95 protein-coding genes and 6 pseudogenes (1 of these 101 only partly in view) are annotated in these 92111 nt (G+C 71.6%); 58 read left to right on the top strand and 43 right to left on the bottom strand.

Features of this window, described 5'->3' with window-relative positions; all coding sequences use genetic code 11:
- Nucleotides 1-201 precede the first annotated feature (201 nt).
- Nucleotides 202-1134 carry a TIGR04222 domain-containing membrane protein gene (locus ACWCSU_RS33790; protein ID WP_357702038.1) on the bottom strand — a complete coding sequence of 311 codons (933 nt, stop codon included), beginning with the start codon at nucleotides 1132-1134 and terminating at the stop codon, nucleotides 202-204.
- 224 nt (nucleotides 1135-1358) lie between these two features.
- On the opposite strand from ACWCSU_RS33790, the gene ACWCSU_RS33785 reads away from it, so the two are divergent.
- The 5 genes and pseudogenes from ACWCSU_RS33785 (at nucleotide 1359) to ACWCSU_RS33765 (ending at nucleotide 3766) form a co-directional block, all read left to right on the top strand.
- Nucleotides 1359-1604 (top strand): PadR family transcriptional regulator, encoded by a 246-nt coding sequence (locus tag ACWCSU_RS33785; RefSeq protein ID WP_449940431.1) that lies wholly within the window; start codon nucleotides 1359-1361, stop codon nucleotides 1602-1604.
- A gap of 80 nt (nucleotides 1605-1684) precedes the next feature.
- Nucleotides 1685-2281: a hypothetical protein gene (locus tag ACWCSU_RS33780; RefSeq protein WP_449940429.1), complete on the top strand. Its 597-nt coding sequence runs from the start codon at nucleotides 1685-1687 to the stop codon at nucleotides 2279-2281.
- On the top strand, nucleotides 2278-2817 hold the full coding sequence (locus ACWCSU_RS33775) for an AAA family ATPase (RefSeq protein ID WP_449940426.1): 540 nt from the start codon (nucleotides 2278-2280) through the stop codon (nucleotides 2815-2817). Before ACWCSU_RS33780 ends, ACWCSU_RS33775 begins: the two co-directional genes overlap by 4 nt.
- 309 nt (nucleotides 2818-3126) lie before the next feature.
- A pseudogene (locus ACWCSU_RS33770) lies at nucleotides 3127-3324 on the top strand (winged helix-turn-helix domain-containing protein); the annotation flags it as partial.
- A gap of 214 nt (nucleotides 3325-3538) precedes the next feature.
- Nucleotides 3539-3766 carry a hypothetical protein gene (locus tag ACWCSU_RS33765; protein WP_449940425.1) on the top strand — a complete coding sequence of 76 codons (228 nt, stop codon included), beginning with the start codon at nucleotides 3539-3541 and terminating at the stop codon, nucleotides 3764-3766.
- Nucleotides 3767-3942: 176 nt separating this feature from the next.
- Here ACWCSU_RS33765 and ACWCSU_RS33760 read toward each other — a convergent pair whose 3' ends face one another.
- The 3 genes and pseudogenes from ACWCSU_RS33760 to ACWCSU_RS33750 form a co-directional block, all read right to left on the bottom strand.
- Complete coding sequence (locus ACWCSU_RS33760; RefSeq protein WP_449940423.1) at nucleotides 3943-5472, bottom strand: FAD-dependent monooxygenase; 1530 nt, start codon at nucleotides 5470-5472, stop codon at nucleotides 3943-3945.
- Nucleotides 5473-5592: 120 nt separating this feature from the next.
- Entirely contained in the window at nucleotides 5593-6855 is a 1263-nt protein-coding gene (locus tag ACWCSU_RS33755; RefSeq protein ID WP_449940420.1) for an erythromycin esterase family protein, read from the bottom strand.
- 68 nt (nucleotides 6856-6923) lie between these two features.
- Nucleotides 6924-7046, bottom strand: a pseudogene (locus ACWCSU_RS33750) (antibiotic acetyltransferase); the annotation flags it as partial.
- A gap of 471 nt (nucleotides 7047-7517) precedes the next feature.
- On the opposite strand from ACWCSU_RS33750, the gene ACWCSU_RS33745 reads away from it, so the two are divergent.
- The gene (locus ACWCSU_RS33745) at nucleotides 7518-7952 is read left to right on the top strand and encodes an SRPBCC family protein (RefSeq protein ID WP_449940417.1); all 435 of its coding nucleotides are present in this window, start codon (nucleotides 7518-7520) and stop codon (nucleotides 7950-7952) included.
- Nucleotides 7953-8090: 138 nt separating this feature from the next.
- Nucleotides 8091-8678, top strand: a complete 588-nt coding sequence (locus tag ACWCSU_RS33740) for a TetR/AcrR family transcriptional regulator (protein ID WP_357702021.1) — start codon at nucleotides 8091-8093, stop codon at nucleotides 8676-8678.
- A gap of 16 nt (nucleotides 8679-8694) precedes the next feature.
- Here the strand turns inward: ACWCSU_RS33740 and ACWCSU_RS33735 are convergent, their stop codons facing one another.
- Nucleotides 8695-10173, bottom strand: coding sequence for an MFS transporter (locus ACWCSU_RS33735; RefSeq protein WP_449940415.1), 1479 nt, complete (start codon nucleotides 10171-10173; stop codon nucleotides 8695-8697).
- A gap of 71 nt (nucleotides 10174-10244) precedes the next feature.
- Here ACWCSU_RS33735 and ACWCSU_RS33730 point away from each other — a divergent pair, with 71 nt between their 5' ends.
- The 3 genes and pseudogenes from ACWCSU_RS33730 to ACWCSU_RS33720 form a co-directional block, all read left to right on the top strand.
- Nucleotides 10245-10901 (top strand): TetR/AcrR family transcriptional regulator, encoded by a 657-nt coding sequence (locus tag ACWCSU_RS33730; protein ID WP_357702017.1) that lies wholly within the window; start codon nucleotides 10245-10247, stop codon nucleotides 10899-10901.
- A 19-nt stretch (nucleotides 10902-10920) separates the two neighbouring features.
- The gene (locus ACWCSU_RS33725; protein WP_449940413.1) at nucleotides 10921-11181 is read left to right on the top strand and encodes a hypothetical protein; all 261 of its coding nucleotides are present in this window, start codon (nucleotides 10921-10923) and stop codon (nucleotides 11179-11181) included.
- Nucleotides 11112-11552 (top strand): annotated as a pseudogene (locus ACWCSU_RS33720) (formylglycine-generating enzyme family protein); the annotation flags it as partial. The gene ACWCSU_RS33725 and the pseudogene ACWCSU_RS33720, both read left to right, overlap by 70 nt.
- A 448-nt stretch (nucleotides 11553-12000) precedes the next feature.
- Here the strand turns inward: ACWCSU_RS33720 and ACWCSU_RS33715 are convergent.
- Entirely contained in the window at nucleotides 12001-12426 is a 426-nt protein-coding gene (locus ACWCSU_RS33715) for a MarR family winged helix-turn-helix transcriptional regulator (protein WP_357702011.1), read from the bottom strand.
- Nucleotides 12427-12464: 38 nt separating this feature from the next.
- Here ACWCSU_RS33715 and ACWCSU_RS33710 point away from each other — a divergent pair, with 38 nt between their 5' ends.
- A complete protein-coding gene (locus ACWCSU_RS33710) occupies nucleotides 12465-13415 on the top strand; it encodes an MBL fold metallo-hydrolase (RefSeq protein WP_449940411.1) in 951 nt (316 codons plus the stop codon).
- Nucleotides 13416-13468: 53 nt separating this feature from the next.
- On the opposite strand, the gene ACWCSU_RS33705 is transcribed toward ACWCSU_RS33710, so the two are convergent.
- The 4 genes from ACWCSU_RS33705 to ACWCSU_RS33690 all read right to left on the bottom strand — a co-directional run bounded on the left by ACWCSU_RS33705 (nucleotide 13469) and on the right by ACWCSU_RS33690 (nucleotide 16539).
- Nucleotides 13469-14710, bottom strand: coding sequence for an RNA polymerase sigma factor (locus ACWCSU_RS33705; protein WP_449940410.1), 1242 nt, complete (start codon nucleotides 14708-14710; stop codon nucleotides 13469-13471).
- Nucleotides 14707-15030 (bottom strand): YciI family protein, encoded by a 324-nt coding sequence (locus ACWCSU_RS33700; RefSeq protein ID WP_449940409.1) that lies wholly within the window; start codon nucleotides 15028-15030, stop codon nucleotides 14707-14709. Before ACWCSU_RS33700 ends, ACWCSU_RS33705 begins: the two co-directional genes overlap by 4 nt.
- 37 nt (nucleotides 15031-15067) lie before the next feature.
- Nucleotides 15068-15688 carry a dihydrofolate reductase family protein gene (locus ACWCSU_RS33695; RefSeq protein ID WP_449940408.1) on the bottom strand — a complete coding sequence of 207 codons (621 nt, stop codon included), beginning with the start codon at nucleotides 15686-15688 and terminating at the stop codon, nucleotides 15068-15070.
- Between the two features lie 494 nt (nucleotides 15689-16182).
- Complete coding sequence (locus tag ACWCSU_RS33690) at nucleotides 16183-16539, bottom strand: ArsR/SmtB family transcription factor (protein ID WP_449940405.1); 357 nt, start codon at nucleotides 16537-16539, stop codon at nucleotides 16183-16185.
- Nucleotides 16540-16618: 79 nt separating this feature from the next.
- Here ACWCSU_RS33690 and ACWCSU_RS33685 point away from each other — a divergent pair, with 79 nt between their 5' ends.
- Nucleotides 16619-18592 (top strand): heavy metal translocating P-type ATPase, encoded by a 1974-nt coding sequence (locus tag ACWCSU_RS33685; protein WP_449940403.1) that lies wholly within the window; start codon nucleotides 16619-16621, stop codon nucleotides 18590-18592.
- A gap of 52 nt (nucleotides 18593-18644) precedes the next feature.
- Here the strand turns inward: ACWCSU_RS33685 and ACWCSU_RS33680 are convergent, their stop codons facing one another.
- The gene (locus tag ACWCSU_RS33680; RefSeq protein ID WP_449940401.1) at nucleotides 18645-20114 is read right to left on the bottom strand and encodes an alpha/beta fold hydrolase; all 1470 of its coding nucleotides are present in this window, start codon (nucleotides 20112-20114) and stop codon (nucleotides 18645-18647) included.
- 158 nt (nucleotides 20115-20272) lie between these two features.
- Between ACWCSU_RS33680 and ACWCSU_RS33675 the strand changes: the two genes are divergently transcribed.
- Together ACWCSU_RS33675 and ACWCSU_RS33670 are read left to right on the top strand one after the other, a co-directional pair.
- Entirely contained in the window at nucleotides 20273-21556 is a 1284-nt protein-coding gene (locus ACWCSU_RS33675) for a sensor domain-containing protein (protein WP_449940400.1), read from the top strand.
- A 12-nt stretch (nucleotides 21557-21568) separates the two neighbouring features.
- Entirely contained in the window at nucleotides 21569-22213 is a 645-nt protein-coding gene (locus tag ACWCSU_RS33670) for a LuxR C-terminal-related transcriptional regulator (protein WP_449940397.1), read from the top strand.
- A 115-nt stretch (nucleotides 22214-22328) separates the two neighbouring features.
- Here the strand turns inward: ACWCSU_RS33670 and ACWCSU_RS33665 are convergent, their stop codons facing one another.
- Nucleotides 22329-22775: a hypothetical protein gene (locus tag ACWCSU_RS33665; RefSeq protein ID WP_449940394.1), complete on the bottom strand. Its 447-nt coding sequence runs from the start codon at nucleotides 22773-22775 to the stop codon at nucleotides 22329-22331.
- Nucleotides 22776-22839: 64 nt separating this feature from the next.
- Nucleotides 22840-23964 (bottom strand): NAD(P)/FAD-dependent oxidoreductase, encoded by a 1125-nt coding sequence (locus ACWCSU_RS33660; RefSeq protein WP_357701996.1) that lies wholly within the window; start codon nucleotides 23962-23964, stop codon nucleotides 22840-22842.
- Between the two features lie 295 nt (nucleotides 23965-24259).
- On the opposite strand from ACWCSU_RS33660, the gene ACWCSU_RS33655 reads away from it, so the two are divergent.
- Both ACWCSU_RS33655 and ACWCSU_RS33650 read left to right on the top strand, forming a co-directional pair.
- Entirely contained in the window at nucleotides 24260-25873 is a 1614-nt protein-coding gene (locus ACWCSU_RS33655; RefSeq protein ID WP_449940392.1) for a thiamine pyrophosphate-dependent enzyme, read from the top strand.
- 68 nt (nucleotides 25874-25941) lie between these two features.
- Nucleotides 25942-27147 carry a DUF6461 domain-containing protein gene (locus ACWCSU_RS33650; RefSeq protein ID WP_449940390.1) on the top strand — a complete coding sequence of 402 codons (1206 nt, stop codon included), beginning with the start codon at nucleotides 25942-25944 and terminating at the stop codon, nucleotides 27145-27147.
- A 204-nt stretch (nucleotides 27148-27351) separates the two neighbouring features.
- On the opposite strand, the gene ACWCSU_RS33645 is transcribed toward ACWCSU_RS33650, so the two are convergent.
- On the bottom strand, nucleotides 27352-27969 hold the full coding sequence (locus ACWCSU_RS33645) for a TetR/AcrR family transcriptional regulator C-terminal domain-containing protein (protein WP_449940388.1): 618 nt from the start codon (nucleotides 27967-27969) through the stop codon (nucleotides 27352-27354).
- A gap of 437 nt (nucleotides 27970-28406) precedes the next feature.
- Here ACWCSU_RS33645 and ACWCSU_RS33640 point away from each other — a divergent pair, with 437 nt between their 5' ends.
- Nucleotides 28407-28883 carry a DUF6326 family protein gene (locus tag ACWCSU_RS33640; RefSeq protein WP_449940385.1) on the top strand — a complete coding sequence of 159 codons (477 nt, stop codon included), beginning with the start codon at nucleotides 28407-28409 and terminating at the stop codon, nucleotides 28881-28883.
- Nucleotides 28884-28890: 7 nt separating this feature from the next.
- On the opposite strand, the pseudogene ACWCSU_RS33635 reads toward ACWCSU_RS33640, so the two are convergent.
- Together ACWCSU_RS33635 and ACWCSU_RS33630 are read right to left on the bottom strand one after the other, a co-directional pair.
- Nucleotides 28891-29563 (bottom strand): annotated as a pseudogene (locus tag ACWCSU_RS33635) (phosphotransferase).
- Nucleotides 29564-29787: 224 nt separating this feature from the next.
- Entirely contained in the window at nucleotides 29788-30240 is a 453-nt protein-coding gene (locus ACWCSU_RS33630) for a GDSL-type esterase/lipase family protein (RefSeq protein WP_449940383.1), read from the bottom strand.
- Between ACWCSU_RS33630 and ACWCSU_RS33625 the strand changes: the two genes are divergently transcribed.
- On the top strand, nucleotides 30216-30590 hold the full coding sequence (locus tag ACWCSU_RS33625) for a hypothetical protein (RefSeq protein ID WP_449940380.1): 375 nt from the start codon (nucleotides 30216-30218) through the stop codon (nucleotides 30588-30590). The genes ACWCSU_RS33630 and ACWCSU_RS33625 overlap by 25 nt on opposite strands.
- A gap of 40 nt (nucleotides 30591-30630) precedes the next feature.
- Here ACWCSU_RS33625 and ACWCSU_RS33620 read toward each other — a convergent pair whose 3' ends face one another.
- A complete protein-coding gene (locus ACWCSU_RS33620; RefSeq protein ID WP_449940378.1) occupies nucleotides 30631-31302 on the bottom strand; it encodes a TetR/AcrR family transcriptional regulator in 672 nt (223 codons plus the stop codon).
- Between the two features lie 75 nt (nucleotides 31303-31377).
- On the opposite strand from ACWCSU_RS33620, the gene ACWCSU_RS33615 reads away from it, so the two are divergent.
- Together ACWCSU_RS33615 and ACWCSU_RS33610 are read left to right on the top strand one after the other, a co-directional pair.
- Nucleotides 31378-32319 (top strand): MBL fold metallo-hydrolase, encoded by a 942-nt coding sequence (locus ACWCSU_RS33615; protein ID WP_449940376.1) that lies wholly within the window; start codon nucleotides 31378-31380, stop codon nucleotides 32317-32319.
- A 65-nt stretch (nucleotides 32320-32384) separates the two neighbouring features.
- Nucleotides 32385-33701, top strand: a complete 1317-nt coding sequence (locus ACWCSU_RS33610; RefSeq protein ID WP_449940373.1) for a hypothetical protein — start codon at nucleotides 32385-32387, stop codon at nucleotides 33699-33701.
- Between the two features lie 60 nt (nucleotides 33702-33761).
- Here the strand turns inward: ACWCSU_RS33610 and ACWCSU_RS33605 are convergent.
- A pseudogene (locus ACWCSU_RS33605) lies at nucleotides 33762-34605 on the bottom strand (NADP-dependent oxidoreductase).
- A gap of 3 nt (nucleotides 34606-34608) precedes the next feature.
- On the opposite strand from ACWCSU_RS33605, the pseudogene ACWCSU_RS33600 reads away from it, so the two are divergent.
- Nucleotides 34609-35189: pseudogene (locus ACWCSU_RS33600) on the top strand (GlxA family transcriptional regulator); the annotation flags it as partial.
- Here ACWCSU_RS33600 and ACWCSU_RS33595 read toward each other — a convergent pair.
- Both ACWCSU_RS33595 and ACWCSU_RS33590 read right to left on the bottom strand, forming a co-directional pair.
- Nucleotides 35129-35878, bottom strand: a complete 750-nt coding sequence (locus ACWCSU_RS33595; protein WP_449940370.1) for an ABC transporter permease — start codon at nucleotides 35876-35878, stop codon at nucleotides 35129-35131. The pseudogene ACWCSU_RS33600 and the gene ACWCSU_RS33595 overlap by 61 nt on opposite strands.
- Nucleotides 35875-36561: an ABC transporter ATP-binding protein gene (locus ACWCSU_RS33590; protein ID WP_449940367.1), complete on the bottom strand. Its 687-nt coding sequence runs from the start codon at nucleotides 36559-36561 to the stop codon at nucleotides 35875-35877. The genes ACWCSU_RS33595 and ACWCSU_RS33590 overlap by 4 nt, the downstream gene beginning before the upstream one ends.
- A 109-nt stretch (nucleotides 36562-36670) precedes the next feature.
- Here ACWCSU_RS33590 and ACWCSU_RS33585 point away from each other — a divergent pair, with 109 nt between their 5' ends.
- The 3 genes from ACWCSU_RS33585 to ACWCSU_RS33575 all read left to right on the top strand — a co-directional run bounded on the left by ACWCSU_RS33585 (nucleotide 36671) and on the right by ACWCSU_RS33575 (nucleotide 39805).
- Nucleotides 36671-37768, top strand: a complete 1098-nt coding sequence (locus ACWCSU_RS33585; RefSeq protein WP_449940364.1) for a sensor histidine kinase — start codon at nucleotides 36671-36673, stop codon at nucleotides 37766-37768.
- Nucleotides 37765-38427 (top strand): response regulator, encoded by a 663-nt coding sequence (locus ACWCSU_RS33580; RefSeq protein ID WP_449940361.1) that lies wholly within the window; start codon nucleotides 37765-37767, stop codon nucleotides 38425-38427. The genes ACWCSU_RS33585 and ACWCSU_RS33580 overlap by 4 nt, the downstream gene beginning before the upstream one ends.
- An 88-nt stretch (nucleotides 38428-38515) precedes the next feature.
- Nucleotides 38516-39805, top strand: coding sequence for a vanadium-dependent haloperoxidase (locus tag ACWCSU_RS33575; protein ID WP_449940359.1), 1290 nt, complete (start codon nucleotides 38516-38518; stop codon nucleotides 39803-39805).
- Nucleotides 39806-39888: 83 nt separating this feature from the next.
- Here the strand turns inward: ACWCSU_RS33575 and ACWCSU_RS33570 are convergent, their stop codons facing one another.
- The 4 genes from ACWCSU_RS33570 to ACWCSU_RS33555 are packed head-to-tail and all read right to left on the bottom strand — an operon-like array spanning nucleotide 39889 to nucleotide 43791.
- Complete coding sequence (locus ACWCSU_RS33570) at nucleotides 39889-41169, bottom strand: FAD-dependent monooxygenase (RefSeq protein ID WP_449940357.1); 1281 nt, start codon at nucleotides 41167-41169, stop codon at nucleotides 39889-39891.
- Nucleotides 41160-41807, bottom strand: a complete 648-nt coding sequence (locus ACWCSU_RS33565) for a maleylpyruvate isomerase family mycothiol-dependent enzyme (RefSeq protein WP_449940354.1) — start codon at nucleotides 41805-41807, stop codon at nucleotides 41160-41162. The genes ACWCSU_RS33570 and ACWCSU_RS33565 overlap by 10 nt, the downstream gene beginning before the upstream one ends.
- Nucleotides 41807-42640, bottom strand: coding sequence for a fumarylacetoacetate hydrolase family protein (locus tag ACWCSU_RS33560; protein WP_364093136.1), 834 nt, complete (start codon nucleotides 42638-42640; stop codon nucleotides 41807-41809). Before ACWCSU_RS33560 ends, ACWCSU_RS33565 begins: the two co-directional genes overlap by 1 nt.
- The gene (locus ACWCSU_RS33555) at nucleotides 42637-43791 is read right to left on the bottom strand and encodes a cupin domain-containing protein (protein WP_449940350.1); all 1155 of its coding nucleotides are present in this window, start codon (nucleotides 43789-43791) and stop codon (nucleotides 42637-42639) included. The genes ACWCSU_RS33560 and ACWCSU_RS33555 overlap by 4 nt, the downstream gene beginning before the upstream one ends.
- Before the next feature lie 78 nt (nucleotides 43792-43869).
- Here ACWCSU_RS33555 and ACWCSU_RS33550 point away from each other — a divergent pair, with 78 nt between their 5' ends.
- Nucleotides 43870-44634 (top strand): IclR family transcriptional regulator, encoded by a 765-nt coding sequence (locus ACWCSU_RS33550; RefSeq protein ID WP_357701949.1) that lies wholly within the window; start codon nucleotides 43870-43872, stop codon nucleotides 44632-44634.
- Between the two features lie 45 nt (nucleotides 44635-44679).
- Here ACWCSU_RS33550 and ACWCSU_RS33545 read toward each other — a convergent pair whose 3' ends face one another.
- Nucleotides 44680-45441, bottom strand: a complete 762-nt coding sequence (locus ACWCSU_RS33545; protein WP_357701946.1) for an IclR family transcriptional regulator — start codon at nucleotides 45439-45441, stop codon at nucleotides 44680-44682.
- 68 nt (nucleotides 45442-45509) lie between these two features.
- On the opposite strand from ACWCSU_RS33545, the gene ACWCSU_RS33540 reads away from it, so the two are divergent.
- The 3 genes from ACWCSU_RS33540 to dmpG are packed head-to-tail and all read left to right on the top strand — an operon-like array spanning nucleotide 45510 to nucleotide 48300.
- Nucleotides 45510-46334, top strand: a complete 825-nt coding sequence (locus tag ACWCSU_RS33540) for a 2-keto-4-pentenoate hydratase (protein WP_449940347.1) — start codon at nucleotides 45510-45512, stop codon at nucleotides 46332-46334.
- Nucleotides 46331-47275 carry an acetaldehyde dehydrogenase (acetylating) gene (locus ACWCSU_RS33535; RefSeq protein WP_449940344.1) on the top strand — a complete coding sequence of 315 codons (945 nt, stop codon included), beginning with the start codon at nucleotides 46331-46333 and terminating at the stop codon, nucleotides 47273-47275. Before ACWCSU_RS33540 ends, ACWCSU_RS33535 begins: the two co-directional genes overlap by 4 nt.
- A complete protein-coding gene (gene dmpG / locus ACWCSU_RS33530; protein ID WP_357701939.1) occupies nucleotides 47275-48300 on the top strand; it encodes a 4-hydroxy-2-oxovalerate aldolase in 1026 nt (341 codons plus the stop codon). Before ACWCSU_RS33535 ends, dmpG begins: the two co-directional genes overlap by 1 nt.
- Before the next feature lie 28 nt (nucleotides 48301-48328).
- On the opposite strand, the gene ACWCSU_RS33525 is transcribed toward dmpG, so the two are convergent.
- Nucleotides 48329-48979 (bottom strand): TetR/AcrR family transcriptional regulator, encoded by a 651-nt coding sequence (locus ACWCSU_RS33525; RefSeq protein ID WP_449940342.1) that lies wholly within the window; start codon nucleotides 48977-48979, stop codon nucleotides 48329-48331.
- Nucleotides 48980-49164: 185 nt separating this feature from the next.
- Here ACWCSU_RS33525 and ACWCSU_RS33520 point away from each other — a divergent pair, with 185 nt between their 5' ends.
- From ACWCSU_RS33520 to ACWCSU_RS33510, 3 genes are read left to right on the top strand one after another with little or no spacing between them, the layout of a single operon-like run.
- Complete coding sequence (locus tag ACWCSU_RS33520) at nucleotides 49165-50709, top strand: bifunctional 3-(3-hydroxy-phenyl)propionate/3-hydroxycinnamic acid hydroxylase (protein WP_449940339.1); 1545 nt, start codon at nucleotides 49165-49167, stop codon at nucleotides 50707-50709.
- Nucleotides 50710-50737: 28 nt separating this feature from the next.
- Entirely contained in the window at nucleotides 50738-51670 is a 933-nt protein-coding gene (locus ACWCSU_RS33515) for a VOC family protein (protein ID WP_364093110.1), read from the top strand.
- Nucleotides 51670-52515, top strand: coding sequence for an alpha/beta fold hydrolase (locus ACWCSU_RS33510; RefSeq protein ID WP_449940336.1), 846 nt, complete (start codon nucleotides 51670-51672; stop codon nucleotides 52513-52515). The genes ACWCSU_RS33515 and ACWCSU_RS33510 overlap by 1 nt, the downstream gene beginning before the upstream one ends.
- A 97-nt stretch (nucleotides 52516-52612) precedes the next feature.
- On the opposite strand, the gene ACWCSU_RS33505 is transcribed toward ACWCSU_RS33510, so the two are convergent.
- A complete protein-coding gene (locus tag ACWCSU_RS33505) occupies nucleotides 52613-53275 on the bottom strand; it encodes a TetR/AcrR family transcriptional regulator (protein ID WP_449940334.1) in 663 nt (220 codons plus the stop codon).
- Nucleotides 53276-53456: 181 nt separating this feature from the next.
- Between ACWCSU_RS33505 and ACWCSU_RS33500 the strand changes: the two genes are divergently transcribed.
- Together ACWCSU_RS33500 and ACWCSU_RS33495 are read left to right on the top strand one after the other, a co-directional pair.
- Nucleotides 53457-53804: a nitroreductase family deazaflavin-dependent oxidoreductase gene (locus ACWCSU_RS33500; RefSeq protein WP_449940331.1), complete on the top strand. Its 348-nt coding sequence runs from the start codon at nucleotides 53457-53459 to the stop codon at nucleotides 53802-53804.
- 39 nt (nucleotides 53805-53843) lie between these two features.
- Nucleotides 53844-54536, top strand: a complete 693-nt coding sequence (locus tag ACWCSU_RS33495; protein ID WP_449940328.1) for a DUF4386 domain-containing protein — start codon at nucleotides 53844-53846, stop codon at nucleotides 54534-54536.
- A gap of 48 nt (nucleotides 54537-54584) precedes the next feature.
- Here ACWCSU_RS33495 and ACWCSU_RS33490 read toward each other — a convergent pair whose 3' ends face one another.
- The 5 genes from ACWCSU_RS33490 to ACWCSU_RS33470 form a co-directional block, all read right to left on the bottom strand.
- Nucleotides 54585-55448, bottom strand: coding sequence for a lipase family protein (locus tag ACWCSU_RS33490; protein WP_449940326.1), 864 nt, complete (start codon nucleotides 55446-55448; stop codon nucleotides 54585-54587).
- 173 nt (nucleotides 55449-55621) lie between these two features.
- Complete coding sequence (locus ACWCSU_RS33485; RefSeq protein WP_449940323.1) at nucleotides 55622-58168, bottom strand: BTAD domain-containing putative transcriptional regulator; 2547 nt, start codon at nucleotides 58166-58168, stop codon at nucleotides 55622-55624.
- A 152-nt stretch (nucleotides 58169-58320) separates the two neighbouring features.
- Nucleotides 58321-58821, bottom strand: coding sequence for a hypothetical protein (locus ACWCSU_RS33480; RefSeq protein ID WP_357701917.1), 501 nt, complete (start codon nucleotides 58819-58821; stop codon nucleotides 58321-58323).
- 58 nt (nucleotides 58822-58879) lie between these two features.
- Entirely contained in the window at nucleotides 58880-59827 is a 948-nt protein-coding gene (locus ACWCSU_RS33475; RefSeq protein ID WP_449940321.1) for a hypothetical protein, read from the bottom strand.
- A 245-nt stretch (nucleotides 59828-60072) separates the two neighbouring features.
- Nucleotides 60073-60807: an SDR family NAD(P)-dependent oxidoreductase gene (locus ACWCSU_RS33470; protein ID WP_449940318.1), complete on the bottom strand. Its 735-nt coding sequence runs from the start codon at nucleotides 60805-60807 to the stop codon at nucleotides 60073-60075.
- Nucleotides 60808-60887: 80 nt separating this feature from the next.
- On the opposite strand from ACWCSU_RS33470, the gene ACWCSU_RS33465 reads away from it, so the two are divergent.
- Nucleotides 60888-61436, top strand: coding sequence for a TetR/AcrR family transcriptional regulator (locus tag ACWCSU_RS33465; protein ID WP_397041590.1), 549 nt, complete (start codon nucleotides 60888-60890; stop codon nucleotides 61434-61436).
- A 411-nt stretch (nucleotides 61437-61847) separates the two neighbouring features.
- Here ACWCSU_RS33465 and ACWCSU_RS33460 read toward each other — a convergent pair whose 3' ends face one another.
- Complete coding sequence (locus tag ACWCSU_RS33460; protein ID WP_364093079.1) at nucleotides 61848-62237, bottom strand: RidA family protein; 390 nt, start codon at nucleotides 62235-62237, stop codon at nucleotides 61848-61850.
- A 67-nt stretch (nucleotides 62238-62304) separates the two neighbouring features.
- Here ACWCSU_RS33460 and ACWCSU_RS33455 point away from each other — a divergent pair, with 67 nt between their 5' ends.
- Nucleotides 62305-62907 (top strand): CGNR zinc finger domain-containing protein, encoded by a 603-nt coding sequence (locus ACWCSU_RS33455; protein ID WP_364093076.1) that lies wholly within the window; start codon nucleotides 62305-62307, stop codon nucleotides 62905-62907.
- 93 nt (nucleotides 62908-63000) lie between these two features.
- Here ACWCSU_RS33455 and ACWCSU_RS33450 read toward each other — a convergent pair whose 3' ends face one another.
- Nucleotides 63001-63978, bottom strand: coding sequence for a helix-turn-helix transcriptional regulator (locus ACWCSU_RS33450; RefSeq protein WP_449940313.1), 978 nt, complete (start codon nucleotides 63976-63978; stop codon nucleotides 63001-63003).
- 63 nt (nucleotides 63979-64041) lie between these two features.
- On the opposite strand from ACWCSU_RS33450, the gene ACWCSU_RS33445 reads away from it, so the two are divergent.
- Complete coding sequence (locus ACWCSU_RS33445; protein WP_449940311.1) at nucleotides 64042-65193, top strand: epoxide hydrolase family protein; 1152 nt, start codon at nucleotides 64042-64044, stop codon at nucleotides 65191-65193.
- 78 nt (nucleotides 65194-65271) lie between these two features.
- Here ACWCSU_RS33445 and ACWCSU_RS33440 read toward each other — a convergent pair whose 3' ends face one another.
- Nucleotides 65272-65940 carry a hypothetical protein gene (locus ACWCSU_RS33440; protein ID WP_449940310.1) on the bottom strand — a complete coding sequence of 223 codons (669 nt, stop codon included), beginning with the start codon at nucleotides 65938-65940 and terminating at the stop codon, nucleotides 65272-65274.
- Nucleotides 65931-66806: an alpha/beta fold hydrolase gene (locus ACWCSU_RS33435; protein ID WP_449940309.1), complete on the bottom strand. Its 876-nt coding sequence runs from the start codon at nucleotides 66804-66806 to the stop codon at nucleotides 65931-65933. Before ACWCSU_RS33435 ends, ACWCSU_RS33440 begins: the two co-directional genes overlap by 10 nt.
- A 175-nt stretch (nucleotides 66807-66981) precedes the next feature.
- Here ACWCSU_RS33435 and ACWCSU_RS33430 point away from each other — a divergent pair, with 175 nt between their 5' ends.
- Together ACWCSU_RS33430 and ACWCSU_RS33425 are read left to right on the top strand one after the other, a co-directional pair.
- Nucleotides 66982-67320: a peptidase inhibitor family I36 protein gene (locus ACWCSU_RS33430; RefSeq protein ID WP_449940308.1), complete on the top strand. Its 339-nt coding sequence runs from the start codon at nucleotides 66982-66984 to the stop codon at nucleotides 67318-67320.
- A gap of 593 nt (nucleotides 67321-67913) precedes the next feature.
- Nucleotides 67914-69038, top strand: coding sequence for an alpha/beta hydrolase family protein (locus ACWCSU_RS33425; RefSeq protein WP_449940307.1), 1125 nt, complete (start codon nucleotides 67914-67916; stop codon nucleotides 69036-69038).
- Here ACWCSU_RS33425 and ACWCSU_RS33420 read toward each other — a convergent pair.
- Together ACWCSU_RS33420 and ACWCSU_RS33415 are read right to left on the bottom strand one after the other, a co-directional pair.
- Entirely contained in the window at nucleotides 69003-69719 is a 717-nt protein-coding gene (locus ACWCSU_RS33420) for a response regulator (RefSeq protein WP_449940305.1), read from the bottom strand. The two genes, ACWCSU_RS33425 and ACWCSU_RS33420, sit on opposite strands and share 36 nt — an antisense overlap.
- Nucleotides 69716-70864 carry a sensor histidine kinase gene (locus ACWCSU_RS33415; RefSeq protein ID WP_449940304.1) on the bottom strand — a complete coding sequence of 383 codons (1149 nt, stop codon included), beginning with the start codon at nucleotides 70862-70864 and terminating at the stop codon, nucleotides 69716-69718. The genes ACWCSU_RS33420 and ACWCSU_RS33415 overlap by 4 nt, the downstream gene beginning before the upstream one ends.
- Before the next feature lie 74 nt (nucleotides 70865-70938).
- Between ACWCSU_RS33415 and ACWCSU_RS33410 the strand changes: the two genes are divergently transcribed.
- The 6 genes from ACWCSU_RS33410 to ACWCSU_RS33385 all read left to right on the top strand — a co-directional run bounded on the left by ACWCSU_RS33410 (nucleotide 70939) and on the right by ACWCSU_RS33385 (nucleotide 75061).
- On the top strand, nucleotides 70939-71394 hold the full coding sequence (locus tag ACWCSU_RS33410; protein ID WP_449940303.1) for an NUDIX domain-containing protein: 456 nt from the start codon (nucleotides 70939-70941) through the stop codon (nucleotides 71392-71394).
- 125 nt (nucleotides 71395-71519) lie between these two features.
- Nucleotides 71520-71717: a sigma-70 family RNA polymerase sigma factor gene (locus ACWCSU_RS33405; protein ID WP_449940439.1), complete on the top strand. Its 198-nt coding sequence runs from the start codon at nucleotides 71520-71522 to the stop codon at nucleotides 71715-71717.
- Between the two features lie 269 nt (nucleotides 71718-71986).
- Nucleotides 71987-72730 carry a CU044_5270 family protein gene (locus tag ACWCSU_RS33400; RefSeq protein WP_449940301.1) on the top strand — a complete coding sequence of 248 codons (744 nt, stop codon included), beginning with the start codon at nucleotides 71987-71989 and terminating at the stop codon, nucleotides 72728-72730.
- Between the two features lie 268 nt (nucleotides 72731-72998).
- The gene (locus ACWCSU_RS33395) at nucleotides 72999-73274 is read left to right on the top strand and encodes a hypothetical protein (RefSeq protein WP_449940298.1); all 276 of its coding nucleotides are present in this window, start codon (nucleotides 72999-73001) and stop codon (nucleotides 73272-73274) included.
- 451 nt (nucleotides 73275-73725) lie between these two features.
- Nucleotides 73726-74118 carry a hypothetical protein gene (locus tag ACWCSU_RS33390; RefSeq protein WP_357701881.1) on the top strand — a complete coding sequence of 131 codons (393 nt, stop codon included), beginning with the start codon at nucleotides 73726-73728 and terminating at the stop codon, nucleotides 74116-74118.
- Between the two features lie 292 nt (nucleotides 74119-74410).
- The gene (locus ACWCSU_RS33385) at nucleotides 74411-75061 is read left to right on the top strand and encodes a hypothetical protein (protein WP_449940296.1); all 651 of its coding nucleotides are present in this window, start codon (nucleotides 74411-74413) and stop codon (nucleotides 75059-75061) included.
- Here ACWCSU_RS33385 and ACWCSU_RS33380 read toward each other — a convergent pair.
- Entirely contained in the window at nucleotides 75006-75653 is a 648-nt protein-coding gene (locus ACWCSU_RS33380; protein WP_449940294.1) for a nitroreductase family protein, read from the bottom strand. The two genes, ACWCSU_RS33385 and ACWCSU_RS33380, sit on opposite strands and share 56 nt — an antisense overlap.
- Nucleotides 75654-75795: 142 nt before the next feature.
- On the opposite strand from ACWCSU_RS33380, the gene ACWCSU_RS33375 reads away from it, so the two are divergent.
- The 3 genes from ACWCSU_RS33375 (at nucleotide 75796) to ACWCSU_RS33365 (ending at nucleotide 77545) form a co-directional block, all read left to right on the top strand.
- Nucleotides 75796-76266, top strand: a complete 471-nt coding sequence (locus ACWCSU_RS33375) for a MarR family winged helix-turn-helix transcriptional regulator (RefSeq protein ID WP_449940293.1) — start codon at nucleotides 75796-75798, stop codon at nucleotides 76264-76266.
- Between the two features lie 104 nt (nucleotides 76267-76370).
- The gene (locus ACWCSU_RS33370) at nucleotides 76371-76598 is read left to right on the top strand and encodes a tautomerase family protein (protein ID WP_357701873.1); all 228 of its coding nucleotides are present in this window, start codon (nucleotides 76371-76373) and stop codon (nucleotides 76596-76598) included.
- Nucleotides 76599-76873: 275 nt separating this feature from the next.
- A complete protein-coding gene (locus ACWCSU_RS33365) occupies nucleotides 76874-77545 on the top strand; it encodes an NUDIX domain-containing protein (RefSeq protein WP_449940290.1) in 672 nt (223 codons plus the stop codon).
- A 185-nt stretch (nucleotides 77546-77730) separates the two neighbouring features.
- Here ACWCSU_RS33365 and ACWCSU_RS33360 read toward each other — a convergent pair whose 3' ends face one another.
- On the bottom strand, nucleotides 77731-79212 hold the full coding sequence (locus ACWCSU_RS33360) for an alpha/beta fold hydrolase (RefSeq protein ID WP_449940288.1): 1482 nt from the start codon (nucleotides 79210-79212) through the stop codon (nucleotides 77731-77733).
- Between the two features lie 261 nt (nucleotides 79213-79473).
- On the opposite strand from ACWCSU_RS33360, the gene ACWCSU_RS33355 reads away from it, so the two are divergent.
- Together ACWCSU_RS33355 and ACWCSU_RS33350 are read left to right on the top strand one after the other, a co-directional pair.
- The gene (locus ACWCSU_RS33355; RefSeq protein ID WP_449940436.1) at nucleotides 79474-79785 is read left to right on the top strand and encodes a PadR family transcriptional regulator; all 312 of its coding nucleotides are present in this window, start codon (nucleotides 79474-79476) and stop codon (nucleotides 79783-79785) included.
- Nucleotides 79782-80672 (top strand): hypothetical protein, encoded by an 891-nt coding sequence (locus ACWCSU_RS33350; protein ID WP_449940286.1) that lies wholly within the window; start codon nucleotides 79782-79784, stop codon nucleotides 80670-80672. Before ACWCSU_RS33355 ends, ACWCSU_RS33350 begins: the two co-directional genes overlap by 4 nt.
- A gap of 42 nt (nucleotides 80673-80714) precedes the next feature.
- Here ACWCSU_RS33350 and ACWCSU_RS33345 read toward each other — a convergent pair whose 3' ends face one another.
- On the bottom strand, nucleotides 80715-81746 hold the full coding sequence (locus tag ACWCSU_RS33345) for a hypothetical protein (protein ID WP_449940282.1): 1032 nt from the start codon (nucleotides 81744-81746) through the stop codon (nucleotides 80715-80717).
- A 122-nt stretch (nucleotides 81747-81868) separates the two neighbouring features.
- Between ACWCSU_RS33345 and ACWCSU_RS33340 the strand changes: the two genes are divergently transcribed.
- Nucleotides 81869-82630: a helix-turn-helix transcriptional regulator gene (locus ACWCSU_RS33340; RefSeq protein ID WP_364093019.1), complete on the top strand. Its 762-nt coding sequence runs from the start codon at nucleotides 81869-81871 to the stop codon at nucleotides 82628-82630.
- Between the two features lie 132 nt (nucleotides 82631-82762).
- Here ACWCSU_RS33340 and ACWCSU_RS33335 read toward each other — a convergent pair whose 3' ends face one another.
- Nucleotides 82763-82954 carry a hypothetical protein gene (locus tag ACWCSU_RS33335; RefSeq protein WP_357701857.1) on the bottom strand — a complete coding sequence of 64 codons (192 nt, stop codon included), beginning with the start codon at nucleotides 82952-82954 and terminating at the stop codon, nucleotides 82763-82765.
- Nucleotides 82955-83269: 315 nt separating this feature from the next.
- Complete coding sequence (locus ACWCSU_RS33330; protein ID WP_357701855.1) at nucleotides 83270-84043, bottom strand: GntR family transcriptional regulator; 774 nt, start codon at nucleotides 84041-84043, stop codon at nucleotides 83270-83272.
- A gap of 181 nt (nucleotides 84044-84224) precedes the next feature.
- On the opposite strand from ACWCSU_RS33330, the gene ACWCSU_RS33325 reads away from it, so the two are divergent.
- The 8 genes in view from ACWCSU_RS33325 to ACWCSU_RS33290 are tightly spaced (at most 44 nt apart) and all read left to right on the top strand, a layout consistent with a single transcriptional unit that may run on beyond the window.
- On the top strand, nucleotides 84225-85463 hold the full coding sequence (locus ACWCSU_RS33325) for an amidohydrolase (protein ID WP_449940277.1): 1239 nt from the start codon (nucleotides 84225-84227) through the stop codon (nucleotides 85461-85463).
- Between the two features lie 14 nt (nucleotides 85464-85477).
- Entirely contained in the window at nucleotides 85478-87052 is a 1575-nt protein-coding gene (locus ACWCSU_RS33320) for an ABC transporter substrate-binding protein (protein WP_449940274.1), read from the top strand.
- Entirely contained in the window at nucleotides 87049-88086 is a 1038-nt protein-coding gene (locus ACWCSU_RS33315) for an ABC transporter permease (RefSeq protein ID WP_449940271.1), read from the top strand. The genes ACWCSU_RS33320 and ACWCSU_RS33315 overlap by 4 nt, the downstream gene beginning before the upstream one ends.
- Nucleotides 88086-88973 (top strand): ABC transporter permease, encoded by an 888-nt coding sequence (locus tag ACWCSU_RS33310; RefSeq protein ID WP_357701847.1) that lies wholly within the window; start codon nucleotides 88086-88088, stop codon nucleotides 88971-88973. The genes ACWCSU_RS33315 and ACWCSU_RS33310 overlap by 1 nt, the downstream gene beginning before the upstream one ends.
- A gap of 44 nt (nucleotides 88974-89017) precedes the next feature.
- Nucleotides 89018-89869, top strand: a complete 852-nt coding sequence (locus tag ACWCSU_RS33305) for an ABC transporter ATP-binding protein (RefSeq protein ID WP_449940268.1) — start codon at nucleotides 89018-89020, stop codon at nucleotides 89867-89869.
- Nucleotides 89866-90693: an ATP-binding cassette domain-containing protein gene (locus ACWCSU_RS33300; RefSeq protein WP_449940265.1), complete on the top strand. Its 828-nt coding sequence runs from the start codon at nucleotides 89866-89868 to the stop codon at nucleotides 90691-90693. Before ACWCSU_RS33305 ends, ACWCSU_RS33300 begins: the two co-directional genes overlap by 4 nt.
- Nucleotides 90690-91787, top strand: coding sequence for a sugar phosphate isomerase/epimerase family protein (locus ACWCSU_RS33295; RefSeq protein ID WP_449940262.1), 1098 nt, complete (start codon nucleotides 90690-90692; stop codon nucleotides 91785-91787). The genes ACWCSU_RS33300 and ACWCSU_RS33295 overlap by 4 nt, the downstream gene beginning before the upstream one ends.
- Nucleotides 91766-92111, top strand: the start of a protein-coding gene (locus ACWCSU_RS33290) for an FAD-binding oxidoreductase (protein WP_449940259.1). Its footprint extends 1094 nt past the window's final position; 346 of the gene's 1440 nt are visible here — the first part of the coding sequence; the start codon lies at nucleotides 91766-91768; the stop codon falls past the right edge of the window. The genes ACWCSU_RS33295 and ACWCSU_RS33290 overlap by 22 nt, the downstream gene beginning before the upstream one ends.

Below are 92111 nucleotides of genomic sequence, written 5' to 3'. Positions count from 1 at the left end.
GGCAACCACGCCTTCGACCTGTACCACTCGGTCCGCTTCGAGGCGCTCGTCGACGCCATCGAGGCCTTCACCGCCCGAGTGAGATCACAGCAGCGCACACCGCAGCCTTAGCCCTGCCGTCATGCCACCGGCCGGCCATCGCCTCATCTTCGCCTGCCGATCACGATCCCGGGCAGCCGTGGCGGCCCGGCGTGCGCCGTTTCAGGACCCGCCGCCTCCACCGTCACCCGCGCCGCCGCCTCCGCCGTCCCAGCCGCCGCCCCCTCCGTCCCAGGTGCCGCTTCCGCTGTCGTCCGGGGTCCAGCCGACGGAGCCGCAACCGGCGGTCGAGGTGTTGTGGTCGGCCGGGTAGAGGTGACCGTCCGGGATCGAACGCTTGCCGAGCTCGGCTGACAGGTGCGGGTCGCCGAGGTGGCTCAGTCCGTACAGTGCGAGCGGCACGGCCACCGCGTCGGTCCCGGCCTCGTACGGATGTGCCCGGCGTGCCTTCTCCAACTGGTGGCGGCCCGCGCGGCCGAGCCGGACCGGCCGATTCCTGACGTACAGGGACTGGATCTTCCTGGCCACCAACCAGCTGCCGCCGAACCCGAACAGGGCAGCCACGCTCAGCGGCGGCGACTGCGCGACGATCATGTAGACCACGTCGGCCCCGGCGGCGACGACCGCGACCGTGGGGATCAGCTTCAGGACGTCACGGCAGACGCGGAAGCCGGGCACGCTCCGGGAGTCGACGAGCAGGCCCAGGTCGGCGAGCCGCCCCCTGATCCCGGCGACCTCCGCACTCTCCGCCAGACGACGCTTGACCTGGACGACCGGCGGGCTCCTGCGCTCGGCGAGGATCGCGACCAGCCGCTCCTCCACGGGGTATCCCGCCGTCACGGCCGTGGAGACGCGGTGGAGCTTCCCGCCTCGGGAGACGCGGACCTCCCCTTCCCTGGCCAGCAGCCCGATCGCGGTGTCCGCCACCCGTACGGGACCGCCCGCGAGATAGGCGAGCTCGTAGTGGCCGAGGTCGACGTCGCGCAGCCCGCCGAGCCTCAGGCGGGCGCGGACGTGCGCCACCTCCGCGGCGAGGACCGTGCCGACGGTGACCGCCCCGAGGAGCACCGCCAGCCATGCGAGGATCACGTCCACGCCCACCTCCCGTGTCGTTGATCAACGTGTGAGGCGGACACGAAGGTTCCGAGAAGCGCCACCTCCGGCCCTCCCCGTACGAATGACCGCCCGCGGTGACCTCGGACGCCGCCGGTACCAGCACTGGCGGGTCATGTCACGATCCTTGGCCTCGTTGCATGAGGTGTGCTCAGCGGCTCAGTGACGCCATTCCACTCGACGCCTTTACAACGTAGATCACATCCGTGCGCGAGCTGTCGGAGGACCGCATCCGCCTCGGCGCGGGCGCCCTCTACGGCGCGCTCGACCGCCTCAGCGAAGCAGGGCTCGCCCGTGTCGTCAGCGAAGAGGTCGTGGACGGCCGGCACCGCCGTTACCACGAGCTGACCGGCCAGGGCGCCGAGCTCCTGACCGAGGAGACCGCCCGCCTGGCCCGCCTCGCCGCCACCGCGCAACGCCGCCTCGGCGCACGACTCCAGCCCGGGACGTGATCATGGATGCCCATGAACGCCACTGCCGGCTCCTCGCGCGGGCCTAGCCGCTCCGATATCGGCAGACGCGGGGCGAGGAATTGATCGGCACGCTGCTGGACCTGGCGAAGCCGGAGCAGACCAGGCCGACCCTGCGCGACTCGCTCGACGTCGTACGTGGCGGTATCGCCCTGCGCCTGCGTGAACGCCCGCCACTGGGGCACTGGGCGCTGTATCGCCTGTTCCACAAGCGCCTTCCCTACACCTACCGCTGGTGGGCACGCGACGACCTGCTCGGTTCGCGCTACCTGGCACGGCAGTGCGCGGCATGGCTACTCGTGACATCACCCCTGTGGGCCTTCATCGGGCTCATGCCCATCGAACTGGTCCACTGGGTGATCCTCTCGACACTCATCCGCATGCTCGGCTTCCTCCCGCAGCGATCCCTGCGCCTTCACCAGCTGAGGAGACACGAATTCAACCTGGACCTGCAGGGCAACTCGCCAGAGGTGGCCGACGTCGACGGCACGTGCATGCGGCCAATTGCTGAACAGGCTGGTCGACACCGAGCGACGCCGTGTTGTGTCTGTGCGCGTGCGGAACCGACTGTTCCGCCATTCCTCAGGACCAGGCTCACCGACAGCAAGATCTGCACAGCTCGCAGGGAAAGCAGTTGTCTTGCACGTGCATTTCCATGAACGATCCGGGTGTGACCGTCTTGTTGCTGACAGTCGGCCTGCCAGGGGCCGGCAAGACCACAAGGGCTCGGCAGCTGGCCAAGGAGCACCATGCGCTTCGGTTGACGCCTGACGAGTGGATGATTCCGTTGTTCGGTGAGCCGGAGGCGGACGGGAAGCGCGGTGTCCTGGAAGGACGGCTGCTCTGGCTCGCGCTGGAGGCGTTGAGGCTCGGAACCAACGTGGTCCTGGATTTCGGATGCTGGTCTCGTGACGAGAGGTCCGCCATCCGCTGGTTGGCGAAGTCTGTCGGCGCGTCCTGCGACCTGGTGTACGTGCCGGTCGACCATGAGACCCAACGCGCTCGGATCGCTCATCGCCAGTCGACCGATCCGGACCAGACCTTCCTGATGAGCGAGACAGACCTGTTGCGCTGGAGGACGATGTTCGAGGAGCCGGACGCTGCGGAACTCGACGGGCAGGAGATCGGCAGCCCGCCCCCTGATTGGCCGGGCTGGACCGAGTGGGCCGCCGATCGGTGGCCGTCCTTCACGTAGCTGCCCTCTGGTACGGCCCTGCCCGAGAGCGTGGTCGACCGGCTACTCGCCGCGCGGCGGCTGATCTCGACGGTACGCGCCGAGACGTCCGACTCGACGGACACCTCCCGGTGACCACCCGGAGACTCGGGGCTCGCCTGTCGACGCGTCCCGCTTCCGCTGATTGCTCATCACTCTCACGAGTGACGAGACCGCGCGAAGCACCGGCCATGATGGAGCGGATGTGCGGAGGGGGTCCGGTTCCGGGTTCTCGGTCCGTTCGAGGTTCTCGGCGCCCGCGGTCCCGTCACTCCCGGGGGGCCGCGGCAGCGTGCCCTCCTCGCCCGGCTGGTGGCCGCGGCCGGGACGGTCGTCTCCACCGACACGCTGATCGAGGACCTGTACCGGGGCAGGCCGCCGGCGACCGCGGTGGGCTCCGTCCACGTCTACGTGTCGAACCTGCGCCGGGTGCTGGCGCCGTCACGCGCGCCGCGCTCGGCGCCCCGGCTGCTGATGGCACGCAGGCCCGGCTATCTGCTCGCCACCACGGACGTCGCTGCGCTTCGGACGGCTGGTCGTGGAGGCCGAGCTGCGTCCGCCCGCGGTACGGCGACGCCGGCCTTTGGGCCGCACTCCAGGAGCTGCCGCGCAGGCGGCGAGCCGTCGTCGTCCTTCGCTACCGCGAGGACCTGCCGGGGTCTCCCCCGGGATCGCCGTCGCCGACGGGTTCGTCGTGTGGTCGGTGGGGGAAGGCGGCGTCCACCGCATGCCGCTGAGCGGCGGCGCCCCGGAGCGGCTGCGCGGCGCCGACGGGCTCCACCTGACCGCCTGGCCGTGGGCCGCGGCCCGCGCCGGCGAGCCGCCGGACGCGGACCCGAACCGTCCCGTCAACCTGGAGACCGGCCACTCACGCGACGTCTCGCTGCCCGACGGGGTCCAGGCGCCTGCCCCAAGGACTGCGCCTGGGTGACCGATACGCGGTTCTCCTCGCCGTCCACCACCCTCTTCTGGGACGCCGCCCAGGAGTCCTGCCAGGAATGCGGCCGGACCACCGGCTGTGTCGTCAAGACGCGGGCCGGCGGAGTTCGATTCCCATGGCCGGCACGCCGGTTGCCGCTTTCCCGGGGCCTGTGGTCGCGGCCGGGGTCAGCGCGTGCCGAACCAGTGGGAGAGTGCTTCTCGTAGCGCAGGCGTGGCTGTTTCGGCGGGTTCGTCGATGGGCGCGGCCCAGGCGATGTGGGCGTCCGGGCGGATCAGCAGGGCGTCGGCCGGTCGCCGGCCGGTCTTGGCGGTGTGGACGTCGACGCGCTGCCCCCAGGCGCGGGCGGCCTCGCGAAGATCGGAGCGGTCGGCGAGGTCGAGGAGGATGGGCCGGGCGGGGTGCAGGAGGTCGGCGACGCAGGTGACGCCCTGGTCGGTGTGCAGGGTGAGGTCGGGGGCGAAGGTGCCGGTCAGCGGATGGTGGCCGGTGCCGGGCATGGCGTGGCGGAGGTCGGTTCCGGCGACCAGGGCTCCCATGCGGCGCAGCGGCTGCTCGTCGGTGAGGAGCTCCTGGAAGACCTCACGGAGTGCTTCTGCGGCCGGGTCGTGCCCGCGGCGCAGCGCCACCTGGGCGCGGGTGTGCAGCATGGTGCGGGTCCCGGCGTGGTGGCGTTCGTCGTGGTAGGTGTCCAGCAGGCCGGACGGTGCCCAGCCGTGCAGGTCGGCGGCCAGCTTCCAGGCCAGGTTGACCGCGTCCAGCATGCCCGCGTTGAGCGCCACGCCGGTGGCCGGGAACAGGTGCGCCGCATCCCCCGCCAGCAGGATGTGCCCAGCCCGGTAGCGCTCGGCCTGGCGGGCCTTGAAGGTGAAGCGCGACAGCCGCGTCGATCCGGCCAGGGGCAGGTCCGCTCCGAGCACGCGGCGGATGCTGTCCTGCAGTTCGGTCAAGGTCATCGGGACGTCGTCGTCGTACTCGGTGCTCTCGTCCTCGATGGTGTAGAGGGAGACGCTCGTGGCGCCGGGTGAGGAGCCGAGGCCGAAGAGGCCGTGGTCGGTGCGGGTGAAGCCGGCGCGGATCGTACCGAAGCGTGGGACGTCGAGATCGCCGTTGCCGAGCACGGTGACCGTGCCGGGCAGGGTGACCTGGGCCAGCCGGTTGACCTCGGGGTAGACGGTGCCGGGGAAGCCGATGCCGGCCCAGTCGCGGACGCGGCTGCGCGCGCCGTCGCAGCCCACCAGGTAGCGGGTGCTCACCTGGTACGGTCCGTCCGGGCCCCGCGCGTCCACCCTCACCCCGGCGTCGTCCTGGTTCACCCCGGTCACCTCGTGCCCGCGGCGTACGTCCACACCGAGCTCGCCGGCGCGTTCGTCGAGCAGCCGCTCCAGGTGCTGCTGCGGCAGCGGCAGCGCGTGCAGCGGCGGATCCGCCAGCCGGGTGAAGTCCAGATGCACCCCGCCGAACGGGAATCGGGGTGCCGGGACAGGGCCGGGGCAGGCGGCCTGGAAGCGTTCCAGCAGGCCCCGGTAGCGCAGCAGCTCCAGGATCTGGCCGCCGATACCGCCGGCCTTGGGGGTGTCGCGGCGGTTCGGGTGCCGCTCCAGCACCAGCGGCCGCACCCCGGCCAAGCTCAGTTCGATCGCCAGCATGAGGCCGGTCGGTCCGGCGCCCACAATGATCACGTCGGCGTTCTTCATCAGTCACTTTCCTTGGGATCTGTCGTTGTGCGCAATACGCGAATGTCGTGCCCGCGCCGCCTGAGCGGTGCATTGGGCGCGGCCTGCCCACATGGGAACGTGATGTGCCGCATGTCGGTCTCAGAGGTCGGCGACGGTGGAGGTCGGGGTGTTGAGGATGCCGTCGAACGCCTCCAGGACGGGCGTGTGCACGTAGGCGCTCTGGATCCGGATGCGGTCAGGGCCGATCGCCGCCTGCGCCTGGCGGAGGTCGACGATGCTGAGCCCGAGCCCGGCCTCGGCGAAGGCGGCCTCGATGCTGCCCGGCTCGGGCGGCTGCAGCGCGGTGTTGTCGATGGCGAAGCCGAAGCGCGCGTTCTCGTCGGGGCGCATGTCGGCGGTGTGTCCGGCGGGGCTGGTCAGGGCGAGGGCGACGTAGTCATCGCCCAGCCGGTTGTGCAGGTGCTGCCCCATGGGCAGCCCGGTGAGCCGGCCGTTGAAGGAGACCGGCGTCTTCTGGATGTGGGCGTTGTGGGCGGCCAGGACGATGCGGGCCTCGGGGCCGGAGCGTTCCAGGTGCCACTGGACCGACCCGGCCATGTAGACGTCCCTGGCCGAGGTGTCGGCGGTCAGGCCGGTGCCGGCGTACAGGCCGGCCATGGCACGGAAGCCGTAGTCGGCGCTGCACGCGGCCTCCAGGCGGCGCAGGGCGAGGTCGTAGCTGGGCCGGTCGGAACGGGAGAGGTACAACAACTCCACGGCGCGAAAGCGCATGAGCAGTCGCATCAGGATCGCGCTGAGAGCGTCCTGCTCGGCGGCGGCCAGGCGGGTCCAGGCCGGCGCGGCCGAGGCCGCGGAGGAGCCGGCGAACGACCCGGCGATCCGTAGCGCCTCCTGAATCATCGGGAAGGTCTCGGGATCGACCTGGTGCAGGTAGTCGGCGACCGGGGCCAGGGCGGGAAGCAGGGACCCGCCGGCCGCTGGGATGTCGATCCCGGCGAAGCGCACCGGCTCGGCGGCTGAGGCGTTGTGCCGGCGCATCCAGCGCAGCGGCTCGTCGACCCCCACGGGGATCGCCGTGGCGAGCTGGGTCGCCAGCTCGTCGTCCGTGCCTTCGCCCTGGGCCCAGGCGTCCAGGGTGACGCTCTCGCTGAAGCCGTACTCGAAGGCCAGGACGGTGAAGCCGCAGCGTTCGGCCAGGAATCGCAGGATGCGCCGGCGCATGAGCGAGAACTCGGTGATGAAGTGGGAATTCTCACCGACCGCGACGACGCGCGCGTCGCCGACGAGGTCGCGCAGCGGCTCCAGGTCGTCGAGCGGCGCCTCGGGGTCGAGGTGGGTGAGCGGGACGGCGTGGCCGCGCAGCCAGTCGGCGAACGGGGCACGGCGGGACGAAGCGGGCATGAGGACAGCTCGATTCTGATCATGGAAAGGTGAAGGAACGACGGACGGAGGTGCGTGACGCCGTAGGCGTCGCCGCTGCGACGGCGGATGAGCCTGGCCGGGCTGCCGCCGACGATGCCGTAGTCGGGAACGTCGCCCACGACCATGGCGCCGGAGGCGACGATCGCTCCGTGGCCGATGCGGACGCCGGGCTGATCAGGCATGGGACGCGGCACGGTCGAGTCAGGGGGACAGGCGTCACGCGATCGTCTTCTCATGAGGTGTCGACGGTGAGGGACATCGGGCCAGACGACCCAACCCTTCTTATCGGTACGGAACGTTCCGTACGGATAGGATGATGTCCAAGGCGGACGTCCGCTGTCAAGTACGGAACGTTCCGTACCGATAGGCGTGGGCGGCAGTGGCCAGCTCGGGCAGCCCCGAGACATGCCCGACCCCCTTCAGCGCCACCGTCATCCGCACCGCGTACGGCGGCGAACGCGTCCGGCCGCGGCGCCACGCCGTGCTCGGCAGCCGTCGTCACGATGACCTTCACGGCCCGTTCTCCGGTCTCGGACCCGGGGCGTCGCGGGCGCAGAGTCGTGCCCGACCGGCCGCCAGTGCGGTGACCACGAACGTCGACCGTGCCGACCGGCATCTCGACCAACCCCTATCATCGCCGAATGATCGAGCTTCAGGAGGGCGGGGAGATCTCCTGCCCGGCCGCGCGCGTGTGGGCGGTCGTCGCCGACTACGGCCAGGACCCACGCTGGCGCAAGGGCGTCGAGACGATGGCGCCGCACCCCGAAGGCATCGTACGGGTGGGCATGACCACCGCCGAGGTGATGCGGTTCGCGGGCCGGACCTACCGCAACGGCGGCGAGGTCATCCGGGTGGAGCCGGGGCGCTCGTTCGCCTGGCGCACTACTTCGGGGATCGACGCCGAGGGCGGCAGGCTCGTCGAGCCGCTCGGTGAGGACCGGTGCCGCTTCACCTTCCACGTGCGCGTCACCCCACGCGCGACCTCCGAGAGGCTGCTGGAGCCGGTGCTGAGGTGGTTGCTGCGCCGGTCGATCCGTGCCGATGTCCGCCGCTTGGCCGGCCTCTGCGCTTCTTGACCCCCACGTGGTCGTCCAGCATCGCGACGACCACAGGCCCCAAGGGAAGATCTCGCATCGGCCCCTTTGTCCGTTCTGGAGTCCGCGCCCATGCCGCCTCTGCCCGTACGGAACGTTCCGTACCGATAGGGTGTCGGCATGACCGACACGCCCCACCGTCGCGGTGCCGACCGGACCGAGGCCATCATGCGGGCCACGCTGGAGCTCGGCCAGGAGATCGGCTACGCCAAACTGAGCATGGAGGCGGTCGCCATCCGGGCGGGCGCCAGCAAGCAGACCCTCTACCGCCGATGGCCGTCCAAGGCGGCCCTGCTGTTCGACTCGCTGTTGTCGGTGAACGGGCCCGCCCTGGACTACCCCGACACCGGCGACCTCGTGGCCGACTTGCGCGCCCAGATCCACTCGGCCGTTGACCTGCTGGCCGAACCACCCGTCGGCCCCCTGTTCAAGGCCCTGATCGGCGAGGCCCAGCACGATCCCCAGATCGCCACCGCACTCAACGAGCGCTTCATCGCCCCACAGGCGGACAAGACCGTCGCTCGTTTGAGGACGGCCCGCGACCAGGGTCAACTGTCACCCTCCTTCGACCTCGACCTGGCCATGGCGATCCTGTCCGGCCCGCTGTACTTCCAGCTTCTGGTCACCCAGGAACCGCTGACTCATGAATACGTCGACCGGATCCTCGACGCCCTGTTCACCGGGATCGGCCCTACCCATACAAATTGACGTCCTTTCCCCGGGGTCAGCCCAGCCGTGCCGCCTCGGGGCGCAGCCTGCGGGCGATCAGCATGCCCGCGACGGCGAGCAGGCCGGTGAGGACGAAGACGCCCAGCAGTGCGGTGCGGGTGGAGCCGCCGTGGGTCTGGGCGAAGGCGATGGCCGCGCCGCCGAGCCCGGCGATCACGCCGGTCGCCAGGGTCTGGGCGAGCTGCAGCGCGCCGCTGGCCTCGCCCTGCCGCTCCGGCGGGGCCTGCTCCAGGGTGACGGTGGTGGAGGCGTTGAAGCCGATGCCCATGCCGAGGCCGCCCGTGGCCCATCCGACCAGGGCGATCCAGGAGGGGAGTGCACTGGTCAGGATCGTGAGCGCGATCAGGGCGACGCCCGCCAGCAGGACGGCGAAGCCCAGCACGGTGGAGGCCGTGCGCGTGCCGTTCTTCCCGTTGTCCCGCTTGGCCTGCAGTCCTGCGCCGACAACCCACGTGATGGCTCCGGCGGACAGTCCCAGACCGGCCAGTGTGGCGCCCATGCCCCGCAGCTGCTGCAGCCCGAGGGGCAGGAAGGCTTCGCTGCCGAAATAGACACCGCACAGCAGGCCACGGACGACGACCCCCGCCCCGAGGCCGGCCCGGGCGCTGAGGGTGCCTTCCGGGGTGACCCGGCGCAGCGCGGGCACGGCGACGGCAACACCGGCCACGGCCAGCACGATCATCAGGACGGGGTTCTTCAGCAGCAGTGCCTGGAGCAGTACGCCGGTGCCCACGGTGAGCAGGATCGCGCCGGCCAGCGGACGCTTCCACCACGGAGCGGCCGGGGCAGGGGCGGTGGCGGCTGCTTCTGCGCGGTGCAGGCGGCGCAGGCCGGGCAAAGTGAGAAGCGCGGCCACCCCGGCGATCGGCAGCATGAGCAGGAAGACCGACCGCCACGTGAGGTGGTCGGCCAGGATGCCTGTGACGGCGGGGCCGACGAGGGAAGGGATCGTCCAGGCCGAGGACAGCAGGGCGTACATCCGGGCCCGCAGGCGCTCGGGGTAGGCGAGTCCGATCATGGTGTAGGCCATGGACATGACCGCTCCTACGCCCAGGCCCTGTCCGAAGCGGCCCACCAGGAACAGCAGCCAGGAGGGGGCGGCGCCGGCCACCACGCAGCCCACTGCGAAGACGAGCATGCCCAGGGCCATCGGACGCCAGGGGCCCCGGCGGTCGGCGGCGCGCCCGGCGAGCACGGTGCCGATGATGTTGGCGAGCATCAGTGCCGACAGGCCCCACCCGTAGGCGCCCAGGCCGTCAAGGTCCTCCGCGATGCCGGGCAGCACGGTCGCCACCCCGAGGGACTCGAACGCGACCATGCCGACCGACAGCAGGACGCCGAGGGTGAGCGCGCGGTATGCGCCCGAGAAGACGCCCTCCTCACCGGCTCTTTTCTCTGCGGAGGGAGAAAGTGGGGCTTGTTCAGGGGCGTGCGCAGGGTCGCTGTCCGTCGCGTCGGCGGGGGTGTGGGACATGGAGTGGACTCCTCAGGATTTCGTTTCGTTCCGTATCGGAACGCAATTTCCATGTTACCTATACTTGCCGCATGGGCAACACCAGGAGCGACGGAGGAAAAGCCGGGGCCCGCCAAGCCTCCGGCAGGCCGCGGGACACCCGGATCGACGAGGCCGTGCCCGAAGCGGTGATGGAGATCCTCAACGAGGTCGGTTACGGCAACCTCACGCTGGAGGCGGTGGCCGCCCGCGCCGGTACGAGCAAACCCGCGCTGCGTCGCCGCTGGCGCTCCCGTCAGCACCTGGTCGTGTCGGCTCTGGCCCAGACCATCGGCACCACGCCGACCCCCGACACCGGCTGCACCCACTGCGACCTCATCGCCGGTATCGGCACCCTCAGCGAGGCCTTCACCAGCACCGTGGGCCGAAGAGCGCTGCCCGGGCTCGTCGCGGACCTCGCCGACGACCCCCGGCTGGAGAAGGAGTTCATGGACACCTTCTTCCATCCGCGCCGCGCCACCACTGCCGAAGCGCTGCGTCGCGGCATCGACCGGGGTGACGTCCGACCCGACGCGGACATCGATCTTCTGCTGGACATGCTCGCGTCGACCACGTACTACCGCGTGCTCTTCGGGCACCTGCCCATCACGCCAGAACTTGCCGAAGACGTCGTATCGGTGGTCATGGCGGGCGTCGCCACCAAGCGGTGGCGTGACGAGCACGGCCCCTCATGCGACGTGTCAGGGTGACGTCGGGGAGGAAGCGGCCGTGCCCCAGCCCGCAGCCGGTGTGCGCGGCGCCCGAGCCGTAGGCGCGATCATGGTGGGTTGTGGCGGCGTCATGGGCGTGGAACCGGTGGACTGGGTCGAGATCCCGGCCGGAACGTTGCGGCGGGGCACGCCCGCCGAAGATGTGGAGGAGGTCGCGCGCCGCTACGCCGACACCGGGGTGCCGGTGGAGTGGTACCGGAAGGAGGCCCCGCGCGCCGAGATCCACGTCCCGGGCTTCCGGGTCGCCCCATCCTGGTGACCGTCGAGCAATGGACGCTCTTCGCGCGGGCCACCGGCAGGCCGGTGCCGCAGGCGCCGGCGGACCACCCGGTCATCGGTGTCACCTGGCAGGAGGCGACGGACTGTTGCCGGTGGCTGGAGGAGCGGCTCGGCGGCGTCGAGGTGCGCCTGCCGACCGAGGACGAATGGGAGCGCGCCGCCCGGGGCGACGACGACCGTGAGTTCCCCTGGGGTGAGGAGTACCGTACCGGGCCGGCCGATCTCGTGGACCTGGGCATCGGCACGACCACGCCGGTCGGCTCGTTCCCCGAGGGGGCCGGTCCGTTCGGCGTCCTGGACATGGCGGGCAACGCCGACGAATGGACCTCCACCGTCTACGCCCCCTACCCGGGCGCTCCCCTTGAGGTGCCGAGGGCTGGGCCTTCGACCCGCACATCACTCGGGGCGGCGCGCAGGTACCAGTCGACCGGTCCTATGCAGACCACGGCGGAGAGCGTGGAGATCCGCCCGCTGTACGGCAGCAGCGTCGCATGGCCTGCTCGGCAGTCCCAGACCGGTGCGTGGCCGGTGTGGGGAGGCATCGGCGAGGAGTGGCGCCAGAAGGGGCGAGCGGGGATGGCCGGGCGTTCGGGGCGCTCGACGTCAGGAGGGGCGGGCCACGTACGCCTGCTTGGCGTCGCCGGAGAAGCCGCAGGCGCGGTAGAAGGCGTGGGTCGCAGGGCTGCGGGAGCCGGTCATCAGCATCGCCTTGTAGCAGCCCGCGTCCCATGCGGCCCGCAGGGTGCCGGCCAGGATCTACCGGAAGACCTCGGCGCCGGCCCCGTCCCTTTGACGCGGGTCAGCGGACGACGGCGCGGACGAGGAGGCGCTGCAGGGCGCCCTGCTCCTCGGAGGAGAGCGGAGCCAGCGGGGAGTCACTGGACAGCAGCTCCAGCAGGCGCTCGCGCAGTTCGGTGCCCGCCGGCGTCAGGACGAGATGCTTGGCGCGACGGTTGCCCGGGTGGGGATGGCGTTCGAGGTAGCCCTGTTCCTCAAGACGGTCGGCGACGAAGGTGGCGTTGGAGGGCTCGCAGCTCATCCGTTCGGCGAGCTCGCGCAAGGTCATGGGGCCGGTCAGCTCGCGCATCGCGACGCCTTGCGAGGCGGTCAGGCCCAGGGTGGCCGCGCGGGTCCGGACGTGCGCCTCGATCTGTTTGGCCAGGCCGTTGATCAGGCCACAGAGCTCACGGTCGGCCTGAACCTGGGTCTCGTGCTCGTCGGTCACGTCCCCAGTCTACTGCAACTCGAATGATTGCAATTCGAATGGTTCTAGCTGTAACGTTCGGCAGGCGCCACCGTCCCGGCGGCGCCTCCTTCGAGCACGAGGCAGGCATCATGGCCACGACGACCGCTTTCGACCGCACGCGCCTGAGCCGCGCGCCCCGCGTCCGCTCCGTCCAACTGGGTGACCTGACGATCACCCATGTCCCCGACGGACTGGTACGGCTCAAGCCGCGCGGCTGGCTGCCCGCCGCCACCGACGCCGACTGGGCCGCCCATCGCGACCACCTCGACGACGACGGCAACCTGGTCGCCGGGATCGGCGGCCTGCTGGTCGAGCGAGGCGACCGGGCGCTGCTCATCGACACCGGGTTCGGCCCCGAATCCCATCCGGACGACCCGGCCAACCCGCTGCTCGGCAAGCTGTACGGCGGCCAACTGCTGGACAACCTGCGGCGACTGGGCCGTACGCCGGAGCAGATCGAGGCCGTCGCCATCACCCACCTGCACTCCGACCACCTCGGCTGGGCCTGGAGCACCGCCCCCGGCGAGGACGCACCGCCCTTCGCCCACGCCGCGCATCTCGTCGCCGCGCCCGAGTGGGAGGGACGCGACCTCGCCGGCGAGCCGCGGCTCGCCGTCATGGAACCCCGCGTCCGCACGATCGAGGACGGCGAGAACATCTTCCCCGGCGTCCACGCCTCGTTCGCGCCCGGACACACGGTCGGGCACACCACCTACACCATCACGGGCGGCGACCGGCGGCTCATCGTGTTCGGCGACGCCCTGCACGCGCCGGTCCAGGTCACCCACCCCGAATGGTCCTGCGGGATCGACCACGACCCCGCCGAGTCCGCCGGGCACCGCCGCCGCCTGGTCGAGGAACTGAGCCGTCCGGACACGATCGGCTACGGCGGCCACTTCGCGGACGTGACCTTCGGGCGCGCCGAGCCCCGCCCCGACGGCCGGTTCGTCTGGACCCCGGTCGCCTGACCACCTGCCGCAGCCCCGCACTTTCGGCCGCGGCGATGCCACTGCGTCCCGCTTTACCGCAGTCGGTCGCGGCGGCGGGTCAGGGACGCGGTCTCGGCGGTGTTGCCCGCCAGTTCGATCGCCTTGTCGTAGGCCGCGCGCGCGTCACGGTCGCGGCCCAGGCGCCGCAGCAGGTCGGCGCGGGTGGCGTGGTAGGCGTGGTAACCGGCCAACCTCTCCCCGAGACGGTCGACGGCCGCCAGCGCCACGTCCGGGCCGTCGAGTTCGGCGACCGCGACGGCCCGGTTGAGCGCGATGACCGGCGAGGGGTCGAGGCGGACGAGCTGGTCGTAGAGGGCCAGGACCTGCGACCAGTCGGTGTCGCGCATGTCGCGGGCGGAGGTGTGCACGGCGTTGATCGCCGCGAGGATCTGGTAGCGCCCCGGAGCCACCCCGGCGGCGGCAGCGGCGAGGCGTTCGCGTACCAGCCGGTGCCCCTCGGCGATCAGCCCGGCGTCCCAGACGCCACGGTCCTGCTCGTCGAGCGCGACCAGTTCGCCGCCGGACGAGACCCGGGCGGGACGGCGGGCCTCGGTGAGCAGCATCAGCGCCAGCAGCCCGGCCACCTCGCCGTCGCCGGGCAGGAGGGCACGGATCAGGCGCGTGAGCCGGATCGCCTCGGCGGTCAGCTCGTGCCGGACGGGATCGCTGCCGGCGCCGGTGGCCAGGTAGCCCTCGTTGAAGACGAGGAACAGCACGGCCAGCACGCCCGAGACCCGCGCCGGGAGATCCTCGGCGGACGGCACCCGATACGGGATGCGCGCGGCCTTGATCTTGGCCTTCGCGCGGGTGATCCGCTGCCCCATGGCGCTCTCGGCCACCAGGAAGGCGCGGGCGATCTCGGGCATGGTCAGGCCGGCGACCATGCGCAGCGTGAGCGCCACCCGCGTCTCCATCGCCAGCGCCGGGTGACAGCAGGTGAAGATCAGCCTGAGCCGGTCGTCGTCGATCGCGCCCGTAGGCTCGGGCGGAGCGTCGTCGTACACCATTCGAGCCTCTTTCTGCTTGTCGTCGCGCTTGTTCTCGCGCCGGACGCGGTCGATGGCCTTGTGGGTGGCGGTGGTGGTCAGCCAGGCGCCCGGATTGGGCGGTACGCCGTCGTCCGGCCAGCGCTGGACGGCGGTCGCGAACGCCTCGGCGGCCGCCTCCTCGGCGACGTCGAGGTCACCGAAGCGCCTGGCCAGGGAGGCGACCACCCGGGCCCACTCCTCGTGGTGGGCCCGGACGATCGCCTCGCGGACGTCGATGCCGCTCACAGGAACGGTCGCACCTCGACCTTCCGGTTGCAGGCCTTCGACCCGGCGGCGGCCAGCTTGAGCGCCACGTCGAGGTCGGCCGCCTCGACGATCCAGAAGCCGGCGAGGTACTCCTTGGACTCCAGAAAGGGCCCATCGGTGACCATCGCCTCGCCACCGCGGTTGTCGATGACGGTGGCCGTGTCGGGTGAGGCCAGGCCGCCGGCGAAGACCCAGTGGCCCTCGGTCCGGAGCCCGTCGTTGAAGACGTCGATCGCCGCGTCCTCCTCCGGGGTGGCCAAGGTGCTCTTGTCGTGAATCACGGACATCAGGTACTGCATCTGAGGATCCTCTCCTGTCGCGTGCCGATCGGGGACTTCACGGGGTCGGGTACTGCGGGCGCCCGGCCGGCCGGAACACCTGGATCGTCACGCCGTTGCCGTCGACCCGCGACTCGACCAGGTCGAGCGCGAGATCCGGGCCGGCGTCCGGGAACAGGCGAGCGCCCTGGCCGAGGATCACCGGGACGACGATCAGAGTCAACTCGTCGACCAGATCGTTCGCCAGCAGCCACCGGACCAGGGTGCCGCTGCCGTGCACCTGCAGCTCACCTCCCGGCTCGGCCTTCAGGTCCGCGACGGCGGTCGCGAGGTCGTCGGGCAGGACTTCGGTGCCCGGCCACGCCGGATCGGCGAGCGTGGTGGACGCCACGTACTTGGGTCGCGTGTTCAATGCCCGCATGACGGGCTCCCATCCGGGGACGTCCTGGACCGTCAAGGAGCCCCACGAGCCGGCGAACAGCTCGTAGGTCCGCCGGCCGAACAGGAACGCGTCGGCGCGGTGGTAGGTCTGGTTGATGTACGCCTTGGTCTCGTCGTCGCCCTTCCCGAGGGCCCATCCGCCGCGGTCGAACCCGTTCCTGCGGTCCTCCTCCGACGCGCCGCCGTTGCCCTGCATCACTCCGTCGATGGTGACCTGAGTCATGGTCGTCAGCTTCATGACCGCGATTCCTCCGCCGTGGCGCCGCCCCTCGCGGGCGGCCTCACCCCTGCTACGAACACCACCGCCCCGATCCGACACCGCCCCACCGATCTCTTCGAAGATTTTTCCGGGACGCCGGCCGTCAGCGATCCCGCGTCATAAGCCGCGGGACCGGTTCGACTGACTCCTCCGCCGGAAGCCGTGCTCATCAGCAGCGTCCCGAGCGGGAACGGCTGGTCGGCAGCGGCGCGCAACAACAACCTCAATGCGGGGACGCTGCACGTCTACGCGTTGTGCATTCCGGTGACCGCCTGACGCGGCGGACCCTCCGGGGACCGCGGCCGAGTCGCAGGCGAATGTCGTTCTCCGGAGGATCGAAGAGGGTCCGGCGCCGCCTGGCGGGCGGGACCGGCCGAGGATCCGCACACGCGGCCGGCCGCGCCCCCGGACGCCGCCAGGCGGTCAGTCGATCTCCCACCTGACCGTGTGGGCCGCGCCGTACGCCGAGACCGTCATGCCCGCCGCGATCCGCTGAGGGAGGGGTCCTCGCCGCGGTCGATGTGGTCGGCGTGGAACAGGCCCTGGGTCAGCAGCCGGCGTACGTGCTCGTCGGCGGCGCTGTAGTAGACGAAGGTACCCTCACGACGCCCCTTGACCAGGCCGGCCAGGCGGAGCTTGGCCAGGTGCTGGCTGACCGCGGTGGGCGCGGCGTCGGCGAGCTCGGCCAGGCAGGCGACGTTGGACTCGCCCTGCAGCAATGCCCACAAGATCTTGATCCGGGTGGGGTCGGACAGCAGCCGGAAGGACTCGGCGGCCAGGTGCACCTGTTCCTCGTTCGGCATGTCGAAGTCGGGCAGCGACGTGTGCATGGCCGTCAGCATATCCCGCGATCCCACTAGTTGCGCATCTGCGTGACTGCGCATATATGCTGCCATGGTGTCAACCGACGTGAGAACCTCCCCCGTACCTGAGGCCGGTGACGCCGCCCCGGCGCAGGCCAGGTCGGCCTGGCAAGCCGGAACGTGGTCGTTGCCCGAGGTGCGCTGGGCCACGGCCGCCACCCTCCTGTTCGCCGCCGGCGGCATCTGCCAGCTGTCCGGCGCGCCCTCATGGCTGTGGTGGGGCCTGTACCTCACCTGCTACGCCGCAGGAGGCTGGGAGCCGGGCCTGTCCGGGCTCAAGGCGCTGCGCGACAAGACCCTGGACGTCGACCTGCTCATGGTGGTCGCCGCGATCGGCGCGGCCGCCATCGGGCAGGTCTTCGACGGCGCGCTGCTGATCGTCATCTTCGCCACCTCCGGGGCGCTGGAGGCGCTGGCCACCAAGCGCACCCAGGACGCCGTGCGCGGCCTGCTGGACCTGGCCCCCGAGCAGGCCACCCGCCTGTCCGAGGCAGATGACGAGGAGCGGGTCGCCACCGCCGACCTGGCGGTCGGCGAGGTGATCCTGGTACGGCCCGGCGAGCGGATCGGCGCCGACGGCCACGTCACCGCCGGAGCCAGTGCAGTTGATCAGGCCGGCATCACCGGCGAGAGCGTGCCGGCCGACAAGAGCGTGGGCGACGAGGTGTTCGCCGGCACGGTCAACGGCACCGGCGTGCTGCGGGTGCGCGTGACGCGCCCGGCGGCCGAGACCGTGATCGCCCGGATCGTGGCCATGGTGGAGCAGGCCGGCGCCACCAAGGCACGCACCCAGCTGTTCATCGAGAAGATCGAGCAGCGCTACTCCGTCGTCATGGTCGCGGCCACGGTGGCGCTCTTCGTCCTCCCGCTGGCCTGGGGAGTAGCGCTGCAGGACGCCCTGCTGCGGGCGATGACGTTCATGATCGTCGCCTCGCCGTGCGCGGTGGTGCTGGCCACCATGCCGCCGCTGCTGGCCGCCATGGCCAACGCGAGCCGGCACGGCGTGCTGGTCAAGTCAGCCGTGGTGATGGAACAGCTGGGCACGGTGACCCAGGTCGCCTTCGACAAGACCGGCACCCTGACCGAGGGCCGTCCGCACCTGGCCGGCGTGCACGTCCTGCCGGGGGCCGGGCTGGGCGAGCGGCGTCTGCTCGCGCTGGCCGCCGCCGCCGAGCAGGGCTCCGAACACCCGCTCGGCCGCGCCGTCGTCCAGGCCGCCCGCGCGGGCGGCCTGGCGCAGGCCCACGCCCAGGAGTTCGACTCCGAGCCGGGGCGCGGCGTGCGGGCCCGCGTCGACGGCCTGCTGGTGGAGGTGGCCCGTCCGGCCCACCTGCTGGGCAACGACGGGGACGCGAACGACGCCTCGGCCGCGCGGCTCGTCGCCGACCTTCAGGAAGGCGGGCACACCGTGGTCGTGGTCCGGGTGGACGGCGAGGTGGCCGGCTTCCTGGCCCTGGCCGACCGGATGCGGCCCGGCGCAGGTGAGACCGTCGCCCACCTGACGGCACTGACCAGGGCCGCGCCGGTGCTGCTGACCGGCGACAACCCGCGCGCCGCCCGCCGCCTCGCCGCCCAGGCGGGCATCACCGACGTGCGCGCCGACCTGCTACCGGCCGACAAGGTGACGGCCGTCCAGGAGCTGCAGGCGCGAGGCGCGCGGGTGGCCCTGGTCGGCGACGGCGTCAACGACGCGCCCACGCTGGCCGGAGCGCACGCGGGCATCGCCATGGGCCGCACCGGATCGGACCTGGCGCTCGACACCGCGGACGCGGTCATCACCCGCGACGAGCTGGCCACCGTGCCCGCCGTGATCTCCCTGGCCCGGCGCGCCCGCCGCCTGGTCGTGGCCAACCTCGTCATCGCCTTCACCTTCATCGCCGTGCTGGTCACCTGGGACCTGTTCGGCGACCTGCCGCTGCCGCTGGGCGTGGCCGGTCACGAGGGCTCCACCGTCATCGTCGGCCTCAACGGGCTACGCCTGCTCCGCAACGCCGCCTGGCGGCGCGCGGCCAAGCCTTGACGACCACGCGTGCCGCGGGCCCGGCCCCCTCGCGGCGCCCGGGTGCCGGCTGTCATTCGACAGGGCAGGTGGTGCCCGGCCTGGGCAGCCTCAGGTCGGTCAGGTACGTGGTGGCGTGCTGGACGGGGCACTTCTTGCCCGACAGGTACATGACATGCCCGGGCCCGTCGTAGCCGACGGTCACTGACCCCGGGATCATCCTGGTGAAGCTCTCGGTCCATGCGTAGTCGCCCCACGTGCTGCCGACTCCCAGGAACGGCGGCAGGCCACGAGTCGGCAGCGGGCGGGACGGGTTGGCGACCGGCAGCGGCCAACCGGTGCATCCGAGCGCGTCGAACGCCGCTCCCCCGAAGTTCGGCGAGAGCTTCCGCGCCTGACGGCGGAACTTCTGCAGCTGCGCGTAACCGCTGTAGCCACGGTCGTCCGCGCACGTCATCGCCAGCACTCCTGGCGCGGCCCAGATGCGCGCGTTGCCGAGGGCGAAATCGGCGAAACCGGACCAGTCCCCGCCCTGGGCCTTGTCGACCGCCTCGGCGAACGCCAGCCACCGCGAGTTGTCCGGCCCGGGATCGCCGATGAACCCGAAACTCCTCAGGTGCCATCCGGTCAGCTCGCCCTTGCCGGACCCCGACGACGTGACCGGGATCGGCCTGCGATCGGCGCCTCGAACGAGCTTGCGCCAGACCGCGCCGGCGTCCTGTCCGTGCAACGCGCAGGCGGGGGTGTCCGCACACCAGGTGGTGAACCTGGCGAAGACCCATTCCTGGACGGGCAGCGTCCGCAACATCTGGTCGGGCCAGCCGTCGACCTGGTTGATCGTCCCGTCGAGATACACGGCTCGGATGCGCTGCGGGAACAGCCGGGCATAGGCGGCCGCGGCCACCCCTCCGTAGGAGTTGGCCATGAAGCTCAGCCGTTCCTCGCCCAGAGCCTCGCGAACCGCGTCCATGTCTCTGGCCACCGACAGCGAGTCCAAGTGGGCGAACAGGCCGGTCTTGTCCACGTTCTGGCAGGCCTTGAGTGCCTTGGTCATCGCTATGGCCAATGCCTTGTACTGCTTCTCGCTCTGCGGCTCAAACAGTGACGTCCCGGGCTGCATGCAGAACGGGGGCATCTGATCGCGCCACACGGTGGTGCGCGGCTTGTAGGCGATGAGGTCGAATCTGCGCCGCAGTTCGGTGAGGTCGGTCGCGGCTCGCTTCAGGTCGTCGATGCCGTCGGCCCCGGGACCGCCGGGAACCCCCAGCACGCTGCCGATCCGGCGCGCGGAGTCGGTGGCGGGCAGCCGGGCCAGCTCCAGTTCGATCTTCGGGCCGTCCGGCTCGGCCCAGTCCACCGGCACCTCGATCGCGGCGCACCGCATCGCGGCGGCTGTGCCCTGGCCGGTGCACTCCCGCCAGGTCGGCTGCGTGTCTCTGACGGCGGCGGCCGGCGGGGTCGTTCCCGCCAGCGCCACTACCGTCACACCGATGACCAGCCCCTTTGTCCTGCCGTGCCGACGCCGCTGCTTGGTTGTCGTCATGATGATCACTCTGGTGGCACCGTCCGGACGGCCACCACCGGGACGTCCTCCGCGTTGCCTTCGGGATGTCCCCCACCGGCTGTCCGGCTGTTCTCGCGCGTACGTGTCCATCAGGCTGGACGGCGTGCGGCGAGGGGGAGCATGGAGCGAGGGGGAGCATGGACCGGCAGGCAGAGAGATGGCGCGTGCTGATCACCACTCCGCTGCGGGAGCGGTCGCAGCGTGAGCTCGCCTACGCGCTGATGTTGCCGTTCATGGCGGGAGCCGGCCTGCTCCATCTCGTTCTCGTGCTGCTGAGTGTCATCCTGACGGCGAATCTCGTCGGTGTGCCGATGCTGGCCCTCAGTGTGACGGCGGCCCGAGGGCTCGGCACGGCCAATCGACGGCTGGCACGAGCGTGGGCCGGGGTGCGGGTGCCCGATCCCGGCCCCGGCCCTGGCCCGTTCCGTGCCGGGCTCAACCTGCTGAACCGGCTTGGCGCGGCACTCGGTGACGTGACGGGATGGCGCGCCGTCATCCATGGCCTGCTCCGGCTGCCGGCGGCCGTGCTCGCGTGCGCGGCCGCCGCCGGATTGTGGGGCGGTGGCCTGCTCCTGCTCGGCTGTCCCCTGTGGGGGCAGTTCTCCGCCTTGGCGCACCTGGCTCCGCCCAGCTGGCCGGTTGCGGTGCTGGTCAGCGCCGCCGGATTGACGCTGCTGCTCCTCGCGCCGTGGGGCGTGCATCTCGCCCTGGCCCCCGAGCGCATGCTCGCCCGTACGCTGCTCGGACCCGCGCCGAGCGAAACGCGGATCCTCCGGCTGGAGCAGGCACGGGCGCTGGCCACAGAGGACGCGATCGCCAGGCTCCGCCGGATCGAGCGGGACCTGCACGACGGGACCGCGGCACGGCTGGTGACGCTGGCCATGAGCCTGGGCATGGCCCAGGACGAACTCGAACAGGCCGCGCTCGAACAGGCCGGCCAGCCCGAACGGCTCCGGCGCGCCCGCGTCCTCGTCGACAGCGCGCACCGCAGCGCCAAGGAGACCGTGGCCGAGCTGCGCGATCTGATCCTCGGCATCCACCCACCGGCACTCGACCAGGGGCTGGAGGTCGCCCTGGCCACGCTCACCGCACGGAGTCCGATCCCCGCCCGGTTCGAAGCCGACCTGCTCGAACGACCGGCGCCGGCCATCGAGGCCATCGCCTACTTCTGCACGACGGAACTGCTCGCCAACGTGATCAAGCACAGCGGCGCCAGGCACGCCGCGGTCGAGGTACGGGCGCATGACGGCCTGCTGACCCTGCGGGTACGCGACGACGGCACCGGCGGCGCGGCGATCGGCACCGGATCCGGGTTACGCGGCCTGGCCGCCCGGGTCCAGACGTTGGACGGCGTGATCGGCATTCACAGCCCGGCCGGAGGACCTACGGTGATCACAGTCGAACTCCCCCTGCACATCTGAACGGAGCAGCGCATGCGCATCGTGATCGCCGAGGACGCCGTGATGCTCCGGGAGGGCCTGTGCATGCTGCTCACCTCCCGCGACCACGAGGTGGCGGCCGCCGTGGGCGATGGCGACGCGCTCCTGGCCGCCGTGGCGGAACACGGTCCCGACATCGCCGTAGTCGACGTACGCATGCCGCCCTCCCACACCGACGAGGGCCTGCGCGCCGCGATCCGGCTCCGCCGTGATCACCCGAACGTGGGCGTGCTGGTGTTCTCCCAGTACATCGAGACGCGCTACGCGGCCCAGTTGCTCGCCGGCGGCGCCCATGGCGTGGGATACCTCCTGAAGGAGCGCGTCGCCGACGTCAAGGACTTCCTGGCCGCGCTCGACCGGATCGCGGCCGGACAGACCGTCCTCGACCCCGAGGTCGTCACCCAGATCATGGGCGCCAGCCGCCGCACGGAAACCCTGGGCACGCTCACCCCGAGGGAGCGCGAGGTGCTGGCCATGATGGCGGAGGGCCGTTCCAACAACGCCATCGCCGCCGACCTGTTCCTGTCGTACGGCTCGGTGGAGAAGCACGTGACGCAGATCTTCACCAAGCTCGGCCTGTCCCCCTCGGACAACGACCACCGCCGGGTACTCGCCGTCCTGCACTACCTGCAGGCCTGAACTCCTGCCTGGGCACGGCGTCGGCAGGTTCGCCGTCCGCCGGCTCCTCCCCCTCGGGATGGACCAGCTCAGTCCGGGCACGTGGACCGACTGTCACTTGCTGGGCAGTGGGACGCTAGGCCCTGGGATACAGGGTGGAGACGCTGCTGTCGGGGTCGTAGGAGTCGGAGAGTTCGATCGTCGACGGTTCCAGGTCGTGGACCGCGTGTTTGCATTCGATCTGGAAGGCGATCTCGGTGGGGGTGCTACCGACCTCCCTGAGGTAGAGGTCCAGTCGCTGGTTCAACTGATCTGTTTCATCTATGTCGTACAAGGTGACGAGGCCCCCTGCGACGAGGGCGTCGAGCGAGTCCGTGACGGGCGTGAATCCGGAAAGTATCTCGCACTCGATCATCGCCAGATCCGTGGACGGCTGCGACGAGTTGAGGAGGCGGGCAGTGATGTGCAGGGTCACTCTTTCCCCCTTCTCTGCCGTGTCATCCCCCTTGGGCAAATGCCAGGGCTTGCCGTCCTGGTCAAGACATTTGGCCTGGACGCTGAACCCCTGAATCGTCTGAGTCATTGAAGCCTCGTCACTTCCTGTGGTTGTTGACATTCCCGAAGGCCGCCGCGTTCGGGCCCCGGCGTCAATCGGCGATCGACAGTCTCGGATCGACCAGGCGCTCGTTGCGCGGATGGTGAACGTGGAAGTCCGGCATCGGCACCGCGGGCGTCTGGCCGAACACGCCGGCCATGTACTCGACCAGTCCTCTGCATCTCTCGGGGTCGAACACTTCCTGGTCGGTCTCCTCGACGGTGCCCCCGATGACGACGTGGTCATGGCGCGGGAACAGGTATCCGTTCTGCCCGTACAGGTATTCCAGGTTCATCTGCGGCCGCAACATCGCGAGCTGTCCTCTGTACGAGATCATGTCGTTGTCGTTCCACAAGTCCTTCGCGCCGAGCCCGGTGCAGTTGACGACGACCTTCTGCGTCAGGGACGTGAGCACGTCCGTGCTGTTGATGAATCTCCGGCTCACGAACGTGACGCCGCGCGCCCTCAGGTCACGTTCCAGCCGGGGAATGAAGATCGGCGGTTCGACGAGCAACGTCCGGTACCTGTATCCGGAGGTGTTGTGCCCTTCGAACGGCAGGCGCGGGAGATATTCGCGCGGCGGCAGCAGTCCCGGCACGAGATCGTGCACCACGTCGATGCCCGAGGTGGGGCCGACGCTGTAGTTGTCGACCTCGGAGACGCCGAAGCCCTTGCCGATGCCGGCCTTGAACATGGTGTAGGCGGTCCTGAGGATGGACTGGAACTCCTGCACCTTGGCGAAGTCCTTGGAATACTCCAGGATCGACGCCGCCCATTGGCCGCCGGCCTTGTACGACGTGGTCTCGACAGGCGTGCGGTCGGAATAGATCGTGACGTTCAGTCCGAGGTCGAGCAGCAGCGTCGCGGCGGTCATTCCCATGACGCCTGCGCCGATCACCGCGATCTCCCTTTCGACGATCCCGGTCTCGGCCTGGCGTTTGAGCACCATGTCCCGCACCTTGGCGGCGCAGCCCCAGCTCAGCGTGATGCCTCCACCGCCGTGGCCGTAGTTGTGAATGACGAACTTGTCGCCCAGCACCTCTTTGTCGAGCCGATAGGACTTCTTGCGGTACGGCCTCAGACCCGCGACGCACGCACCCGGTTGATGAGGATCGAAGGTGAAGTCCGGAGTGGGCAAATGGGAAAGGGTGCTCACTCCACGCTCGTCCAGCAGCATGTCCGGCTCCGGTGATCAGACGCTTGGCCATCGGTACGCATACCCGCGCGGCAGTCCGGCTCTTCCCCCGATCCCAACGCTTGACCGGCCTCTGGACGACTGTTTCCCCAGGCGGCGACGACGTCCGGCCGTGCCGCACATGGACGCCTTGACCTGCGAAAACACCCGTCCTGAGTAAGGTCAAGCCACGTTCGCCCGGCCGGCTGCGCGGGTAGGCGTCCCAAGCGGCCGGACGATCCGCGCCTGTCCCTTCCGACCGATCTGCCGTACGGCGGGCATGCCCAGGAGCGTCATCGTGCCCTTCACCGTTGCCGACTACATCCTTGAGCGGCTGAGCCAGCAACAGGTCGACACCCTGTTCGGTGTGCCCGCCGCCTACGGCGCCCCGCTGTTCGACGCGGTGGGCGCCCACCACATCACGCCGGTCGTGACCGCCACCGACCTCGAAGCGGGCTACGCGGCCGACGGTTACGCGCGTACGAAGGGCCTCGGCGCCGCCGCGGTGGCCAACGGCGTCGGCATGCTCAGCATGATCAACGCCATCGCCGGCGCGTTCGTCGAGCGCAGCCCGGTCGTCGTCGTGAACGGCGGCCCGAGCGCCGCGAACCTGGCCAACCTGAAGAACTTGGACGTCCTGTTCTCGCACTCGACCGGCCAGCCCGACGGAGACCTCAACGCCTACCGGCTGGTCACCGCGAGCGCCGCCCGCGCCGGGCAGGCCGCCGACGTGCCCGCCCTGGTCGACACCGCGATCTCGACGGCGGTCAGGAAGAAGCGGCCGGTCTACATCGAGATCGATCGGACCATCTGGACGGCGGCCTGTTCGCCCCCTTCCGGGGCGTTGCCCGTCACCAATCCGGCGGCGGGCACCGAGCAGCAGCTCGCCGCCACGATCGTGGGGCTCGTTCGCGCCGCCACGAAACCTGTGCTCCTGCTGGGCACCGAGGTCCAGCGTTACGGACTGGCCGACAAGGTCGCCGCCCTGATCACCAAGCTCGGTGTCCGCTGGTCGGCCCAGGTGCTGGCCAAGTCGGTGCTGTCCGAGCAGGACGCCGGCTGGGTCGGAGTCTTCGCCCCGCCGAACTGCCAGCCCCCCGAGGTCCGGAACGCGGACCTGATCGTGATGCTCGGCTGCGTCTTCCCCAGCAGCTACGCCACGTTCATCCGCGACAACACCGGCCACATCGTCACCGCCTACGACGGCAAGGTGAAGATCAAGAACGGGAGCAAGCAGAACGCCGACATCACCGCCCTGGTGACCGCCCTCGTGGCGGAGGCGGCGAAGGAGGCGCCGGTCCCCGTCCCCGCGGCCGTCGACCCGTCCCCGCCCGTCGCCACCGGCCCGCTGACCTATGCCCAGGTGTTCGACCGCGTCGGTGCCGCCCTGGACGCCTCATGGCTGGCGATGCCCGACACCTTCCTCGGCGGCGCCTCGGCGGCGAGCCTGCCGGTCAAGGGCCGCGACGGGTTCCTGACCAGCGCCGTGTGGGCCTCCATCGGCCATTCCGTGGCCGCCGCCGTCGGCGCGTCCTTCGGGTCGAGCAGGCGTCCCCTGATCATCTGCGGTGACGGGGGCTTCCACATGACCGCCCAGGCACTGTCCACGTTCGTACGCTACGACCGCGACCCCGTCGTGGTGATCATCGACAACGGCATCTATGGCCTGGAGCAGTACCTCATCGACTCGGACTTCTTCACCGACCCGAACGTGACGCCGAAGCCCTACGTCCTGCTCAACCCATGGGACTTCGTCACGTTCGCCAAGTCCCTCGGCGTTCAGGCCACGTACTCCGTGGACACCGCGGCAGAGCTCGACCAGGCCCTCGCCGCGGTGAAGACGTCGTCCGGCGCTCCGGCGCTGATCGTCGCGAAGGTCAACTCACGCGGCCTGCCCGCAGTGCTGCCCTGAAGCACCGCTCCCCCCACGATTGTCGGGGCCGCCTGCCACACTCACCGTGATCGCGGAGGAGGAGAGCGATGCGCAGGATCATGCCCGCGGACTACGCGTGGGAGAACGACTGGTATGAGATCTACACCGTCACCTTCGTCCACGGCCTGGACGAGCGCGAGACGCTCCGGCGGTTCGGCGTCGCCGACGCCAACATCCATGTCGTGGACGATGACGAGGTCGGCGAGCGCACGGCGGTGAACGAGGGCTGCTGCGACATGGTGCTGGTGACCCGGGCCGGCGACTGGATCATCGCCTTCGAGTACGACGGCTGGGCGGGAACCCGTCCGGCGACACTGCGCGAGCTGACCCGCGACGGAGGTGAGGCCGTCTCCGTCATGCGCCACGACCACGCGGCATCGCACGACTTCCAGCACGCCGCGGACGGACGGATTCGGACCGCCTTCCGCCCGCAGACACCCCAGGAGCGCTGGGGCAGCCATCCCGACGCGCTGAACGAGGACCTGCGCGAGCTGGGCCTGGAACCCGCGCCGGCTGACGAGTTCCAGTACCTGTCCGGCTCCGTTCCCGCGGCCCTCGCCCTGGCAAGTCGTATCACCGGAGTGTTGTTCACCCCCGCGTTACTGGACGGGTCACTCCTGGGCGGCGTCATCACCGACCCACCGCCGAACGACCCTCCGCGAGGCGACCCCCTCGCCCGGCACGCTCTGCGGGCCTGCAACCGGAAGCTCGCCGAGGCCATCGACCTTGCCTCTCCCGACCTCCAGCGGCGGGCCGCGGTCGCCGAGGCCCGCCGCCAGTGCGAGCTGGCCGGCGTGGCCGACCAGCCGGTGCTCGCCGCCGCGCTGGCTGCGGCCGAGCGGGGCGAAACGGGGCCGATCGGGCGCGACTCCCCGCTCGCCGAGTTCATCCGCGGTTACGAGTCGGAGCTGACCGGCCACCCGATCGACGAGGCCACCGGCGAGTGGATGACCGGCCCATCCGCGTTACCGCACGCCTCGACGGCCGAGCGGCGCAACATCTTCTCCTTCGACAACAAGACCGGCATGCCGACCTGCCCGAGCTGCCGGTGGCATCACCGTCCGGGCGAAGCGGAGCGGGAGGCGATCCGGCCGCGCTGGCAGGCGGCGATGTCGGTACGCCATACCCTCTCCCCCGACGCCAGGGGGGCCGCGTACGGCACCCACTTCCCCCTGGTCTACGGCGGTCAGCCCCTGGCCGACCGCGACCACGCGACGGCCGTCGCCACGACGCTGCGGGCCGCCTCGACGTAGCGCCGACCAGAGGACGTGTGGCAGACGTCGTAGCCCGAGGTTGTCACGTTACGTGAGCTGACGCCGCTCGGCGACGTCCCGGCCGGTCGTGGTGGCGGGGACGCCAGCCGCGACGTTGACGCTTTGGGTGTCCAGTACGACCACGGTTCGTCCCTGGTAGCGGATCGCGTCGACGATCTCCCGCAGCGCACAGTCACAAATAGCTCACGTAGGCACTCTCAGGGACTCGAGGGCGGCCAGGACGAGGTCGAGGCCGAAGGTGAACTCCTCCGCCGGGTCGTAGCCGGCAGCGGCGAGCACCGCGGCGGACTCGTTGAGGTAGGGGAACTCGTCAGGAGGGAGCTGGGGCAGGTAGACGTCCTCGGCCATGTCCGCGAACTCATCGGCGGTGTCGAACGGCAGGCTGGCTTCCTGCAGGGCGAAACCGTAGACATAGCTGTCGAGCAACCAGTTGGCGTGCGTCGCCATCAAGACCGGGAAGCCGGCCCTCCGCAGGCAGGCGGTGACCGCTTCGCGGTGGCGGAGGTTCGCGGGCCCCGGCGATGTCCGCGACTCCATCAGGCCGATCGCCCACGGGTGGCGGGCGAGAACCTGTCGGGTGGATACCGCCCGACATCGCATCGCGGACTGCCAGTCGGTCTCTTCGGACGGGAGCTCGATCTCCTCGAACACGACGTCGATCATGGCGTCCAGCAACTCTTCCTTGTTCGCCACGTAGTAGTAGAGCGACATCGCGCCCGCGCCGAGCGCGCCGGCCAGCCGGCGCATGCTCAGCCCGTCGACCCCCTCGCGGTCGGCGAGCCGGACCGCCTCGACCACCACCCGTTGCCTGCTCAGCGCCCCCTCTGACGCCACCGGGCGTTGTTCCCTGGCAGACACGGGTCTCCTCTCGCTCGCTCGAACGGCTTGACAATCGTCCAGCGCACGGTCATGGTACAGCGTACTACTTGTAGTACAGCGTACGATGTACGGTGTACGAACCAGCCAGGGTCGTCGCTCGGACGTGAGGGGGCTTCTGTGGGAATCGATCGGCGATCGAGCGCCGGAGCACGCCTGGCGCCGGCGGCGAGTCCGGCCGGGGCGACGACGATGCGGGCCGCCGGCCAGCGCCGTTACGGCCTGCCCTCAGCGATCGAGTCGTCCGAGGTCCGGGCTACCACTGCCCGGTCGAGGCGATGTGCTCGTCCAGGTGGGCGCGGCCTCGGTACATCCCCGCCGCCAGTCCGGCGGAGGGACCGCTCCTCTCGGAAGAAGAACCGATGACCACCCGAACGAAAGCCCCGACCCTGCTCGACAACCGGCCGGTCCCCGTGCACGCCAAGCTCGCCGCCGCATGGACCAGCTTCATGTTCCTCTACATCTACGTCGACTACTTCCACCTCCACAAGCCCGGCGTCATCGACAACCTCCGTGCCGGCGTCATCTTCGAGTTCGACACCAGCCCGACGTTGTTGACCATGATGCTCGCGTCCGTGGCGATCCCGGCCCTGATGGTGATGCTCTCCATGACGCTGCCCGCCCGGGTGAACCGCGCCACGAACCTCGTCGTCGCATCGCTCTACATCCCCTACTCGGTGTTCAACGCGGTTGGGGAGTCCTGGGACTGGGCCCCCTTCTACGGCCTCTCCATCGGAATCGAGGTGCTGCTCCTGGCCTTCATCCTGCGCTCCGCCTGGACCTGGCCTCGAACCACCGCCGTCCCAGCCGGTCCCGCGACGAGCGACCTTCGACAGTAGGCGTCCGTCAGAGGCCATCGATCAGGCGTCGTAGTGCCGCGTGAGCGGGTGGGCCCCAGGTGGGCTTGCCGCCCCGGCGGCCGCGGACGCCGGCTTCGCCGATGAGAAGGCCGCCGAAGTCGATCACGCCGCAGATGGTGCCGTCCGCGGTGAGGACGTTGGCCGGATGCAGGTCGCCGTGGAGCCAGAGCGCCGGGCCTGCCCAGTCGGGCGCGGCGACGGCGTCGTCCCAGACGGCGGACGGCGTCCGGGTCTGGGACGAGCCCCATCTCGGTGGCCTCGGCGAGCTGATCGGCGAACTCGGCGGAGCGGCCGGCCAGCGGCGCCCCGCGGCCGAAGCGGCCGGCGGGCGCGTCGCCGGGTGCGGGCCGGTGCAGCGCCGACAGGAAGGCGGCCAGGGCGTCGGCGGCCGCCGCGGCGCGCGTGACGGGGGCGCGGTCGGCGGGCTCGCCCGGCACCCAGGTGGTGACGATCCAGGGACGCGGAAACCGCGGCGACGGCTCCCCGAGGCGCTGGGGGACGGGAACCGGCAGCGGGAGCCGCGGGGCGAGGCCGGGCAGCCAGGCATGCTCCTTGCGGAGCAGCGCGTCCGCGTCCCGCGTCGCCCAGGGCAACCGGACGGCGAGGTCGTCGCCGAGCCGCCAGAGCTGGTTGTCCCAGCCCCGCGCGCCGAGCCGCACCGGGGAACCGGCCAGGTCGGGATGCTGGTCACGCAGCAGCTCCCGCACCAGCTCCGCGCTGATCTCGACCTCATGGTGCGTCATGCGGAGCAACCCTAGCCGGACGAGCCGCCGCGGCGCGCCGGCCTCCCGGTGCGCCGACGGGCACCGCGGACCTCGCACCGGACCGCCCGTTTCCCCCTCGATTCACGAGCGTACGGCGGCGCTCAGGGGCGGGGACGAGCTCACGCGACCAGGCGCAACCAGGCCGCCGCGAGTGCGGCGTGACCGGCCGGCGTCGGGTGCACGCCGTCCGCGGCCCAGTACTCCGGTCCGGTCGTGGCGGCGAGCCCGGCGAACATGCCGTCCGCGGTGAGCAGGTGCGCGCCGTACTCGCGGGCGAGCTCGCGCACCGCCTGGATCTTCGGGTCCAGGTCGGCGCGCCACGCCTTCCTCCCCTCTTCGCCGACCTGTGTGTCGACGACCTGGACGAGGCCGCGGATCGGCAGGAGGAAGGGCTCGATGAGGATCAGGCCGACGCCGGCCTCGGCGAGGGGCGCGAGCAGGCGGTCGTAGCCTGCCGCGTAGTCCTCGGCGGGGATCACGTGGCCGTCCGGGTCGTAGGTGTGCCGGCCCATGTCGTTGGCGCCGACGAGGTTTCGCCGGTGACCACGTGCGGACGCTGGTCGGCAGCGCACGGGCCTCGCTCTGCCTGGAGACGGGCGACCTGGCCGGCGCGGAGAAGGCGCTGGAGAAGGCGTACGCGGCGGCGTCGGAGACCCGGGACCTGCCGATCCTGTCGCTGGTGGCGGTGAACGCCGCCGCGTACACCGAGGCGCGCGGACGGCACCACGAGTCGGCCGTCCTGCTCGGCGCCGCGTCCCGGCTGCGCGGCGCGCACGACCGCACCGATCGGCAGGTTCGCGAGCTCACCCGGCGAGGGCGGGCCGCGCTGGGCGAGGACGCCTTCGCCGCGGCGTACGGGAAGGGCTGGCACCTGGACGGGAGGACGGCCGCGATCGAAGCCGACCCGGCCCGCCTGGCCTGAACGGATCCCCGGCCCGAAAGGCGTACCCCTTTGAGGGGGGTCAGCCGCGAGGACGGCGGGCCAGGCGCTCGGTGTGAGCCGAGCGGGCCGCGGGGCGGTCCGCCGGGTGCGACGCCTCCTGGGCCAGGCCGTTGAGCGTGGCACGGACCACGCGCCCGGTCTGGAGCTCGACCGCGTGCGGGTCGTCGAAGTGGATCAGGCCGTCGGCCAGCAGCACGGCCAGCCCGTGCAGCGCGGCCCACACCACGAACTCCGCCCCCTCGCGGGCGGCCCCCGGCAGGCCGCCGGCGTCGGCGAGCCGGTCGAGCTCCGCGGTGAGGACGTCGTGCGGGTGGGGGGAGATGGCGGAGTCGGGGGCGGTGGCGGCGCCGCGCAGCACGAGCCGGGCGACGGCCGGGTCGTCGAGCGACCAGCTCACATAGCCGCGCCCCAGGGCGATCAGCCGCCGCTGCGGGTCGTCGGCCTGGCCGGGCGCTCGTTCGCAGCCGTGCCGCAGGCGCTCGCCGAGCCAGGCGAGCGTGCGCTCGGACAGGGCGCGCACCAGCGTGTCGCGGGAGGCGAAGTGGTGGTAGGCGGCGCTGGGGCTGACGCCGACGCGGGCCGAGGCCTCGCGCAGGGACCAGCCGTCGACGCCGCGCTCGCGTACGAGAGCCTCGGCGGCGTCCAGCAGCGCGCTGCGCAGGTCGCCGTGGTGGTATCGCCCTTTCGCCATCGCCCGATCTTAACACTGATCAGATCTCTGCTACGCTCGCCAGCATCTCAACACTGTTCAGATTGGAGCCGGATCATGTGCCCCGCCGATGTGACGCCGAACGCGTCCCCCGACCTGAGCGACCTTCCCGACGTCCAGACCAGCCCGCCGCCGATCGTGCGCGGCGAGCCCGTCGAGGTGTCCGACGGCGTGTACGTCATCCCCGACAACCGCGTCGAGCTCGTCCCGAACGTCGGCATCGTCGTGGGCGAGCACTCCGCGCTGGTCATCGACACCGGCATGGGCCGCCGCAACGGCGCCCACGTCCTGGAGCAGGCCCGGCGCCTGGCGGGCGACCGGCGCCTGTACCTGACCGTCACGCACTTCCACCCCGAGCACGGGTTCGGGGCGCAGGCGTTCAAGGGGGCCGCGACGATCGTCTACAACGCCTCCCAGCGTGCGGAACTGCACCGCAAGGGCGCCGGCTACGTCGAGATGTTCAAGGGTCTGAGCGCCGCCGCGGCGGCCGAGCTCGAAGGCGTGGAACTCGTCGATCCCGACCTGGTCTACGAAGGTCAGGCCGAGATCGACCTGGGTGGGCGCACGGCGACGCTGCTGGCGGTCGGGCCGGCGCACACGGGCTCCGACCAGGTCGTCGTCATCGACGACCGGGTGTTGTTCGGCGGCGACCTGGTGGAGACCCGCATCTTCCCGATCGCGCCGTACTTCCCGCCGTACGACGTGGACGTGGACGGCCCCGGATGGATCGGCGTGCTCGACGATCTGATCGCCCGCGACCCCGAGGTCGTCGTGCCCGGCCATGGGGAGGTGGCCGGCGTCTCCCTGATCCGCGACGTCCGCGACTACCTCGACTACGTGTACGCGGAGGCCGCACGCCTGCACGCGGCCGGACTCTCCGCCGACGAGACGGCCGCGAAGATCGACGAACAGGCCCGCGCCCGCTGGACCACCTGGGAACGCCCCGAGTGGATCACCCTGGCCGCCCGCGCCTTCTACGCGGGTATACACACGGCCTGAACGGCCGCGGCATCATTCGACCTGGCGGCTTCTCCGTCGGCACGCGGTCAGGAGGGATACGGGACATGCGGAAAGAGCGACGCCGGATCCACGAGTTGTCCATCGCGCGGGAGCAAGGTGAGCAGGACGCGCGGGTCATGTGGTTGTTGCCGTTCCAGCAGCGCACGCCGTACGAGGAGCCCCTCTTCGCGTGCTCCACGTCGCAGAGAGCGGTGGACCCGCACGCCCCCGTCGCCCTTTACGAGAGCCAGGAAGTCCATCTGACGGAACGGGACCCCGCGAACGCTTCCGAGCACATCTCCATCTTCGACACGCGGTGGCAGGTGCCGTCCACGTTCGTGTGGCACTGCCGCCCGTCGCCGGAATGGTTCCCGCCGATTTTCGAGACGCGACAGTCGACATTGTGCGACCTGTACGTCGCCTCCGCCGAGAAGGTGGAACTCGGGTGGAACGCGGACCTGCTCCTGCGCGTGCCGGTGCGTCCCGGATCGGACGGCCCCGAACCGGCGCCCACCCTCCTCACACCGGAGTCGTCCCACCATCGACCGCTGCTGGTCGAGCGGTCGGGCGTCACCCATCTGGCGGCCGACCAGGGCGATCTCGACCGGTGGCAGGAAGCCGCCGTCGCATACCTCACCGAACTCAACGAGGTGGTCAGGCAGGTCAGCCACGCATGGTGCGACTACGGCCATCGCATCGCACTGTCGTCCCGGCGGACGCGGAGACGCTTCGAGCGATGGCGGTCGACGCTGATGGACGGGCATGACCGTTTGGCACGCGCCTCCGACCGGTACCGGCCGGTGCACGACGAGGTGCGCGCCCAGATCGAGGAGACGTCGAGAACGCATCTGCGGATGGGCGCGCAGTTCTCCCGGCTGTTCAGGTGGCAGCAGCGGGAAGCGTGGTATCTGACGCCCTCCGGACCGGAGGAGTTCCGCATCGCACGAACGGACGAGGCGGGTCCCGCCCCGGCCGGCCGACCGGTGAGCCTTCAGCACGTCATCGAAGCGGCGAAGGAGAAACGTCGCGACCTGCACCGGGTGGACTGGCATCCGGACTCGGTCCACGCCGCCGACGGGGAGCTGGCGGCCATCACCGCGCGGCTGCCGCCTTCCGGCACGACCCCCCGGGGGCTGCCGATGGCCCCTGCGCCTTCTCCGTCGCTCTTCGCCCTGGTCGACGACTGGTTCAGGCTTGACGTCAAGGACCTGAGCGACCTCGCCGAACTCGAACGGGACCGCGCGCGACACGCCGAATGGGAGGAGGAGCGGGCCAGGTCGGCCCCGCAGCGTTCCTCCTCGACGTCCTCGGGCGGCAGCTACCCGACTTACCCGGGCGGCGGCGACTTCGGCGGGTTCGGGGGATTCACCGTTCATTCCTGACGTCGCGCCGTCCACCAGGGTCGACCTCCGTGGAGCCGCGCCGGAGCGGGTCGCGCGGGGCTACTGCACGGTGAGGACCAGTTTCCCCCTGGTGTGGCCGGTCTCGCCGAGTGCGTGGGCCTTCGCCGCGTCCGCCAGTTCGAAGGTGCCGGCGATCTCCGCGCGCAACCGGCCGTCGGCCACGAGCCGGGCGATGGCCAGCATCCCGGCGTGGTCGTCCTGCACCAGCATGACCTCCGCCCGCACGCCGAGGCGGGCCGCTTCCCGGGCGAGCGCCCGGGTGCCGTCGTCGAGGCGCAGGGAGACCAGGAGACCGCCCGCGCGCAGGCTGCGCAGAGAGGCATGGCGTGATCGCTGCCCTGGGCGTCCAGGACGACGTCGGCGTCGCGGACGGCCTCGGCGAGGTCCGTGGTGCGGTAGTCGTGGACCTCGTCGGCGCCCAGGGCGCGCAGGAAGTCGTGGTTGGGGGCGCCGGCGGTGCCGATCACGTACGCCTCGCGGGCCTTGGCATCTGCACGGCGAGGTGGCCGACCCCGCCGGCGGCCGCGTGGATCAGCACCCGCCACCCGGCCTCGACGCGCGCGGTGTCCACGAGGGCCTGCCAGGCGGTGAGGGCGGCCAGCGGCAAGGCGCCGGCCTGCACGTGGTCGACGGCCGCAGGCTTGGGCGCGAAGGCGCGCGCGGGGCCGGTGACGTATTCGGCGTGCGAACCGGCTCCGTGCGGGTACGGCAGCATGCCGAACACCTCGTCACCCGGCTTGAAGAGGGTGACCCCGAGGCCGGTGGCCTCGACCACCCCGGAGACGTCCCAGCCGAGGACGAACGGCGGCTCGCCGAGCATGAGGCCGGGGACGGCGCGGTGTTTCCAGTCGGTCGGGTTGACGCCGGCGGCGCGTACCCGCACCGCACCGGGGCGTTCGCGCTCGCGGCGGCGGGGCTGCTCGACGGCCGCCGGGTCACGACGCACTGGAACCAGGCGGCCCGGTTCAGCGCGTTGTTCCCCCGGGTGACCCTCGACGCGGAGGTGCTCTTCGTCGACGACGGCGAGACGGCGGCCAGGCGCAGTACATCGAACAGCCCGTGCCCGAGCCGTCCGCGGCGGGGACCTCCGCGACACGGGAATGGGCGCTCGAACGGCTGGCCGAGCCGCTGACGCTGACCGACCTCGCCGCACACGCCCGGATGAGCCTGCGCACGTTCGCCCGCCGCTTCCAGGACGAGGCCGGGATCAGTCCGGGGCGGTGGCTGACCCAGCAGCGGGTCGGCCGGGCCCGGGAGCTCCTGGAGTCCAGCGACCTGCCCGTCGAGCTGGTCGCCCACCAGGTGGGCTTCGCCACCGCCGCGTCTTTGCGTCAGCATCTGCACGCCGCGATCGGGGTCTCGCCGCAGGCGTACCGTCACACCTTCCAGGCCGCCGCCGCGCCGGCTCAGGTGACGTCGCGCCGGAGCGTGACGAGCCCGGCGACCAGCACGACGACCGCCACGTAGCCGGCGAACAACAATCCCCCGCCCCAGGCGGGCAGCAGGGCCGCGGTGTCCGGTCGCAGGCCGCCGAGTGCCCTGGCCGCCCCCGTCGGAAGCCAGGGATAGACGCCGGGAGCCAGCCAGGTCAGGAGGTAGTCGCCGTACAGGAAGATCAGGGCCGCCAGGACGACGGCGGCGAGCTGGTTCCTGATCAGCACGGCCAGCGCGACCCCGAACACCGCGTACCCGGCCGTGGCGAGCACCCCGCCCGCGAGGGAGGGCAGCACGTCGGGGCCCGTCACCGGCAGTCCCCTGACGGCCAGCAGCGCCGCGCCCGCCGCGAGCGTGGTCAGCGCCGACACCACGGCCACCGCCAGGCCGACCAGGCCGTAGGCCAGCAGCTTCGCCGTCACCACGGCCCCTCTGCGTGGTGTGACGAGGAAGGACCAGCCGATGGTCTGATGCCGAAACTCGCCGGACATGCCCAGCACGCCCAGGATCAGGGTGAAGACGTAGGCCTGCTGGGCCATGCCGTAGACGTTCCCCGGCGGCGGGGCCGGTGACGACATGGCGACGAGGGCCGCCCACGACACGCAGAACGCGGGGGCGATCGCGGCGAGGACCCAGGTGGCACGGTTCGCGCGGGCCCTCGACAGCTCCGCGCGGACGAGCCGCGCCGTCCGGCCGCCGGCCGGCGGGCCGAGGGGGGTCATCCGGTCACCTCCAGGTAGAGCTCCTCCAGGCCGGCCCCGGTCCTGAGCGGACCGCTCCACCGCAGGCGGCCGGCCGCGACGATCATCACGTGGTCGGCGATCTGCTCGACCTCGGCCAGCACGTGGCTGGAGAGCAGCACGCTGTTGCCGTCCATGGCGTACGCCCGCAGGAACCCGCGCAACCACCGGATGCCGGCCGGGTCGAGCCCGATGGCCGGCTCGTCCAGGACGAGCAGCCCGGGTTCGCCGAGCAGGGCGGTGGCCAGGGCGAGCCGCTGCCGCATGCCCAGTGAGAACCCGCGCACCCTTCTGGGCCCGGCCTGCGCGAGGTCGACGAGTTCGAGCACCTGCCCGACCCGCGCCTCGTCGAGCCCGGCCGCGACGGCGACGGCCCTCAGGTGCGCCTGCGCGGTGAGGCCGGGATGGAAGCCGGTGGCCTCCAGCACCGCGCCGACCTGCCGGAGCGGCCGGTCGAGGTCGCGGTACGGCCGGCCGCCGACGGTCGCGCGGCCCGAGTCGGGGGTGACCAGGCCCAGGATCATGCGCAGTGTGGTCGTCTTGCCCGCCCCGTTGGGCCCGAGGAAGGCGGTGACGGCGCCGGGGGGAGTCTCGAAGGACAGGTCGTCGACGGCGGCGACCTTCCCGTACGACTTGCTGACGTGCTCGACGCGGATGACTGTCATGGTCGCCAGCCTCCGGCAACGGCCCCGGCGGACGCATGGGAGCACGGGTGGAAGCCGACTCCACCCGTGGGCCGATGACCGCGGCCACGCGGGCGGCTAGCGTGAACTCGTGGTCCTCCCCCGCCGCCCGGTGATCCGCCTTCTCATCGCGCTGCTCCTGGTCTACCTCGCCTACGGCCCGGTCTTCCTGGTGGTCACCCGCCCGACCGCGGCCGCGGCCCTGCTCGTCCTGCCGCTGGCGGCGGCCCCTCTGGCCGCGTGCGTGTGGGCGCTGGCCGGGCGGTCCACGCGGCGCAACGCCTGGCTGTTGCTGACCACCGTGGCAGGCGGCCTGGTCATGCACCTGGTCGAGCCGTACAGCGGGGTCGGCTTCTGCTTCGTGACGGCCTTCGCCGCGCCCTTCCGGACCAGACCACGCGTCGCGATGGCGTTGACCACACTGATCATCGTCGGCATGCCGGGCGTGTCGTACCGTACCGGGCTCGACATGAACACGGCCTGGGGGATGACGGCGGGCCTGGCCTACTCCGCGGTGTTCGCGTTCCTGCTCGCCCACCAGTCCGCCACCAGGCGGCAGGCCGCCGAGATGACCGAGGCGCGGGCGCGTGAGGCGGTGCTGTCCGAACGGGCGCGGCTGGCCCGCGAGGTGCACGACATCCTGGCCCACACCCAGTCCGCGCAGATCGTGCACCTGGAGGGCGTGCGCATGATGCTGAAACAGGGGGGCGACCGGGCCGCCGCGCTCGACCGGGTCGAGCGGGCCGTCGGGCTGGCCCGGGCGGGCCTGGAGGAGACCCGCAGGGCGCTGGACATGCTGCGCGGCGAGGACCTGCCGCTGCGGGAGCGCCTCGAACGGCTGGCGGCGGAGTTCCGGGCCGCCACGGGGAGGGAGTGCGTCCTGTCGATCGAGGAGGGCGCCCAGGCCTTGGGCGCGGAGGCGCGGCTGGCCGTCGCCCGCACCGCCCAGGAGGCGCTGACCAACGTGCGCAAGCACGCGCCGGGGGCGTCGGTCGTGGTGACACTGCGCCGGGTGGACCGGTCGAGCGAGCTGGAGGTGCGCGACCACGGCGGGCAGCCGGGCCCGCCCGCGCCGGGCGGCGGCCACGGCCTGGTCGGCATGCGCGAACGGGCCGCGCTCATCGGCGGCACGCTCACCACCCACGCCCGGGAGGACGGGTTCACCGTGCTGCTGCGGGTGCCGTCATGAGCGTTCGGGTGCTGGTGGTCGACGACCAGACGGTGGTGCGCGAGGGGCTGGTGCTGCTGCTTGAGCTCGTGCCCCGGGTCCAGGTCGTCGGCACGGCCGGCGACGGCCTGCAGGCGGTGCGCATGGCGGCCGAACTGCTGCCCGACGTGGTGCTGATGGATCTACGGATGCCGCTGCTCGACGGCGTCGAGGCGACCCGCCGCATCCGTGCCGCGCGGCCCGCCACCGAGGTCGTGGTGTTGTCGACGTACTGCGACGACGAGCTGGTGTTCGCCGCCCTGAGCGCCGGCGCCCGGGGCTATCTCACCAAGGACACCGACGCCGAGTCCCTGGCCCAGGCCGTGTGCGGGGTGGCAGGGGGGCGGACGCCGTTCTCGCCGCGGGTACGGCGCGGGCCGGGCCCCGGCCCCATCGTTGCCGCCGCCGATCGGCGTGGGGGCGGCTCCCGTCCCCTCCCCGACGGGCTGACCCAGCGGGAGGGCGGGGTGCTGGAGCTGATCGCGGCAGGCTGCTCCAACGCCGAGATCGCGGCCCGCCTGTTCATCTCCGAGGCCACCGTGAAGAGCCACATCAACAACTTGTTCGCCAAGATCGGCGTACGCGACCGGGCCCAGGCGGTCACCTACGCCTTCAGGAACGGCCTGGCGCCCCGCGAGTGAGCTGCGCCGGCGTTTCGGATGTGTCGTTATCGAGTTTTCGCTCATCGCATCACTTAACCGGCGTCGAGGGGCATAGTAATTTGCTCGAATGCCTCAATCACGTGGTAGGCGACGGCCGGTCATCGTACGATGGCTGGCCGTCCTCGTCATCGCCGCCGGCATCCCGGCGGGAACGGGCTCATCAACCGCGTACGCGTCGGTCACGCAACCGCCGCCGAACGCCGTCATCGTCTGGGACCGCAACGCCCAGACCGCCATCTGGGACGTCGCCGGCCAGCAACCGCAGGTCCAGGCCCGCAGCTTCGCCATGGTCCACGGAGCCGTCTACGACGCGGTGAACGCGATCGCCGGCACCCCCTACCAGCCGTACCTGATCGCTCCCCGGGCCGACGGCGGGGAGTCGGCGGAGGCCGCCGTCGCCACCGCCGCCTTCCGCGTGCTGAACAAGCTCTTCCCGGCCCAGCAGGCACGACTGACGACCCAGTACGACGAATACCTGGCCACGATCGCCGACGGCCGCGCGAAACGACGCGGCATCGCCGTGGGCGACCAGGCGGCGGCCTCGATGATCGCCGCCAGGGAGAACGACGGGGCGTTCGGCGACCAGACCTGGCCCACCGGCACCGAGCCCGGCCGGTGGCGGCCGACGCCGCCCACGAACGCCTCCGACGGGGCCTGGGTCGGCGAGCTCAAGCCGTTCCTCATCCCCAGCGCGTCCATGTTCCGCACGTCGGGCCCGCCCGCGCTCACCAGCGCCCGCTACGCCAGGGACTTCAACGAGCTCAAGCGGATCGGCGCGGCCGGCAGCACGGTCAGGACGCAGGACCAGACGGAGGCCGCGATCTACTGGCACGACCGGCGCCTGGCCGAATGGGAGATCAAACGCCAGCTCGCCACGACGCGGCGGCTGAACACCCTTCAGGCGGCCCGGATGTTCGCGATGGTCGACCTGTCCGAGGCCGACGCCACGACCGCCTGTTACAACGAGAAGGCGGCGTGGGCCTTCTGGCGGCCGATCACCGCGATCCGCCTGGCCGACACCGACGGCAACCCCGCCACCGTGGCCGACCCGGACTGGACGCCGCTGCTCGTCACCCCGCCGCACCCCGACTACACCTCCGGGCACACCTGCTTCACGGCGGCCAGCATGTCGGCGCTGACCGCCTTCTTCGGCAGGGACGACATCCCCTTCAGCGGCCACAGCGCCGATTCGGGCACCACCAGGACCTTCCGCGGCTTCTCCCACGCCCTGGCCGAGGTCGTCGAGGCCCGCATCTGGGGCGGCATCCACACCCGTACGGCGGACGTGCAGGGCGCCAGGATCGGCGCCCAGGTCACCGCCTACATGGTCAGGCACTACTTCCGGCCGAAACGGTGAGACCGGGCAAGCGACCCGATTTGCACTGAGACAGCCGCCCGGGTCATCGACCTCCCGCACGACGGTCGGTCACCGGGCGGCGGTCACAGAACGGCGGTGTCGAGCGGGATCGGGCGGAACATCTGCGGCTCGTCCTCGGGGGTCAACGCCGTCGGACCGAAGATCCAGTCGACGAACGAGTAGTCGAGGACGTCGCGGTCCCGCAGCAGGGCGTTGCGCTGCAGCCTGGCAAGGCCGTCGAGGTGCCACAACGCGCCCCACGCCCGCGCGGTGGTCACCACGCGGCGGCAGTGCTCGGGCCGTACCGCCTGGTAGGCGGCGAGCGTCCGGTCCCAGTCCACCTCCGGGCCGCCCTCGGCGCGCTGGGCGGCGACGTGCTCGCCGAGCACCCAGCCGTCCTCGATCGCCATGATCGCGCCCTGTGCCATGTACTGCAGGGGCGGGTGCGCGGCGTCGCCGAGCAGCGCGATGCGGCCGGTGACCCAGGTCATGATCGGGTCGCGGTCGAACATCCGCCACCAGCGGTCGCGCCACATCAGCGGCAACCCCTTCTGGACCTGGTCGCAGGTGCCCGCGAACGCCGCGTCCAGCTCGTCGGGGGTTCCCCAGTCGTCCTCGCCGGCCAGCGCCTTGGGCGACTCGAACACCGCGACCTGGTTGAACGTCCGCGCGCCCCGCAGGGGGTACTGCACGAAGTGGCAGCGCGGGCCGATGTACACCACGACGTCCTTGTCGTGGACGTCGTTGCCGGCCACCTGCTCGTACGGCACGGCGCAGCGGTAGGCGACGTACCCGGAGCTCACCGGCTCGTCCTGGACCAGCAGTTCGCGGGCGACCGAGTGCAGCCCGTCGGCGGCGATCACCACGTCCGCCTCGTCCGCGCGGCCGTCGGCGAAGCGCACGCGGGCGCCGCCGCCGAGGTTGCCGTACCACGTGCAGCGGGCGTCGGTGAGCAGCTCGACGCCCGCGCGTTCGCAGGCGCGCAGCAGGATGCCGTGCAGGTCGCTGCGGTGCATCACCAGGTACGGGTAGCCGTAGCGGCGTTCGACGTCGCGGAGGTCGAGCCGGGTCAGCTCGCCGGCGTCCACGGCGTCCTTCATGACCATGGTCTCGGGCAGCACGCCGAGGGCGGCCGCCTCCTCCAGCAGCCCGAAACGGTCCAGGATGCGGGTGCAGTTCGGGGCGAGCTGGAGTCCCGCGCCGACCTCGCCGAACGCGGAGGCCGCCTCGTACACCCTGACCCGCAGCCCCTGGCGGACCAGGGCGAGCGCGGCGGACAGGCCGCCGATGCCGCCCCCGACGACGATCACGTCGGCGCGGGTGGAGGGGAAGCTGTCCATGGGGTCCTCTTTCGTCACAGCCATGGAGGCAGGGTCGGTGGGGGGCCGCCGTCGGCGGCGGTCACGCCGCTCGCCGGGCGTCCGGCCAGGTAGGCGGTCACGTCGGCCAGCGATCCCCGGACGTCGGGCACGGCGTCGTGGCCCCGCTTGGCGCGGATGTCGTCCCGCAGCTCCCGCAGGAAGTCGCCGGGCAGGTCGGCGAAGGTGAGCCCGGTCGCGAGGTCCACCGCGTGCACCATGACCTCCCGGGCGCGCATCCACGGGGTCTCGCTCGCCGGCACGGTCCGCCCCTGGGCGGTCACCACCTCGGCCCGCCACGCCTGCTCGGGCAGTGCCGCCATCGCGGCGGCCAGGGTCGCGGCGGACTCGGTGAACCACCGGGTCAGCTCGCCGGCGCCGAGCAGGGCGCCTCGTTCGATCCCGGCGGCGCGCTCCTGCGGCGAGGCGTACATCGGGCTCTCCTCGCCGGTGCGCGCCCACCGGACCAGGTTGCCGATCGCCTCGGCGTTCGCCGCCAGGTGGGCCACGACGTGCCTGCGCGTCCAGCCCGGCAGAGCCGACGCGGCGCCGTACTCCTCCTCCGACAGGCCGGCGATCGCCGAGGCGCACAGCGCGGTCCCGGTGTCGGCCCAGGCGAGCGTGGCGGCCAGGTCGCGCGGCATCAGTCGCCCTCTCGCACGACGCGGTTCTCCAGCCTGCCCAGCGACTCGATCTCGGTCACGACGACCTCGCCGCCCTTCAGGAAGACCGGAGGCTTGCGCGCGTGGCCGACGCCGCCCGGCGTGCCGGTCGCGATCACGTCGCCCGGGTTGAGCCGGACGATCGTCGAGACGTAGCGGACCAGGGCGACCGGGTCGAAGAGCAGGTCGCCGGTGTTGTCCGACTGCATCACCTGGCCGTCGACCTCGCATCGGATGTCGAGCGCCGGACGCGGGCCGGTCTCGTCCGCGGTGACGAGGAACGGGCCGAGCGGGGTGGTGGAGTCCCAGTTCTTGCCCTGCAGCCATTCCCGGGTCCGGAACTGCCAGTCCCGGCAGGTGATGTCGTTGAGCACGGTGAACCCGGCGATCGCGGCGACCGCCTGCTCCTCGTCCGCGCGGCGCGTCTGCCGGCCGATGACGACGGCGAGCTCGGCCTCCCAGTCGAACTGCCCGGTCTCGGCCGGACGCCGGATCTCGTCCGTGGCGCCGATGAGGGTGTCGGCGAACTTGGAGAAGAGCGTCGGGTACTCGGGCAGGTCGCGGCCCATCTCCTTGATGTGGTTCTGGTAGTTCAGCCCGACGCAGACGACCTTGCTCGGCCGCGGCACGACCGGGGCGAGGTCGGCTCCGTCCAGCGCGTGCCGGGGGCCGTCGGCGGTCGCGGCGGCCCGGAGACCGCCGGGCGCTGCCAGCACCGCGCCGACGTCGGGCAGGCCCACCTCGACGAGCTGGTCTCCCTCGACGCGGACGGCGGCGGTGCGGTGGTCGTCCAGACGGACGGTGGCGAGCTTCATCGGCCGCCCTCCTCGGTGTGGCTGCGGAACAGGTTGAGTTTGGTGAAGATCGGGGCGTCGCTGAACTGGAACAGGTCGAGCGCGCCGGAGTCGGAGTCGGAGCCCGACGCCTCCGAGCGGATCGACAGCGGTTGCCAGGACGGCACGACGAAGAGGTCCCCGCGGGTGACCTGCCAGGACACGTCGCCGACGGTGACCCGGCCGGACCCGTCGAAGACCTGGTAGACCGACGAGCCGGTCTCCCGGTACGGCGCGGTCTCCACGCCCGGCACGATCCGGTGGAACTGCGCCCGGATCGTCGGGAGCACGTCGCCCGCGGTCGCCGGGTCGGTGTAGCGGACCAGGGCGTGGCCGGATTCGATCGTGCCGGGGTGTCCCTCCCGCTCCAGCGCGAGCTGGTCGGCCAGCGCGGCGTCGGTGTCGGTCCAGCGGTAGCAGAGCAGGGGCGTGCCCTCGTGCCGGCGCAGCTGCGAGACCGGCGCCAGGCCGGGGTGTCCCCACAGGCGTTGCGAGCGGGAGCGGTCGGGGGTGGCGTGCTCCTCCTCGCTGAGGGTGTCCCGGCCGAAGTCGAAGAACTGCGCCTCGACGCCGTACTGGAAGGGGATGTCGAGACCGTCGATCCAGGCCATCGGGGTGTCGGCCGCGTTGTGGTGTGCGTGCCAGTGCAGGCCGGGCTGGGGCAGGAAGTCGCCCCTGCGCATCGGCACCGGGTCGCGCTCGACCACCGTCCACACCCCCTCGCCCTCGACGACGAAGCGGAAGGCGTTCTGGGTGTGCCGGTGCTCGGGGGCGTTCTCGCCCGGCATCAGGTACTGGATCGCGGCCCACAGGGTCGGCGTCGCGTAGGGCTTGCCGCCCAGGCTCGGGTTGGCCAGCGCGATCGCCCGGCGCTCGCCGCCGCGGCCGACCGGGACCAGTTCCCCGGCGCGGCCGGCGAGGCCGAGCAGCGTGTTCCAGTCCCACCGGTGCGGCTGCGCGCTGGAGCGCGGGTGCGGCGGCATCAGGTCGCCGATCTCGGTCCACAACGGGACGAGCAGCGCCTCTTCGAAGCCTCGGTAGAGGTCCTCCAGCTCGGGGCTGAGGGAGGGCTGGTCCGGCCGGTCCACAGCGGCGAGCCTGACCGGCGACCTGCCTGCGTTCACATGGGGCATGGCCCCGACTATCCGTGGAGATGACGGGTCCGGAAAAGAGGATTCTGCAAGACGGAATCATGTGCGAGGATCGGTCCCATGGCGAAGCCCATGAAGACCCCGCCCGCCTACGCGCCGAGCAGCGTCGACCATGCCCTCCAGCTGGCGCAGATCCTCCAGCTCGACGGCGTGGTGACGGTCTCGGCCGCGGCCGAGCGCCTGGGCGTGGCCCGCTCGACGGCCCACCGGCTGCTGACCGCGCTGGTGTACCGCGATTTCGCGGTGCAGAACGAAGACCGCAGCTACCGGGTGGGCCCCGTCCTGGCTCTGGCCGAGCGCGCCCGGTCCGACGTCGGCGCACTGCGCGCGGCGGCCCTGGGGGCGATGCGGGCGCTGGTGGACCGCATCGACGAGACGGTGAACCTCAGCATCCGCACCGGCCGCAACGTGCGCTTCATCGCCTCGGTCGAGTGCGGGCAGGCGCTGCGGGTGGGCAGCCGCGAGGGGATGGTCTTCCCGGCCCACCAGGCCACCGGCGGCCTGGTGACGCTGGCGGCGCTGTCGGACGAGGAGCTGGAGCTCCTCTACGCCGCCGACGATCGCGGCGATCCGGCCGAGGAGCTGCCGGATCTTGTGCGGCTGCGGCGCGACCTGCGGTCCGTGCGGCGCAGCGGGGTCGCGCTCAACCTCGAACGCACCGAGCGGGGGGTGGTCGCCGTCGGATGCCCGGTGAAGGGCCGCGACGGCGCGACCTGGGCGGCGCTGTCGGTCTCGATGCCCAGCGTCCGCTACTCCCCCAAGCAGATCAAGCCGCTCGTCGCCGCGCTCACGGCCGCCGCGGACTCGATCACCCACGCCCTCTGAGCCCGTGCGCTTTCGGAGCGCCGGGTCACCGCAGGGTCCGCCGGGTCACCGGAGGAGGTCGCGGCGGCTGAGGGTGCTGGCGAGCGCGGCCGCCGCCGCGCGTACCGCGGTGGCGTGGCCCTCGGGCCGGAACCTGCCGGTCGGCCCGGCCACGCTGATCGCGGCCAGCGGCTCGTCGCCGCGGCCCAGCACCGGCGCGGCGACGCACAGCAGCCCGACGGCCGACTCCTCCGCCTCGAACGCGACGCCGGTCTCCGCGACGCGCCGCAACTGGCCGCGCAGGATGCTCGGCGCGACGACGGTGTGCGGGGTACGTCGTTCGAGCGGGCCGGTCAGCACGTCGCGCCGCAGGCCGGGGTCGGCGTAGGCGAGCAGCGCCTTGCCGATCGCGGTGCAGTGGAGCGGCATCCGGCCGCCGGTGCGCGAGGGGGCCCTGGCCTGGCGGTGGCCGCCGATCTTGGCCACGTAGACGACGTCGTGGCCCTCCCGCACCCCGAGGTGGACGGTCTCGTGGGTGCGTTCGTAGAGGTCCTGGAGGAACGGCATCGCCAGTTCGAGCAGGCTGCGCTCCAGCGAGGCGAGCATGCCGAGCTCGAACAGGCCGCCGCTGAGCCGGTAGCCGCCGTCGGCGCGGTCGAGCAGCCGGTTGGCGACCAGATCTCCGGCCAGCCGGTGGACGGTCGCCTTGTGCAGGCCGGTACGCCGTACCAGCTCGGCGAGCCCGACGACCCGGTCCTCGGGCCGGAAGGCGCGCAGGATCGTCACCGCCTTGCCCAGCACGGTGTCGAGATCCGCCCTTTCCGTCACCCGCACAGCGTATCGCTGAGCGAGACGATGTGCTGGTTGCGGTGCCGTCCTGCCTGCACAGTGGGGGTATGAACGAAACCATCGGAGCGGCAGCCGCCGGGCCGTCCGACATAGCCGCCGCGGCCGGGCGGCTCACGCGGGCGGCCGCGTCCGGCGTGCCGTGCGCCCCCGTGCGGGATCTGATCGGCCGTGACGACCTGGCCGCCGCGTACGCCGTGCAGGCCGCGCTCACCGGGGCCCGCCTCGCCGCCGGCGCCCGGATCACCGGCCGCAAGATCGGCCTGACGTCCGAGGCGGTGCAACGGCAGCTCGGCGTCGACCAGCCGGACTTCGGCGTCCTGTTCGAGGACATGGCCTACGCCGACGGCGCCGTGATCCCGGCCGGACGGGTCCTCCAGCCGAGGGCGGAGGCGGAGATCGCGTTCGTGCTCGGCTCCGACCTGGCCGACGGCCCCCTCGACGCCCGGCAGGTCCGCGACGCCGTCGAGTACGGCGTCGCCGCGCTGGAGATCTGCGGCAGCCGGATCGCCGGATGGGACATCTCCTTCGGCGACACGGTCGCCGACAACGCCTCCGCGGGCGCCTACGTGCTCGGGACCGAGCGCCGCACCCTGGAGGAGTTCGAGCCGGTGGACGTCGTGATGTCCATGAGCATCGGCGGCCAGGAGGTCTCCACCGGCACCGGCGCGGCCTGTCTGGGCGACCCGATCGAGGCGGTCGTGTGGCTGGCGCGCACCGCCCGCGACCTCGGCGAGCCGCTGCGCGCCGGGCAGGTCGTCCTGTCCGGCGCGCTCGGCCCCATGCGGCCGGTCACCGCCGGCGACACCGTCACCGCCACCCTGTCCGGCCTCGGCACGGTGACGGCCGGCTTCACCGAAGGAGCAGCATCATGAGCAGGACGAAGGTCGCGATCATCGGCTCGGGCAACATCGGCACCGACCTGATGATCAAGGTTCTGCGCGGGGCCCGCCATCTGGAGATGGGGGCCATGGTCGGCATCGACGCCGCCTCGGACGGCCTGGCCCGCGCCGCCCGGCTCGGCGTCCCGACGACCCACGAGGGTGTGGACGGGCTGATCGCGCTGCCGGGCTTCGAGGAGATCGAGATCGTCTTCGACGCGACCTCGGCCAAGGCGCACGAGGTGAACGCCGCCCGGCTGACCCCGTTCGGGAAGCGGCTGATCGACCTGACCCCGGCGGCGATCGGCCCCTACGTCGTCCCCGCCGTCAACCTCGACGAGCACCTCGACGCGCCCAACGTGAACATGGTCACCTGCGGCGGTCAGGCCACGATCCCGATCGTCGCCGCCGTCAACCGGGTGGCGCCCGTCGAGTACGCCGAGATCGTCGCGTCCATCGCGTCGAAGTCGGCCGGTCCGGGCACCCGGGCCAACATCGACGAGTTCACCGAGACCACCTCGGCCGCCATCGAGCAGATCGGCGGGGCGCGCCGCGGCAAGGCGATCATCATCCTCAACCCCGCCGACCCGCCGCTGATCATGCGGGACACGGTCCTGTGCCTCGTCGCCGCGCCGGATCCGGCCGCGCGCGAGGAGATCGGCCGGTCGGTGGAGAAGATGGTCGCCGACGTGGCCGCCTACGTGCCCGGCTACCGGCTCAAGCAGCAGGTGCAGATCACCGAGATCCCCGCCGACCAGCCGGTCGGGACGCTCCTGGCCGCCGGGGCCGCGCGGCCCACCCACCAGGTGTCGGTCTTCCTCGAAGTCGAGGGGGCCGCGCACTACCTTCCGGCCTATGCCGGCAACCTCGACATCATGACCTCCGCCGCCCTGCGGGTCGCGGAACGCATCGCGGCAGGGAAGGCGGACCTCTGATGGGCACCCCGATCTTCGTCCAGGACGTCACGCTTCGCGACGGCATGCACGCCGTCCGCCACCGGATCGGCCTGGAGGACGTCAAGCGCATCGTCACGGCGCTCGACCGGGCAGGCGTCGACGCGATCGAGGTCGCGCACGGCGACGGCCTGGCCGGCGGCTCGCTCAACTACGGTCCCGGCTCGCACACGGACTGGGAGTGGATCGAGGCGGCGGCGTCGGTGCTGGTCAACGCCCGCCTCACCACGCTGCTGCTGCCCGGGGTGGGCACCGTCCACGAGCTGAAGCGCGCCCACGAGCTCGGCGTGCGATCCGTCCGGGTGGCCACGCACTGCACCGAGGCCGACATCTCCGCCCAGCACATCGCCGCGGCGCGCGAGATCGGCATGGACGTGTCCGGCTTCCTGATGCTCTCCCACATGGCCCCGCCGGAGGAGCTGGCCCGGCAGGCCAAGCTCATGGAGTCGTACGGCGCCCACTGTGTCTACGTCACCGACTCCGGCGGCCGGCTCACCATGAACGACGTGGCCGCGCGGGTGCGGGCGTACCGCGACGTCCTCGACCCGGGGACGGAGATCGGCATCCACGCCCACGAGAACCTCTCGCTGTCGGTCGCCAACTCCGTCGTCGCGGTCGAGAACGGCGTGCGCCGCGTGGACGCCTCGCTGGCCGGTCACGGCGCCGGGGCGGGGAACTGCCCGCTGGAGGCGTTCATCGCGGTCGCGGACCTGTCGGACTTCGAGCACCGGTGCGACCTGTTCCAGCTCCAGGACGCCGCCGACGACATCGTCCGCCCGTTGCAGGACCGTCCGGTGCGGGTCGACCGGGAGACCCTCACGCTGGGGTACGCCGGCGTCTACTCGTCCTTCCTCCGCCACGCCGAGTCGGCCGCCGCGCGGTACGGCGTGGACGTCCGCGACATCCTCATGGAGTGCGGTCGCCGCCGGCTGGTCGGCGGGCAGGAGGACATGATCGTCGACATCGCCCTCACGCTCGTCGCCGAGCGCGACCAGCGGTCCGCCTGACGCTCGTGCCCGGCCGCCCGGGGAGACCTCAGCGGCCGGGCAGCAGTGCCTGGCCCATCGCCACGATGGCGTCGGCGAGTTGCTCCATGAACTCCGCGATCGGTTTGCCGTCCCCGGACTGGAGGGAGACGAACGCGCCGTCGAAGCCGGCCATGCCGAAGTGGGCGAGGGCGTCCGCGACCGCGTTCGCGGCGTCCTCCCCCTCCCCGGCGAACGACGATCGGATCATGTGGCGCATGAGGTCGCGGCCCTCTTCGCGGACCTCGATCACGGTCTGCGTCGCCTCCGGCGCCTCGGCGGCCTCGTTGCTCATCACCAGCACGAGCAGCAGGCGCAGGAACTCCTCCCGGTGCACGAAGACCTCGCCGGTCCTGCGCAGGTACCAGCCCAGCCGCTCGCGGGGGGTGCCGCCGGGCGGCGGGTCGCGGTGGGCGTCGCGCATGGCGCCGAAGAAGCCCTGCGCCCCCTGGGCCATGACGGCCGACAGCAGCCCCGCCTTGGACTCGAAGTGGTGGTAGAAGGCGCTCTTGGGCAGGCCCGTCTCCTTGACGAGCGTCGAGATCGACGTGCCGGCGTAGCCGCGTACGGACATCACCCGGGCGGCCGCGTCGAGGATCTCCTGCCGGGACCGGCGGCCGCGGCTGTTTCCGGCCTGCGCCACCTGCGTGCTCTTCTCCACCTGCCGAAGTCTAGGGACCCCGGGAGGGAGGCTCGTCCATCCGCCGGTCAGGGCCGGATGAGAACTCGTTCGGGCCACCTCTTGACACGTTGCCGCAGGTCGTTGTTAGTCTCCTCACAATTGGACCGAACGTTTGGTCCAAAAGTGCCGCATCGAGCATGTGCGGCCGAGAACGGAGTCAGCGCATGACCGACAGCTACGACGCGGACGTCGCGATCATCGGGTACGGCCCGACCGGCGTGATCGCCGCCCTCACCCTGGCCAGGTACGGCGTGTCCGCCGTCGCCCTGGAACGTGACACGGACATCTACCCCCGGGCACGGGCCGTGACCGTCAACGACTGGACGATGCGGATCTTCCAGGACCTCGGCATCGACGAGCGGATCGAGAAGAAGATCGATCCCCAGCGGGCCCTGCGCTGGGTCACCTACGACGGCCGGGAGATCATGCGGATCGAGCATCCGCCCTCGACCCTGGGCCGCAAGGCGCGCTTCTACAACATCTACCAGCCGACCATGGAGACCGAGCTGCGCGCGGCCGCGCAGGACCACGGCGACCGCATCACCGTCCACTACGGCACCGAGGTCACCGGCGTCGCCCAGGACGCCGACGGCGTCACCGTCACCTCGACCGACACCGCGACCGGCCGCACGCGCACCACCCGCGCCCGCTACGCGATCGCCGCCGACGGCGGCGGCAGCACGACCCGCGGCGAGCTGGGCTGCCGCCTGGTGGGCGACACCAACGACGTCACCTGGGTCGTCATCGACTGCCGCGTCAAGCGCTGGTGGCCCGACCGCGACTTCCTGACCTTCTGGTCCGACAAGGAGCGGCCGGTCGTCGACATCGCACTGTCCGCCGGCAACCACCGCTGGGAGATCCCCCTCAAGCCGGACGAGACCCCCGCGAACTACCCGACCAGCGCCGAGGTCTGGCCGCTGCTGAAGGCCCTGGGCGTCACCGAGGACGACGTCGAGATCCACCGGCACGCCTTCTACAAGCACCACGTCCGGATGTGCGACACCTGGCGCACGGGCCGGGTGTTCCTGGCCGGGGACGCGGCCCACCTGATGCCGCCGTGGGCCGGCGCCGGCATGCAGTCCGGCATGCGCGACGCCCACAACCTGGGCTGGAAGCTCGCCCGCGTGCTCAAGGGCGAGCTGCCCGACAGCTGGCTGGACACCTACGAGGCCGAACGGCGTCCGAACACCGCCTTCTACACCGGGCTCGCGGTCCAGCTCGGACGGGTCATCAAACAGGAGCTGTCGGAGGAGGAGCAGGCCGCGATGAACGCGGTCCCGCAGGACACGGTCACCCCGTACGAGCCGCCGCTCACCGCGCCGCCGGTGCTGGCGGGCGGATGGATCAGGGGACCGCTGGGCGACGCCAGCATCGTCGGCCGCATGGTCCCCCAGCCGGTCGCCGGTGACACCACCGGCCGGATGGCGCGGCTGGACGACCTGCTCGGCGACGGGTTCGTGCTGCTCGGCGACGACGTCGACCCCGCGACGCTGCTGACGGCGCAGGAGAAGGCCGGCTGGGACGCGCTCGGCGCGCGCTACCTCGCCGTACGGCCGAAGACCGCCTACACGCAGGGCCCGGACGAGCTGGTCGACCTCGACGAGGTCCTGCTGCCGTGGCTGCGCAGGTACGGCGTCCGCGCCGTGGCGGTCCGTCCCGACAAGTTCGTCGCCGCGGCCGACGCCAGCGGCCTGGCCGTACCCGCCTGAATCGTCCACCTGAGAAGGAGAGGAAGACATGTCCGGAGTCAAGGAACTCGGTTACGTCGTCTACGAGGTCGGCGACCTGGCCGACTGGGAGCACTTCGCCGTCGAGCTGCTGGGGATGCAGGTCGGGGAGAAGATCGACGGCGGGTTCACCCTGCGCACCGACGAGAAGGCCCACCGCTGGATCGTCACCGGCGGCCCCGCCGACGACCTGGTGGCCACCGGCTACGAGGTCTCCGACGCCGCCGCGCTCGACGCGCTGGTCGAGAAGCTGCGCGCGGCCGGCGTCGAGGTCACCGAGGGCGACGACGCCCTGGCCGCGGCCCGCAAGGTGGAGCGCGTCCTCGTCACCGCCGACCCCATGGGCAACCGGGTCGAGCTGGTCACCGGGCTGGCCGACGCCGCCACGCCGTTCGAGTCGGCGAAGCTGCTCGGCGGGTTCGTGACGGGCGCCGGCGGCGCGGGCCACCAGGTCCTCCTGGCGCACGGCGTCACCCGCGAGACCTACCTGCACTTCTACATCGACCTGCTCGGCTTCAAGATCAGCGACATCATCGTCGAGGAGCTGGCCCCCGGCGTGGTCGCCGACCTGATCTTCCTGCACTGCAACGGCCGCCACCACACCGTGGCCTTCGGCGAGCTGCCCTCGCCGAAGAAGAGCCACCACTTCATGGTCGAGGTGACCGACATCCGCGACGTCGGCCTGGCCTACGACCGCTGCATGGACGCCGGGCAGCCGTTCGAGATGACCCTCGGGATGCACCCGAACGACCACATGTTCAGCTTCTACGTCTTCACCCCCTCGGGCTTCAGCGTCGAGTACGGCTGGGGCGGGCTGATCATCGACGACGAGACGTGGGAGGTGAAGACGCTCGACAAGCTGCACAGCTGGGGCCATCGTCCCCCGGGCGTCGTCGCCGGGCTGCTGGCCGACGCGCCCACACCGAACGGGGAGGACCACTGATGGCACTCGACGCCAAGGACATCGCGCGCACCGTCCGCACCGCCGACTGGGAGCTGCGCTACTACGAGGCCGGCTCCGGCCATCCGGTCGTGCTGCTCCACGGCAGCGGACCGGGCGCGACGGGCTGGAGCAACTTCGCCGGCAACATCGAGGCGCTGGCCGAGCACTTCCACGTGTACGCCGTCGACATGCCCGGCTGGGGCGAGTCGGACCCGGCGACCGTGGACCGGCTCGACCACGTGGAGGCGGCGATCCAGTTCCTGGACGCCCTCGGCATCGACAAGGCCGCGTTCGTCGGCAACTCGATGGGCGGGCAGACCTCGCTGCGGCTGGCCACCGAGCACCCCGATCGCATCTCGCACCTGATCACCATGGGCCCGCCGGTCGGCCGGATCCCCACGCTCTTCGGCGCCGGCGACGGCCCGTCCGAGGGCCTGAAGGTGCTGATCGAGGCCTACCGGGACGCGAGCCCTGCGAACATGCGCCGGCTCGTCGAGATCATGGTCTACGACAAGGCCCGGTTCGCCACCCCCGAACTGTGCCAGGCGCGCTCGGACGCCGCCCTCGCCCGCCCCGACCATCTGCGCAACTACGTGGACGGTCTGCCGAAGGGCGCCCCGCTGCCGAAGTGGGTCAAGCCCGACCTGCTGCCCTCGATCCAGGTGCCGACCCTGCTCATCCACGGCCGCGACGACCGCGTCGTGTCGTTCGAGACCTCGCTGTACCTGCTGGCCAACATCCCGAACAGCCGGCTGGTGCTGCTCAACCGCTGCGGGCACTGGGCGATGATCGAGCACGCCGACGAGTTCAACCGGCTGGTCGCCGACTTCATCGCCAACAACTGACCGAAGGGCCCCAGGTCCGCAGGGCCGCGGAGGACGGATCCCACCGTGCTCCGCGGCACCGGCCGCTCCGAGGCCCTCGACCGCCGCCCCCCGGGTCTCACATCGTGGATCCTTCCGCGCACGCCGTGTCGCGTGCACCCGGGTGAGGGGCCCTCCGGGCTTCGAGGGCGTCCAGGATCAGGTCGAGGCCGTAGCGGAACTCGCCGGTGTAGTCGTAGCCCGGACGCAGGGCGTGGTCGCGGATCATCTCGGCGAGGTACGGCAGCTCCTCCGCCGGCAGCCGCCGCAGGATGCCGCCGGCCACTTCCTCGACATCGTCCGGCGTCGTCACCGGCAGGCTCGCCTCCTGCAGGACGAACCCGTAGACGTAGCTGTCGACGAGCGAGACGGCGTGCGCGGCCATCGCCGGCGTGAACCCCGCCTCCCGCAGGACGCCCAGGACGGCGTCGTGATGACGCAGCGTCGCCGGTCCCGGATCGCGACGGGAGTCCATGAGCCCGAGAGCCCAGCTGTGCTGCGCCAGGACCGCGCGTGCGGAGAGGGCACGCGTACGGATCGCATCGCGCCAATCGCCGCGTTCGGCCCCGGGCAGCTCGATCGCCGCGAACACCGTGTCGACCACGCCGTCGAGGATGGCGTCCTTGTTCGGCACGTGGTGGTAGAGCGACATCGCCTCCACGCCCAGTTCCTGTGCCACCCGGCGCATCGTGATCGCCTCCACGCCGCCGCGATCCGCGACCCGGATCGCGGCTTCCAGCACGAGGCCTCTGCTGAGCGGTTGCGGTGGTGGCGGCACGACGGCTCCGGAGTGTGAGCGGGTTGACAGCCTTACGAGCGTAAGCCAACCTTACACCCGTAAGCAGCCTTACTGGCGTAAGGCTGTCTGGGTTCGCGTCCGCCGGAAGGGGATTTCGATGCCGATGCCGAGGTGGTGGGGGCGGGTGAACAAAAGGGTCTTCAACCCCCGCGCGATAACCGGCGGGAAATGGCCCGTCCTGATTCACGTCGGTCGCACGTCCGGCGCCACGTACCGCACGCCGCTCGATGCGCATCCCGTCGAGGGCGGCTACCTGTTCGTCCTGGTGTACGGATCGCGCTCCGACTGGGTGCGGAACGTCCTGGCGGCCAGAGGCGCGCGGCTCCGGGTCGACGGGCGAGAGGTGGAACTCACCGCCCCACGCCTCGTCGGGAAGGAGGAGGCGTTCCGGGCCCTTCCCGACGAGGTGGCACGCCCGCCGAAGCTGTTCCGCATCACCGAGTTCCTCCGCATGGACCTGCCCACAGGCTGACCCCGGCCGGCGTCACCACGACATCACAGGACGAACATCGTGCACACAAACAGGCGGGCAACCGCGCTTGCGGGAACACTGGTCTTCGTCGGCATGATCGCCGGAGCGCTGAGCATCGTTCCCGTCATCGAGGAGCCACGCCATCTCGCTCTCTTATCCGAACACGAGAGCCAGGTCGTCGTCGGCGCGGTCGCCCAGGCCATCATGATCCCCGCCTATGTCGGGTTCGCGCTCTGCCTTCATCCGGCGTTGAGAGCGGAGAACGAAACGCTCAGTCTGGGCTTCCTGGGGTTCAGGCTGATCGCAGCGACGTTCCACTTCTTGGGCGTGATCATCCTGCCCTTGTTCCTCGTGCTGGGCCATGCGTTCACCCGGGCCGCCGCCTCGGACGCGGCCGGCCTTGAGCTCCTGGACGAGTTGCTTCGGACGGCACGCGACCTGGTCAACCACGTCGCGTTGATCATCTCGCTGGGCCTCGGAGATCTCCTGTTGTTCCGCATTCTGTGGCGGTCGAGATCCGTCCCTCGATGGTTGTCCGGGTGGGGATTCCTGGGAATCGCCCTGGCCATGTCGGCGAGCTTCTCGGTGCTGCTCGGCCTGACCGACGTGGTCACGCCGCTCTACCTGGCCATGAACGCGCCACTGGGCCTGCAGACCGTCGCCTTCGCCCTGTGGCTGCTGGCCAAGGGCCTCGCTACGAGCACATCGACCACGGCCCACCGGCACGGCTGACCCGCAGACTCGGTGGCGCCTGGCGTGCGTCATCCTCTGCTGCCGGGACTACTCCGGCAGCAGGCCGATCTTCGACTTCCGGCCTGAGGCCGCCTCCCGGTCCGCGGCGTCGAACCTGGTCAGGTAGGCGTTGATGAAGTGGTCGCGGATGCCGTCGGTGCCCGGGGCCAGCAGGTCGGCGGTGGCGCCGCCGAGCCGGTCGAGCAGGCCCGCCACCGGGGGCATCTTGTCGTGCAGCTTGCCGTGGGCGTCGAAGTAGTGTTCTTCGGCGACGTGGCCGAACAGCGGGGCGGGCGGGAGCTGGGCGACGATGTCGTTGTTGTTCACGAAGCGGAAGGTGCGGCCGCGGAAGGCCTGGTCGTAGGCGGCGGCGAGCTTGGGGCAGCAGGTGCGGGGCTGGCCGTAGGTGTAGACGCCGTCGGCCAGCAGCGTGGGGTCTTCGAAGTGGGTACGGGCGGCGGCGAGCATGGCCAGCGCGCCGCCGAGGCTGTGCCCGGTGAACCAGAGGGAGTGGCCGGGGGTGTGCCATTCCTCCAGGGTCCGCAGCAGGGCGGGGTGCACGACGTCCAGGGCGCGGTAGAAGCCGGCGTGGATGTTGCCGTCGGCGGCGGTGTACGGGGTGAGCAGGGTGTCGGCGTCCGAGAGCCAGTCGCGCAGTTCCTCGGGCTGGGTGCCGCGGAAGGCGACGATGATCATGTGGTCGCCGGCGGCGACATACGCCTGGGTGTCCTCCAGCGGGAACGGCGCGGCGTGCGGCACGCGGAAGCTCCTGACGCGGTCGAAGCCCCAGCTGTTGACGGTGGCCCGGACCTCGGGCTCGTCCTTGTAGGCCAGGGCGGCGGCGTGGGCCAGGCGGCGGGCCTGGGCCAGGGTGTAGCCGGTGGCTGTGTGGTCGAAGGTGATCGTGGTCATGAGTGCTCCCCCAGGCGTCCCGGACTGTCGCCACCGGGCGTACCCGCCGGTTGACCAAGAGTCGCCGTCCGGCAGGTAAGCGATCGTCTCGCCGAGGCCGTCACGCTGCGGCACCGGCGGCCCCCTCGACGGCGAGAAGTTCCGCACAGCCTCAAGTGCACTGTCGGCTGACCTCACCCCGCTCCTGCCAGGAGTCCTGCGATCCGCCGGGCCTCGGGGAGGACGTGCTGGGCGAGGGCCAGTTCGTGGGCGCGGCGCAGGCAGTCGGCGGCCTCACCGGCACGGCCCAGCGCTGTGAGGCTGTCGGCGCGCAGGCACAGTGCCTCCCGTTCCAGCACCCGATCACCGTAGAGCCGGACCTCGGCCAGAAGGCGGTTCGACAGCACGTCCGCGTGCGTGTGGCAGCGGGTTCGCAGCGTCACGCGGAGATCGCAGAGCAGGACCATCAGCGACACCCGCCGATGACCTGCGGCGAGGTCACCGGCCCGGTCCAGGAGCGGGCGCGGATCGTCGTGGTGGAAGGCCAGGCGCGCGAGGGCGACGGCCTCGATGACCTCGTCGCCCGCCGCGCGGGCCAGCTCGGCGGCTGCCGTGAGGTGGGTGATCGCGTCCTCGGTCCGCCCCAGGGCCAGCTCGGCGATGGCGAGGTTGCTGAGTGTCAGCGCCCGGAAGGCGTCGTCGTCCAGCGACGGCAGCGCCTGGGTCAGCAGGGTGACCCCTTGGGCGTGGTGCTTCTGGAACACCGCGACCGTCCCGAGCGACATGGTCATCACCGCCGCGCCACGGTCGTCGCCGTTGTCCAGGCAGGACCGCAACGCCACCTGCGAGCTCTGCACCCAGTCGAGGAGGTGGCCGTGGATCTCGTACAACCGCACGGCGGCCAGCGCCAGGCCCCAGCTGAGATTCGCCTGGCCGAGGTCGGCGGCCTGGCGGACGCCGGCCGACAAGGTGGCGCGCTCGGCGGCCATCCAGGACATCGGGTCGGCCGGCACCACCTCACCGCTGGGTTGCCACAGCGGGCTGTCGCTCTCGATGAGGCGGAACCTGCCCCGGTATTCGCGCAGGTACGCCTCCCGTGACAGCCAGAGCAGACAGGACAGAAATCGCCGCACGATCGTGTCCTGCGCGGATCCGGTTCCGGCGCGCTCACGAGCCAGCAGCCGGATCAGGTCATGGCACCGATAACGCTCCTGGCCGGCGCCGTCGAACCCGTCCGGCTGCAGGAGCTGGCGCTCTGCCAGCCGTTCCAGGAGGTCACCGGCAACGTCCACGGGCACGTCGAGAAGGGCGGCGCCCATCCAGGCGGTGAAGGTGGGCACCCGCAGCAGCCCCAGCCGTTCGAACAGGGTGCGTTCGGCGGGTGGCAGATCGTCGTACCCGGCCTCCAGCGTGGCCCGCACGTCCAGCTCACCGGCGCGCAACTCGTTCAATCGACGCTCACCGGCCAGCCGGGCGGCCAGGGTCTCGACGCCCCAGCCCGGCCTGGTCAGCAGCCTGGCTCCGGCCACCCGCAGAGCCAGCGGGAGCTGGGCGCACAGCTCGGCCAGCGGCTCTGCCCTGGACACCTCGATGCGGGCGATCCGGGACAGCAGCAGCGCCGCGTCGGCGAGAGGCATCTCCTCAAGCCGCACCGGCAGGGCGCCCACGTCGGCCACCAGGCTTTCGAACCTGCTCCGCCCGGTGACCACCGTCACGCACCCGGGCGCGCCGGGCAGCAGCGGTCTCGCCCGAGCGGAGTCCGGCGCGTTGTCGAGGATGACCAGCACCCTCCGGTGCGCGAGCATCTGACGATAGAGCGCGATCTGAGCGTGCTGCTCGACGGGGACGACCGCGGCTCCGAGGGCGTGCAGGAACCGGCTCAGCACCTCGACGGGGGTGTCCTCGCCGAGATTGGCGTAGAGCTGCCCGTCGGGGAACCGGTCACGGGAGCGATGCGCCCAATGCAGGGCGAGCCCGGATTTGCCCACTCCGCCGACCCCGCTGATCACGGCGACGCCGCAGGGGCGGTCCAGGAGGCCGTCCAGGACGGCCAGCTCCGCCGTACGGCCGGTGAAGGCGTGGATGTCCGGTGGCAGGAGCCGGGGCGCGGGATCGTGGTGGAGCAGGTCCTCATGCAGGCGGCGCAGCGGGCCGGAGGGGTCGACGCCGAGTTCGTCCCGCAGGCGCCGGCGCGTCCGGTCGAACATGCGAAGGGCCTCTCCACGGCGTCCGGTGGCGGCCAGGGCCCGCAGCCGTAACTCGACGAGCGATTCGCGCAGCGGATGGGCGGACACGGCGGCGGCCAGGTCGCTCACGCATTCGGCCGGGCGCCCGAGCTCCATCAGCACACGTGCGCGTGCCTCGACGGCCAGCAGCCGGGCTTCCGCCAGCCGGACGGCCTCCGCCCGGACGACCGCCAGATCGAGCAGCCCCTCGTAGGGCTCGCCCCGCCACAGGGCCATGGCGCTGTCCAGCAACGGCAACGCGCGCTCGGGCGGCTCGGCTGCTGCGCGCCGCACCAGCTCCTCGAAACGGGCGGCGTCCAGTTCGCCGTCCTCCACCGCCAGCAGGTGGCTGTCGCCCCTGCGGATCAGCCGTTCTCCGACGACGCCACGCAGGCGATGCAGGTGCCAGCGGAAGGTGCTCGGCGACGGCGGCGCGAGCGGCCACGCCGCGTCCGTCAGGGCGTCGCCCGTAACCGGCTCGTTGGCGTGACACAGCAACGACGCCAATAAGATCATCTGCTTGCCCGACGCCCTCGGACGGCCCTGAACCGTCACTGGGCCAAGCACCCCGAAGTCCATTCCACGAAGTATGTCGGAAACAGCAGATGCGTGATCAAGAAGAGAGCCGGAACGGCCCCGGCACGTCCCGGCTCTCGCAGGTCGAGCTCTCAGCCCATCATGGACGCGTCGGCGCACTGACCGCGCGTCACCCACAGGTGGGACGAGATCGTGTTCTTCACCAGGGCGGGCGTGAGGTGGTCCGCCCGGTAGTAGACCAGCCCCGACAGGTCGGGGACCCAGTCACCCCTGTCGAGGCAGCGGTAGCCGTACACGTAGTCATAGTTGATCTTGTCGTAGAACGCGACCACGGTGAGTCCGCTGGAATCGGTGGCGCCGTCGTTGAGGACGGACACGGCCCTGTTGGCGGCATTGACGAAGCCCCCGCCGGCCGCGTCCCAGTTGGAATCGTTGCCCCCCGCGTAGCCGAGCATGGTCCCACCGCAGTTGGGCTGGGTGAAGGCGAAGACGTTGCCGTTGCTCCACCCGTCCCGGACGCTGGAGCAGCCGGCGAGCTGCGACGTGCTCGCCTCCGAGGCCCAGGCGGGGCCGGTCGTCGACAGAGCGGCGGTAAGGGTCACGGCGGCCGCCGCCAGACGCGTCAAGCGCATCGGTTTTCTCCTTGTGTTGTGCCTACCGCGGCCCAGCGCCGCGGAGTCTTAGTGGTGATCACCGCTCGGCGCGGGTGATCTTCCTGGCGCGTGCGAGCGCCTCACCACGCATGCGGTCGTAGAGGTCCAGCTCAGCGGCGTACCGTGCGCCGATCTTGGGCCGGTACTCCCGGCCGAGGGCGCGCATGGTGGCCCGCAGATCAGTACGGCGCGCGCAGGTCGCCTCGTCGACCGCGAGCTCGACCTCGGTCGCGTGGGCACGCTCGGCCGTCATACCGACGCTCAGCCCGGGAGCCGCCAGGTGCGCGGCGGGCGGTGTGGCGTAGTCGTGCCCGCGCTCGCGCATGCACGCTGACCAGGCCTTCACCCCCGCCGTGTACCGCGCGTCCTTCACCAGTCGCCCCATCACCAGCGGCGTGATGTTCATGGCCAGCCGGTCGACGCGGAACCAGGTGGCCCGGTCCCCGTAGAGCCGCGCGATGCTGGAGGCGGAGCATCCGCCGAGCGAGTTGTTGATCGTGCGGCCGTCGGGCAGCTTCACGCTGAGCACTTCGTTCCCCGCTCCGCCGTTCAGAGCCTCCCGGTAGGCGATGCGGCGGGCGGCGGGCAAGCCGTTGACGTAGGCGACGTTCCGGCTGTGCTTCCGCGCCGCGACGGCGGCGTTCCGCGCCCGCGTGCCGTACCCGTTGCGCCGCGCCCACTCCACGTCGTCGAGCACGAACCCGACCGGGAGCAGCCCGTCCTGGTCGGCCGGCCGTTCCACCCAGTACTCGAACCCCGCGTCCCGCATGCAGTCGCGGACGAGCAGGGACTCGGCCCAGCTCAGCGTCACCTCGTCCGCGGGGGTGATCGGCGCCGTCGGGGCCCCCGGCTTGGCGACCGGCCGCGCGTCCACCCCTTCCCCGCACCCGGCCAGACCGGCGATCATCGCCACCGCGACGGCGGCACGCCACGACATTGTCCGGGCCGAGCCCCGCCGGCGTGCGGCGACCTTCACTGCGGGCATGCCGTCACCTCCTGATCGTCTTGGGGACAGACGCTAAGGAGGGGGTGTTGGGCGGGCGTTGGGGGCGCGTTGGGAGCGGGTGTCGCGCCGGCTCCGCCTGCCTACGCCGGGCTGCCGGCCCTCACCGCGGTCCGGTGAAGACCGGCAGTGGCGACGACGGGAACACGAGCCCCGGCCCGAGCGGCCGGTTCCGCCATTCCCCCCATCGGCACACCGCACCGGCGCGACCTCCGCGTGCCGGGGTGTCAGGCCGTCGTCCCGGCGTCGACGGTGATGGACGTGCCGGTGATGGTACGGCCGGCGGGGCCCGCCAGATGGAGGACGGTGGCGGCGACGTCGTCCGGGGTGCCGTAGCGGCCGAGGGCGGTGTAGGCGCGTTCGGCGTCGGCGTCGGGGCCGTCGGCGGGGTTCATCTCGGTGTCGGTGGAGCCGGGATGGACGAGGTTGGCCGTGATGTCGCGGGGGCCCAGATCACGGGCGAGGCCCTTGGTGAGACCGATCAGTGCGGACTTGCTCATCGAGTACAGGGTCCAGCCGGGGTAGGGGACGCGTTCGGCCAGGCTGCTGCCGATGTTCACGATCCGTCCACCGGCCCGCATGTGACGGGCGGCGGCCTGGGACGTGAGGAAGGCGGCTCTGGCGTGGATGGCGAGGGTGCGGTCGACTTCGTCCAGGGAGACGTCCTCCAGCGGGCCGAAGGGCGCGATTCCGGCGTTGTTCACCAGGATGTCGAGGCGGCCGAAGGTGGCGACGGTGTGCGCGACGGCCGCCTGGAGCGCCTCGGCGTCGGTGGCCTCGGCGGCCATGGCCAGGCCGCGGCGGCCGAGCGCCTCGATCTCCTGGACCACGCCCTCCGCCCGGCTCGCCGCCGTCGCATAGGTGATCGCCACATCGGCGCCCGCCGCGGCCAGGCTGCGCGCGATGGCCGCGCCGATGCCCCTGCTGCCTCCGGTGACGAGTGCGCTCTTGCCGTTGAGCATCTGTCCTCCACTATCCGGAACTGATTCCGATTGAGAGTATCCGGAACGCGTTCCGCTTTCCAGCCCGATAAGGTGAACACGTGCCACAGGAGCGGGCCGATGCCGCCAGGAACCGAGCGAAGATCCTTGCCGCGGCCGCGGAGATCGTCGCCACCGAGGGCATGAAGGGGCTGGCCATGGCCGACGTCGCGGCCGCCTCGGGCGTCGGGATCGGCACGCTGTACCGGCGGTTCGGCGACAGGTCGGGGCTGGCGTACGCGCTCATCGACGAGAAGGAGCGCGAGTTCCAGCAGGCGTTCCTGACCGGCCCTCCCCCTCTGGGGCCCGGGGCGCCGGAGATCGAGCGGGTCCGCGCCTTCCTGCACGCGCTGACCGATCGCACCTTCGCCCAGCTCGACCTGCTGCTGATGGCCGAGACCGCCGGGGAGTTCGCGCGTTTCGGCGGCGCCTACGAGGCGTACCACCAGCACCTGGTCGTGCTGATCGCACGGATCAAGCCGGAGGCCGACGCGGGGTTCCTCGCCGACGCCCTGCTCGCGCCGATCGCGGCCAACCTGATCGCCCACCGGGGGCGTGCGGCGTCCGTCGTGAAGGCGGGTCTTGACGCCCTGCTCACGGGCCTTGTGTGAGCAGGGCCCGACGACGGACGCGGGTCAGGCGCATTCCTTCGAGGTCTTCGGCAGAGCGAGCACGGCCACCGCTCCGGCGATGACGACCGCGGCGCAGACCCGGAACGCCGGGGCGGCGACGAACGTGCGCCTGCGTCCGTAGAGGTCGGCCGGCCGGCAGCAGGAACCCGGCGAAGGTGAGGAGGTGGCCGTTGACCAACCGTTGCAGCCCCTCGGCCCCGAGGCGGAGGTCGGACTCCATGGCGGGCGGTCGGACGCCGCTCACGGGCGGTGGTGCGTCATGATCCGAGATCTCGTTGACGGTCCGGCGGACCGTGGCTTCGTGAGGTGCGGCCGTCAGTGGGCGCGGAGGCGGCGGGGAATGTCCGCCGAGTCGCGCCCGGCGGCGAACCGTGCCCGCCTTCGAGGGCGTCACACGACGGCGACGGCGTCGACCTCCACGAGGAACCCGGGGCCCAGGCCGGCCACGACGTGGACGGTGATGGCGGGCGGCGGGTCGGCCCGGTTCCACACCTCCTGGAAGGCGGCCACCCCCTCGTCGAAGGTGTGACCGTCGAGCACGGCGATGCGCCAGTGCACGATGTTCGCCAGGCTCGCACCCTCGCTCTCCAGGATCGTCACCAGGTTGCGGAAGATCTGCCTGGCCTGGTCGCCGACCGTGGGCCCGACGACCTTGCCGTCGGCGCCGACGCCGTTCTGCCCGCCGATGTAGATGGTCTTGGCGGGCTGTTCGACCACGACGGCCTGGCTGAAGGCCGGGCTGCGGTGGAGCCCCTCGGGGTTGATGTGCCGTACGCCCATGTGCGCTCTCCTCGAATCTTGAAACCGGTTATAGGGGTTTCGTTGCGACACCAGTTATAGTGGTGTCATGCGACTGAACGCAACCGGGCGGATCCTGCACGACCCCAAGGGCGGGTCGTTCCGGTTCGACGCCGGCGCCGTCTGCCTCGACTTCGCCCACACGGGCGGCGAGGGCCGATACGCGATCTTCGAGAGCCTCCACGAGCCCGCCGACCTGGCCGAATGGCTGGCTCAGCCGCCGCTGGCGGTGGTCATGACGGCCACCGTGACCGCCCGCGAGCTGACGGCGGCCAAGACCCTGCGCCAGGCGATCTGGGACGCGGCCCACGCCCGGGCGGCCGGTCGCCCGCTTCCCAAGGAGGCGGTCGCCACCATCAACCGGGCCGCGAGCGCGGCGCCGCCGGTCCCCGAACTGGCCGACGACGGCATCACCGCCGGATGGGCGCCGCCGGTGCGGGCCACCCAGGCGCTGTCGGCCCTGGCACGGGAGACGATCGAGCTGCTGTCCGGGCCGTTCGCCGGACGCATCCGCGAGTGCGCCGGCGACAACTGCCCGCTGGTGTTCGTCGACACGTCCCGGCCCGGCGCCCGCCGCTGGTGCGCGATGGAACGCTGCGGAAACCGTCACAAGCTGCGCGCCCTGCGCGCCCGCCAGGCCCTGGAGCCGTGACCCGGCCTCGGCCTCGCCGCCCGCACATCGGGCCGCGACAACGTCAGTCCCGAGCTCCTGCGCCGGCGCCGTCGACGAGCAGGTCGCGCTCGATCACCTCCATCTGCTGGTTCCCCTTGAGACGGCCCGGTCGAGGCGGTCGCGGACCTCGCTGAGCACCGGGACCAGCTCCGGCGGTTCCAGCACCTCGAAGTCGAACCCCTTCGCCGCCACGTGCACCGCCAGCTCGTGCAGCGAGTTCGAGCCGGCCGTGAAGAGGCAGGTGCGCGCGTCCACGGGCTCCAGCCGGCCGGCGGCGGGTGACGTGCGCGGCGCCACCGCCTCCAGCGGCGCGTGGAAGAGAACGCGGGCCTGGTACGCGTACGGCGCCGAGGTGATGGCGTGCGAGACGTGGGCGGCCACGTCCTCCTCCGGCGGCAGGCGCGGCGTGAAGCGCGCCCCCGGCGGCCCGAGCGGCTCCTCGATCCGGTCGACCCGGAAGGTACGCCAGTCGTCCTTGGCCACATCCCACGCCACCAGGTACCAGCGGCGCGGCGTGTGCACCAGCCGGTGCGGCTCGACCTCGCGTACGGTGACGCCGTCGCGCCCCCGGTGGCGCAGCCGCACCCGGCGCAGGTCGCGGCACGCGGCGGCGATCGCGGCCAGCAGGTCGGCGCCGACCTCCGGACCGGCCGACCCGGGCAGCGCGACGGTCGCCGCGCGGAACGCCTCCACCCGGTGCCGCAACCGGGAGGGCAGGAGCTGCTGGAGCTTGGCCAGCGCTCGCACCGCCCCCTCCTCCAGGCCGGCGACGCTGCCGGTCGCGGCCGTACGCAGGCTGATCGCCACCGCCACGGCCTCCTCGTCGTCGAGCAGCAGCGGCGGCAACGCGGCCCCCACCCCGAGCCGGTACCCGCCGGCCACCCCCGGGGTGGCGTCCACCGGATAGCCGAGTTCGCGCAGCCGTTCGACGTCGCGCCGCACGGTGCGCAGGCCGACGCGCAGCCGGTCGGCGAGTTCGGCGCCGGTCCAGTCCGTGCGCGCCTGAAGGAGTGACAGCAGGCGCAGCAGCCGGGCGGAGGTCTCCAACATGGGCACCATTGTGGCCGCCATTGGTGCCTGAAGCTGACACCAATGCCCAATACCGTCACGGACATGACGAACGACATCCAGCCCTACCGCGTCGATGTCCCGCAGGCCGACCTCGACGACCTGCACGAACGGCTGCGCCGTACCCGCTGGGCCCCCGAGGTGCCCGGCACCGGCTGGGAGCGCGGCGTGCCGACCGGCTACCTGCGGGAGCTGGCCGCGTACTGGGCCGACGGCTTCGACTGGCGCGCCCAGGAGGCGGCGCTCAACGCGTACCCGCAGTTCACCACCGTCGTGGACGGCACGCAGGTGCACTTCCTGCACGTACGCTCCGCCGAGCCCGACGCCGTCCCGCTCCTGCTGCTGCACGGCTGGCCCGGCTCGGTCGTCGAGTTCCTCGACCTGATCGGCCCGCTCACCGACCCGGTGGCCCACGGCGGCGAGGCCGCCGACGCCTTCCACCTGGTGGTCCCGTCGCTGCCGGGCTACGGCTTCTCCGGCCCGCTGCCCGGCACCGGCTGGACGGACGGCCGCACCGCCGCGGCGATGGCGGAGCTGATGTCCAGGCTCGGCCACGACCGGTACGGCGTGCAGGGCGGGGACGTCGGCGCGTTCATCGCCCCGCTGGTGGGACGCGCCGCGCCCGACGATGTCATCGGCGTGCACGTCAACGGCCTGCTCACGTTCCCCGGCGGCGATGCGGCGGTCATGGGCTCGCTGAGCGACGCCGAGCGCGGGCGGCTGGCCGGGATGCAGGAGTGGCAGGCGAAGCTGGGCGCGTACATGCAGGTCCAGGGCACGCGCCCGCAGACGGTCGCGGCCGCGCTGCACGACTCCCCCGCCGGCCAGCTCGCCTGGATCGTGGAGAAGTTCAAGGACTGGACGGACCCGGCCGCCGAACTCCCCGAGGACGCGGTGGACCGGGACCGGATCCTCGCCGACGTGAGCATCTACTGGTTCACCGGCACCGCGGGCTCGGCGGCCCACACCTACTACGAACGCTTCAACGACTTCAGCATGTGGGCCCCGAAGGCGCGCGGGACGGTGCCGACCGCGGTCGCGCTCTCCCCCACGGACTTCTCGGTCCGCCCGCTGGCCGACCAGGCGCACAACGTGGTGCGCTGGACGGAGTTCGAGCGGGGCGGCCACTTCGCCGCGCTGGAGACCCCCGACCTGCTGATCGCCGACCTCCGGGCGTTCTTCCGCACCCTGCGCTGACCGGACGGCGGGAGCCCGCTGGAGCGACCGTCCCCCGAGGGTGGAGGGCGCGCCGGTGGCGACCGTGTCCGTCCTCGGTCACGCACCGGGACGGACGACCGCCAGGTGAGGTGTCCTGCGCGCCCGGCGGAGTCCCACGGCGACGGTGACCGCGGCGGCCAGGACCGGGAGCACGGCCGCGACCGGCAGCGGCCCCGGGCCCAGGTGCCTCAGGGTCTGGCCGCCGAGCGCCGAGCCGGCGGTGATGCCGACGTTGAAGGCGATGATGAACAGCGTGGAGGCGGCCGGGACGGCGTGCGGCGCCGTCTTCAGCGCGAAGGTCTGGAGCAGGGTCGGCAGGGCCGCGTAAGCCAGGATTCCGGCGGCGCCGAAGACGAACAGCGCGGCCGTGGTGGCCGTGCCGCTCTGATCGGCGTCGCCGAGGTAGGGCACCAGGTAGGTGTGGAGGGTGAACTGCCCCAGCATGACCAGGGCCGTGGCCGCCGTGACGATCCGTACCGAGGGCAGCCGCAGTGCTCCCCGCAACCCGCTGGGGGCGGGGGACGCGGACCGTCCGGGCAGCAGGCTCCTTGCGGCGACCATGAGCAGGACCGACAGGCCGCTCAGGACCGCGAAGCCGGTGCGCCATCCGGCCGCCTGGCCCTGCGGCAGCAGACCCATCGGCAGCGTCTCGGTGGTGATCGTGGTCAACGCCACCGTGAACAGCACCGCCGGCCCCACCGCGGGACGCCGCCCGGTCAGCCCCACACACGGTCCAGGAAGCCGGCGATGAGCGGGGCGATGTGGGGCAGGTGGTCCTCCAGGGCGAAGTGGCCGGTGTCCAGCAGGTGGATCTCGGCGTCGGGCAGGTCGCGCAGGTAGGCGCGGGCGCCGGGCTCGGGGAAGAACGGGTCGTTGACACCCCAGGTGATGAGGGTGGGCGGGGTGTGCTTGCGCAGCCAGGCCTGCCACTGGTCGTAGCGCTCCACGTTGCAGTGGTAGTCGAACGCCAGGGCCACCTGGGCCTCCTTGCGGCCCGGCAGGTCGAGGAAGTGCTGGTCGAGGGTCCAGCCCTCGGGGGCGATCAGCTCGGGGTCGGTGACGCCGGTCTCGTACTGGCCGCGCGTGCCGGGCAGGGTGAGCAGGTCGCGGATGGCGTCCTCGGCGCCGGGGGTCTCGGGGCGCAGGGCGACGAAGTCGCGGGCTCCGTCCGACAGGCCCTCGGTGTAGGCGTTGCCGTTCTGCACCACCAGGCCGGCGATCCACTCGGGGTGCCGTTCGGCGAGCCGGAAGCCGACGGGGGCGCCGAAGTCGAAGACGTACATCACGAAGCGGGTCAGGCCGAGCCGCCGGACGAAGCCCTCGGTGACGTCGGCGAGCCGGTCGAAGGAGTAGGTGAAGCCGGCCGGGGCCTCGGTGTGGCCGAATCCGGGGTAGTCGGGGGCGATCACCCGGTAGCGGGCGCCCAGCACGTCGATGAGGCGGCGGAACTGGTGCGAGGCCGACGGGAAGCCGTGCAGGAGCAGCAGCACCGGCGCGTCGGCTCGTTCGGGCAGTGACTCGCGGTAGAAGACCCGGACGCCGTCGACGTCGAGTGTGCGATGGGCGGTGCGCGCTACCAGGGGGTACGTCATCACTAATGCCTTCTGCTAGGAATGATGCGTTAGTTATAGCCGTACGTGATCTAATGCGTCAAATCCTTCGGATGCCATTAGAGGCCCAGACGGTAAGAGACATCACACTGTAATGAAGCAACTACTTTGCGTAACATTTTGTTGTCTCGCCGTCCCGCCGAAGGAGATCCCCCTGATGCGTCTGTCCGCTCTCGCTGCCGCCGCCTTCGCGACCGGAGCCCTCCTCGCCGGCGCCGCCCCCGGCGCCTCCGCCACCCGAGCCGCCGATGCTCTGAACCTGTGGTCCGGCCTCAACCAGACCGGCCAGGTACAGCCGGTGCCGGCCCCCGAAGAAGCAGGCTGCGTGACCGTCGACGCAGCGTTCCGAGCCCGATCGGCCGGGAACCGCAGCCAGAGGATCGCCTCGCTCTACACCGACCAGGACTGCGACGGTGAGCCGGCAGAGGTCGTGTCACCAGGCCGCCGCATCAACTTCGCGCGGCCTCTCCGGATCGAGTCGGTCGCCTTCCAGTGAGTGCTCCATGCCCGCGGGCACCCGGGCTCGACTGGTGATCACCAGTGGATCACCAGGAGTCACTGGCAGATCAGGGCGGATGAACGACGCTCTGCATCCGCTCAGCCGCAGAGAAGGCCCGTCCGAGGCGTCCGTGCCGCCCGAGCCCCAGCCCGAGCGGCCGGCGATCCCCCTCGACACCTCGTTGCCCGACGTGTGCGCGCGCCGGCCCGCGTGTCCGGCGCGGCACGTCCGGTCGGAAGGCGGGATGCGCCGGCTGCTGGGCGACCTGGCCGTCCAGTGGGGGCCGGGTTCCGCGGTCGCTGGACCCGGACGAGGTCGCGCTGGTCCTGGCCTGGCTCCTCGGCCCGTTCCGGTGGCTCGAACCGGTCTTCTGGGTGGCGGTCTGGCCCTTCCGACAGGTCCTGCGGTTGTTCGCCTGGATCGGACGGGTTCTGTCCGCGTTGAGCGATCTGTAGCGGTTGCGTCCGCGGCCCCCGGTGATTCGGTCATCCCTGAAGGGGATCTCCGGCGAGCTCTACCCTCCTGGGTTGAGCCGGATGTCCTCCTCGCGCCAGAGGTGCCCACCGTACCCGACCGGCAGCGTTAGCAGGGTGAAACGTGCACTCATCATCACCGCCCTGGCCCTCGCCCTGGCCGGATGCGGCTCCACCCCGCCGCAGCGCCTGACGATCCCGAAGCCGACGGGGCCGCATCCGGTGGGGACCGTCTCGGTCCACCTGGTCGACCAGTCCCGCCCGGACCCCTGGAACGGCTCCGGCAGGAAGCGGGAGCTGATGGTCAGCCTGTGGTACCCGGCCAGGGACGCACAGGCCCACCCGGTCGCCCCCTGGATGCCGAAGGCGGCGGCGGACCGGTACCTGAAGATGAACGACCTGGAGCCGGGCTCGGTGCTGCTGGACAGGACCGACGGCCACGAGGGCGCGCCCGCCGACACGAGCCTGGGCAGACTGCCGGTCGTCCTGTACTCGCCGGGCGCCAACGCCTCGCGCGCGTACGGGACCGGCGTCGCCGAGGAGCTGGCCAGCCGGGGTTACGCGGTGGTCACCGTCGATCATCCCTATGACGCGGCGGTGGTGGAGTTCCCCGGCGGCCGGGTGGAGGCGGGCCCCGAGGTGACCGACTTCGCCAAGGCCGTCGACGTCCGGGTGGCCGACGTGCGTTTCGTCCTGGACAGCCTGCCCGCCCTGGAGGACAAGCTGCCCGGACGGAACGGCAGGCCGCTCTTCGACCTCGAACGGATCGGCATGTTCGGGCACTCCCTCGGCGGCGCGGCCACCTCCTCCGCCATGTACGCCGACCCGCGGATCAAGGCCGGGCTCGGCCTGGACGGCGCCGTCTTCGGCAAGGTCGCGCAGTCCGGTCTCGACCGGCCGTACATGGTGGTCGACACCGACGGCAAGGGCGGCATGGCCACCAATCCGACGTTGCGCACCTTCTGGGATGGGTTGCGGGGCTGGCGGCTCAACGTGACCGTCAAGGGGGCGGCGCACAACTCCTTCGGCGACGACGTCCTGCTCATCCCCTTGTCGGCCGAGCCGCTGGGGCTGGGGAAGGAGCAGTTGGAGGAGGTCGTCGGCACGATCCCGGCCGCGCGGGCGCTGGCCTTCCAGCGCGCCTACCCGCTCGCCTTCTTCGAGGAGACCCTGCGCGGCCGTCCGCAGGCGTTGCTGCGGGGACCGTCAGCCGCCTTCCCCGAAGTCTCCTACCGCCGTTGACGGCGCCCGCCCGCCGGCCGTGACGACGCCGCCCTCGTAGGCGGCGATGACGAGTTGCGCCCGGTCGTGCGCGGCGAGCTTGGCCAGCAGGCTGCGGACATGGGTCTTGACCGTCGCCTGCCCGATGCCGAGCCGCTCGGCGATCTGCGGGTTGGTCAGCCCGCGAGCCACCAGCAGCAGCACCTCCCGCTCCCGGCCGGACAGCCGGGTCAGCCCCGCCGCCAGCCGGGCCGGGATCCCGGCGGGCTCACGCCGGGCGAACTCCCCGATCAGCCGCGTGGTGACCGACGGGGCCAGCAGCGCCTGCCCCTCCCCCACCACGCGCAGCGCCTCCAGCAGGTCGCCCGGCCGGGTGTCCTTCAACAGGAAGCCGCTGGCTCCGGCCCGCAACGCCCCGTAGACGTACTCGTCGAGATCGAAGGTGGTCAGCATCACCACCCGCGTCCCGGCGGTCACCGGGTCGGCGCGGATCAGCTCGGTGGCCTTGATGCCGTCGAGGCCGGGCATGCGGACGTCCATGAGCACCAGGTCGGGACGCAGGCCGCGGGCCAGCTCCACGGCCTGCTGCCCTGTTCCGGCCTCGCCGACGGTCTCCAGGTCGGGGGCGGTGTCGATCAGCCTGCGCAGCCCGGCGCGCAGCAGCGCCTGGTCGTCGGCGACCAGCACCGTCAACGTGCTCATCGCTCGCCCGCCCTGGAGCCGCCGGGCAACGGCAGCCTCGCCCGGACGGCGAAGCCGCCCGCGGGCTCGGGTCCGGCCGAGAACGTCCCGCCGTACAGGATCACCCGCTCCCGCAGCCCCGCCAGCCCGTGGCCCCCCTGACGCGGCACGCCCCCGCGGCCGTCGTCGACGACCTCGACCACCAGCCCGCCCGCCGCCCGGACGCCGACGGCCACCCGGCAGCGGCCCGGCCCGGCGTGCTTGAGCACGTTGGTCAGCGACTCCTGCACGAGACGATGGACGACGAGCGCCGCCTCGCCGTCGAGCGTGAGGCCGGGATCGACGTCGAGCTCCACCCGTACGTCGCCGTCCGGGATCGCCGCGACCAGCTCGCGCAGCGAGTCCGGCAGGTGCGGCGGGCCGCCTTGATCCCCCGAGGCGTCGCGGAGCAGGCCGAGGAGGTCGCGCAGGTCGGCCAGCGCCTTCCGGCTGGTCTCCTCGATGATCGACAGGGCCTCGCCGGCCTCCTCGGGGTGCGTGGCGGCGACGTGGTTGGCGATGCCGGCCCGCATGGAGATCAGGGCCATGCTGTGGGCGACGACGTCGTGCACGTCACGAGCCATGCGCAGCCGTTCCGCCGTGGCCGCGGCCTGCGCCGACCGCGCGACGGCCTGTGCCGCGGACGCGCGCTGCTCCCGTACGGCGAGCCCGATCGTCCACGCCAGAGCGAGCACCGGCCAGGCGAACGCGCACGCCGAGGCCGCCTCCGCCCACGAGGGCGAGCCGACCGCGGCCCCGGCGGCGGTCACCGCAAGCGCGGCCACCAGCGCCGCCACCGCCGTCCGGCGCGCTTCCAGCAGCGCCACCGCGTGCAGCGCCACCGCCAACGGCACGAACGCCTCCTCCCACCCGGCGAGCGGCGCGAGCACCGCCGCCACCAGGACCAGCGCGCAGACCGGCACGGGCCACCGGCGCCGCAACGCCGGCGGCAGGCAGGCCAGCGCGACCACCGGCACGACCGCGTACGACGGCACCCGGGCGGACTCCGGCACCAGCACCGCCGCCGCCGAGAACCCGGCGGCCAGGGCGACGGCCGCGAACGCGTCGACGGCGACCCAGTGTCCCGGTCGCAGCCTGCGCACGATCAAGGGACGCCGTTCGGCCATGCGCCCACCCTAGAACCCGCGGCGCCACGACGTACCGGGGGGCGCGTGGCAGAAGGGCCCTACGATCGGGGTTCGTGGACGATCAGGTGAGAACCCGCGTTGCGGCGTACGCGATCGCCGTGCAGGACGATCGGCTGCTGCTGGCTCGGTTGTCGGAGGCCTCGCCCGTCTTCACGCCAGGTCTGTGGCACCTGCCCGGCGGCGGGATCGATCCCGGCGAACAGCCCGTCGAGGCACTGGCCCGCGAACTCCTGGAGGAGACGGGCCTTGAACTGATCGAGGCCCACCTTCTCGACGCGAGGACGTACCCGGCCCGGAGGAACGGCGTGAGCTGGAGCCTGACGGCCTTGTTCTACACGGTGACCCTCAAGGGCGGGCCGCCGACGGTGGCCGAGGTCAATGGTTCCACCGAGGCGGCGGCGTGGGTTCCTCTCGCCGACGTGCGGGACGGCACAGCGCTGTCTCCGGCGGCCGCGGACGCGCTGCTGATGCTGGCCCGCGCCGGGGTGAGGTCCACGGCCACCCGCTGAGGACCGCCGGTCCGGGGAAGGCGGCTGCGGGCTTCGGACAACAACAGATGACCGACGTCCCCACGACCGCAAGGCGTTTGCATGCATGAACCACACCTGACCGCTCCCCCGGACACCGCGACGCCATCGCCGCCCTTCCCGTCGCGCAGCGGGACGTGCTGCTGCTCGTGGCGCTCGCCGGGCTCAGCTACGACGAGGTGGCCCAGGCCCTGGACGTGCCTTTCGGCACGGTGTCCTCCCGGCTCAACCGGGCCCGCAAGAAGTTACGCAAGGCGCTGGGCGACACGAATCCGCTGCTTGACGAGGGAGAGGCCGGAAAATGAACGAAATGGATCTCGTCCGTGGCGTCTACGACGACCCGCCTTCCCCGTCCGCGGCCACGATGGTGGCGGCGGGGGGCTGACGCTCATGCCCGGCGGCGACCCCGTACGACCCCGCCCGGGTGTGACGACCGGCCCGGACAGCTCATCGCCCCGCGGCCTGATGCTGGCCGCCGCCACCCAGCTGGAGCTGCAGCAGCAGGGCCGCTACTGGTACACGCACCAGCGCACCGCCTTCGCGGCGCTCGCGCGCGGCCAACGGCGGGTACGTCGTGGAGGAGCGCGCCGAGTTCTTCAGCTGGACGGGACGCAGCCGTGACGACGGCACGTCCTTCTACGGCCGCGACTTCCCCGCCGAACCCCAGACCAGGGCCGACGCCGACGCCTGGCGCGCGGCGGGCTCCCCGTCGAGCTGGGAGATCCGCTCGTCGGACCGCACCAGGACGATCACGTCCAAGGCCGGCCCCTGGACGGAGGACGCCCCGGACGCCCGGAGCGGCGGCGTGTTCGACATCGGCGGCCTCGGTCGCTTCACCTACCAGAAGCTGCAGAACCTGCCCACCGATCCGGAGGGCCTGCGCAAGCTCCTGTGCGAGGGCTCGATCGAGCTCGCCGACGGCCGTACCGGCATGCCCAAGCAGTGCCGGGAGCCCAAGAGCGTGCTCGAACAGGTCGTCGCGCTGCTGGCGGACACGCCCGTCCCGCCCAAGGTACGAGCCGGTCTCATGCGCCTGATCACCGACTATCCCGGCGTCCAGCGCCTGGGCGCCGTCGAGGACCCGCTCGGACGCGCCGCGGTCGGCCTCGCGGCCCCGTTCGAGAGCGCCGACGGCCGCGGGACGATCCAGCACCAGGTGCTCTTCGACCCGCGCACCGGAAAGCTGCTGGGACGCCGCGACCTCCAGCTCGAACCGGGCCCGGACAGCGAGAAGTGGCAGGTCACCGGCAAGGTCCTGGACTACTTGGCGATCGCGGACTCGGGCTGGACCGACGCCGTGCCCGCCCCTCCCGAGTAGCCGGGCGGCCGGAGCACCGGCACTCTGCCCCGAGCCCGGCGGCGCCGGCATCGCCGGCGCCCCGGTGAAGGCACCGGCCTTGACGCTCATCAGCGGTGGGCGGGCCGGGGGCCCTACCGGCGAGTGAGCACGTCGAGCCGCCGATCGATCGGGCGAACGGCCGCGTCATCATGATCGCGTCCGGTATCGGACATCGTCCCCGGGTGGCGCGCGACGGGGCGCGGGGCACAGAAGTGATACTCCGTCCCTTCGAAGGAAAGGGAAGTCCGTGATCACATCAGCCAGACGGCTCGCCATCGTCTCGGCCTTCGCCCTGGCCGTGGCGTCCGTGCCCGCGTCGTCCGCCTATGCGATGAGCTCATGGGTCTGCGCCAGCGGCTCCCGTACCTACCTGGGTGACGTCGTCGGCTACCACATCCTGGGTTCCGGCTGCACGGGGGCAGCGTCGGGACCCGGCTCGATCACCATCCCGGGGGGCACCTACAACTGCGCGGTCATCAACCCGACACCCCAGCTGGGCATCGTCAGCGGCCTGAACTGCTGATCCCCCTGCAAGCGCCGGCGGCATTGACCGATTCCGCCGTCTCCGCTGCTCGCTGCGGACGTTGCCGCCGGTGTACTTGCACGTGAAGGTCAAGGGGCGCTCGCGCCGACCGGTGCTGCGACGGCACTGCCGACCCCAGGGGCGTCACCTTGTTCCGGCCATGGCGGGAACACGCACGTCAACGGCCACCGCCTGGACGCCGCAGTATGTGCAGGCTCAGCACCTCGCGTCCGCCGGGCCGGCGATGCGTACGCGGGCCAGGTCCTCTCCGGTGAGGACGATCCGCACGATGCCCTTGCTCGTGATCGCGTTCGACGGTGGCCTTGACCTGCGTGTTCCCGCTCAGGCCGGAACGGGGTGACGATCCCGGGTCCGGCGGGATGAACTGACTCCGACCACCGGTACGGACGGGCTTCACCGCGTGGATGAGCCCCTCGTGAAAGGAACCGACATGACCAAAGTGCTCCTTCGGACCGGAGCGGCGGCACTCGCCTCCGCGACCGTCCTGTCCCTGGTCGCCGCGTCCCCGGCGGCTGCGGGCAGCGCCTGGAACGGCTGCAACTCGGGCAACGTCTGCCTCTACGGCGGCGACCCCATCCCGAGCTACTTGAAGTACCAGACCCCTGGGGTGGTCCCGGACGGGAAGACGTTCTGGGTGATCGTCAACAACGGAAACCCCTACCCGGGCGCCGACCACGTGCGCTTCCAGTGGCGCTTCCAGGGCGCTTCGACCTGGTACTCGAAGTGCCTGCACTACCGGCCCGACGGCGGCTCCGCACTCGACCTGCGCGACGGGGCGGTGGGCGGGGTGATCAGGAACATGTACTGGGGCGGCGAGTGCTAGCAACCGCCTCCGAGCGCTGATCTCCCCCTCACCTCGTACGTCATGGCGGCGACCGTGCTCGCGTGGCGGCCGAGCCTGTGCGGATGGGCGGTCAGGCGGGCCCGGCCGGGACGCGCGGACGTCCGGCCGGGCCTTCCGTCCTTCAAGGACCTGAACCGGGTGCCGGTCGTCGATCGGACCGTGCTGCGGATCTCACGGTCGTCTGCGTGATCACCTGCATGACTACCTTTACATCGTAGATCAAGGAAACTTTCCAGATCGGGGGGAAACATTCTGATGGGTCCGGACACCTGTGCCCCACGGGACGAAGGAGGACGCGGCCTCCGAGTACATGTGGGCCCCCGGAGCCTCGCTCAACCTGCTGCCCGGCGACCGCTTCACGCACAACGACCTGGCCCGCTCGTTCGCCGTCGAGGCGATCCTGGCCCAGCCGCTGGACCATCTGCGCGACGTCGTACGCGACACCGCCATCGCCTTCTCCTGGACGCCCGTCCCGCACCCCGCTCGCACCACCCCGGCGTTCGGCTTCGCCGCCGGGCACTGGGAGCTGCCCGACCAGCCACTGATCGACAAGGTCGAGCGGGAGTACGACCCGGACATCCGCGGCCTGTCGTCGGTGTCCCCGTACGCGGACTTCCTCATCGCCTACCAGTACGCCGCCTACCTGCGGGGCCCGTTCCTGGGCCTGATCCTCCAGTTGGGCGCGGGCGCCGCGGTCCGGCGTCCCCGCGTGGCGCTGCTGCCGTGGGCCGCGGCGATGGGCCTGCTGGTCGGCCCGGTCGCGGTTCTGGACTTCGACCACCGGTACGTGCTGCCCGCCATCCCCGTCGCCTGTCTGGCCGCCGCCCTCGCCTTCCGCCAGGGCGCTACGGCCTCGCTCGTCCGGCTCACCACCGGTCCCAGTGCAGCACCTGCTCGCGGGGAATGCGAGGAGCGGGCCTGAAGTCGGTGCCGAGCGTGAAGGCCAGCGGGATGAACGCCGCCAGCATGACCTCCTCGTACGGCACACCGAGCACCCCGGCCAGCTCCCGTTCGAGCGGCGCCTGCGCGGTCGTCCACACGGTGCCGAGGCCGCGCGCCCGCGCGGCCAGCATGAAGCTCCACACCGCGGGCAGGATCGACCCCCACGTGCCCGCCTGCTCGGCCACCGGCCGGCGGTCGGTGCGGCCCTCCACGCCGGGGATGACGAACGCCGGCACCCGGTGAACGTTGGCGGCCAGATGTCGCAGGCCGTCGAAGACCCGCTCGGTGGAGCCGGCGTGGTAGCTCATGCGCCACAGGTCACGCTCGCTCAACGGCTGCCCCGCGGCCACGGCCAGCGCGCGCCGGAAGATGTCGGCCACGGCCCGGCGCTGCCCGGCCTCGGTCACGACCATGAAGTGCCAGCGCTGCCGGTTACGCCCGGTGGGCGCCTGAACGGCCAGGTCCACGCACTGCTCGATCAGCTCGCGAGGAACCGGCCGGGTGAAGTCCAGGCGCTTGCGCACGGCGCGGGTGGTGCTCAGCAGTTCGTCAGGGGTGAGGTTCAGCGTCACGACGGATCTCCTTGTCAGACGGCGGGAACGGGTGCGGGACGTCGTTCGACCGGGAACGTATGCCTGCAAATCATCTGCTGTCAAACGATTGGTGGTCAGATGAATGCGGTGTAGGCTCCTGACCGGAGCGAAAAGGAGATCGATGGCCCCCACGACCAAGAACCCCGGCCGCACGCGGGCGACGTACTTCCCGCGACTGGCGGCCGAGCGGCTGGACATCGCGCTGTGCCGGGCCTCGGCCGCCGTGGCCCGCGCCGCGGACGCCCACGCCGGGGAGGAAGGGCTCGGCGTCGGCCAGCAGCTCGTGCTCCAGATGCTCGACGCCGTCGGCCCGTGCTCCCAGCAGACGCTCAGCGAAGAGCTGCGCATCGACCGCAGCGTCATGGTCAGCGTCTGCGACGACCTCGAACAGCAGGGCCTCGTACGCAGGGAGCGCAACCCCCGCGACCGCCGCTCCTACGCCGTCACCCTCACCGACCTGGGCCGACGGCGGCTGGGCCAGGCGCAGACGTCGATCCCGGCCTTCCTCGAAGACACCTTCCAACCCCTCACACCCGACGAACGCCACCAATTGAGCACGCTCCTCGGCAAACTCCTGGGAACCGGCAGCTGACGCCCTTCGCCCGGGTGCGGAGTTTGTCCCTGACCCCCACGGGCAGGTCGCCCTCACGGCGTGAGGTGCCGTCGGTGCACCGCATCGAGAGGGAGGGGGACCCCATGCCACTCGTCAACGTGAAGGTGATCGAGGGCGTGTTCAGCGCCACGCAGAAGGCCGAGATGGTGGCGAAGCTGACCGACGCGATCGTCGCCATCGAGGGGGAGCACATGCGCCCCCTGACCGTGGTCGTCGTCGAGGAGATCAAGGACGGCGACTGGGGTGTCGGCGGGAAGCCTGTGACGGCCGCGGAGGTCAAGGCGCTGGCCTCGGGCACGCGATCAGGATGACGCCCCTCAGCCGGTAGGCGTCACCGGTTCGGTGCGTTCGCGCAAGTTCTCCGCCGCCGAGGCCCGGCCGTCATGGGGAAGATCGTGAGGCAGTGGCAGCCCTGCTGATATGCGGGAAGTTCCTGCCATACTTTGTGATCACCGGCCCGCCGGGCCCCCAGACGAAAGGGCGAGATGAACGCACGATCGGCCCGACGGCCTCCTGCCGTCCGCATGGACGCGCCCTCGGCGACGACCAGCCCGGCAGGCGCGTCCGCCCGAAGTGGAAGGTCGTCGTGACGGAGGGGGTCGACGTTCCGGACCGGCGCGGCCGTACCGGCCTGGACCAGGCGGGACGCGACCTGACCGGCAACCCCCGGGTACGCGTGCGCGACGTGCGGCTGCTGGCCTGCAACTGGTACGTGCTGCGTGCCACCACCTTCGACTACCAGCACGCCGACGGCCACTGGAGCACCCAGCAGCGGGAGACCTACGACCGCGGCAACGGCGCGACCGTCCTGCTCTACGACCCCGCCCGTCGCACCGTCCTGCTGACCCGGCAGTTCCGCTACCCCGCCTACGTCAACGGACATCCCGACGGGATGCTCCTGGAGACCGCGGCCGGCCTGCTGGACGACGAAGCGCCGGAGGCGGCGATCCGGCGCGAGGCCGCCGAGGAGACCGGCCACACCGTCGGCGAGGTCGAACGGGTCTTCTCCGTCTACATGAGCCCGGGATCGGTCACCGAACGACTGCACTTCTACGCCGCGCCGTACAGTGCCGCGACCCGCACCGCCCAGGGTGGCGGGGTCGCCGAGGAAGGCGAGGACATCGAGGTCGTCGAGCTCGACTTCGACCACGCCCTCGACCTGATCAGGGACGGGGAGATCGCCGACGCCAAGACCATCATGCTGCTGCAGTGGGCGGCCCTGAACGGCCCCTTCTCCCCCGCCGCCGGCGGACCGTGACCCCTCGCCGAGCCGGGCGTCAGGGGATAGGGCGGCAGGCAGCCGGTCGACCTGTGAGACGACATCTCGTCACGGACGATTTCGAGCCGAGTTCGTTCAGACCTCCTTGCCGACGAGACGGGCAGGTGCTGTGCAGACGTGAGCCGAGGACACCGACGCCACCCTGACCCGGCGCTGAGCGTCGATCATTCGGCGGGGCAGACTGTGCCCGGTTCTGGAAGTGTCAGGTCGGTCAGGTACCTGGTGGCGTGCCGGATCGGGCACTTCTTGCCTGACAGGTACATGACGTGACCGGGTCCGTCATAGGCGATGGCCACCGATCCCGGGATCATGTTGGTGAAGCTCTTGGTCGAGGTGTGGTCGAACCACGTGGTGCCCACCCCCAGGAAGGGCGGCAGACCCCGCGTGAGCAGCGGGCGGGATGGATTGGCGACCGGCAGTGGCCAGCCTGTGCAGCCGAGCGCGTCGATGGCCGCTCCCGCGTACTCAGGTGCGATCTTCCGCGCTCTCCTGCGGAAGTCCTCAAGCTGGGCATAGCTGGTGTATCCGCGGTCGTCCCCGCAGCTCATCACCTGTGCCCCGGGCGTTGCCGAATACCGCGCGTTGAAGAGCGCCTGATCGGCGAACCCTGACCCGTCCCCGCTCCGCGCCTTGTCCACCGCGGCCGCGAAGGTCAGCCAGCTGGCGTTCTCCGGCCCTGGGTCGAGGGGGAGGGTGGATGTCAACAGCCATCCGGTGAGCTTCCCCTTGCCGTACTGGGATGAGGTGACCGAAATCGGATGGCGGTCGGCATCCCGCAGGAGCCTGCGCCACACCGCCTCGGCGTCCTGGCCATGCAGCGCGCAGGCGGGAGTCTCCGCGCACCAGTCGGCGAACCTGGTGAACATCCGCTGCATGACCGGCAGGCTCAGCAGCCGCTGCGCGGGCCAGCCCTCGGTCTGGTTGTTCACTCCATCGAGGTACATGGCCCGGATGCGCTGGGGAAACAACCGGGCATAAGCGGCGGCCGCGGACCCGCCGATGCCGCTGGCCATGAAGCTCAGCCGCTCTTCGCCCAGCGCCTTACGGATCGCCTCGGTGTCCCTGGCGATCGACAAAGCATCCAGGTGCGCGAACAGCCCCGTCGTGTCCGCCTTCTGACACTCCTCGAACGCGTCGTTCATCGCCGCGGCCAGCGCCGCGAGCTCCTTCGCGTCGCGCGGATCGTGCGGGGAAACCCCTGGCTGCGTGCATGCCTGGGGCATGTGTGCGATCCACGTGGTGGTACGCGTGTTGTGGCCGACCAGATCGAACGTGCGTCGCAGCTCGGTGAGATCCGCCGCGGAACGGGTCAGGTCCTGGATCCCGTAACCGCTGGAGATGCCCAGGACGCTGCCGAGCCGGCGTGGCGGCTCAGTGGCCGGCAACCGGGCCAGCTCCAGCGTGATCTTCCGTCCCTGCGGTTTCGCCCAGTCCACGGGGACATCGATCGCAGCGCACCGCATGCCCGCGGGTACGCCTTCGCTCTCGCAGTCCTGCCATCTCAGCGGTCCGTCATTCCCGGCAGCCGACGCCGCCGGGGCCATCCCGATCAGCACCGCCGCGGCTACGGCGATGACCGGCCACCTGCTCCCACGGCGTTCGCCGCCGTGGCGCTCACCAGGGTTCCGTACGGGTATCGTGATCATGATCCCAGCGTGCCGTCGCGGGCGGCCGACTTCTTCCTGCCTTGAGACGGTTCCAGCAGAGGCGATCCAGGACCCTGGTCCTAGTCTGCAGGGTGATCCAAGGCCACGTAGGCGGTGATCGCGGCTCGCGGGAGAGCCCGAAGCGGCTGGACGGCTTCGGGCGCGTCGCGAGCGCGCCTTTACGTTGTAGATCACTTCAGTTGTCCAGCCGATCCCCTCCCCATACTTCGACGGTCGATATATGGTCGAACCGTGATCGGTATGACGGAGGCGACGTACTTCATCCTCGTCGCCTTGATGCAGGAACCGCTCCACGGATACGGGATCATCAAACGGGCCCGGACGCAGTCGCTCGGTGAGGTCGACCTCGCCGTCGGCACGCTGTACAGCGCGCTCGACCGGCTCTCCGAGACCGGCTGGGTGCGGCTGGACCGCGAGGAGACCGTCAACGGGCGTCCGCGACGCTACTACCGGATCACCGACGACGGCGTGCACGCCGTCCGCGCCCAGGCGGCCCGGTTCCAGCGCGCCGCCGCACTCGTCCTGCGGCCGAACGGGGTGCCGAGCACATGAACCATGTTCTCGAACAGCGGTACCGCCGCCTTCTGCGCGCCTATCCGAAGGAGTACCGGGCCGAGCACGGCGAGGAGCTGATCGGCACGCTGCTGGAGGCGGCCCCGCCCGGGGCCCGTCGGCCGTCGCTCCGCGAGACGCTGCATCTGCTCGCCGGCGGGTTCACCGCACGCGTCCTGGCCGCCCGCGCGTCCGGAGTGCCGTCGTGGCGCGACGGCCTGCACCTCGGCGCGCTGGTGGTGGCGCTGGTGACCTTCGCGCAGCTTCCCGTCCTCCCGTACTTCATCTTCAAGACGTGGACCGCGCTGGGGATCGTCCTGATGGTGGCGCTGGTGCGGGGTTGGATGCGGGTCGCGGCCTGCCTCGCGACCTTCGCCGCGCTGTGGACCAGCCAGCCCGTGATCCCGGGGCTCATCCCGGCGCTCGACCTCGGCCCCCTGTACGGCGACCTCGCGCCGGTCGCGCCCTACTGGGTGGTCGCGGCCGCGTCGGCGGTGCTCGCCGTGCGACGGGCGGACGCGGGCCGCGGGTCCGGGAGGGCCCGACGGTGGGGCGCGACGATGCCCGCCCGGTCGGCCCGGTGGCTGCTCGTCCCGCTGGGCGCCTGGGCGCTGCAGCTCACGCAGGTGCCGGTCTGGGAACCCGTCTGGGTCGTCGCGCGGGCCGGCGTCGAGGTGGCGGCCCTGCTGCTGGTGCTGGCCGCCACCCTGGCCGCCCGGGACGGCCGCTGGGCGCTGGCGTCCGCCGTGTACCTGCTTCCCGGCCTGGTCTACCTGGCCGAGAACCTGCTGGTGACCGGCGCCCGCGGCTTCCTGTACTGGAGCGTGCTCACCGCTCTGGTCGTGGCCTCCTTGGTCGCCGCACGCCGGGTGCACGCCAAGGTGTGACCGCTCCGGCAAGCCGGGCTGGTTCGGAACGTCGCCGGGGCGCTAGTCACGTCCGTATATCCGGATCCGGAAGTTCCACTGTCCGGAGTTGTCCGACAGATCGGGATCGTTGACCCCGAACAGCAGCCGGACGGGCAGGGCGTCGGTCCAGAGCAGGCATCCTCCGAACGCCGTCGCCTGCATGGGAGCGCCCACCCACCCGACCGGGTTGTTGTTGAAGCGCAGGACGGGCGAGAACTCGAACAGATCGGGGTACGGCCAGCCGGAGGCGGCGGCCAGTCTGTCGGTGCCGTTGGGACCGTGGTCGGCGAAGAAGTAGTCCATGCGCGCCCGGCTCGCGTAGTCGGGTTCGAGGCGCAGGACGTCCCCCTGCCGCAGGAAGTTGCCCGGCGTGGCCCCCGCGGGGAAGCTGCCGAAACTGCCGTTGCCGGCGACCGCCAAGGAGGTGTCGGCCCGGTCCCGAGGCCCGGTCGCCGGCAGGTTGCGGCTGCACCTGTCCATGGGACCGGTGGCCGGGGCGGACGCCTTCCAGATCAGCACGCGGAAGGTCCAGGCACCGCGGTTGTCGCCGGGGCCGGGGTCGTTCACGCCGAAGGAGAACCTGGCCGGGGCGTTGTCCTGGAAGACCGTGCACCGGTTGAACGCGGTCGCCTGCCGCCCGTCGCTCGTCCAGCCTGCGGGGTTGTTGTTGAAGCGCAGCACGGCCGAGTACTGGGCCAGGCCGGGGTAGGGCCATCCCTGCGGCGCGACCTGCCCGTTGCCGTCGGGGCCGACGGTCCCGCCCTCCCAGCTGTCGGGGTCCACGCGTGAACTCAGATCCGGAACGATCTGGAACACGTCACCCGGGTCGATGATGTTGCCCGGGTCGCGGCCCACGGGAACCCCGCCGCCGCCGTTGCCCCAGACGATCAGGTGGGGGATGTCGTGGTTGGCGATCTGGCCCCCGGCGCACCGGCGCATCGCGTCGGCGGGGCCGGCGTGGGCGGGGGCCGCCGTCATCACCGTCAGCGTGGTCGTGAAGAGCAGCGCGGCTCCCGCCAGGCGTGCGCCGAGACGGGTCGTTCCTCGCTTCATGCGGGCTCCTTTCGTACGGGACGCCCTCACTGTCCCGCCGGTCAGCCATGCCGATGAATACGAAGAAGTGCGTACTTCTCATTCGTTGTGCCAGATGGTAATCGTTCATGCACAATGCGTCCATGACGTCTTTGTTCAGGGGGGACGGCCGACGCATTCACGACCTGGCGATGGACATCCTCACCACAAGGGAGCCGGTCCGGGTCTGGCCCCTGCTGATGGAACGGCTGACGAAGGACCTGCCCGGAGACCTGGCCGTCCTCATCGACCTGGACTGGGCGGCGGGCACCGGGCACGCGCTGACCGGTTCGCCCGACTGGCTGCACCAGGCGCCGCTGGACGCCCTCATCCGTTCCCACATGCGCGCGCACCCTCTGCTGCGCCACTACGCCCGCACCGGGGACCGCACGCCGCTGGCCATGGACGACGTCGCCGACGGCCGCTGGTGGAACAGCGAGGCCTACCGCGCCGGCCGGGCGGCGATCGGCATCGACCGCCAGCTCGCCCTGCCATTGGACTCGCCGCCCGGTCAGGTCCGCGGCGTCATCATGAGCCGCGACGGCACCGGCTACAGCGAACGGGACCTCGAATACGCCGGGCTCGCGCGTTCGCTCCTCGACACGGTCGAGGCGCACGAGAGGGCCGTCTTCCGCCTGCCCGCGCTCGCCGACCCGGCCGAGTACCGGATCACCCTGCGGGAGATGGCGGTCCTGGCGCTGCTGAACGAAGGGCTGACCGCGTACGCCATCGGCCGCCGGCTCACCATCAAGGAGGCGACGGTGAACAAGCACAAGGAGAACCTCTACCGCAAGCTCGGCGTGCACGACCGGGTGAGTGCGCTGCGCAAGGCCCGCTCGCTCGACCTCCTCCCGCCGGACGCCTGAGGGGGGCACTCGCCCGTCAGCAGGAGGCGCGATCATCGTCGTGCCGTCCCACTGGGTTCCGGAGCCCGGGACGAGGGGCCGGAGAGGCTGCTTCCACGCACGTTCTCCGTCCGGGGAAGCAGCCCCGTCGGGTCAGCCGGCCGGGTGGTCCGTCGCGGGGTTCTCGTCGAGGCGCCGGCACTCCTCGAAGACGGCGAACGCCTCGGCGGCGGCCGGCAGCGAGGCGATGACGAGACGGCGGGCGTGCCGCAGGTCGATCCTTCCTCCTACTTGGTTCCCCAGCCGGGCGAATGGCAGGCCGGACCGTTCGGGCCGGTGGTGCACGGCTGGCTCCCGGTCGCGTGGGCCGGCAGGGACACTGCCCCCACGAAGGCGGCGGCCAGCAGTGCGGCGGTGAGTGCGGGACGAAGACGGGTCAACATGGACTCCTGCGGTGAGGTCGCGGCGTACGCGAGGTGCGGGTCCTGCATCTGCGGCGGCCACCGGACACCCCGATGGTCTCCGAGGCCGCACTGCCGATTGTCGACCGGTCACCAGGGGCCGGGCTCCTCCCACAGGGCGGTCATCGCGGCCAGAGGGAGGACCCGTCCCCCGCCGGACGGAGGACGGCCCTCGCTCGTACCACTCCCGGCGAGCCCCTCACCGCGACCGGAGGCGGGCCCGCCCGGCTCCGGCCGCCTCCGCGGCGGCGCCCGGCGGCGACTCCGGCGCCCCGTCGAGGAGTGACCGCACGACCGGCAGCGTGTCGCGCCGGCTGTGCTCCACGTGGGCGAAGGCCAGCGCGGCGGCCAGCTCCGCCTGACCGGACGAGATCGCCCGGTAGAGCTCGGCGTGCTCGTGGTGGAAGTTGACCTGGTCGCTCTCGGGCACGATGTAGAAGAGCCGGTTGACCCGTCCGAGGATGGGCGCCATGAGGTCCTGCAGCAGCTGGTTGTCCGACAGCGTCAGGATCGCGGCGTGGAAGCGCGAGTTGGTGGCCGACAGCAGCACGCCGTCGTTGGCGTCGACGGCCCGCTCCGCCTCGTCGAGGATCTCCCGGAGGATCTCGGCGGACGTGCCGCGCGCGCACTGCTCGGCGGCGAGCCGGGTGGCGAGCACCTCCAGCGAGCCGCGCACGTCGTAGAGCTCGTTCACGTCGCGCACCGTCAGCGAGGCGACCACCGCGCCGCGGCGGGGCACGCTGCGGATGAACCCCTCGCTCTCCAGCCGCGGGAACGCCTCGCGGATGGGGATGCGGGAGATGCCGAGCTCTTCGGCGACCGTCCGCTCGCGGATGCGCGCGCCCGGTTTGTAGGTGCCGTCGATGATCCGCTCGCGCACCCACTCGTAGGCCAGCTGGTCGAGGGAGGGCCCGAGTGTGTCGAGCGGTTCCCCCTCGGCGGCGGCCCGTCGTTCTTGCTCTGGAATGGACACCCTCAACCTCCGCGCTCAGGAGATCCATTCTAGGCGTGGCCGGGCGCGGTCCGTATAGTCCCCAGCTCACCGCGATCTCCAGTTTGGTATACAACAACGACGTAACGGGCCTCAAGAACCGTGACAAACGGGATTGCGTCTGCGACTGTGTATGCCAACAGCCGGGGCTGAGAGGATCGACGTGAGTCAGACGACCCTTCGGAACGGGCGCCTCCGAGACGGCGGCCCAGTCGACATCGAGATCGCGGACGCGGTCATCCGGGAGATCCGGCCGGCCGGATCCCGCCCTGTCACCGGGCCGTCCGAGGACCTCGGGGGGCGGCTGGTCCTCCCGCCGTTCGTCAACGGTCACGCCCACCTGGACAAGACCTTCTTCGGTGGGGACTGGCAGCCGCACGTCCCCGGCGGCGGCATCCGGGAGCGCATCGAGGACGAGAAGGCCCGCCGCGCCGCACTCGTCCACACCGCCGAGGAGCGGGCGTTCGCCCTCGCCCGCACGATGGTCGAGTTCGGCACCGGCACGTTACGCGCCCACGTCGACATCGACCCGGACGTCGGGCTCGCCGGGCTGGAGCGCATGCTGCGCCTCCGCCAGGCGTTCGCCGGCCACCTGGACGTGCAGATCGTCGCCTTCCCGCAGAGCGGGATCGTCTCGGCGCCGGGCGTGGCGGACCTGCTGGAGGAGGCCATGCGCCTGGGCGCGGACGTCGTCGGCGGGCTGGACCCCGGCTCCATCGACGGCGACCTCGACGGCCACCTCGACGCGGTCTTCGCGCTGGCGGCCCGCCACGACGCCGGCATCGACATCCACCTGCACGAGGACGGGCCCGCGGCGCTCGCCGAGTACCGGGCGATCGCCGATCGCGTCGCCGCGTACGGGATGCGGGGCTCGGTGGCGCTCAGCCACGCCTACGGGCTGGGCCGGCTGGGCGAGCGCGACTTCGGCGAGATCGCCGGCGTGCTCGCCGAACAACGAATATCGATCATGACCAACGGGCCCACCGGCCCGGTCCCGCCCGTGCTCGCACTCGTGCGGCACGGCGTCAACGTCTTCTCCGGAACCGACAACATCCGCGACAGCTGGTGGCCGTTCGGCTCCGGGGACCCTCTGGACCTGGCGCGAACCGTGGCGCACAGGAACAGCCTGCTCACCGACCCCGAGCTCGACCTCGCGCTCGGCCTCGTGACCGACCGCGCGGCGGCCGCGCTGGGCCTGCCGGACCACGGCCTGCGCGTCGGCGGCCCGGCCGACCTCGTCGTGGTCGGCGCGCGCGGCGCCGCCGAAGCCGTCGCCGACCCGCCCCCGGCCCGCGACGTGCTCCGCGCCGGCCGGTGGGTCTCGCGGCGCTCCCTCTCCACCCGATCGGACCTCCCCCGGTCCTCCGTCGAGACCTCTGCACCATCCCCCCAGCACATCTGAGAGAGGAACCCGACATGAAAGGTCGCGCAACGAAGCGAGCCATTCTCGCGGCCCTGTGCGTAACGGCTGCACCGGCGCTCGCGTCGTGCGGGCTGTCGGCGCCCACGGCGAACGGCGGCACGGCAGCAACGAAGTCGGAGACCATCGTGGCCGCCGGCCAGGCCTCGCTCGAAACCCTCGACCCCCTGCAGTCGTCGAACGCCGACAACGACATCTTCATCGACGCCTTCTACGACCGCCTGGTCGGATTCGACTCCGCGTCGAAGATGATCCCGAAGCTGGCCACCGCCTGGGAGTTCAACTCCGACGCCACGGCCGTCACCCTCACGCTCCGCGACGACGTCGTCTTCCACTCCGGCAACACGTTCACGGCCGAGGACGTGAAGTACACCCTGGACCGGGCCAAGAAGCTCGCCTCGGGCAGCGACGCCTTCATCCCCGCCTACGCCTCCGCCAAGGTCGTCGACGACACCCACGTGACGATCTCGCTGACCCGGCCGAGCGCGAGCTTCCTGTCGGGGCTCAGCTACCTCTACATCGTCGACTCCAAACTCGTCCGGAGCAACGAGGGCGCCGACGACGCCCAGCAGTGGCTGGCCACGCACGACGCGGGGTCGGGGCCGTACACCCTGGGCGGGTACAAAGCGAACCAGGAGGTGAGCCTGTCCCGGTTCGGCAAGTACTGGGCGATGGACGACCGCCGCCCGCAGAACGTCGTGCTGCGCATGATCAACGAGAGCAGCCTGCTCAGGGACGAGCTCCTCACCGGCAACGTCGATCTCGGCTGGGGCCTGGCCCCCCTGGACGTCAAGCAGCTCGACGGCAAGTCCGGGCTGGAGGGCTACTCGATGCCCTCGACGCGCGTGACCCTGGGCTGGCTGAACACGCAGGGCAAGGTCACCGGCGACCGCCGCGTGCGCGAGGCGATCCAGCTCGCCTACGACTACGAGGGTCACATCAAGACCGCGTTGCAGGGCTCCGGGGAGATCGCCAGGAGCGTCGTCCCCCGGGGCATGGACTGCGTGCACGAAGGTCCGCAGCCGACCCGGGACGTGGCCCGGGCCAAGCAGCTGCTCGGCGAGGCGGGCGCGGCCGGGGCCACGGTGACGATCGCCTACGACCCGGCCGTCCCGGAGTTCAAGCTCGCCGGGACGCTGCTGGAGAACAGCCTGCGCGAGATCGGGCTCGTGGTGAAGGTCAAGACGGCGACCTTCCCCCAGTACATGCAGCTGATCTCCAGCGCGGCCACGACCCCGGACGTCGCGATCGCCTGGGACTTCGCCCCGTACCCGGATGCGGGCGCCGTCCTGGACCGTAGCTGGAACTCCAAGGGGATCGGCCAGACGAACCCCTCGCGGTACGACAACGCGCAGGTCGACCGCCTTCTTGAGGCGGCCTCCACCGCCAAGGACCCGGCCGCGGCCTGCGAGGCCGTCGTGGGCGTGCAGAAGCAGATCCTGGACGACCGCGCCGCGCTGTACATCGCCTGGCCGACGGTGAACGGCGCCAGGAACGGCAAGGTGGCGAAGATCCCGTACACACCCACGAGTCCAACGTTCGACGTCAGTCAGCTGATGCTGGCGAAGTGACCGGACGGTCGCTGATGTTCGTCTTCGTGCTCCGACGTATCGGGCTGGCGTTGCTGTCCGCCTGGGGCGTCGCGACGATCGTGTTCCTCATGACGAAGCTGATCCCGGGCGACCCCGCCCGGGTGGCCGCGGGCCGCTTCGCCTCTGGCGAGCAGGTCGAGCAGGTACGCCACGCCATGGGACTCGACCAGCCCCTGTTCGCCCAGTACGGCACCTACCTCGCCCGCGCCGCAGCCGGCGACCTGGGCACCTCCGCCTACACCCACCAGGGAGTGACCGGCGACCTGGCCGCGGCGCTCCCCAACACCGTCCAGCTCGTCCTGGCCGGGATGTTGATCACCGTGCTGGTGGCGGTCCCGCTGGGGGTCGCCGCGGCGGTCTCGCAGGGGCGGGCGGCGGACGTGGCCGCCCGGATCATCCTCGTCCTGGCCGGCGGGGTCCCGATCTTCTGGTTCGCCATCATGCTGCGCTGGACGCTCGGGTTCCTGCTCGGCTGGTTCCCGCTCTCCGGCACCAACGCCGTGGGCCTGGCGCCGCCCGACGTGACCGGGTTCACCGTGCTCGACTCGCTCCTGTTCGGCGACGTCGCCAACGTGCTGGACTCGCTCGCCCACCTCGTCCTTCCCGCCCTGGCGCTGAGCGTTCCGTTCGTCGCCACGCTGGCGCGGAACGTGCGGTCGAACATGATCACCGCTCTGGGCTCCGACTACATCGACTTCGCGGTGTCGAAGGGCGTCCCGCGCGGGCAGGTGATCGTGCGGCACGCGCTCCGCTCCGCCATGGGCTCGACGCTGACGCTCTTCGGCATGCAGTTCGGCTGGATGGTCAGCGCCTCCGTGCTGGTGGAGGCGGTGTTCTCGTTCCCGGGGGTCGGCAGCTACCTCTACAAGGCGATCGTGAACAACGACACCTTCGCCGTGCTCGGCGCCGTGCTCATCATCGGCGTCGTGTTCATCGTCTCCTCGGTGGTCGTCGATCTGCTGCAGATGCTGCTCGACCCCCGGGTGCGGACCAACCATCTGAGAGCCGCCTGATGACCGGAATCGAACTGTCCACGGCCACGGTCGGCCGGAGCATCGGCGGCGGGTTCCGCCGGCTCCTGGGCCGGCGCGTCGCCCTCGTCGACCGCCTCGCGTTCGTCGCCGTCGCGCTGCTGCTGCTGTTCGGCGCGGTCGGCCCGCTCGTCACGCCGTTCTCGCCGTACGAGGTCGACCCGGCGCGGGCGCTCCTGGCCCCCGGCGCCGGTCACCTCCTCGGGACCGACGACGCCGGCCGCGACGTGCTCTCCCGCATCCTCGCCGGCGCGGGGACGACGCTGCTGGCGGCCGTGGGCATCGTGGTGCTGTCGATGATCGTCGGCGTTCTCGTCGCGAGCGTCGCCACGCTGCTGCCGCGTTGGGCCGACGAAGCGATCATGCGCGTGTGCGACATCTTCATGTCCGTGCCCTCGCTCGTGCTCGCCCTCGGCCTGGCCGCCGCGATCGGCCCATCGCTCACCTCGATCGTCATCGCGATGGTCGCCGCCTCCTGGCCGGGCACGGCCCGGCTGGTGCGGGGCATCCTGCGCGAGACGATGTGCGGTTCGTACGTCGAGGCCGCCCAGGTGCTCGGGGTCTCGCGGCTGCGGCTGATGCTCCGGCACGCGCTGCCCAACTCTATGGACGCGGTGTACGTCCAGGCGAGCATGGAGATCTCCGGCACCATCGTGATGATGGCGGGCCTGGCCTTCCTCGGCGTCGGCGCGCCCCCGCCGAGCCCCGACTGGGGATCGCTGGTCGCCCAGGGACAGCAGTTCATCACCAGCGCGTGGTGGGTGGCGCTGTTCCCCGGCATCGCGATCACGATCTCCGCCATCGCCTTCGGCCTCGTCGGCGACGCCGTGCGCGGCCTCGTCGACCCGTCCTCCAGGAGGGCCCGATGACCGTGCCCACGACTGGGCCCACGACTGGGCCCACGACTGGGCCCGTGCTCAGCATCGACAACCTCAGCGTGCGCGTGCCCGAACGGGCGCGCATCGGCGCGGGCACGGGCGACCTCACGGTCGTCGACGGGCTCACCCTGTCGATCTGCCCGGGCGAGCGCGTCGCGCTGGTCGGCGAGTCCGGCTCCGGCAAGTCGATCACCGCCCGCGCCGTCCTGCAGCTGGACCGCTCGCTCAGCTACGACGGCTCGATCCGGTGGGACGGCACCGAGCTGCTCGGCGCCGGCGAGCGCCGGATGCGGCGCATCCGCGGGAGCGAGATCTCGATGATCTTCCAGGATCCGATGACCGCGCTCAACCCCGTCCTGACGATCGGGCAGCAGGTGGCCGAGCCGCTCGTCGTGCGCGGCGTCCCGCGCCGCGAGGCGCTGCGGCGCGCGGCCGACATGCTCGACCGGCTCGGCGTGCCGAAGGCCGAGGAGCGGCTGAGGGCCTATCCGGGCCAGTTCTCCGGCGGCATGCGGCAGCGGGTCGTGATGGCCGCCGCCCTCGTCGCCGAGCCGCGCCTGCTCATCGCCGACGAGCCGACGACGGCCCTGGACGTACGGGTCCAGGAGCAGGTGCTCGACCTCATCGAGGCGATGTCGCGCGAGATGAGCCTGTCGGTGCTGTTCATCACGCACGACCTCGCGATCGTCGCCGGGCTGGCCCACCGCGTCGCGGTGATGTACCGGGGCCGCCTCGTGGAGTGCCGGCCCGTCGACGAGCTGTTCGAGAACCCGGAACACCCGTACACCCGCGGGCTGATCGGCTCGATCCCCCGCCTCGACGCCGACCCGGACGTCCGGCTGCGGACGGTCGAGGACTTCATGGCGATGGAAGGGCCCACAGCATGAGCAGAGTGTTGTTCCAGGTCGACGGCCTCTCCAAGCGGTTCGGCTCCGGCCGCCGCGCACACCAGGCGCTGGACGACGTGAGCTTCGAGATCGCCGAGGGCGAGATCGTCGGCCTCGTCGGCGAATCCGGGTCGGGCAAGTCGACGATCATCCGCTGCCTGATCGGCCTCGAACGGGAGGACTCGGGCAGCATCCGCTACGACGGCATCGATCCGGCCCGGCCGGGCCGCGGCGAGCTGCACCGCTACCGCCGCGAGGTGCAGATGGTCTTCCAGGACCCGTACTCCAGCCTCGACCCGCGGATGACCGTGAAGCAGCTGCTGGAGGAGCCGATGCTCGTCATGGGCGGCTTCTCGGCCCGCCAGCGGATGGAACGCATCCTCGACCTGCTGCACCTGGTCGGGCTGGACGCCGAGCATCTGGGCCGCTATCCGAGGGACTTCTCCGGCGGCCAGCGGCAGCGCATCGCCATCGTGCGCGCGCTGGTGGTCGGGCCGCGCGTGCTGCTGTGCGACGAGCCGGTCTCCGCGCTCGACGTCTCGGTGCAGGCCCAGGTGCTCAACCTGCTCAAGGACATGCAGAAGCAGCTCGACCTGACCGTGCTCTTCGTCTCCCACGACCTCGCGGTCGTGAAGTACCTGTGCAGCCGCATCGTCGTGCTCCATCACGGCCGCGTCGTCGACTCCGGCAGCGTGGCCGAGATCTACGACAGCCCGCGCGCCGGCTACACGCGCGCGCTGCTGGAGGCCGTGCCCGTCCCCGACCCCGGGTACGAGCGCAGCCGGCGGGAGCTGCGCAGGCAGCGGGCGGAGGCGGCGCGATGACCCGGATCGGCGCCGACGTCACGTTCTCCGGCGGCTCCTCCCGGCTGGGCGCGGACCCGTTCGCAACCCTCGACGCCGTGGCGGAGCTCGGGTTCGAGGGCATCCTGGTGCGCACGGCCGACGAAGCCTTCCCCGGCCTCGACCGGGACGTGATCGGCGCGTTCGCGCGCGCGGCCCGGGACCGCGGCCTGTTCGTCCAGCTCGGGCTGGGCAAGGTCAACCCGTACATGACCGCGGAGCTGCCGGGCGTGCGGGATCTCGGCGGCGGCAGCTATCTGGCCGGCATGGAACGGCTGATCCGCCTGTGCGCCGAGCACGGCTGGACCGAGGCCTGGACGGCCACCGGCGGCTTCAAGGACTACCCGGGGCTGCTCGCCTTCGACCGGTTCCGCACCGACGTGGACTGGGCCGACCAGCTCGACGCGACCGGCGACTTCCTGCTCGCGCTCGCGCCGGTGCTCAGGGAGCACGGCGTGCGGCTCAACGTCGAGACGCACGAGGAGATCACGACCTTCGAGATCCTGCGCCTGATCGACCGGGTCGGGGACGACGTGGTCGGCGTCTGCCTCGACCCGGCGAACCTGGCCGTCCGCGGCGAGCTCGCCGGACCGGCCGTCGAGCGGGTGGCGGCGTACACCCACATGACGCATCTGCGCGACGCGATCCTCGCCGACGCCGGGGAGGGGCTCTCCCGGTTCCTCATGCCGATCGGCCAGGGGATGACCGACTGGCCGCACCTGCTCGGCACGCTGCTGCGCGCGCAGCCGGACATCGACCTCGTCGTCGAGGGCGTCGGCGGCACGCGGGCGGAGATGTCGCTGCTGCCCGGCGACCCGCGGTGGTGGCCGGCCCATCCCGACATGACCCGGGCCGACCTGGCGGCGCTGCGGTCGCTCGCGGCCCTGCACACGGCCAACGCCGCCGCCGGCGTCTGGCCGGGCCTCGGCGAGCTGCGCGGCCGCGGCCCGGAACTGCGCGTGTTCCTCGGCGAGTCGCTCACCGAGCTGCGCGCGCTCCTCGACTCCCTCGACCTCCCCAGTTCAACCCTCGCCAGTGAAGGAGAAGGCACCACATGCACGAACCCGAGGTCCTGAACGGCCTGGCCTCCGCCGTCGCCTGCGACGTGGTGTACCCGGGCCGGCCGGGGTACGAGTCGCTGCGCCGCGTCTGGAACGCCGACATCGACCGGCGTCCGGCGGCGATCGTGCGCTGCACCCGCACGGCCGACGTCGCGGACGCGCTGCGCTGGTGCGTCGAGAACGCCTTCCCGCTGACCGTCCGGGGCGGCGGGCACAACCTCGCCGGGACCAGCGTCGCGGACGGCAGCGTGCTGATCGACACCGGCCTGATGCGCTCGGTCTCCATCGACACGCAGGCGCGGACGATCACCGTGGGCGCCGGCTGCCGCTGGGGGGACG

The sequence above is a fragment of the Nonomuraea sp. NPDC001699 genome (genome assembly GCF_053596455.1).
This window is presented reverse-complemented; position numbering and strand designations above follow the sequence as displayed.

What these genes read in the sequence shown, in the direction of transcription:
- ACWCSU_RS33775 (WP_449940426.1), top strand. Translation starts at nt 2,278, where the DNA reads ATGAACGATCCGGGTGTGACCGTCTTGTTGCTGACAGTCGGCCTGCCA.
- ACWCSU_RS33760 (WP_449940423.1), bottom strand. Translation starts at nt 5,472, where the DNA reads ATGAAGAACGCCGACGTGATCATTGTGGGCGCCGGACCGACCGGCCTC.
- ACWCSU_RS33755 (WP_449940420.1), bottom strand. Translation starts at nt 6,855, where the DNA reads ATGCCCGCTTCGTCCCGCCGTGCCCCGTTCGCCGACTGGCTGCGCGGC.
- ACWCSU_RS33745 (WP_449940417.1), top strand. Translation starts at nt 7,518, where the DNA reads ATGATCGAGCTTCAGGAGGGCGGGGAGATCTCCTGCCCGGCCGCGCGC.
- ACWCSU_RS33740 (WP_357702021.1), top strand. Translation starts at nt 8,091, where the DNA reads ATGACCGACACGCCCCACCGTCGCGGTGCCGACCGGACCGAGGCCATC.
- ACWCSU_RS33735 (WP_449940415.1), bottom strand. Translation starts at nt 10,173, where the DNA reads ATGTCCCACACCCCCGCCGACGCGACGGACAGCGACCCTGCGCACGCC.
- ACWCSU_RS33730 (WP_357702017.1), top strand. Translation starts at nt 10,245, where the DNA reads ATGGGCAACACCAGGAGCGACGGAGGAAAAGCCGGGGCCCGCCAAGCC.
- ACWCSU_RS33710 (WP_449940411.1), top strand. Translation starts at nt 12,465, where the DNA reads ATGGTTCTAGCTGTAACGTTCGGCAGGCGCCACCGTCCCGGCGGCGCC.
- ACWCSU_RS33700 (WP_449940409.1), bottom strand. Translation starts at nt 15,030, where the DNA reads ATGCAGTACCTGATGTCCGTGATTCACGACAAGAGCACCTTGGCCACC.
- ACWCSU_RS33695 (WP_449940408.1), bottom strand. Translation starts at nt 15,688, where the DNA reads ATGAAGCTGACGACCATGACTCAGGTCACCATCGACGGAGTGATGCAG.
- ACWCSU_RS33690 (WP_449940405.1), bottom strand. Translation starts at nt 16,539, where the DNA reads ATGCACACGTCGCTGCCCGACTTCGACATGCCGAACGAGGAACAGGTG.
- ACWCSU_RS33680 (WP_449940401.1), bottom strand. Translation starts at nt 20,114, where the DNA reads ATGACGACAACCAAGCAGCGGCGTCGGCACGGCAGGACAAAGGGGCTG.
- ACWCSU_RS33675 (WP_449940400.1), top strand. Translation starts at nt 20,273, where the DNA reads ATGGACCGGCAGGCAGAGAGATGGCGCGTGCTGATCACCACTCCGCTG.
- ACWCSU_RS33670 (WP_449940397.1), top strand. Translation starts at nt 21,569, where the DNA reads ATGCGCATCGTGATCGCCGAGGACGCCGTGATGCTCCGGGAGGGCCTG.
- ACWCSU_RS33665 (WP_449940394.1), bottom strand. Translation starts at nt 22,775, where the DNA reads ATGACTCAGACGATTCAGGGGTTCAGCGTCCAGGCCAAATGTCTTGAC.
- ACWCSU_RS33660 (WP_357701996.1), bottom strand. Translation starts at nt 23,964, where the DNA reads ATGCTGCTGGACGAGCGTGGAGTGAGCACCCTTTCCCATTTGCCCACT.
- ACWCSU_RS33650 (WP_449940390.1), top strand. Translation starts at nt 25,942, where the DNA reads ATGCGCAGGATCATGCCCGCGGACTACGCGTGGGAGAACGACTGGTAT.
- ACWCSU_RS33640 (WP_449940385.1), top strand. Translation starts at nt 28,407, where the DNA reads ATGACCACCCGAACGAAAGCCCCGACCCTGCTCGACAACCGGCCGGTC.
- ACWCSU_RS33620 (WP_449940378.1), bottom strand. Translation starts at nt 31,302, where the DNA reads ATGGCGAAAGGGCGATACCACCACGGCGACCTGCGCAGCGCGCTGCTG.
- ACWCSU_RS33615 (WP_449940376.1), top strand. Translation starts at nt 31,378, where the DNA reads ATGTGCCCCGCCGATGTGACGCCGAACGCGTCCCCCGACCTGAGCGAC.
- ACWCSU_RS33610 (WP_449940373.1), top strand. Translation starts at nt 32,385, where the DNA reads ATGCGGAAAGAGCGACGCCGGATCCACGAGTTGTCCATCGCGCGGGAG.
- ACWCSU_RS33595 (WP_449940370.1), bottom strand. Translation starts at nt 35,878, where the DNA reads ATGACCCCCCTCGGCCCGCCGGCCGGCGGCCGGACGGCGCGGCTCGTC.
- ACWCSU_RS33590 (WP_449940367.1), bottom strand. Translation starts at nt 36,561, where the DNA reads ATGACAGTCATCCGCGTCGAGCACGTCAGCAAGTCGTACGGGAAGGTC.
- ACWCSU_RS33580 (WP_449940361.1), top strand. Translation starts at nt 37,765, where the DNA reads ATGAGCGTTCGGGTGCTGGTGGTCGACGACCAGACGGTGGTGCGCGAG.
- ACWCSU_RS33575 (WP_449940359.1), top strand. Translation starts at nt 38,516, where the DNA reads ATGCCTCAATCACGTGGTAGGCGACGGCCGGTCATCGTACGATGGCTG.
- ACWCSU_RS33570 (WP_449940357.1), bottom strand. Translation starts at nt 41,169, where the DNA reads ATGGCTGTGACGAAAGAGGACCCCATGGACAGCTTCCCCTCCACCCGC.
- ACWCSU_RS33565 (WP_449940354.1), bottom strand. Translation starts at nt 41,807, where the DNA reads ATGCCGCGCGACCTGGCCGCCACGCTCGCCTGGGCCGACACCGGGACC.
- ACWCSU_RS33560 (WP_364093136.1), bottom strand. Translation starts at nt 42,640, where the DNA reads ATGAAGCTCGCCACCGTCCGTCTGGACGACCACCGCACCGCCGCCGTC.
- ACWCSU_RS33555 (WP_449940350.1), bottom strand. Translation starts at nt 43,791, where the DNA reads ATGCCCCATGTGAACGCAGGCAGGTCGCCGGTCAGGCTCGCCGCTGTG.
- ACWCSU_RS33550 (WP_357701949.1), top strand. Translation starts at nt 43,870, where the DNA reads ATGGCGAAGCCCATGAAGACCCCGCCCGCCTACGCGCCGAGCAGCGTC.
- ACWCSU_RS33540 (WP_449940347.1), top strand. Translation starts at nt 45,510, where the DNA reads ATGAACGAAACCATCGGAGCGGCAGCCGCCGGGCCGTCCGACATAGCC.
- ACWCSU_RS33535 (WP_449940344.1), top strand. Translation starts at nt 46,331, where the DNA reads ATGAGCAGGACGAAGGTCGCGATCATCGGCTCGGGCAACATCGGCACC.
- dmpG (WP_357701939.1), top strand. Translation starts at nt 47,275, where the DNA reads ATGGGCACCCCGATCTTCGTCCAGGACGTCACGCTTCGCGACGGCATG.
- ACWCSU_RS33520 (WP_449940339.1), top strand. Translation starts at nt 49,165, where the DNA reads ATGACCGACAGCTACGACGCGGACGTCGCGATCATCGGGTACGGCCCG.
- ACWCSU_RS33515 (WP_364093110.1), top strand. Translation starts at nt 50,738, where the DNA reads ATGTCCGGAGTCAAGGAACTCGGTTACGTCGTCTACGAGGTCGGCGAC.
- ACWCSU_RS33510 (WP_449940336.1), top strand. Translation starts at nt 51,670, where the DNA reads ATGGCACTCGACGCCAAGGACATCGCGCGCACCGTCCGCACCGCCGAC.
- ACWCSU_RS33490 (WP_449940326.1), bottom strand. Translation starts at nt 55,448, where the DNA reads ATGACCACGATCACCTTCGACCACACAGCCACCGGCTACACCCTGGCC.
- ACWCSU_RS33485 (WP_449940323.1), bottom strand. Translation starts at nt 58,168, where the DNA reads ATGATCTTATTGGCGTCGTTGCTGTGTCACGCCAACGAGCCGGTTACG.
- ACWCSU_RS33480 (WP_357701917.1), bottom strand. Translation starts at nt 58,821, where the DNA reads ATGCGCTTGACGCGTCTGGCGGCGGCCGCCGTGACCCTTACCGCCGCT.
- ACWCSU_RS33475 (WP_449940321.1), bottom strand. Translation starts at nt 59,827, where the DNA reads ATGCCCGCAGTGAAGGTCGCCGCACGCCGGCGGGGCTCGGCCCGGACA.
- ACWCSU_RS33470 (WP_449940318.1), bottom strand. Translation starts at nt 60,807, where the DNA reads ATGCTCAACGGCAAGAGCGCACTCGTCACCGGAGGCAGCAGGGGCATC.
- ACWCSU_RS33460 (WP_364093079.1), bottom strand. Translation starts at nt 62,237, where the DNA reads ATGGGCGTACGGCACATCAACCCCGAGGGGCTCCACCGCAGCCCGGCC.
- ACWCSU_RS33455 (WP_364093076.1), top strand. Translation starts at nt 62,305, where the DNA reads ATGCGACTGAACGCAACCGGGCGGATCCTGCACGACCCCAAGGGCGGG.
- ACWCSU_RS33450 (WP_449940313.1), bottom strand. Translation starts at nt 63,978, where the DNA reads ATGTTGGAGACCTCCGCCCGGCTGCTGCGCCTGCTGTCACTCCTTCAG.
- ACWCSU_RS33445 (WP_449940311.1), top strand. Translation starts at nt 64,042, where the DNA reads ATGACGAACGACATCCAGCCCTACCGCGTCGATGTCCCGCAGGCCGAC.
- ACWCSU_RS33435 (WP_449940309.1), bottom strand. Translation starts at nt 66,806, where the DNA reads ATGACGTACCCCCTGGTAGCGCGCACCGCCCATCGCACACTCGACGTC.
- ACWCSU_RS33430 (WP_449940308.1), top strand. Translation starts at nt 66,982, where the DNA reads ATGCGTCTGTCCGCTCTCGCTGCCGCCGCCTTCGCGACCGGAGCCCTC.
- ACWCSU_RS33420 (WP_449940305.1), bottom strand. Translation starts at nt 69,719, where the DNA reads ATGAGCACGTTGACGGTGCTGGTCGCCGACGACCAGGCGCTGCTGCGC.
- ACWCSU_RS33415 (WP_449940304.1), bottom strand. Translation starts at nt 70,864, where the DNA reads ATGGCCGAACGGCGTCCCTTGATCGTGCGCAGGCTGCGACCGGGACAC.
- ACWCSU_RS33390 (WP_357701881.1), top strand. Translation starts at nt 73,726, where the DNA reads ATGACCAAAGTGCTCCTTCGGACCGGAGCGGCGGCACTCGCCTCCGCG.
- ACWCSU_RS33375 (WP_449940293.1), top strand. Translation starts at nt 75,796, where the DNA reads ATGGCCCCCACGACCAAGAACCCCGGCCGCACGCGGGCGACGTACTTC.
- ACWCSU_RS33370 (WP_357701873.1), top strand. Translation starts at nt 76,371, where the DNA reads ATGCCACTCGTCAACGTGAAGGTGATCGAGGGCGTGTTCAGCGCCACG.
- ACWCSU_RS33360 (WP_449940288.1), bottom strand. Translation starts at nt 79,212, where the DNA reads ATGATCACGATACCCGTACGGAACCCTGGTGAGCGCCACGGCGGCGAA.
- ACWCSU_RS33355 (WP_449940436.1), top strand. Translation starts at nt 79,474, where the DNA reads ATGACGGAGGCGACGTACTTCATCCTCGTCGCCTTGATGCAGGAACCG.
- ACWCSU_RS33350 (WP_449940286.1), top strand. Translation starts at nt 79,782, where the DNA reads ATGAACCATGTTCTCGAACAGCGGTACCGCCGCCTTCTGCGCGCCTAT.
- ACWCSU_RS33345 (WP_449940282.1), bottom strand. Translation starts at nt 81,746, where the DNA reads ATGAAGCGAGGAACGACCCGTCTCGGCGCACGCCTGGCGGGAGCCGCG.
- ACWCSU_RS33340 (WP_364093019.1), top strand. Translation starts at nt 81,869, where the DNA reads ATGACGTCTTTGTTCAGGGGGGACGGCCGACGCATTCACGACCTGGCG.
- ACWCSU_RS33320 (WP_449940274.1), top strand. Translation starts at nt 85,478, where the DNA reads ATGAAAGGTCGCGCAACGAAGCGAGCCATTCTCGCGGCCCTGTGCGTA.
- ACWCSU_RS33310 (WP_357701847.1), top strand. Translation starts at nt 88,086, where the DNA reads ATGACCGGAATCGAACTGTCCACGGCCACGGTCGGCCGGAGCATCGGC.
- ACWCSU_RS33300 (WP_449940265.1), top strand. Translation starts at nt 89,866, where the DNA reads ATGAGCAGAGTGTTGTTCCAGGTCGACGGCCTCTCCAAGCGGTTCGGC.
- ACWCSU_RS33295 (WP_449940262.1), top strand. Translation starts at nt 90,690, where the DNA reads ATGACCCGGATCGGCGCCGACGTCACGTTCTCCGGCGGCTCCTCCCGG.